At 58.5% G+C, this 114671-nt stretch carries 105 protein-coding genes, 4 tRNA genes, 4 pseudogenes and 1 riboswitch (1 of these 114 running past the window's edge); of the genes and pseudogenes, 49 read left to right on the forward strand and 64 right to left on the reverse strand.

The genetic code is table 11. The features are described 5' to 3' along the window. On the forward strand, window positions 1-269 hold a 269-nt coding region (locus BVK86_RS29960), incomplete at its 5' end, for a hypothetical protein (RefSeq protein ID WP_208609342.1). A gap of 160 nt (window positions 270-429) precedes the next feature. Here the strand turns inward: BVK86_RS29960 and BVK86_RS04670 are convergent. Beyond that, window positions 430-506 (reverse strand) — tRNA-Arg (locus tag BVK86_RS04670). Window positions 507-1146: 640 nt separating this feature from the next. On the opposite strand from BVK86_RS04670, the gene BVK86_RS04680 reads away from it, so the two are divergent. After that, window positions 1147-1473 (forward strand): Arc family DNA-binding protein, encoded by a 327-nt coding sequence (locus BVK86_RS04680; protein ID WP_003178899.1) that lies wholly within the window; start codon window positions 1147-1149, stop codon window positions 1471-1473. 322 nt (window positions 1474-1795) lie between these two features. On the opposite strand, the gene BVK86_RS04685 is transcribed toward BVK86_RS04680, so the two are convergent. Next, entirely contained in the window at window positions 1796-2821 is a 1026-nt protein-coding gene (locus BVK86_RS04685; protein WP_075945330.1) for an IS110 family RNA-guided transposase, read from the reverse strand. 106 nt (window positions 2822-2927) lie between these two features. Continuing rightward, the gene (gene mgtE / locus BVK86_RS04690; protein WP_075945331.1) at window positions 2928-4370 is read right to left on the reverse strand and encodes a magnesium transporter; all 1443 of its coding nucleotides are present in this window, start codon (window positions 4368-4370) and stop codon (window positions 2928-2930) included. A gap of 319 nt (window positions 4371-4689) precedes the next feature. On the opposite strand from mgtE, the gene BVK86_RS04695 reads away from it, so the two are divergent. Beyond that, window positions 4690-5211: a cell envelope protein SmpA gene (locus BVK86_RS04695; RefSeq protein WP_075945332.1), complete on the forward strand. Its 522-nt coding sequence runs from the start codon at window positions 4690-4692 to the stop codon at window positions 5209-5211. A gap of 19 nt (window positions 5212-5230) precedes the next feature. Here the strand turns inward: BVK86_RS04695 and BVK86_RS04700 are convergent. The 7 genes from BVK86_RS04700 to ltaE form a co-directional block, all read right to left on the reverse strand. After that, window positions 5231-5307 (reverse strand) — tRNA-Arg (locus BVK86_RS04700). A 71-nt stretch (window positions 5308-5378) separates the two neighbouring features. Beyond that, window positions 5379-5455 (reverse strand) — tRNA-Arg (locus tag BVK86_RS04705). Window positions 5456-5562: 107 nt separating this feature from the next. After that, window positions 5563-5653: transfer RNA gene (locus BVK86_RS04710), tRNA-Ser, on the reverse strand. A 62-nt stretch (window positions 5654-5715) separates the two neighbouring features. Then, complete coding sequence (csrA, locus tag BVK86_RS04715; RefSeq protein ID WP_002554426.1) at window positions 5716-5904, reverse strand: carbon storage regulator CsrA; 189 nt, start codon at window positions 5902-5904, stop codon at window positions 5716-5718. A gap of 188 nt (window positions 5905-6092) precedes the next feature. Beyond that, window positions 6093-7334, reverse strand: coding sequence for an aspartate kinase (locus tag BVK86_RS04720; protein WP_075945333.1), 1242 nt, complete (start codon window positions 7332-7334; stop codon window positions 6093-6095). 91 nt (window positions 7335-7425) lie between these two features. Continuing rightward, window positions 7426-10044, reverse strand: coding sequence for an alanine--tRNA ligase (gene alaS, locus BVK86_RS04725; RefSeq protein WP_075945334.1), 2619 nt, complete (start codon window positions 10042-10044; stop codon window positions 7426-7428). Window positions 10045-10190: 146 nt separating this feature from the next. Continuing rightward, window positions 10191-11195, reverse strand: a complete 1005-nt coding sequence (gene ltaE / locus BVK86_RS04730; RefSeq protein ID WP_075945335.1) for a low-specificity L-threonine aldolase — start codon at window positions 11193-11195, stop codon at window positions 10191-10193. Window positions 11196-11391: 196 nt separating this feature from the next. After that, window positions 11392-11561: riboswitch (FMN riboswitch) on the forward strand. 102 nt (window positions 11562-11663) lie between these two features. On the opposite strand from ltaE, the gene BVK86_RS04735 reads away from it, so the two are divergent. Continuing rightward, window positions 11664-12176, forward strand: a complete 513-nt coding sequence (locus tag BVK86_RS04735; protein ID WP_075945336.1) for a 6,7-dimethyl-8-ribityllumazine synthase — start codon at window positions 11664-11666, stop codon at window positions 12174-12176. A 49-nt stretch (window positions 12177-12225) separates the two neighbouring features. Here BVK86_RS04735 and astE read toward each other — a convergent pair whose 3' ends face one another. The 7 genes from astE to BVK86_RS04770 all read right to left on the reverse strand — a co-directional run bounded on the left by astE (window position 12226) and on the right by BVK86_RS04770 (window position 20143). Continuing rightward, window positions 12226-13236 carry a succinylglutamate desuccinylase gene (gene astE, locus BVK86_RS04740; RefSeq protein WP_075945337.1) on the reverse strand — a complete coding sequence of 337 codons (1011 nt, stop codon included), beginning with the start codon at window positions 13234-13236 and terminating at the stop codon, window positions 12226-12228. Window positions 13237-13248: 12 nt separating this feature from the next. Then, window positions 13249-13539: a hypothetical protein gene (locus tag BVK86_RS04745; RefSeq protein WP_056852554.1), complete on the reverse strand. Its 291-nt coding sequence runs from the start codon at window positions 13537-13539 to the stop codon at window positions 13249-13251. 61 nt (window positions 13540-13600) lie between these two features. After that, window positions 13601-14947 (reverse strand): N-succinylarginine dihydrolase, encoded by a 1347-nt coding sequence (gene astB, locus BVK86_RS04750; protein ID WP_075945338.1) that lies wholly within the window; start codon window positions 14945-14947, stop codon window positions 13601-13603. Between the two features lie 161 nt (window positions 14948-15108). Further along, window positions 15109-16578: a succinylglutamate-semialdehyde dehydrogenase gene (gene astD / locus BVK86_RS04755; protein WP_167371497.1), complete on the reverse strand. Its 1470-nt coding sequence runs from the start codon at window positions 16576-16578 to the stop codon at window positions 15109-15111. Continuing rightward, complete coding sequence (gene astA / locus BVK86_RS04760; protein WP_075945340.1) at window positions 16575-17600, reverse strand: arginine N-succinyltransferase; 1026 nt, start codon at window positions 17598-17600, stop codon at window positions 16575-16577. Before astA ends, astD begins: the two co-directional genes overlap by 4 nt. A 73-nt stretch (window positions 17601-17673) precedes the next feature. Continuing rightward, a complete protein-coding gene (aruF, locus tag BVK86_RS04765) occupies window positions 17674-18693 on the reverse strand; it encodes an arginine/ornithine succinyltransferase subunit alpha (protein ID WP_075945341.1) in 1020 nt (339 codons plus the stop codon). Window positions 18694-18922: 229 nt separating this feature from the next. Beyond that, a complete protein-coding gene (locus BVK86_RS04770) occupies window positions 18923-20143 on the reverse strand; it encodes an aspartate aminotransferase family protein (RefSeq protein WP_075945342.1) in 1221 nt (406 codons plus the stop codon). 313 nt (window positions 20144-20456) lie between these two features. Between BVK86_RS04770 and BVK86_RS04775 the strand changes: the two genes are divergently transcribed. Then, window positions 20457-25481, forward strand: coding sequence for a dermonecrotic toxin domain-containing protein (locus tag BVK86_RS04775; RefSeq protein WP_075945343.1), 5025 nt, complete (start codon window positions 20457-20459; stop codon window positions 25479-25481). Between the two features lie 16 nt (window positions 25482-25497). On the opposite strand, the gene argR is transcribed toward BVK86_RS04775, so the two are convergent. The 7 genes from argR to acs form a co-directional block, all read right to left on the reverse strand. Further along, window positions 25498-26478 carry a transcriptional regulator ArgR gene (argR, locus tag BVK86_RS04780; protein WP_075945344.1) on the reverse strand — a complete coding sequence of 327 codons (981 nt, stop codon included), beginning with the start codon at window positions 26476-26478 and terminating at the stop codon, window positions 25498-25500. Window positions 26479-26724: 246 nt separating this feature from the next. Continuing rightward, window positions 26725-27489 (reverse strand): ABC transporter ATP-binding protein, encoded by a 765-nt coding sequence (locus BVK86_RS04785; RefSeq protein ID WP_075945345.1) that lies wholly within the window; start codon window positions 27487-27489, stop codon window positions 26725-26727. A gap of 23 nt (window positions 27490-27512) precedes the next feature. Beyond that, on the reverse strand, window positions 27513-28625 hold the full coding sequence (locus BVK86_RS04790) for a M14 family metallopeptidase (protein ID WP_075945346.1): 1113 nt from the start codon (window positions 28623-28625) through the stop codon (window positions 27513-27515). A 1-nt stretch (window position 28626) separates the two neighbouring features. Beyond that, complete coding sequence (locus BVK86_RS04795; protein ID WP_075945347.1) at window positions 28627-29325, reverse strand: ABC transporter permease; 699 nt, start codon at window positions 29323-29325, stop codon at window positions 28627-28629. Next, window positions 29322-30011, reverse strand: coding sequence for an ABC transporter permease (locus BVK86_RS04800; RefSeq protein WP_075945348.1), 690 nt, complete (start codon window positions 30009-30011; stop codon window positions 29322-29324). Before BVK86_RS04800 ends, BVK86_RS04795 begins: the two co-directional genes overlap by 4 nt. Before the next feature lie 92 nt (window positions 30012-30103). Continuing rightward, the gene (locus BVK86_RS04805) at window positions 30104-30880 is read right to left on the reverse strand and encodes an ABC transporter substrate-binding protein (protein WP_075945349.1); all 777 of its coding nucleotides are present in this window, start codon (window positions 30878-30880) and stop codon (window positions 30104-30106) included. A 682-nt stretch (window positions 30881-31562) separates the two neighbouring features. Then, window positions 31563-33518 (reverse strand): acetate--CoA ligase, encoded by a 1956-nt coding sequence (gene acs / locus BVK86_RS04810; RefSeq protein ID WP_075945350.1) that lies wholly within the window; start codon window positions 33516-33518, stop codon window positions 31563-31565. Between the two features lie 452 nt (window positions 33519-33970). On the opposite strand from acs, the gene BVK86_RS04815 reads away from it, so the two are divergent. The 12 genes and pseudogenes from BVK86_RS04815 (at window position 33971) to BVK86_RS04875 (ending at window position 42967) form a co-directional block, all read left to right on the forward strand. Further along, complete coding sequence (locus tag BVK86_RS04815; RefSeq protein WP_075945351.1) at window positions 33971-34234, forward strand: DUF2790 domain-containing protein; 264 nt, start codon at window positions 33971-33973, stop codon at window positions 34232-34234. Between the two features lie 547 nt (window positions 34235-34781). After that, window positions 34782-36029, forward strand: coding sequence for a ribonucleotide-diphosphate reductase subunit beta (locus BVK86_RS04820; protein ID WP_075945352.1), 1248 nt, complete (start codon window positions 34782-34784; stop codon window positions 36027-36029). A 356-nt stretch (window positions 36030-36385) separates the two neighbouring features. Further along, window positions 36386-36949, forward strand: coding sequence for a BRO-N domain-containing protein (locus BVK86_RS04825; protein WP_408002946.1), 564 nt, complete (start codon window positions 36386-36388; stop codon window positions 36947-36949). A 116-nt stretch (window positions 36950-37065) separates the two neighbouring features. Further along, window positions 37066-37779 carry an HNH endonuclease gene (locus tag BVK86_RS04830; RefSeq protein ID WP_075945353.1) on the forward strand — a complete coding sequence of 238 codons (714 nt, stop codon included), beginning with the start codon at window positions 37066-37068 and terminating at the stop codon, window positions 37777-37779. Window positions 37780-37953: 174 nt separating this feature from the next. Beyond that, the gene (locus BVK86_RS04835; protein ID WP_075945354.1) at window positions 37954-39144 is read left to right on the forward strand and encodes a colicin E3/pyocin S6 family cytotoxin; all 1191 of its coding nucleotides are present in this window, start codon (window positions 37954-37956) and stop codon (window positions 39142-39144) included. Between the two features lie 260 nt (window positions 39145-39404). Further along, window positions 39405-40060: pseudogene (locus BVK86_RS04845) on the forward strand (S-type pyocin domain-containing protein); the annotation flags it as partial. Between the two features lie 10 nt (window positions 40061-40070). Next, complete coding sequence (locus tag BVK86_RS04850) at window positions 40071-40322, forward strand: pyocin S6 family toxin immunity protein (protein WP_075945356.1); 252 nt, start codon at window positions 40071-40073, stop codon at window positions 40320-40322. 13 nt (window positions 40323-40335) lie between these two features. Further along, entirely contained in the window at window positions 40336-40704 is a 369-nt protein-coding gene (locus tag BVK86_RS04855) for a colicin E3-like toxin immunity protein (protein WP_083659302.1), read from the forward strand. Window positions 40705-40834: 130 nt separating this feature from the next. Then, window positions 40835-41806, forward strand: a complete 972-nt coding sequence (locus tag BVK86_RS04860; protein ID WP_075945357.1) for a hypothetical protein — start codon at window positions 40835-40837, stop codon at window positions 41804-41806. Between the two features lie 121 nt (window positions 41807-41927). Continuing rightward, a complete protein-coding gene (locus BVK86_RS04865) occupies window positions 41928-42245 on the forward strand; it encodes a helix-turn-helix domain-containing protein (protein ID WP_075945358.1) in 318 nt (105 codons plus the stop codon). 46 nt (window positions 42246-42291) lie between these two features. Further along, window positions 42292-42654 carry a type II toxin-antitoxin system RelE/ParE family toxin gene (locus tag BVK86_RS04870; RefSeq protein ID WP_075945359.1) on the forward strand — a complete coding sequence of 121 codons (363 nt, stop codon included), beginning with the start codon at window positions 42292-42294 and terminating at the stop codon, window positions 42652-42654. After that, window positions 42647-42967 (forward strand): helix-turn-helix domain-containing protein, encoded by a 321-nt coding sequence (locus BVK86_RS04875; protein WP_075945360.1) that lies wholly within the window; start codon window positions 42647-42649, stop codon window positions 42965-42967. Before BVK86_RS04870 ends, BVK86_RS04875 begins: the two co-directional genes overlap by 8 nt. Before the next feature lie 23 nt (window positions 42968-42990). On the opposite strand, the gene BVK86_RS04880 is transcribed toward BVK86_RS04875, so the two are convergent. Continuing rightward, complete coding sequence (locus BVK86_RS04880; RefSeq protein ID WP_075945361.1) at window positions 42991-44049, reverse strand: MBL fold metallo-hydrolase; 1059 nt, start codon at window positions 44047-44049, stop codon at window positions 42991-42993. 215 nt (window positions 44050-44264) lie between these two features. Between BVK86_RS04880 and BVK86_RS04885 the strand changes: the two genes are divergently transcribed. Then, window positions 44265-44873, forward strand: coding sequence for a TetR/AcrR family transcriptional regulator (locus tag BVK86_RS04885; protein WP_075945362.1), 609 nt, complete (start codon window positions 44265-44267; stop codon window positions 44871-44873). A 136-nt stretch (window positions 44874-45009) separates the two neighbouring features. On the opposite strand, the gene BVK86_RS04890 is transcribed toward BVK86_RS04885, so the two are convergent. After that, complete coding sequence (locus BVK86_RS04890; protein ID WP_075945363.1) at window positions 45010-45951, reverse strand: LysR family transcriptional regulator; 942 nt, start codon at window positions 45949-45951, stop codon at window positions 45010-45012. Between the two features lie 15 nt (window positions 45952-45966). Between BVK86_RS04890 and BVK86_RS04895 the strand changes: the two genes are divergently transcribed. Together BVK86_RS04895 and BVK86_RS04900 are read left to right on the forward strand one after the other, a co-directional pair. Then, window positions 45967-46674 carry a CTP synthase C-terminal region-related (seleno)protein gene (locus BVK86_RS04895; protein ID WP_075945364.1) on the forward strand — a complete coding sequence of 236 codons (708 nt, stop codon included), beginning with the start codon at window positions 45967-45969 and terminating at the stop codon, window positions 46672-46674. After that, window positions 46671-46994: an antibiotic biosynthesis monooxygenase family protein gene (locus BVK86_RS04900; protein WP_075945365.1), complete on the forward strand. Its 324-nt coding sequence runs from the start codon at window positions 46671-46673 to the stop codon at window positions 46992-46994. The genes BVK86_RS04895 and BVK86_RS04900 overlap by 4 nt, the downstream gene beginning before the upstream one ends. Before the next feature lie 85 nt (window positions 46995-47079). On the opposite strand, the gene BVK86_RS04905 is transcribed toward BVK86_RS04900, so the two are convergent. Further along, on the reverse strand, window positions 47080-47406 hold the full coding sequence (locus BVK86_RS04905; RefSeq protein WP_075945366.1) for a DUF2025 family protein: 327 nt from the start codon (window positions 47404-47406) through the stop codon (window positions 47080-47082). Window positions 47407-47622: 216 nt separating this feature from the next. Here BVK86_RS04905 and BVK86_RS04910 point away from each other — a divergent pair, with 216 nt between their 5' ends. Next, window positions 47623-48750, forward strand: a complete 1128-nt coding sequence (locus BVK86_RS04910) for a glycerophosphodiester phosphodiesterase (protein ID WP_075945367.1) — start codon at window positions 47623-47625, stop codon at window positions 48748-48750. 165 nt (window positions 48751-48915) lie between these two features. Beyond that, window positions 48916-49221 carry a PepSY domain-containing protein gene (locus BVK86_RS04915; RefSeq protein WP_075945368.1) on the forward strand — a complete coding sequence of 102 codons (306 nt, stop codon included), beginning with the start codon at window positions 48916-48918 and terminating at the stop codon, window positions 49219-49221. A gap of 98 nt (window positions 49222-49319) precedes the next feature. On the opposite strand, the gene BVK86_RS04920 is transcribed toward BVK86_RS04915, so the two are convergent. Then, window positions 49320-50945, reverse strand: a complete 1626-nt coding sequence (locus BVK86_RS04920; RefSeq protein WP_075945369.1) for a methyl-accepting chemotaxis protein — start codon at window positions 50943-50945, stop codon at window positions 49320-49322. 272 nt (window positions 50946-51217) lie between these two features. Here BVK86_RS04920 and BVK86_RS04925 point away from each other — a divergent pair, with 272 nt between their 5' ends. Beyond that, window positions 51218-52240: a transporter gene (locus BVK86_RS04925; protein ID WP_075945370.1), complete on the forward strand. Its 1023-nt coding sequence runs from the start codon at window positions 51218-51220 to the stop codon at window positions 52238-52240. Between the two features lie 13 nt (window positions 52241-52253). On the opposite strand, the gene BVK86_RS04930 is transcribed toward BVK86_RS04925, so the two are convergent. Continuing rightward, a complete protein-coding gene (locus BVK86_RS04930; RefSeq protein ID WP_075945371.1) occupies window positions 52254-53150 on the reverse strand; it encodes a LysR family transcriptional regulator in 897 nt (298 codons plus the stop codon). Between the two features lie 122 nt (window positions 53151-53272). Between BVK86_RS04930 and BVK86_RS04935 the strand changes: the two genes are divergently transcribed. Then, on the forward strand, window positions 53273-54031 hold the full coding sequence (locus BVK86_RS04935; RefSeq protein WP_075945372.1) for an SDR family NAD(P)-dependent oxidoreductase: 759 nt from the start codon (window positions 53273-53275) through the stop codon (window positions 54029-54031). A gap of 51 nt (window positions 54032-54082) precedes the next feature. On the opposite strand, the gene BVK86_RS04940 is transcribed toward BVK86_RS04935, so the two are convergent. Next, window positions 54083-54517 carry a multidrug/biocide efflux PACE transporter gene (locus BVK86_RS04940; RefSeq protein WP_075945721.1) on the reverse strand — a complete coding sequence of 145 codons (435 nt, stop codon included), beginning with the start codon at window positions 54515-54517 and terminating at the stop codon, window positions 54083-54085. 90 nt (window positions 54518-54607) lie between these two features. Between BVK86_RS04940 and BVK86_RS04945 the strand changes: the two genes are divergently transcribed. After that, window positions 54608-55462: a LysR family transcriptional regulator gene (locus BVK86_RS04945; protein WP_075945373.1), complete on the forward strand. Its 855-nt coding sequence runs from the start codon at window positions 54608-54610 to the stop codon at window positions 55460-55462. 179 nt (window positions 55463-55641) lie between these two features. On the opposite strand, the gene BVK86_RS04950 is transcribed toward BVK86_RS04945, so the two are convergent. The 3 genes from BVK86_RS04950 to BVK86_RS04960 all read right to left on the reverse strand — a co-directional run bounded on the left by BVK86_RS04950 (window position 55642) and on the right by BVK86_RS04960 (window position 57723). Continuing rightward, window positions 55642-56877, reverse strand: coding sequence for an RNA polymerase sigma factor (locus tag BVK86_RS04950; RefSeq protein WP_075945374.1), 1236 nt, complete (start codon window positions 56875-56877; stop codon window positions 55642-55644). 3 nt (window positions 56878-56880) lie between these two features. After that, window positions 56881-57225, reverse strand: a complete 345-nt coding sequence (locus BVK86_RS04955; RefSeq protein ID WP_075945375.1) for a YciI family protein — start codon at window positions 57223-57225, stop codon at window positions 56881-56883. Between the two features lie 72 nt (window positions 57226-57297). Then, window positions 57298-57723 (reverse strand): YybH family protein, encoded by a 426-nt coding sequence (locus BVK86_RS04960; RefSeq protein ID WP_075945376.1) that lies wholly within the window; start codon window positions 57721-57723, stop codon window positions 57298-57300. 141 nt (window positions 57724-57864) lie between these two features. Here BVK86_RS04960 and BVK86_RS04965 point away from each other — a divergent pair, with 141 nt between their 5' ends. Both BVK86_RS04965 and BVK86_RS04970 read left to right on the forward strand, forming a co-directional pair. Then, entirely contained in the window at window positions 57865-58350 is a 486-nt protein-coding gene (locus BVK86_RS04965) for a GNAT family N-acetyltransferase (protein WP_075945377.1), read from the forward strand. A gap of 681 nt (window positions 58351-59031) precedes the next feature. Next, the gene (locus BVK86_RS04970; RefSeq protein WP_075945378.1) at window positions 59032-60090 is read left to right on the forward strand and encodes a hypothetical protein; all 1059 of its coding nucleotides are present in this window, start codon (window positions 59032-59034) and stop codon (window positions 60088-60090) included. 49 nt (window positions 60091-60139) lie between these two features. Here the strand turns inward: BVK86_RS04970 and BVK86_RS04975 are convergent, their stop codons facing one another. Continuing rightward, window positions 60140-60622 (reverse strand): hypothetical protein, encoded by a 483-nt coding sequence (locus tag BVK86_RS04975; protein ID WP_231977853.1) that lies wholly within the window; start codon window positions 60620-60622, stop codon window positions 60140-60142. Window positions 60623-60873: 251 nt separating this feature from the next. On the opposite strand from BVK86_RS04975, the gene BVK86_RS04985 reads away from it, so the two are divergent. Next, complete coding sequence (locus BVK86_RS04985; protein WP_075945379.1) at window positions 60874-61560, forward strand: dTMP kinase; 687 nt, start codon at window positions 60874-60876, stop codon at window positions 61558-61560. A gap of 232 nt (window positions 61561-61792) precedes the next feature. Here BVK86_RS04985 and BVK86_RS04990 read toward each other — a convergent pair whose 3' ends face one another. From BVK86_RS04990 to BVK86_RS05000, 3 genes are all read right to left on the reverse strand, one after another. Then, complete coding sequence (locus BVK86_RS04990) at window positions 61793-62281, reverse strand: GNAT family N-acetyltransferase (protein ID WP_075945380.1); 489 nt, start codon at window positions 62279-62281, stop codon at window positions 61793-61795. A gap of 99 nt (window positions 62282-62380) precedes the next feature. Next, window positions 62381-62866, reverse strand: a complete 486-nt coding sequence (locus BVK86_RS04995) for a GyrI-like domain-containing protein (protein WP_075945381.1) — start codon at window positions 62864-62866, stop codon at window positions 62381-62383. 67 nt (window positions 62867-62933) lie between these two features. Beyond that, window positions 62934-63596 carry a LysE family translocator gene (locus BVK86_RS05000; RefSeq protein ID WP_075945382.1) on the reverse strand — a complete coding sequence of 221 codons (663 nt, stop codon included), beginning with the start codon at window positions 63594-63596 and terminating at the stop codon, window positions 62934-62936. 139 nt (window positions 63597-63735) lie between these two features. Here BVK86_RS05000 and alaC point away from each other — a divergent pair, with 139 nt between their 5' ends. Next, complete coding sequence (alaC, locus tag BVK86_RS05005) at window positions 63736-64953, forward strand: alanine transaminase (RefSeq protein ID WP_075945383.1); 1218 nt, start codon at window positions 63736-63738, stop codon at window positions 64951-64953. Between the two features lie 236 nt (window positions 64954-65189). On the opposite strand, the gene BVK86_RS05010 is transcribed toward alaC, so the two are convergent. Both BVK86_RS05010 and BVK86_RS05015 read right to left on the reverse strand, forming a co-directional pair. Then, window positions 65190-66542: a GntP family permease gene (locus tag BVK86_RS05010; RefSeq protein WP_075945384.1), complete on the reverse strand. Its 1353-nt coding sequence runs from the start codon at window positions 66540-66542 to the stop codon at window positions 65190-65192. An 83-nt stretch (window positions 66543-66625) separates the two neighbouring features. After that, on the reverse strand, window positions 66626-67159 hold the full coding sequence (locus tag BVK86_RS05015) for a gluconokinase (RefSeq protein WP_075945385.1): 534 nt from the start codon (window positions 67157-67159) through the stop codon (window positions 66626-66628). Window positions 67160-67374: 215 nt separating this feature from the next. Between BVK86_RS05015 and gntR the strand changes: the two genes are divergently transcribed. The 3 genes and pseudogenes from gntR (at window position 67375) to BVK86_RS05030 (ending at window position 69930) form a co-directional block, all read left to right on the forward strand. Next, the gene (gene gntR / locus BVK86_RS05020; RefSeq protein WP_075945386.1) at window positions 67375-68406 is read left to right on the forward strand and encodes an HTH-type transcriptional regulator GntR; all 1032 of its coding nucleotides are present in this window, start codon (window positions 67375-67377) and stop codon (window positions 68404-68406) included. A 134-nt stretch (window positions 68407-68540) separates the two neighbouring features. After that, window positions 68541-69176 (forward strand): annotated as a pseudogene (locus tag BVK86_RS05025) (glutathione S-transferase family protein). 193 nt (window positions 69177-69369) lie between these two features. Continuing rightward, entirely contained in the window at window positions 69370-69930 is a 561-nt protein-coding gene (locus tag BVK86_RS05030; RefSeq protein WP_075945387.1) for a hypothetical protein, read from the forward strand. A gap of 58 nt (window positions 69931-69988) precedes the next feature. Here the strand turns inward: BVK86_RS05030 and BVK86_RS30445 are convergent, their stop codons facing one another. After that, entirely contained in the window at window positions 69989-70528 is a 540-nt protein-coding gene (locus BVK86_RS30445; RefSeq protein WP_412071935.1) for a methyl-accepting chemotaxis protein, read from the reverse strand. Window positions 70529-70534: 6 nt separating this feature from the next. Next, a pseudogene (locus BVK86_RS30450) lies at window positions 70535-71308 on the reverse strand (PAS domain-containing protein); the annotation flags it as partial. Window positions 71309-72100: 792 nt separating this feature from the next. On the opposite strand from BVK86_RS30450, the gene BVK86_RS05040 reads away from it, so the two are divergent. After that, a complete protein-coding gene (locus BVK86_RS05040) occupies window positions 72101-72559 on the forward strand; it encodes a GNAT family N-acetyltransferase (protein ID WP_075945389.1) in 459 nt (152 codons plus the stop codon). On the opposite strand, the gene def is transcribed toward BVK86_RS05040, so the two are convergent. The 3 genes from def to BVK86_RS05055 all read right to left on the reverse strand — a co-directional run bounded on the left by def (window position 72513) and on the right by BVK86_RS05055 (window position 74383). Beyond that, window positions 72513-73052, reverse strand: a complete 540-nt coding sequence (def, locus tag BVK86_RS05045) for a peptide deformylase (protein WP_075945390.1) — start codon at window positions 73050-73052, stop codon at window positions 72513-72515. The two genes, BVK86_RS05040 and def, sit on opposite strands and share 47 nt — an antisense overlap. 2 nt (window positions 73053-73054) lie before the next feature. Further along, window positions 73055-74014, reverse strand: a complete 960-nt coding sequence (locus BVK86_RS05050; RefSeq protein ID WP_075945391.1) for a YihY/virulence factor BrkB family protein — start codon at window positions 74012-74014, stop codon at window positions 73055-73057. Window positions 74015-74191: 177 nt separating this feature from the next. Beyond that, complete coding sequence (locus tag BVK86_RS05055; RefSeq protein WP_075945392.1) at window positions 74192-74383, reverse strand: CsbD family protein; 192 nt, start codon at window positions 74381-74383, stop codon at window positions 74192-74194. A 203-nt stretch (window positions 74384-74586) separates the two neighbouring features. On the opposite strand from BVK86_RS05055, the gene BVK86_RS05060 reads away from it, so the two are divergent. After that, on the forward strand, window positions 74587-74964 hold the full coding sequence (locus BVK86_RS05060) for a hypothetical protein (RefSeq protein ID WP_075945393.1): 378 nt from the start codon (window positions 74587-74589) through the stop codon (window positions 74962-74964). Window positions 74965-75018: 54 nt separating this feature from the next. Here BVK86_RS05060 and fadD1 read toward each other — a convergent pair whose 3' ends face one another. Together fadD1 and fadD2 are read right to left on the reverse strand one after the other, a co-directional pair. After that, window positions 75019-76719 carry a long-chain-fatty-acid--CoA ligase FadD1 gene (fadD1, locus tag BVK86_RS05065; protein ID WP_075945394.1) on the reverse strand — a complete coding sequence of 567 codons (1701 nt, stop codon included), beginning with the start codon at window positions 76717-76719 and terminating at the stop codon, window positions 75019-75021. Window positions 76720-77070: 351 nt separating this feature from the next. Next, on the reverse strand, window positions 77071-78759 hold the full coding sequence (fadD2, locus tag BVK86_RS05070) for a long-chain-fatty-acid--CoA ligase FadD2 (RefSeq protein ID WP_075945395.1): 1689 nt from the start codon (window positions 78757-78759) through the stop codon (window positions 77071-77073). A 246-nt stretch (window positions 78760-79005) separates the two neighbouring features. Between fadD2 and BVK86_RS05075 the strand changes: the two genes are divergently transcribed. Continuing rightward, on the forward strand, window positions 79006-79950 hold the full coding sequence (locus BVK86_RS05075) for an alpha/beta hydrolase (RefSeq protein ID WP_075945396.1): 945 nt from the start codon (window positions 79006-79008) through the stop codon (window positions 79948-79950). Between the two features lie 42 nt (window positions 79951-79992). Next, window positions 79993-80463, forward strand: a complete 471-nt coding sequence (locus BVK86_RS05080; protein WP_075945397.1) for a MaoC family dehydratase — start codon at window positions 79993-79995, stop codon at window positions 80461-80463. 157 nt (window positions 80464-80620) lie between these two features. Here the strand turns inward: BVK86_RS05080 and BVK86_RS05085 are convergent, their stop codons facing one another. The 4 genes from BVK86_RS05085 to BVK86_RS05100 all read right to left on the reverse strand — a co-directional run bounded on the left by BVK86_RS05085 (window position 80621) and on the right by BVK86_RS05100 (window position 84301). Beyond that, window positions 80621-81484: an efflux RND transporter periplasmic adaptor subunit gene (locus BVK86_RS05085; RefSeq protein WP_075945398.1), complete on the reverse strand. Its 864-nt coding sequence runs from the start codon at window positions 81482-81484 to the stop codon at window positions 80621-80623. A gap of 10 nt (window positions 81485-81494) precedes the next feature. Next, window positions 81495-81701 (reverse strand): DUF1656 domain-containing protein, encoded by a 207-nt coding sequence (locus tag BVK86_RS05090; protein WP_075945399.1) that lies wholly within the window; start codon window positions 81699-81701, stop codon window positions 81495-81497. Beyond that, a complete protein-coding gene (locus BVK86_RS05095) occupies window positions 81688-83676 on the reverse strand; it encodes an FUSC family protein (protein WP_075945400.1) in 1989 nt (662 codons plus the stop codon). Before BVK86_RS05095 ends, BVK86_RS05090 begins: the two co-directional genes overlap by 14 nt. A 157-nt stretch (window positions 83677-83833) precedes the next feature. Beyond that, entirely contained in the window at window positions 83834-84301 is a 468-nt protein-coding gene (locus tag BVK86_RS05100; protein WP_075945401.1) for a ferritin-like domain-containing protein, read from the reverse strand. A 203-nt stretch (window positions 84302-84504) separates the two neighbouring features. Here BVK86_RS05100 and BVK86_RS05105 point away from each other — a divergent pair, with 203 nt between their 5' ends. Continuing rightward, entirely contained in the window at window positions 84505-84741 is a 237-nt protein-coding gene (locus BVK86_RS05105; RefSeq protein WP_003213031.1) for a DUF3820 family protein, read from the forward strand. Between the two features lie 31 nt (window positions 84742-84772). Then, window positions 84773-85954 (forward strand): aminotransferase class V-fold PLP-dependent enzyme, encoded by a 1182-nt coding sequence (locus BVK86_RS05110; protein WP_075945402.1) that lies wholly within the window; start codon window positions 84773-84775, stop codon window positions 85952-85954. Between the two features lie 118 nt (window positions 85955-86072). Here BVK86_RS05110 and BVK86_RS05115 read toward each other — a convergent pair whose 3' ends face one another. From BVK86_RS05115 to zwf, 3 genes are read right to left on the reverse strand one after another with little or no spacing between them, the layout of a single operon-like run. Next, window positions 86073-86738, reverse strand: coding sequence for a bifunctional 4-hydroxy-2-oxoglutarate aldolase/2-dehydro-3-deoxy-phosphogluconate aldolase (locus BVK86_RS05115; RefSeq protein WP_075945403.1), 666 nt, complete (start codon window positions 86736-86738; stop codon window positions 86073-86075). Window positions 86739-86755: 17 nt separating this feature from the next. Continuing rightward, window positions 86756-87469: a 6-phosphogluconolactonase gene (gene pgl / locus BVK86_RS05120; protein ID WP_075945404.1), complete on the reverse strand. Its 714-nt coding sequence runs from the start codon at window positions 87467-87469 to the stop codon at window positions 86756-86758. Then, window positions 87456-88925, reverse strand: a complete 1470-nt coding sequence (gene zwf, locus BVK86_RS05125) for a glucose-6-phosphate dehydrogenase (RefSeq protein WP_075945405.1) — start codon at window positions 88923-88925, stop codon at window positions 87456-87458. Before zwf ends, pgl begins: the two co-directional genes overlap by 14 nt. Window positions 88926-89151: 226 nt before the next feature. Here zwf and BVK86_RS05130 point away from each other — a divergent pair, with 226 nt between their 5' ends. Continuing rightward, window positions 89152-90012 (forward strand): MurR/RpiR family transcriptional regulator, encoded by an 861-nt coding sequence (locus BVK86_RS05130; RefSeq protein WP_173668879.1) that lies wholly within the window; start codon window positions 89152-89154, stop codon window positions 90010-90012. Between the two features lie 126 nt (window positions 90013-90138). Here the strand turns inward: BVK86_RS05130 and BVK86_RS05135 are convergent, their stop codons facing one another. The 11 genes from BVK86_RS05135 to edd all read right to left on the reverse strand — a co-directional run bounded on the left by BVK86_RS05135 (window position 90139) and on the right by edd (window position 103775). Beyond that, window positions 90139-90993, reverse strand: coding sequence for a D-hexose-6-phosphate mutarotase (locus BVK86_RS05135; RefSeq protein ID WP_075945406.1), 855 nt, complete (start codon window positions 90991-90993; stop codon window positions 90139-90141). Between the two features lie 172 nt (window positions 90994-91165). After that, window positions 91166-92512 carry a carbohydrate porin gene (locus tag BVK86_RS05140; protein WP_075945407.1) on the reverse strand — a complete coding sequence of 449 codons (1347 nt, stop codon included), beginning with the start codon at window positions 92510-92512 and terminating at the stop codon, window positions 91166-91168. Between the two features lie 196 nt (window positions 92513-92708). Then, window positions 92709-93869 (reverse strand): ABC transporter ATP-binding protein, encoded by a 1161-nt coding sequence (locus BVK86_RS05145; RefSeq protein WP_075945408.1) that lies wholly within the window; start codon window positions 93867-93869, stop codon window positions 92709-92711. Window positions 93870-93871: 2 nt separating this feature from the next. After that, window positions 93872-94717, reverse strand: coding sequence for a carbohydrate ABC transporter permease (locus tag BVK86_RS05150; protein ID WP_075945409.1), 846 nt, complete (start codon window positions 94715-94717; stop codon window positions 93872-93874). Then, window positions 94710-95618, reverse strand: coding sequence for a carbohydrate ABC transporter permease (locus tag BVK86_RS05155; protein WP_034149180.1), 909 nt, complete (start codon window positions 95616-95618; stop codon window positions 94710-94712). The genes BVK86_RS05150 and BVK86_RS05155 overlap by 8 nt, the downstream gene beginning before the upstream one ends. A gap of 143 nt (window positions 95619-95761) precedes the next feature. Next, on the reverse strand, window positions 95762-97063 hold the full coding sequence (locus BVK86_RS05160) for an ABC transporter substrate-binding protein (RefSeq protein ID WP_075945410.1): 1302 nt from the start codon (window positions 97061-97063) through the stop codon (window positions 95762-95764). A gap of 118 nt (window positions 97064-97181) precedes the next feature. Next, window positions 97182-98441 (reverse strand): D-mannose isomerase, encoded by a 1260-nt coding sequence (locus BVK86_RS05165; RefSeq protein WP_075945411.1) that lies wholly within the window; start codon window positions 98439-98441, stop codon window positions 97182-97184. Window positions 98442-98609: 168 nt separating this feature from the next. After that, on the reverse strand, window positions 98610-100037 hold the full coding sequence (locus BVK86_RS05170; RefSeq protein ID WP_408002945.1) for an ATP-binding protein: 1428 nt from the start codon (window positions 100035-100037) through the stop codon (window positions 98610-98612). A 31-nt stretch (window positions 100038-100068) separates the two neighbouring features. After that, entirely contained in the window at window positions 100069-100800 is a 732-nt protein-coding gene (locus tag BVK86_RS05175; protein WP_075945413.1) for a response regulator, read from the reverse strand. Between the two features lie 192 nt (window positions 100801-100992). Beyond that, a complete protein-coding gene (locus BVK86_RS05180; protein WP_075945414.1) occupies window positions 100993-101952 on the reverse strand; it encodes a glucokinase in 960 nt (319 codons plus the stop codon). Beyond that, complete coding sequence (gene edd / locus BVK86_RS05185; RefSeq protein WP_075945415.1) at window positions 101949-103775, reverse strand: phosphogluconate dehydratase; 1827 nt, start codon at window positions 103773-103775, stop codon at window positions 101949-101951. Before edd ends, BVK86_RS05180 begins: the two co-directional genes overlap by 4 nt. Before the next feature lie 220 nt (window positions 103776-103995). Between edd and gap the strand changes: the two genes are divergently transcribed. The 10 genes and pseudogenes from gap to BVK86_RS05230 form a co-directional block, all read left to right on the forward strand. Further along, on the forward strand, window positions 103996-104997 hold the full coding sequence (gene gap, locus BVK86_RS05190; protein WP_075945416.1) for a type I glyceraldehyde-3-phosphate dehydrogenase: 1002 nt from the start codon (window positions 103996-103998) through the stop codon (window positions 104995-104997). Window positions 104998-105082: 85 nt separating this feature from the next. After that, the gene (locus tag BVK86_RS05195) at window positions 105083-105547 is read left to right on the forward strand and encodes a methylglyoxal synthase (RefSeq protein ID WP_075945417.1); all 465 of its coding nucleotides are present in this window, start codon (window positions 105083-105085) and stop codon (window positions 105545-105547) included. 77 nt (window positions 105548-105624) lie between these two features. After that, window positions 105625-106143, forward strand: a complete 519-nt coding sequence (locus BVK86_RS05200; protein WP_075945418.1) for an RNA polymerase sigma factor — start codon at window positions 105625-105627, stop codon at window positions 106141-106143. A gap of 102 nt (window positions 106144-106245) precedes the next feature. After that, window positions 106246-107211: a FecR family protein gene (locus BVK86_RS05205; protein WP_075945419.1), complete on the forward strand. Its 966-nt coding sequence runs from the start codon at window positions 106246-106248 to the stop codon at window positions 107209-107211. 122 nt (window positions 107212-107333) lie between these two features. Further along, window positions 107334-109925 (forward strand): TonB-dependent receptor, encoded by a 2592-nt coding sequence (locus BVK86_RS05210; protein ID WP_075945420.1) that lies wholly within the window; start codon window positions 107334-107336, stop codon window positions 109923-109925. Between the two features lie 116 nt (window positions 109926-110041). After that, window positions 110042-110650, forward strand: a complete 609-nt coding sequence (locus BVK86_RS05215) for a biliverdin-producing heme oxygenase (RefSeq protein ID WP_075945421.1) — start codon at window positions 110042-110044, stop codon at window positions 110648-110650. Between the two features lie 161 nt (window positions 110651-110811). After that, entirely contained in the window at window positions 110812-111201 is a 390-nt protein-coding gene (locus tag BVK86_RS05220; protein ID WP_075945422.1) for a YbaN family protein, read from the forward strand. A gap of 453 nt (window positions 111202-111654) precedes the next feature. Next, window positions 111655-112671: pseudogene (locus BVK86_RS30455) on the forward strand (methyl-accepting chemotaxis protein); the annotation flags it as partial. Window positions 112672-112773: 102 nt separating this feature from the next. Then, window positions 112774-113529, forward strand: a complete 756-nt coding sequence (locus tag BVK86_RS30460) for a methyl-accepting chemotaxis protein (protein WP_408002990.1) — start codon at window positions 112774-112776, stop codon at window positions 113527-113529. Window positions 113530-113612: 83 nt separating this feature from the next. Beyond that, window positions 113613-114671 carry the 5' portion of a CoA transferase gene (locus BVK86_RS05230; RefSeq protein WP_075945424.1) on the forward strand. The gene runs 291 nt beyond the window's last position, so the window shows 1059 of its 1350 coding nt (coding positions 1-1059); it begins with the start codon at window positions 113613-113615; its stop codon lies off the right edge, out of view.

Below are 114671 nucleotides of genomic sequence, written 5' to 3' on the forward strand. Positions count from 1 at the left end.
TCTACAGCAGCCTCATTTGCTGTCAAGTGGTTATTTTCAGAAGTTTTCAAGGATTTCCTCAACAACTTCAACCACTTGCGCTTTCGATCTCTCGTCAGCGGGAGGCGAATTCTACAGCGTTACACGCTGCTGTCAACACCTCTTCTTCAACTTCCTTCTGGCTTCGATGGCCTGAAGCTACTTGCTGCCGAAAACTGCGTAACTCGTTGTTTACCAAGGAGTTTTCCGTTTCGACTGCGCCGGAAGTGGGGCGAATTATAGACATCTGAAATCTGCCGTCAAGCACTGATTTGGGTTTTCTATGAATTAACGACTAGATGCTGGATTCACCCCCCGCCATCTATATAGAAGAGGACCTGCCAACAGAGAGGGAGCGCAGAGTGCCTAACGACCGTCAGACCATGAGGATAACTAGACGCATTAGGAAAGTGGTGTCCCAGGGCAGGTTCGAACTGCCAACCTTCCCCTTAGGAGGGGGATGCTCTATCCAATTGAGCTACTGAGACACATGTGCCCGCGAGGATACGCACGGCGATGGACGGCGAGCATGTTAACGACCAAGCCCGCCTTTGTCATGTCGTCCTTTAGCTTTTTAAGTGTAGGCATATACCATCTATAAAGCATGAAGCATCCCATCAGAGACCAGCACTGCCTTTGGCACCGCAACAGCGCGTCAACAAAACAGAATCGAGGAAGCTCTGAGAGTACCGAGCGGCACCATATCGCTGACGGAAAATCCCCCACACCGTCAAAATCAACCTGCCATCCATCCTAAATAGCCTTCTCGAGCCCCTCCCCCCCTAGTAAATCGGCCATTTGCCACTATCCTGTAAAGGTAAGGGACAGTGGTCGAATTCGCTCGCTCTGCCCCATGTGTTTGGATGCCTACTCATAGGCAGAAGGCGCGATCAGCGATACGGACCGGGCAACTTTCCAACCAGTCCGCATTTCTGACAATTGGTGCTGGCAGAACGCCTTTATCCAGTTCAATATTTGTCACAGAATTGACGCCAATGATCTGGCTGCTTTGAGGCATGATGCGGGCCTCTATCAATTCAGGTTGAACATTTGGCTGCATCGCTTGTCCTAACTGACATCCTGCGGCCAATCCCGAGAACCGCTCCCCTGAACTAACCGGTTAAATATATGCGCCCATTGAAACAGGCAATTTATTCCAGCCGTACGGCTGACAAGTTCGTCGTACGTCTGCCAGACGGAATGCGTGAACGCATTGCCGAGGTGGCTCGCAATCATCATCGCAGCATGAACTCCGAAATCATCGCGCGCCTTGAGCAGAGCCTGATTCAGGAAGGCGCGCTGGGCGAAGAGCTGAGCATGCGCCTGGACAGCCCAGAGCTTTCTTTGCACGAACGTGAACTGTTGCAGCGCTTTCGCCAACTCTCCCACCGCCAGCAAAACGCTCTCGTTTCGCTGATTGCTCATGACGCCGAAATGGCCGCAGACGCCTCCTGAGCAATCCAGAAAATCCAAGCCAGCTTAATTGCTGGCTTTTTTTTGCCTGAAATTCAGGCACAAAAATCTATGGTCCCCCCATTTTTGCAATACTGATTAGTGGGTGAAGTGGTTGGCTTGCTTAAATCTATCCGGCGTCTGTTTGGGGCATGCCCCAGCGCCACGATGAGAGTCGCGCCTAACGATCCTTAAAAAACCGTCGGCTTCTGGAGCCGATTTTTGTGTCAGGATCTTCGCCAGGCCGGTAGGCCGTTCACGTCATCCGTTGTTTAGCTATCGCAAAACCTGAAGGGTGATTCGTGGTACTGCAACAACCGCAGGGTCAGGCGTTCAGCGCGTCTGGCCCTGCTTCATACTGCGTATGGTGAGCGGCTATCGCCCAGGCGATACGCGCTAGTTTATTGGCCAAGGCACAGGCCACCACATTGAAGTGTCGTCGGCTGAGCAGTGAACGCACCCAGTCAGCCAGCGCCCCTTTTTGGTGTTCCAGCCTCTGCATATAGACCCGAGCACACTGCACCAACAGTTGTAGCAGGTGCTTGTCACCGCGCTTGCTGATCCCCAGCAGGTTGGCCTTGCCACCCGTGCTGTACTGCCTTGGCACCAAGCCAACGGACGCAGCAAAATCGCGACTGCATCGGTACCGCTGACCATCGCCCATCTCCACAGCCAATAGGCTGGCGGTGATCGGCCCGACACATGGCAGGCTCAGCAAACGACTACCCAGATCATCGCCGGCCAGTTGGCCAGCCAATTCTTTATCAAACGCCTTGATCTGCTCATCCAGGTAGACGAAGTGATCGTGCAGGCGCTGCAACAACACCGTCAAACGAACGGGCAACTCACGCTCAGCCAAGGCACTCGCCAAGCGCCGCATGATCGCCAGCCCCTTGGGCAGGCTGACGCCGAACTCCAGCAGGAAGCCATGCATTTGATTGGCGATTTTGGTGCGGTCATGCACCAGCGATTCGCGCATACGATGCAGAACAGACAGGGTTTGCTGAGCCTCGGTTTTAGGCGTAACGAAGCGCATGGATGGACGAGAAGCGGCCTCGCAAATCGCTTCGGCATCGACGAAGTCGTTTTTGTTGCCTTTAACGAAGGGGCGAACGAACTGTGGAGAAATCAGCTTGGCCGTATGCCCCATAGACGTCAGTTGGCGAACGACAAAATGCGCACCAGCGCAGGCCTCCATCACCACGACGCAGCTCGGCAGGTTGCCGAAAAAATACATCATCTGCGGTCGTGAGAATTTTTTGCGAAACACCTCACGACCCGACTCATCCTGGCCATGAAGGTAGAAACTGTGTTTACCGAGATCGATACCGATCAGCGCTGACTCGCTCATGATGATGGCCTCCGAAAACAAAACACCCTGCGAAAGCGTAGCCCTCGCAGGGTGTGGGGTGACCATCTCATTAAACCGCCAGTTGGCGGGTTTCAAAGCAGAAAAACTAGAGCAGGAAAATCGTCGCCAACCCAAGGAAAATGAAGAAGCCACCACTGTCAGTCATGGCGGTAATCATTACACTGGCCCCCATCGCAGGGTCGCGCCCCAGGCGCACCAGCGTCATCGGAATCAAAACCCCCATCAACGCGGCAAGCAGCAGGTTAAGCGTCATGGCGGCCGTCATTACCACCCCTAAAGACCAGCTGCCATAAAGCAGATAAGCGACAACGCCAATGACCCCACCCCAGACCACGCCATTGATCAGCGCAACCGCCAGCTCCTTGCGCATCAGCCGCGAAGTATTGCCGGTACTCACCTGGTCCAACGCCATGGCGCGAACAATCATGGTAATGGTCTGATTCCCAGAGTTACCACCGATGCCCGCCACAATCGGCATCAATGCCGCCAGTGCTACCAACTTCTCGATGGAACCCTCGAACAGACCGATCACTCGGGATGCAACGAAAGCGGTGATCAAGTTCACCGCCAGCCAGGCCCAACGGTTACGCAGGGACTTCCAGACTGACGCAAAAATATCTTCTTCTTCACGCAGACCCGCCATGTTGAGAACTTCGCTTTCGCTCTCTTCACGAATCAGGTCGACCATTTCGTCAATGGTCAGTCGGCCAATCAGCTTGCCGTTCTTGTCTACGACGGGCGCTGAAATCAAGTCATAACGCTCAAACGCCTGAGCAGCATCGTAAGCATCTTCATCCGGATGAAAGCTTACCGGATCACTCGCCATGACCTCGGAAACCTGCTTGTCCGGATCGTTGACCAGCAAACGCTTGATCGGCAAAACGCCCTTGAGGACGCCGTCGTAATCAACAACGAACAGTTTGTCGGTATGGCCTGGCAATTCTTTGAGGCGACGCAGGTAACGCAGCACCACTTCGAGACTGACGTCCTCACGGATCGTCACCATCTCGAAGTCCATCAGTGCACCGACCTGTTCCTCGTCATAGGAAAGGGCGGAACGCACACGCTCGCGCTGCTGGTTGTCCAGGGTCTCCATCAACTCATGGACGACATCTCGCGGCAGCTCGGAAGCCAGGTCAGCAAGTTCATCGGCGTCCATGTCCTTGGCCGCCGCCAGGAGCTCGTGATCGTCCATGTCGGCGATCAGGGTTTCACGTACCGAGTCGGATACTTCGAGAAGAATGTCGCCGTCGCGATCTGCTTTGACCAGTTGCCAAAGCGTCAGACGATCGTCCAGAGGCAGAGCTTCAAGGATGTAAGCGACGTCGGCGGAGTGCAGGTCATCGAGCTTACGTTGCAACTCGACGAGATTCTGCCGGTGAACCAGATTCTCGACCCGATCGTGATGCGGGCCTTCCTGGCGGTGAGTCAGGTCTTCAACCACTCGCTGACGCTGCAACAGCTCAACAACTTGAGCGAGGCGGTCCTGCAAGCTTTCTTGTGTTTTCTTTACTTCAACTTCAGACATAGGCGAACTCCACTCCCAGCAGCGGGGCGCGCCGGAAGGATCAATCAGTCAATTCATGATTGGAAAAACGGGGTGTTGAGTAACTACTGGGTAAGTCCATGGAAGTATTCCAAAAGCCCCGGCGGGGCTGACGGGCGCAATGATACACCGCTTGACGGTTTGAAATGTTAAAAAATCGCGGCTGAAACAAGCGCTTGCAAGACAATCTTGAGCACTGTCCTAACCCTTCAAACTAGACGACGCATCCTGAAAAGAAAACACACTCCTCAAGCAAAAGGTGGCGTCTACGCTGAAAAGAAATCGTCATGGAGGACGCTTGATGCCAGCTTACCTGCGCTATTTCCTATTGATCACCCTGCTTTGCCGAACCCCCTGGGCAATTGCCACCACCATTCATAGATGCGAAGCAACCAACGGGCACATTACTTACACCACCCATGGCTGCACTCCTGATGAAAGCCGCTCGATACAGGATGTCCGCACGTACACGCTGAACAATGAGCCCATCACCCTCATGCCAGGGCCCGAGACTCGCCGGGCCCCTGACAGGAACAGCAAAAGGAATGAACCAACCATTGTCGGAAAGAGCGAAGACGGATGCGGAAATCTGATCAGCGCCAGAGAACGACGAGAAGCAATCATCAATCAGCGGGTGGTCGCGGGCATGAGCCAGCAGGATGTCGAAAGCGCGCTAGGCAAGCCAGACAAGATCAGTATTCGCAATTCGAGCACAAGCTATCGCTACGAAACCAAGCGAGGACGCAGCGCGAATATCGAATTCGATGAAAGAGGATGCACGAAAGGAAAAGCCAAATCCCAGACGGCAAAAAGCCCGCATTAAATGCGGGCTTTCTGTTGTATGGTGCACTCGACAGGATTCGAACCTGTGACCGCTCGGTTCGTAGCCGAGTACTCTATCCAGCTGAGCTACGAGTGCATTTGTATTTTTATACCAGATCACAACTGGTTGGAGCCAAGTCATTCACATCACTGCAAACAACTCTTAAATGGTGCACTCGACAGGATTCGAACCTGTGACCGCTCGGTTCGTAGCCGAGTACTCTATCCAGCTGAGCTACGAGTGCATTTGTTGCCGCGCATTATAGGCCGTCTAATCTCTATGTCAAACACTTTTTCTAGTAATTTCAACAACTTACCGAAGAAGCCAGATTACAACGTACTAAGCAAATAATGGCGGAGAACGGGGGATTCGAACCCCCGACACCCTTTTGAGGTGTACTCCCTTAGCAGGGGAGCGCCTTCGGCCACTCGGCCAGCTCTCCGCAACACGGGGCGTATCTTAACCAACCTTTTCCCCGTTTGCAAACATAAAAAACGATAAAAATTAATGGCTTGGTTCTTCGTCCTTCTCTTTCTTGATGCGCAGGTAGATTTCCTCACGGTGTACCGCCACCTCTTTAGGAGCGTTCACACCAATACGCACTTGATTTCCTTTGACGCCGAGCACGGTCACGGTGATTTCGCCATCACCAATAATCAGGCTTTCTGCGCACCGACGAGTCAGAATCAACATACCTTTCTCCTCACGCCTTACATTTCAGGGACAACAGTCTGCAAAAAAATAGGCACTCGACCTACAACCCAAATCGGTCGCGGCCTACATGCCTGAGTATTGACTAGCGCGAGCAAAAGAACAGTCCTGGGGCCACGCCATTCAAAAAAACAAAAGGCGCGGTCAGACCGCACCTTTTGGCGAACGCATCACTCGCCCTGACGGGCCGGTGCGTCCAGTTCGAAAGCCGTATGCAGAGCGCGCACAGCCAATTCCAGGTACTTCTCTTCGATCACTACGGAGACTTTGATTTCCGAAGTCGAGATCATCTGGATGTTGATGCTCTCTTTGGCCAGCGCTTCGAACATGCGGCTGGCGACGCCCGCGTGGGAGCGCATGCCAACGCCGACGATCGACACCTTGGCGATCTTGGTATCGCCGATGACTTCACGGGCACCGATCTCGGCAGCGGTCTTTTCCAGCACGGTTTGCGCCGCCTGGTAGTCATTGCGGTGTACGGTGAACGTGAAGTCGGTGGTGTTATCGTGCGCAACGTTCTGCACGATCATGTCGACTTCGATGTTCGCGGCGCTGATCGGGCCGAGAATCTTGAATGCAACGCCCGGGGTGTCTGGCACGCCACGGATGGTCAGCTTGGCTTCATCGCGGTTGAAAGCGATGCCGGAAATGATCGGCTGTTCCATGGTTTCCTCTTCATCAATAGTAATGAGGGTGCCCGGACCCTCCTTGAAGCTGTGCAGTACGCGCAGCGGAACGTTGTACTTGCCGGCGAATTCCACCGCCCGGATCTGCAGCACCTTGGAACCGAGGCTGGCCATTTCCAGCATCTCTTCAAAGGTGATCTTGTCCAGACGCTGGGCCACGGACACAACGCGCGGGTCGGTGGTGTAGACGCCGTCCACGTCGGTGTAGATCTGGCATTCGTCAGCCTTCAGGGCCGCCGCCAGCGCCACGCCGGTGGTATCTGAACCGCCACGACCGAGCGTGGTGATATTGCCGTGCTCGTCGACACCCTGGAAACCGGCGACAACCACCACGCGACCGGCCTTCAGGTCACCGCGAATCTTCTGGTCATCAATCTGCAAGATACGCGCTTTATTGTGCGCACTGTCCGTCAGGATCCGAACCTGGTTACCGGTGTAGGACACTGCCGGCACACCGCGCTTGATCAATGCCATGGCCAACAGGGCAATCGTCACCTGCTCACCGGTGGAAACGATCACATCCAGCTCACGGGGAACCGGCTGATCTTCTCCACTGATTTGCTTGGCCAGATCGATCAGACGGTTGGTTTCGCCGCTCATTGCAGACAGCACAACCACCAGGTCATCGCCGGCTTCGCGGAATTTCTTAACCTTGTCGGCGACCTGCTCGATTCTCTCGACAGTGCCGACCGAGGTGCCTCCAAATTTCTGTACGATCAAAGCCATTTCAAAGCCGCCTCTGCCCGTGAAGGGCGCCCAAATAATCACTCAAACAGCGTTCCGGCCCGCCACTAGACTGCGGGCCGGAGGTGCTGCCTTATAAACCCTGCTCTACAAACGGAACAGTCAGCGCCAGTGCTGCGTCCAGAGCGCCGGCGTCTGTGCCGCCGCCTTGCGCCATATCCGGACGACCACCGCCCTTCCCGCCCACTGCTGCAGCGGCTTGCTTCATCAAATCACCGGCTTTGAGTTGGCCAGTCAGGTCTTTGGTTACGCCTGCAACCAGAACGACCTTTTCCTCATGGACACTGCCGAGCAGGATCACTGCGCGACCGAGTTTGTTTTTCAGCTGATCGACCAGCGCCAGCAGCGCCTTGCCGTCCTGACCGTCGAGTCGCACGGACAGTACCTTCACGCCTTTGACATCCAGGGCGGAAGCCGACAGATCATCGCCCGCCGCGCTGGCTGCCTTGGCTTGCAACTGCTCGAGTTGCTTCTCCAGCAGACGGTTGCGCTCCAGCACAGCCGACAGCTTGTCGATCAGGTTGTCGCGGCTGCCCTTGACCAGGTTGGCCGCTTCCTTGAGTTGTTCTTCCGCCGCGTTCAAGTAAGCCAGTGCCGCAGCACCGGTGACGGCCTCGATACGACGCACACCCGACGCCACACCGCCTTCGCTGATGATTTTCAGCAGGCCGATGTCGCCGGTACGGTTCGCGTGGATACCGCCGCACAGTTCGACGGAGAAATCGCCGCCCATGCTCAGCACGCGCACGTTGTCGCCGTACTTCTCGCCGAACAGCGCCATGGCGCCCTTCTGCTTGGCGGTCTCGATGTCGGTTTCTTCGGTTTCAACAGCAGAGTTCTTGCGGATCTCGGCGTTGACGATATCTTCCAGCGCTTTCAGCTGTTCAGGCTTGATCGCTTCGAAGTGGCTGAAGTCGAAACGCAGACGCTGGCTATCCACCAACGAACCTTTCTGCTGAACGTGCTCACCCAGTACCTGACGCAATGCCGCGTGCAGCAAGTGGGTGGCCGAGTGGTTCAACGAAGTCGCGTGTCGCACCTCGTCATCTACGTGGGTTTCCACTGGAGCGCCGATGGTCAGGCTGCCCGAATCCAGCACGCCGTGGTGCAGGAATGCACCGCCGGTTTTGGTGGTGTCTCGCACATCGAAACGCGCGTTGCCCGCCTGGAGAAAGCCGCAGTCGCCGACCTGGCCGCCGGATTCAGCATAGAACGGCGTCTGGTTGAGAACGATCACCGCCTCTTCGCCTTCATTCAAGACGTCGACCGACTGGCCATCTTTATAGATGGCGACGATTTTCGCCGAACCGCTGGTGTCTGCGTAACCGGTGAACTCGGTGGCCACATCAACCTTGACCAGCGTGTTGTAGTCCAGACCGAACGAGCTGGCCGAACGCGCGCGAACACGCTGGGCTTCCATCTCACGTTCGAAACCGGCTTCGTCGACGGTCAGGTTGCGCTCGCGCGCGATGTCGGCGGTCAGGTCCATCGGGAAACCGTAGGTGTCGTAGAGTTTGAACACCACGTCGCCCGGCACCACGGTGCCTTTGAGCTCCAGCAGATCCTGCTCGAGAATCTTCAGGCCGTGCTCCAGTGTCTTGGAGAACTGCTCTTCTTCGGCCTTGAGCACGCGTTCGATGTTGCTCTGCTGCTTCTTCAATTCCGGGAAAGCTTCGCCCATCTCGGCGACCAGTGCCGCGACGATCTTGTAGAAGAAGCTGCCAGTGGCGCCCAGCTTGTTACCGTGACGGCAGGCGCGACGGATGATTCGGCGCAATACGTAACCGCGACCTTCGTTGGACGGCAGCACGCCGTCCGCGATCAGGAAACCGCACGAGCGGATGTGGTCGGAAACCACTTTCAGCGAAGACTGATCGCCATTTTCGCAACCGATCGCTTCAGCCGAGGCTTTCAGCAGATTCTTGAACAGGTCGATTTCGTAGTTGGAGTTGACGTGCTGCATCACCGCACTGATCCGCTCCAGGCCCATGCCGGTGTCGACCGACGGCGCTGGCAGCGGATGCAACACGCCGTCGGCGGTGCGGTTGAACTGCATGAACACGTTGTTCCAGATTTCGATATAACGGTCGCCATCTTCTTCCGGCGAGCCCGGTGGGCCGCCCCAGATGTGGTCGCCGTGATCGTAGAAAATCTCGGTGCATGGGCCGCAAGGACCGGTATCGCCCATGGTCCAGAAGTTGTCGGAGGCGTAAGGCGCGCCCTTGTTGTCGCCGATGCGAATCATACGCTCGACCGGCACACCGATCTCTTTGGTCCAGATGTCATACGCTTCATCGTCGGAGGCGTAGACGGTGACCCAGAGTTTTTCCTTCGGCAGTTTCAGAACGCCAGTCAGGAAGGTCCAGGCGAAGGTAATCGCATCGTGCTTGAAATAGTCACCGAAGCTGAAGTTACCCAGCATCTCGAAGAAGGTGTGGTGACGAGCGGTATAACCGACGTTTTCCAGGTCGCTGTTCTTGCCACCGGCACGCACGCATTTCTGGCTGCTGGTCGCGCGGGTGTACGCACGTTTTTCCTGGCCCAGGAAGCAGTCCTTGAACTGGTTCATCCCCGCGTTAGTGAACAGCAGGGTTGGGTCGTTGCCCGGAATCAAAGAGCTGGAGGCTACACGGGTGTGGCCTTGCTCTTCGAAGAAGCGAAGGAAGGCTTCACGGATTTCTGCGCTTTTCATTAGGTTCTTCCACGGAGGCTGCGGCCAAAGGCCTGTTCGAAACGTCAACAGACGAAGCGACGGCAAAGGGCCGCATTATATCGGCCCTGCGCGCGGGGTACAGCGTGTTTATACGATAGAAACAGTCAATTGGAGCGCTAACGCTATCACTTGCGCGAAAAGTCGACGAATGTCGCGACGACCTGCTCGATTTGCGCCCGGCTGACGTCCATGTGCGTGACCATGCGCAGACGAGCGGCGGCACTGAGTTTGATACCGCGCTCGGCAGCGAAGGCCTTGATCGCCTCGGCCTTGTCACCCATCGAGACGTACACCATGTTGGTCTGAACCGGCTCGACTTCATAACCCGCCGCGCGCAAACCTTCAGCCAGCCGTTGCGCATTGGCATGGTCGTCGGCCAGACGCTGAACGTTGTTATCCAGCGCATACAGGCCCGCCGCCGCCAGAATCCCGGCCTGACGCATGCCGCCGCCGACCATTTTGCGCAGACGCCGCGCCTTGCCGATCAGCTCGGCAGCGCCGCACAGCACCGAGCCGACGGGCGCGCCCAACCCCTTGGAAAGACAAACGGAGACGGAGTCGAAATGCTGGGTGATTTCCCGGGCATCAACCCCGAGCTTGACCGCAGCGTTGTACAGCCGCGCGCCGTCCAGGTGAAGTTGCAGCCCGTGTTCACGGGTAAAGCTACGCGCCCGGGCAAGGTACTCCAGAGGCAGGACTTTGCCCTGCATGGTGTTTTCCAGCGCCAGCAGGCGGGTGCGGGCAAAGTGGAAATCGTCCGGTTTGATCGCGGCGGCGACCTGCGCCAGGTCCAGCGAGCCATCGGCCTGCACTTCCAGCGGCTGTGGCTGGATCGAGCCGAGTACGGCCGCGCCGCCACCTTCGTACTTATAGGTGTGCGCCTGCTGACCGACGATGTATTCGTCGCCGCGTTCGCAATGGGCCATCAAACCCAGCAGATTGCTCATGGTACCGGTAGGCACAAACAGGGCGGCGACAAAACCGAGTCGGCTGGCCAGTTCCGCTTCCAGATGATTGACCGTCGGATCTTCACCATAAACGTCATCCCCCGTGGCGGCGGTGGCCATTGCGTCGAGCATGCCGGCGGTTGGTTGGGTGACGGTGTCGCTGCGAAGATCGATAACGCTCATGAATCTGGCCTCGGTAAGCAGGGGAAATCCCTTTCAGAAAGAATTACTGCGGTCATGCCGGTGAATATTCAACCCTTGCGCAAGGATAATGCCCGTTAATACAGCGAAATACTCGATGACAATCATCTGAAAGCATCAATGCGCCTGTGGGAAATATGTGTTAAAAACGCTGCGCCGCCAGACTTTCTGGTGGCAAAAACGTTCTCAGGGCGGGGTGCAACTCCCCACCGGCGGTAATTGCGCGCAATGCGCATAGCCCGCGAGCGCTTGGCGACAACCCGCTTCGGCGGTGATTGGCGGCAAGGTCAGCAGACCCGGTGTGATCCCGGGGCCGACGGTCATAGTCCGGATGAAGAGAGAACGGGATTGGCGCCAAAGGGCTGTCCGCAGGCATTCGTGCCGGCGTGCATACCCTTAAATCCCATTCGATTCATATGCCCTGTTTTTTTCTCAAACAGGAGTCAGAACATGCAACCCACCGCAATCGACAGCAAAAGCAAAAACCATCAGGGCGAGCGCGTTGCGTTCATCCAGGCCTGCTGGCACAAGGAAATCGTTGATCAGAGCCGTAAAGGCTTCGTCGCTGAAATGATTGCCCAGGGTTATCAGGAATCCGACATCGATTTTTTCGAAGTCGGCGGCGCCTTTGAAATGCCTCTGCACGCCAAGTTGTTGGCCAAGACCGGTCGTTATGCCGGCATCGTCGCCGCAGCACTGGTGGTGGACGGTGGGATCTACCGTCACGAGTTCGTCGCCCAGTCAGTGGTCAGCGGTTTGATGCAGGTTCAACTGGAAACCGAAGTGCCGGTGTTCTCGGTGTCCCTGACCCCGCACCACTTCCATGCCGGCGAAGAACTGCATCATAAGTTCTTCTTCGATCACTTCGTGCACAAAGGCCAGGAAGCGGCGAAGACCTGCGCGGATACGCTGAGCAAGATTCGCGCGTTGCGTCGCACCGAGCCGCGTGCGGTGGCCGTCTAAACACCGAACCTGCAGGAGCCGGCTTGCTGGCTCCTACTGAAGCTGTGTGTCAGGCCAGGTTTTCGTCGGTGGCCGGTACAATGAGGATGCCGGCGCGCAGGCCGTTCTTCACCTTGGGGTTCGGGAAGATGATCCGGGCGCCCTCTTCTTCGATGATCCAGCGGGTGTTGGCGATGTCTTCCGCCAGCAGGTAACCCACTTCCAGTTCCGAAAAATTCTCGATATCCACCGGCAGGTTCAGGCGGAAGCTGTCGCTGTGCTTGATGATTTCCCGGGCCACACTGAACAGTTGCAAACCGTCCAGTGATGCCTCGGTCAATTCCGGCTCGGTGCCTTCAATGATCTGTTTGAGGCGGGTCTCCAGCAGCGACACATTGACCCCGTCGTTCTGCCCGAACGGCCGCGCCTTGCCCAACTCCAGCGTGAAAGCTTCGGCCCCGAGCTTGTCGTAGGTGTAGGAACTGAAAACGATGGACGGTTTGTTCTGCAGCAGCACCGCTTCCATCCCGGCGGCGCGAAGACGAGCCAGTTCCTGACGCGAATGCGGGCGATCTTCCTTCCACGGGTACAAGGCGAACTGCTCGATTTTCGAACCACGAATGGCGGTGTGCAGGTCGTAGTGCAGACGCTGGCGATCCGGCAGGCTGAAGAAACTGGCGGCCAAACGCTCCAGCTCACAAGCACGTAAGGCTTCGGAGCCGCTGCTTTGTTCGTGACGACCGTTGAACAGCCGATTGACGTCCTGCTCGACGAAACGCTCGCCTTTGCGAATCGCTTCGGGGTTGCCGAACAGGAACAGAATACGTGCGCGCGGCTTCAGGTCGCCGCGGGCAATGTCGTGCAACAGGCGATCGAGCAACTCGATCGGCGCTGTTTCGTTGCCATGGATCCCCGCTGACAGCAGCAGGTCCAGGCCGTTGTCGCGCGCTTCAGGTGGCCGGACTTCCAGCGCACCTTCGCTCAACCAGCGCATGCGCACGCCTTCGACAGTCAGTTGAGTCTTCTCCGCCGGTTCGCGGCCGGCGAGGGTCAGTTCAAGCAGTTTGCCGAGGGCGAGCATAGAGCGGTTTCCTTAGTGGTCGTGATTGCAATCCGGGCCGTGGACGTGATCCTCGTCGTCGCCAGGCTCAGCCGGTTCCATCTCCAGTTGCAGACTTACCAGATTAGTCGCCAATGGGCGCAGCAGCAGGTTGGCGTATTCGGCGTCGCCTTCTTCGACGTCCACGCCGATCAGCAGTTGGCCGCGGCCGTCTTGCTGGATCCACAGCTCTTTGCCTTGCCACAGGACCGCGACGCGGGTGCAGGACGTTTCCAGTTGCGTGCCGTCGGTGTCTTCAAGGATCAGCTGCAGGGTATCGCTCATGTTTTTACGCTCTCGGTTGAGATGAAGCAGCGCGCTGTCGTGCACGACAACGCGCCGTCGATCAATTGATCTGGAATGGATAAACCGCGCCCAGTTTAAGGATTTGCGTCAGTTCATCCAGTGCCGTCCGGCACTCAAGCAGCAATTGCGGGTCCGCCAGATCGTTTTCGGTCATGCGGTCGCGGTAGTGCTTCTCGACCCATTCGGTCAGCGTGCCGTACAACGGTGCCGTCATGATAACGCCTGGGTTGACGGCCGCCAGTTCGGTTTCGTTGAGCGCGACGCGCAGCCTCAGGCAAGCAGGGCCACCGCCGTTTTGCATGCTCTGCTTGAGATCGAAAACTTTCACTTCACGAATCAGGCCGCCGGAGCTGGTCAAACCCTGCAAATACTGCCAGACACGCTCGTTGCCACGGCATTCTTCCGGGACGATCAAGAGCATGGAGCCGTCAGGACGCGACAGCAATTGGCTATTGAACAGGTAGGACCGAACCGCGTCTTCCACGGTTACCGCGGAACGCGGAACGCACACGGACTGAAATTTCCCACCGACTTTGGCGAGTTTGCTTTGCAGCTCAGCGAGCATCTGTTCGGTGTCGAGGAAGGCGTCCTCGTGATAGAACAGCACTTCACCGTTACCCACGGCAATCACATCATTGTGGAACACGCCCTGATCGATCACTGACGGGTTTTGCTGGGCATAGACCACACCGTCATCGCTCAAGCCGTGCAAACGCGCAACGGCCTGGGACGCTTCAAGGGTCTGGCGCGCCGGGTATTTCTGCGGTGCCGGGTAGCGGGTATCGAACGCGCTGCGGCCGAACACGAAGAACTCGACGCCGGCTTCGCCGTACTCACGGCAGAAGCGGGTGTGGTTGGCCGCGCCTTCGTCGCCGAACTGCGCCACGGCCGGCAACGCGGCGTGGTGAGCGAAGTGTTTCGGGTCGGCGAACATGGCCCCCAGCACGCGGCTGGTGGTCGGGTGTTCGATGCTGCGATGGTATTTGCAGTTGAGGTTGGCGGCGGTGAAATGCACGCGGCCGTCCGCGGTATCGGCGCTCGGGCTGACCGTGGCGGCGTTGGCCACCCACATGCTTGAGGCCGAGCAACTGGCAACCAGCAATGGCAGGGCTTCTTTAGCGGCGCGCTCGATCACTTGTGCATCGGTGCCGCTGAAGCCCAGGCGACGCAGTGCAGCCACATCCGGGCGCTCTTGCGGTGCCAGTACCCCCTGCTGGAAGCCCATTTCCATCAGCGCTTTCATCTTCGCCAGGCCTTGCAGCGCAGCTTCCTTGGGGTTGGAAGACTGCTGGCTGTTGCTCTGGGACGCGACGTTGCCGTAGGACAGGCCGCCGTAGTTATGGGTCGGCCCCACTAGACCGTCAAAATTGACTTCATAGGATTTCATCAGCGAGGCTCCACGAGAATCTGTTGTTATAGGCTTCAGTAACTAAATTTGAGACCGAGGCGCAGCCATCGCCAGCAGGCTGGCTCCCACAGGTTCGGGGGTGTCCACACATTTGGTGTACGACCCAATCACTGTGGGAGCCAGCCTGCTGGCGATGGGCATCACGCCATCTTCACGCCGGGCGTCAGGGCCGCAGGCAACACCAGGCTCGGGGTTTCCAGCGAGGCCACCGGGTAGGCGCAGTAATCCGCCGCGTAGTAGGCGCTGGCGCGATGGTTGCCCGAGGCGCCGACGCCGCCGAACGGGGCGCTGCTCGCGGCACCGGTCAGTTGCTTGTTCCAGTTGACGATACCGGCACGGCTTTCCAGCCAGAATTGCTGATAGCGCGCTTCGGAATCCGACAGCAGGCCAGCAGCCAGACCGTAGGCGGTGTTGTTGGCTTCTGCGATTGCCGCTTCAAAATCAGCGTAGCGGATCACTTGCAGCAGCGGGCCGAACAGCTCTTCGTCAGGACGATCGGCGACGGCGGTCACGTCGATAATGCCCGGGGTCAGCAGCGCGGACTGAGCCTGCGGCTGCGTCATCGGCAACAGCGCCACGGCACCATTGGCCAGCAGTTGTTCCTGCGCGTCCATCAGGGCTTTCGCAGCACCGAGGGACACCACCGAGCCCATGAACGGCGCCGGCTGTTGATCGAAAGCCCCGACTTCAATCGTCGAGCTGACCGCCACCAGGCGCGCCAGCAACGAGTCGCCCCAGGCGCCCTGCGGTACCAGCAAACGGCGAGCGCAGGTGCAACGCTGACCGGCCGAAATGAACGCCGATTGAATGATGGTGTACACCGCAGCATCGAGGTCAGCGACCTGATCGACCACCAGCGGATTGTTGCCGCCCATCTCCAGCGCGAGAATCTTGTCCGGACGACCGGCGAATTGCTGGTGCAGGTGGTTGCCGGTGCGGCTGGAACCGGTGAAGAACAGACCGTCGATGCCCGGGTTCGCCGCCAGGGCGATACCGGTTTCGCGAGCGCCCTGCAGCAGGTTCAACACGCCTGCCGGCAGACCGGCCTCGATCCAGCACTTGACCGTCAGCTCAGCGACTTTCGGTGTCAGTTCGCTTGGCTTGAACAGCACACTGTTACCGGCCAGCAGCGCTGGCACGATGTGACCGTTCGGCAAATGGCCAGGGAAGTTGTAAGGACCGAACACGGCCACCACACCGTGGGGCTTGTGGCGCAATACGGCGGTGGCATCGCCCAGCGGGCCGCTCTTCTCCCCGGTTCGCTCGCGGTAGCTCTGCACCGAGATCGCGATCTTGTTGACCATGCTGGTGACTTCGGTCGCGGCCTCCCACAGGGGTTTGCCGGTTTCTTCACCGATGGTGCGGGCGAGTACATCGGCGTTGTTTTTCAACGCAGCCGCGAAGGCTTCGAGCACCGAGATACGCTCTTCCAGCGTCCGACGCGCCCAGCCCGGGAACGCCTGACGCGCGGCTTGCACGGCCGATTCCACTTGATCAGCGGTGGCGCCGGTGCCGGACCACAGCACTTGCTGAGTCACCGGATTGAGCGACTCGAAGACTTCGCCCTGCCCGGCCAGCCATTCACCTGCAATATATAGCGACTTCATTATTTCGACTCCCGTGCAGCGGACAACGGAACGGCGCGCACTTGATCGCCGGCGTTGAGTTGAAGACGTTTGGCGGTCAACGGGTCGACCACCAGGGTGCCGGCGGCGAGACGTGCGGGTGCAGCCGTGATCCGGCAGTCTTCGCGCTTGCGGTTGTGAATGATGAACGGCGTGGCGTCGTCACCCGGCGTGCCAACGGCCAACACCAGCGCCTGGCTGTCGCGTACGGCGCGGATCTTGCCGGTTTCGCATTCGATGGCCGGGCCCGCGTCGAAAATGTCGACGTAGCCTTGATAGCTGAAGCCTTCGCTCTTGAGCATCGACAGCGCCGGCTCGGTGTCCGGGTGAACCTGACCGATCACGTTGCGCGCATCCGGCGACAGGAAGCAGGTGTACAGGGGGAATTTAGGCATCAGTTCGGCGATGAACGCCTTGTTGCCCACGCCCGTCAGGTAGTCGGCCTGGCTGAACTCCATTTTGAAGAAGTGCCGGCCCAGGCTTTCCCAGAATGGCGAACGCCCGGCTGCGTCGGACACGCCGCGCATCTCGGCAATGATCTTGTTGCCGAACAATTGCGGGAACTCGGCGATGAACAGCATCCGCGCCTTGGACAACATGCGACCGTTGAGGCCACTACGGAAATCGGCGTGCAGGAACAGCGAACACAGCTCGGAGTTGCCAGTCAGGTCGTTGGCCAGGAACAGCGTCGGTATCTCGCGGTAGATGTTCAGCTCTTGCGAAGCGCTGACCGTCAGACCGACGCGGAAGTTGTACCAGGGCTCGCGCAGACCGACGGCGCCGGCGATGGCGGAGATACCCACCACACGACCACCGTCATCTTCGAGCACGAACAGGTAGTCCGCATCGCCCCGCCCGGCTTCGCCGCGGAAAGTCTTCTCGGCCCAGCCGACCCGATGGGCCAGACGCTCTTCGTTGGCCGGCAACGTGGTCAGGCCGGTGCCGGTGCTACGGGCCAGGTCGATCAGAGCGGGTAAATCGCTGCTGCGTACGGGACGAACGATCATGCTATCTCCTCAAACGGGCCGCTTGCGCCGCCCGTGAAACTCGCTGCTTTCTAAGCATTCTTTAAAGCAGGCGTTAAACCGCCACCAGGCGCACGCTGGCACCTTCACCGACGCCCAGGGCTTCGGCGGCTTCCAGATCCAGGGTCACGGGTTTGCCCGGCGCGTAATCGAGTTCGAGCAATACCGCGCGGTAATCCTGCAACTGGGCGTTGGCGACCAGATACTGGCGGCCGACGCCTTTGACCGACTCACCGATTTTCACCGGCACCACACGGCTCTGGGCGATCGAACGGATCCCCGAGACGCGGGCGTGCAAGGTCGGGCCGCCATCGAAGATGTCGATGTAGTGATCGGTCTCGAAGCCTTCGCGCATCAGGATGTCGAAGGTGATCTGCGCCCGCGGATGCACCTGGCCCATCGCTTCTTGCGCGGAGTCAGGCAACAGCGGCACATAGATCGGGTAGTGCGGCATCAGTTCGGCGAGGAACGTACGGCTCTTCAGGCCGCACAAGCGCTCGGCCTCGGCATAGTTGAGGTCGAAGAAGTTGCGACCGATGGCATCCCAGAATGGCGAGTCGCCGTTTTCATCGCTGTAACCGACGATTTCGGTCACCACGGAGTCGGCAAAACGCTCCGGGTGGCTGGCGACGAACAGCAAGCGGCCACGGGAGTTGAGTTCGGCCCAAGGCGAACCCACCAGCTCGCGCTGCACATAGAAACTGGTCAGCAAGCTGTTGCCGGTCAGGTCGTGGCACTGCGAGAGCACATGGATCTTGTTGTGGATCTTCAGCTCGCGGGAGGCGTGCACGAACGTTTCGTTGCGGAAGCTGTAGAACGGCTCGGAATAACCGGCCGATGCCACGATGGCCGAGCAGCCGACCAGCTTGCCGGTGGTGCTGTCTTCGAGGACGAAGAAATAGCTTTCCTCACCGTTGAAACTGACTTCGGCAGCGAACGAGGCTTCGCTCGCGGCGATCTTGTCGCTCAGGCGTTCAACGTCATCCGGCAAGGAAGTGACACCAATCGGGCTATCCGCAGCCAGACGCTGTACCTCGCCCAGATCAGCCATTTGCGCGGGGCGCATCACCAGCATGGTGTCACTCCTTAATCTCAGAACTTACAGAAGAAAAAATCCCGGGCTGCCCCTGAAACAACTCAGAGTCAACTGTGGGAGCTAGCCTGCTGGCGATATCGTCCTGTCAGGCAACAATGATGTTGGCTATCAGGCCCTCATCGCTAGCAGGCTAGCTCCCACACGTTTGATCCAGCCCGAAACAAAAATTGGGTTCGACGCCTGAAGATGTCAGGCGTCGAAGGGTCTATCAGGCTTGCGTCAGTTTTGCGGCGGCGCGTTCGAAGCGGTCAAGACCGGCATCGATATCAGCGTCTTCCACCACCAGGCTCGGGGCGAAGCGAATCACGTCCGGGCCGGCTTGCAGAATCATCAGGCCTTCTTTTTCAGCGGCGTTGAAGATGTCCTTGGCCTTGCCTTTCCAGGCATCGCTCAGTACGCAACCGATCAGCAGGCCCAGGCCTCGCACCTGGGTGAACAGGCCGTACTTCTCGCCGATCTGCTCAAGGCGGGCCTTGAACTTGTCATGCTTGGCGTTGACGCCGTTCAGCACTTCAGGGGTGTTGATCACGTCGATCACGGCTTCCGCAACGGCGCACGCCAGCGGGTTACCGCCGTAGGTGGTGCCGTGGGTGCCGACGACCAGATGTTTGGCCAGGTCTTCAGTGGTCAGCATAGCCGCGATCGGGAAACCGCCGCCCAGGCTCTTGGCGCTGGTCAGGATGTCCGGAGTCACGCCGTAGTGTTGATAGGCGAACAGCTTGCCGCTGCGGCCCATACCGGTTTGCACTTCGTCGAACACCAGCAGCGCATTGTGCTCGGTGCATAGCTCACGGGCGCCTTGCAGGTAGGCCAGTTCGGCCGGCAGTACACCGCCCTCACCCTGGATCGGCTCCAGCACCACGGCACAGGTCTTGTCGGAAACGGCGGCTTTCAAAGCAGCCAGATCGTTGTAAGGGACGTGAGTGATACCGGTGATTTTTGGACCGAAACCGTCGGAGTACTTCGACTGGCCACCCACGTTCACGGTGAACAGGGTACGACCGTGGAAGCTGTTGAGCGCGGCAATGATTTCGTATTTTTCGCTGCCGAAGCGATCGAACGCGACACGACGGGCCAGTTTGAACGCGGCCTCGTTAGCTTCGGCGCCGGAGTTGCAGAAGAACGCGCGGTCGGCAAACGTGGCGTCGATCAGCTTATGGGCCAGGCGCAGGGCCGGCTCATTGGTGAACACGTTAGACACGTGCCACAGCTTGTTGGCTTGCTCGGTCAAGGCACCGACCAGCGCCGGATGCGCATGGCCCAATACGTTTACGGCAATCCCGCCGGCGAAGTCGATCAGCTCGCGACCGGACTGGTCCCAAACGCGGGAACCGGCGCCACGCACTGGAATGAAAGCGGCAGGCGCGTAGTTGGGAACCATTACCTGGTCGAAATCGGCGCGTTGTACCGCAGCGTGCTCAACGGACATCGGAGTCTCCTGAAAAGGAACACTCGCCTGAAACTGGCGAGCGATGAGGGGGATTGTAAGGACAGTTTTCAGCCCGGCCTTGCCGCCAAGCGACAACTTCTTATAGCGCAAACCCCGGATTTTCCCGGGTTTACGGCAATGCGACATATAGGGTCGCAAAGGCGCAGTTTAACTGGCGCTGAGCGTTTGCGGCAGGCTTGCTCCGTTGTAACCGACGCCGATTCGACGAGTGCGGTAAATATGTACCGCACACGATCCGGGTTCGCGCGCTTTCCTAGAGGCCTTATCAAACCTCGAAGACCACCTTGACCCCATGACGAACTCACAGACCACCCTGGCTTCCGATGTATTCAGGCCGGATGCGCACTATCAACACCTGATCAATGTCGTTCCACCCTGGTTGTGCCAGGCGACATCACAACGGCGTGAAGCGCTGAGCAACAGCACGCCAGGCATGCCGGCCAGCCTCAAAAGCGCCCCGGCCCATCAGCATGCGGAACTGGGCAAACTGATCACCCGCCATGTAACAAGCCAGAACCGGGTCGATCAGATGATGGCGAATCTGCAGAATCCGGCCGAATTCGCCGAACCTCTGCTGAAAGCCGAGCTCAAGACCCGCTTCGGCCTGGAACTGGACGTTCGCAATACCTTCCTGCGCCTGTACATCCCCGCCCACATCCCCTGGTTGCGCCTGAAATCAGGGGCCGCTCGCATCTGGACCGTGTCATTGCTGGAGGCGGTGCTGCACAACTTCGAAAGTGCCGAAACCGAAGCCGACGCTTTCGAACCCGTTTCGACTTACATCACCCCGCCTTCCACCAACGGGCAATTTCAAACCTTGCCGCAAGTCCTGGAAAAGATGCCCATCACAGCATTCACCCACCTGTGCCGGGAGTTGGACATCGGCCAACACTATAAAGCGTACCTGGAGGACAATCTTGGCATTAGTAATCCAGTGGCCTCGGCGCTACTGCGGCCGAAAATCCAGGACAGCCAGAAAAACGCGCTGACCGCCGCGTTGCAGATGGCACAGATGCAGAAGCTGCTGGGCAGTGATGTCCACCCACTGATTATTGGCCTGCTGGACAACCTGCCGAATCTACGCTTGCGCGGTCAGCCCTGGGGCTGTCATGAGCTGACGATCATGAATGCTCGCCTGACCGGGATCCTGCTGTTTGCACCGGAGCTGGAAAGCGCACGGGAAACAGTCAGGGTAGTGGCGTACATTCCTGACGACCCCGAACATCCGATCAAGGAATACCCCTCGTCCGCCGCCTTTGCCGAAGACTTGAGCCGACGTCTGCGCACCCCCGACTATCAACAGTTTTTCAGCCGCTTCATCGATCATGAGGATCGCGGGCACTTCTTCGCACAGTTGAACGCCCAGCTCGCACCCATCACCTGGCAACCGGTTCAGTCAGGCGATGCACGCCCGACCTGGCGCGAGTCGCCCAATGCGCGTGTCGACCTGCGCATCGCCTCAACGCCGATCAATGGGGACCTGTGGAATCATCTGTATCAATCCGCGCTCAACAAAATACTCAACGACGCTCGGGTCATCGCGGTATCCACCGCTACGGTCGACCAGAAAGCCCGCTGGGCACTCTGGGATTCTTTCACCGATATTGCCTCGACCCTGCTGAACATCGCGGCTTTTATCGCCCTGCCGTTCATACCGTTCCTGGGCGAGACAATGCTTGCCTACATGGCTTACCAGTTGCTCGACGAAACCTTCGAGAGTGTCGTCGACTGGACCGAAGGCCAGCGCCGCGAGGCATTCGCGCACTTGATGGGCGTAGTGGAATCCGCCGTGCAATTGGGCACATTGGCGGCGGGTGGCGTGATCGCGGCGGGAGAACTTCGCGCGGTTCTGCCCAAGGAAATCGTGGAATTCATGGACCGTTTCAATTCAGTGAAACGGCCGAACGGCCAAACGCGCTACTGGCAACCGGATCTCACCACTTACGAACATCCCGCCACTGCTCCCGAAGAAGTGGAACCGGATGCGCTGGGGCTGCTGCGTCATCAGGGCAAAACCCTGCTGGCCCTGGAAGGCAAACACTACGCTGTCAGTGAAGACTCAGTGACGGGCGAACATCGCATCGACCACCCGACCCGCACTGACGCTTACAAACCGGTGGTTAAACACAACGGCGCCGGTGCCTGGCAATCCGAACTCGACCAACCTCTGAATTGGGACCAGGCCACCCTGCTGCGACGCGCCGGGCCAGACATGCAGCGCTTTTCCGAAATCGAACGCGAACGCATGCTGACCATCAGTGGCACCCACGAAAACGTCCTGCGCAAGATGCATGTGAATGCCGGGCAAATACCACCGCTTCTGGCCGATACCCTCAAGCGTTTCAAGATCGACCAGGACATTCAAACCTTCATCGAGCAAATCGGCAGTGACCGATCGCAGATGTACCTCAAGGCCGACCCGGTTACCCAACTGGAATTGCTCAACGCCAACGGCTACTGGCCGCAAGGCAAAGGCCTGCGATTGACGAATGCGCAAGGCCAGACACTGTGGCAAAGCCCGGCACCGGATGCGCCGCGCCTGACCATTGATGTCACTCAGCTCAACGACGGCGACTTGCTCAAAACCTTCCTGCTGGCGCTGTCGGATGAAGAAGCAAGCACCTTGATGGGCGAAGAATTCGGCCTGCCCGCCCCTCGCCTCGACAGTCGTACCCGCAGCCTGCGCCAAACACTGGCGCAACTCGCTCAACGCCAACGCCAAAGCCTGTTCGATCAGCGTTACCGCACACTCGAACGGGGTGCGGTTGCAGCGGTACAAACCCTGATGGACGCCGAACCCGGTTTACCGAGCATGATCGCGGAAGCGATTGCAGCAACGGCCAACGACGTGGAACTGCAACAGCTCAAGAACGGCAACGTTTCCCCAAGGCTGGCGCAGCTGGGCGAGGAAGCCAGATTGCAGGTACGCGTGACCCGCGCGTATGAAGGGCTCGAGCTGCCATCGACCGAGGACAATATCGACACCGATTGCGTGGCCCTTCACTCGCTGGAAAACTTGCCAGGCTGGAGCGGACACGTGCACCTGGAAATTCGTCACTACAGCCCCGACGGGCGCCTGATCGACAGCCTGGGCAGCGTCGACGCCAGCGTGCGCAAAATACTGGTGCTCAACGCAGACGGCACCTATCAGGCGTTCGATCAGGCCGCAGAAGAACTCAGCGGATCGACCTCATTCTTTACCGGCCTGCTGCAGGCGTTACCGGACAGCGAACGCACGGCGCTGAACGTCCAAATCGGTGACGACAGCGGACTCAAACAACTGATTCGCCAACACACCGTCAGCCGCGAGGCACTGCGCGCATTGCTGGGTCGGCAGGTCAATATCAAGCCGGCCTACGATCCGAACGTCATGCGGCTGTTGGGCGGCGTCGATGGTTACCGACAGATGCCCCCGCGCACACCGCCCTTGCAAGCCCGTGTCCGGTCCTTGTTCCCGCATCTGTCCGACGAGGAACTCGATGCGTTTGTCGAGCGCCTGCAACAACACCCGACAGGACCACGGGCAGAACTGAGTCGCCTGATGGTTGAGCATTCGCGGCTCTACGACACCCTGCACCCCTGGTGCAACGATATTCCGCCCTCTATACCTGATACCCAAACCCGGCTCACACCGGAACAAATCACCGCCCAGACACACGCTCGAAGGCAGTTCATGATCGATTTACTGGAGTGTTGGCGGCTTCAATGGGCGCCCACGCAAAACGGATTCGCCACGACCGACTTCAATTTCTTCCAACCTATAATTGGCGAGCTGCCTGTGCTGAGTGCCGACTTCAGCCGTATTCAATTGCTGACAATGGATGGCTGTGGCGCCACACGGGGCACCGAGACGTTTTTGCGCAGCTTTACCGGATTGCGCACCCTGAAATTGCGATACTTCAACCTGGGTCGGCTTCCAGACGTGCTCGGCCAGCTTCAACTTGAAGAACTGATTCTCAGCGATTGCTCGATCAGCCTCAGCCCCGAGGCCCACGCCACGCTCGCCGCGCAGCATCAACTAATCACGCTGGACATGTACAACAATCCACTGGGCCGGGTGCCGGATGTCGGCAGCATGCCCAATCTGAATTACATCGACCTCTCGCGCACGGGTATCTCTGAGCTGCCCAAGGATTTGCTGTCGCGCCCACGCTTGCGCACGGCACTGTTCAACGACAACCGGATCGAAGACTTGCCCGCTGCCCTCTTCTCACTTCCAACCGGCGCTCAGGACGGATTCGACCTGGGCAACAACCCGCTGTCGACCGCAACCCGCGAACGCCTGAAGCACCACTACCTGATCACAGGTCAGGACTTCGGTATCTTTGCCGATGCGCAAGACCTGCGACGCACGCAAGCGCTTTATCCGATGATGGACCTGGAAGAGGCCAGCAAATTCGTTTATTCACTGCCCGGCACACTGGACGAGGGGCGAGCCGAACTGACTCGCCTGGAAGGCGAACTTGCCACCCTGGAAACCGAGCTGTCAGCCTGGACGGCTGATATCCCCGCTCTCCATCCCGTCACCCAGCAACCGTTCAGCGCGCAACAATTGCTGAACGAGCATTGGGCCCGAGACGAGTTCAAACAGGTTGTGCTGCGATGCTGGCGTCGGGAGACCGGGGCCGAAGACATGAGCGACTTATTGCAACCCAACTACGACTTGAGCGTGGACACCCACATTACCGGCGACTTGCCGACACTGAGTGCAGACTTCAGCCATGTCACGATGGTTTATCTGAACAGCGAAAGCGGCATGCCCATCGGCGTGAGCCCGTTCCTGGAACGCTTCCCGAAACTCAAGACCCTGAGCCTGCGCGATTTTCACCTGGGCGATATCCCGGAGGCGATTTTCCGCATGGGCGAGCTGACCTCGTTGAACCTCCCGGACTGCAACATCACCCTGACTGCACAAAGCGTCCTGAACCTGTCCGAGATGACGCGGCTGGACTTCCTGGACTTGAGTAACAATCCGCTGGTACTCGCACCGGATATCAGTCAGATGACCGAGCTGGCCACCCTGCAACTGGACAACTGCCACCTCACCGAGCTGCCTGCCGGCCTGTTGCAACTCAAAAGCCTGGACATCGCCAACCTGAGCGGTAACGAGATCACCCGAATACCCAGCGATATTCTTGAACTGCCGATGGAGGCTGCCGAAAGCATCGACCTGAGCGGCAATCCGTTCAACGAAGCCGGTTTGAAAATCCTGATCGAATACTTCAGGTTGACCAATATCGACTTCGGGGTTGAGGGCGTGATCGAGCGCGCAGAGCTGGAGGTGTCGTCTTCCGGAGAATCGGACCCCGACGAGTAACCCCGTCAGGCGCGGATCAACCGCGCTCCGACGGTACCGAGGACAACTCGAACGGACTGCTGCTGCGCCGCTGGTTGCGGTCTTCCCGCGGCGTGGCGCCGAAGAAGTTGCGGTAGGCGCTGGAGAAGTGTGGCCCCGAAGAGAAGCCGCACGACAGGCCGATCTGGATGATCGACTTGCTGGTTTGCATCAACATCTGCCGGGCCTTGTTCAAGCGCAGTTCCAGATAGTACTGGCTTGGCACGCGGTTGAGGTATTGCTTGAAGATCCGCTCCAGCTGCCGACGGGACACGCACACGTGCTGGGCGATTTCGTCGGTGGTCAGTGGTTCTTCAATATTGGCTTCCATCAGCAACACCGCCTGGGTGAGCTTCGGATGGCTGGAACCGAGGCGGTTCTGCAACGGGATGCGTTGGCGTTCACCCCCCTCGCGGATGCGTTCGACCACCAGTTCTTCCGAGACCGCGCCAGCCAGTTCCGCACCGTGGTCACGGGCCAATACCGCCAACAGCAAATCGAGCACCGACATACCGCCACACGCGGTCAGGCGATCGCGATCCCAGTCAAACAGGTGGCTGGTGGCGATGACCTTCGGGAAACGCTCGGCGAAATCGTCCTGCCAGCGCCAGTGCACGGCGGCGCGATAGCCATCGAGCAAACCAAGTTGCGCCAACGGGTACACACCGGCCGACAAGCCGCCGATCACGCAACCGGCACGCACCAGTTGCTTGAGCGCACTGCTGAGCGCCGGCGCCAGGGTGGTCGGTGGCTCGTCAGCGAGCAGGAACAGTTTCTGGAAGTTTTCGAGCTTGCCGGTCCAGGCTTCGCCGGGCAATTGCCACTCGCCTTCGACCGGTGGTTCGGCCTGCAGGAACGACAGTTCGTAAACGACGTCCGGATGCACACGCTGGGCAACGCGCAAGGCCTCCTCAGCCAGCGCAAGCGTCAGTGCTTTAGTGCTGGGCCAAATCAGGAAACCAATTCGATGGGCAGTCATGGCGGGCAATCCGAAACGAAGAACGGTGATGAAGGCATGGGCCAATGCTAGCCCGTAAATGAACGCAAATCTTCAAACCTTCACAGATCTAATGTGGGAGCTAGCCTGCTAGCGAACGCGATGGATCAGCCGACATCAGTATTGAATGTCACACCGCATTCGCGAGCAGGCTCGCTCCCACAGGGGATCGGGTCAGTCTCTAGACCGCGAAGCATGCACTATCCCGGTGCACAACGGCAGCCCTGATTACTTCAGGCTGCCCGACAGGAATTGCTGCAAGCGTTCGGATTGCGGGTTCACCAGCACTTCCCGCGGGTTGCCGCTTTCTTCGACCACACCTTTATGCAGGAACACCAACTGGTTCGACACTTCACGGGCGAAACCCATTTCGTGGGTCACCACGACCATGGTCCGGCCTTCCTGGGCCAGGGCTTGCATGACCTTCAGTACGTCGCCGACCAGCTCCGGGTCGAGGGCCGAGGTCGGTTCGTCGAACAGCATCACTTCCGGTTCCATCGCCAGCGCACGGGCAATTGCCACGCGCTGCTGTTCGCCGCCGGACATGTGGCCCGGGTAAGCATCTTTACGATGGGCCACGCCGACCTTGTTCAGGTAGTGCTCAGCCTTTTCACGGGCCTCGGCCTTGGAAACGCCCAGCACATGCACCGGAGCTTCCATGATGTTTTCCAGCGCGGTCATGTGCGACCACAGGTTGAAGTGCTGGAACACCATCGACAGGCGCGAACGCATGCGTTGCAGCTGTTTCGGGTCGGCGGCTTTCAACCCGCCGTCCTTGTTTGCCACCAGCTTCAACTCTTCGTTGTTGAGCAGGATCTTGCCCGCGTGCGGCTGCTCCAGCAGGTTGATGCAACGCAGGAAAGTACTTTTGCCGGAGCCACTGGAGCCGATGATGCTGATCACATCGCCAGCCGCCGCTTTCAGGGACACACCCTTGAGCACTTCGTGACTGCCATAGCGTTTATGCAGGTCTTGGACTTCAAGTTTGTACATGCGGTCGGTTCTCACAAAAACAGTCAGTCGTTGAGCAAGCGCCCGTGACGCAGCGCTTCGCGCCCCGCCACCTTGGCCAGCCAGAAACCGGGTTGGGCATAACGCAGCCGCTCAATGGCAAACAGCACCCCGGACGTACCAGCACACACCGTGCTGACCCGATCCGCCAGCGGATCGATCACTTCAAAAATCTCATCGCCCGCCTCAACCCATTCACCCGGTTGACGCAGGAAACTCACCACGCCGGGATGCGGCGCGAACAACAATTCCGTGCCTTCGAACGGCAGGCCTTCGCACGCGTCCTGTGCAGGTTTCGGCCAGTCGCCGCTGATCAGCCCTTGCTCGGCGAGGAACGCCAGAATGCCTTCGGCATACGCTTCGGTTTCAGCACGACCGGTGTCGGCCTGCCCCCCCAGCTCAAGGGTCGTCGCCAGGCACGCCAGTGGAATCTGCGCGTCCGGGAACAGACGCGACAAGCGCAGCCACGGCAGCGAACAGGCTTCGTCGAAGGAGCTGCCGCCGGAATCTTCCGCCAGCAGACCCACACGCACGTTCAGGTGTGCAGCCAGCGAACGCCACTGCGGCCAGTGCTGCGGCAAGGCGTACATGTGCAGCGCCGCTTCGGCATCGCAATGCAAGTCCAGCACCACATCCGCGGTGCAGGCATGGCTGAGCAAAATGCGTTGCATGCCCTGCAACTGGCTGCTGGCCGGTGGCAATGCAGCGAGATGATCTGCCATGGCCTGTCGGATCATTCGGATATTGGCGTGCGGATCATCGCCGAGGCTGTCGGCCAACGTAGACGCGACCGGCGCGCTCAGCTCGACGAAATCGCGATTGAAATTCTTGCCGCTGCCCGCCTCGAAACGCCCTTGATGACTGCCTTGCAGCAGTTGACCGAGGCCCAGTGGATTGGCCACTGGCACCAGTTCAATCACGCCGTTCAACAGGCCTTGGGATTCAAGTTCGGCCAGGCGTTTTTTCAGCGCCCAGGCGGTGCGCATGCCCGGCAGTTCATCGGCGTGGAGGCTGGCCTGGATGTAGGCCTTGCGTTCGCCACTGCCGAAGCGGAACACCGAAATCTGGCGCTCGCTGCCCAAATGGTTCCACGGCAATACATGATCGATGCGTTCCATATCAGTGCTTCCGCGGAGCCAGGTAGCCCAACCAGCGGCGCTCGGCCAGTTTGAACAGCTTCACCAGGATGAAGGTCAGGCACAGGTAGAACACACCCGCCGTGATGTACGCCTCGAACGGCAGATAGAACTGGGCGTTGACCGTGCGCGCGGCGCCGGTGATGTCGATCAGGGTCACGATGGAGGCCAGACTGGTGGTCTGCAGCATCATGATCACTTCGTTGCTGTACTGCGGCAGCGCCCGGCGCAGGGCCGATGGCAACAGGATGCGTTTGTACATCTTGAAGCGCGACATACCCATGGCCTTGGCGGCTTCGATCTCGCCGTTCGGCGTGGCGCGCAGGCTGCCGGCGATGATTTCGGCGGTGTAGGCGCTGGTGTTGATGGCGAACGCCAGGCACGCACAGAACGTGGCACTGGACAGCCATGGCCAGAGGAAGCTCTCGCGTACCGCCTCGAACTGCGCCAGACCGTAGTAGATCAAGAACAACTGCACCAGCATCGGCGTGCCACGGATCACGTAGGTGTAGAGCCAGGCCGACAGGTTGACGACCGGATTCTTCGAGACGCGCATCAAGCCCAGCGGCAACGCACACAGCAGGCCGAAAAACAGCGACAGTGCGAGCAATTTGAGGGTAGTCACCAGGCCGCCGAGATACAGCGGCATGGCCTCCCAAATGACGTTGTAGTCGAAGATCATAGATCAGCCGCCCTTACGCCTACCGAGTAGCGCTTCTCAAGGTGACGCAATGCCAGCAACGAGACACTGGTAATCACCAGGTACATCGCCGCCACTGCGAGGAAGAAGGTGAAAGGTTCGCGGGTGGCGTCTGCCGCCTGCTTGGCCTTGAACATCATGTCTTGCAGGCCCACCACCGAAATCAGCGCGGTGGCCTTGGTCAATACCAGCCAGTTGTTGGTGAAGCCAGGAATCGCCAGGCGAATCATCTGTGGCACCAACACCCGGAAGAACACCTGAAAACTGCTCATGCCATAGGCCATGCCCGCTTCGGCCTGCCCCTTGGGGATCGCCATGAACGCGCCGCGGAAGGTTTCCGACAGGTACGCACCGAAGATGAAACCCAGGGTGCCGATACCGGCAGCCAACGGATTGAGGTCGATGTAGTCGTCAAAGCCGAGCATCGGCGCGACGCGGTTGAGCAGGTCCTGACCGCCGTAGAAGATCAGCAGGATCAGCACCAGGTCGGGAATACCGCGAATCACGGTGGAATACAGATCGCCCAGCCAGGCCAGCCAGCGCACCGGCGACAGTCGCAGCGCCACGCCGATCAGGCCCAGAACGATGGCCAGGGCCATGGACGACAAGGCGAGCTGAAGCGTCAGCCAAGCGCCATCGAGGATGACAGCCCCGTAGCCTTTCAACATGATTCAGGTCCTCGAAAGTTGGGATGAAAAAATGGCGCAAACCTCAGAGATCCTGCTGCTTGCGCCATTTCGGACTTGTCGTTGCGACGTATTTACTTGCCGTAAATGTCGAAGTCGAAGTACTTGTCCTGGATTTGCTTGTACTTGCCGTTCTCACGGATGGCAGCGATCGCGGTGTTGATCTTGTCTTTCAACGCGTCACCTTTGCGAACGGCGATACCCACGCCATCGCCGAAGTATTTAACGTCGGTGAACGCCGGGCCAACGAAAGCGAAGCCTTTACCGGCGTCGGTTTTCAGGAAGCCGTCATTCAACAAGGTAGCGTCTGCCACGGTGCCGTCGAGGCGACCGGCGGACACATCGAGGTAAATTTCATTCTGCGAACCGTAAGGCTTGATCTCGGCACCCAACGGGGCCAGGACTTCGCGGGCGAAACGCTCGTGGATCGAACCACGCTGCACGCCAATGTTCTTGCCCTTGAGCTCGGTCAGGCCTTCGCTGACCTGAGTGCCGGCCTTCATGACCAGGCGAGCCGGGGTGTTGTAGTACTTGTTGGTGAAGTCCACGGACTTCTTGCGGTCTTCAGTGATCGACATGGACGACAGGATCGCGTCGATCTTGCGCACTTTCAGTGCCGGGATCAGGCCGTCGAACTCTTGCTCGACCCACACACACTTGACCTTCATCTCTTCGCACAGGGCGTTGCCGATGTCGTAGTCAAAACCAACAATGCTGCCATCCGGTGCTTTCGAAGCGAACGGAGGGTAAGCCGCTTCGATACCGATCTTCAGAGGTTTTTCGTCGGCGAAGGTCGGCAGGGACAGCACGGAGGCAAGTGCCAGGGCGCCAAGCAGCACGAGTTTCTTCATGTTGGGACTCCATCGGTAAAGGGCTGAAACGGCAGAGTGAGCATTAGCCCAATATGCGAATGAGTGGAACCGCAAAGCAGTGCTGCGTCCTGGGAAGCAGATGTTGAAATTCAACACCTGCAACGACGAGCGAGTGATCGGCATTCTAACGACAGGCCCGAAGCCGATATTTCTTCAATGCGACAACTAATTACAGATGCACCGAGAAACCCGTTTGGGCACGTTGACACCCCTGCAAAATCATGCAAGAGCAAAAGACAGTGAACCGATCTATGCTGCAAATTGCGGGCCTATTATTGGCAAAGCCTTCTAATCCGGCAAGCTTGGCGTTGGTTCTTATTTTTTGCGGGTGGTTCTAAAGCCCTGATTCTGGGCACGGCGTTTCCCAATGCCCCGGATCGGCGCGATGCGGTTACACATTCAGTAACCGGAAAGATCGGGGGGTAACAGTAGGAAGCGTCCCACAGAGAAGCCGATAATTATTGGCCCATGCTTGATTGCTGACTGACAGACCGCCATCGCTAGCAGGCTAGCTCTCACAGGTTTTGGGATTACCGCAAATCCTTGTGGGAGCTGGTTTACCAGCGATGCGGCCAGCCCAGCCAACACAAGACCCTCAGCCACAAAAAAGCCCCGCCAGGCTCAACACCTGACGGGGCTTTCTGTGACGCGGTATCAGCGCTTACGCCACATTCATCGTCTTGTGCGTATCAATCAAATGCTGCACCACACCCGGGTCGGCCAGGGTGGAGATATCGCCCAACCCATCGTACTCAGCCGTCGCGATCTTGCGCAGAATACGGCGCATGATCTTGCCCGAACGGGTTTTCGGCAGGCCCGGCGCCCACTGGATGACATCCGGCGAAGCGATCGGACCAATCTCCTTGCGCACCCAGTTTTTCAATTCCAGGCGCAGCTGCTCGCTCGGCTCTTCACCATTTTTAAGGGTGACATACACGTAGATGCCCTGCCCCTTGATGTCGTGCGGCACGCCGACCACAGCGGCCTCGGCGACTTTCGGGTGCGCGACCATCGCGCTTTCGATCTCGGCCGTGCCCATACGGTGGCCGGACACGTTGAGCACGTCGTCCACGCGACCGGTGATCCAGTAGTAACCATCGGCATCGCGACGGGCGCCATCACCGGTGAAATACATGCCACGGAAGGTCTTGAAGTAGGTATCGACGAAGCGGTCATGGTCGCCATACAGCGTACGCGCCTGGCCTGGCCACGAATCGAGAATCACCAGGTTGCCCTCGGCCTCGCCTTCGATGATGTTGCCGAGGTTGTCCACCAGGGCCGGCACCACACCGAAGAACGGACGTGCCGCAGAACCCGGCTTGAGCGCGTGCGCGCCCGGCAGTGGGCTCATCATGTTGCCGCCGGTTTCGGTCTGCCACCAGGTATCGACGATCGGGCAACGGGACTTGCCGACATTCTTGTAGTACCAGTCCCAGGCTTCCGGGTTGATTGGCTCACCCACCGAGCCGAGCAAGCGCAGGCTGCTGCCATCGGCGCCTTCAACAGCGGCGGTGCCCGAAGCCATCATCGCGCGGATCGCGGTCGGCGCGGTGTAAAGGATGTTGACCTTGTGCTTGTCGACAATCTTCGCCACCCGGGTGATGTCCGGATAGTTCGGCACGCCTTCGAACAGCAACGTGGTCGCGCCATTGGCGAGTGGGCCGTAGACGATGTAGCTGTGGCCGGTGACCCAGCCGACGTCGGCGGTGCACCAGTAGATTTCGCCCGGGCGGTAGTCGAACACGCGCTCGTGGGTCATGGCGGCGTACAACAGATAGCCGCCGGTGGTGTGCTGCACACCCTTCGGCTTGCCGGTGGAACCTGAGGTGTAAAGGATGAACAGCGCTTCTTCGGCGCCCATCTCTTTCGGCGCACACACGGTGCCTGCCACTTTCATCAGGTCTTCGTACCAGATGTCGCGATGCTGGTTCCACTTGATGTCGCCACCGGTGCGCTGGCACACGATGACTTTCTGGATGCTGCTGGTTTCCGGGTTGGTCAGGGCGTCGTCGACGTTGGCCTTGAGCGGGATTTTCTTGCCGGCACGAATGCCTTCGTCGGCGGTGATCACCACTTTCGACTTGCAGTCGATGATGCGGCCGGCCAGGGCTTCCGGCGAGAAACCGCCGAACACCACCGAGTGAATCGCGCCGATCCGGGTACAGGCCAGCATGGCGACCACGGCTTCGGGGATCATCGGCATATAGATCGTCACCACGTCGCCGCGGTGAACGTCCTGGCCACGCAAGGCGTTGGCGAATTTGCAGACTTGTTCGTGCAGTTCGCGGTAGGTGATGTTGCGGCTCTCGGAAGGGTCATCGCCTTCCCAGATGATCGCGATTTGATCGCCGCGCTCGGCCAGATGACGGTCGAGGCAGTTGTAGGAAACGTTCAGGGTACCGTCGGCGAACCATTTGATGTCGACATGGTGATCGTCGAAGGAAGTCTGCTTCACCGTGGTGAAAGGCTTGATCCAGTCGAGGCGCTTGGCTTGCTCGCGCCAGAAGCCGTCCGGGTTGACGACCGACTGCTGGTACATGGCCTTGTAGGTCGCCTCGTCGGTCAGCGTGTTGGCCAGAACCTCGGGACGAACGGGATACAGGGAAGCCGCACTCATCTTTCTTACCTCGGTGGAATAGTTGTTTTTGTATGGCCCCGTTGTAGCCCGGGCCGGGCCTATAGAACCATTCGACGATGGTAGTAACAAGGCCCTACAAAATGTCGTGAATACGAATTCCAGCGACTTCCTATCGCCCCCGAACCCTGCAGGAGCAGGCGTGCCAGCGATGACGGTCGACCTGACACACCGCGTCGCCAATATCGCCAGCAAGCCGGCGCCCACAGGTGGTTTTCAATGATTGTTACGAAAACTGTCAAAGGTGTTTATCAAAAGCACGCCTGTATGAATGTAACCCCCACGCCTAAAATTCGCTTCGCCAACCCGGCAACCTGAGTTAACCAAGTTACAGCCCCCACGAAGGCAGTTAACCCAAATCCAAGTCGTTAGATCCACACGCAACCCCATAAAGGTTGCGTGACCCCACTCGACCTCAGAAAGGTATATTTCAGATGAAAGCTTTATTGGTTCTGGCCCTCAGCAGTCTGTGCGCAACCGCCATGGCAGACGAGGTTCAGACTGATGTCGCGCAGCAAAAACCGGCTATCGAGGAATACACTTACTCGATGCACCTGGACATCGCCAAAGTTGTCTCCATGAGCGAAGTCCCCAATATCTGTGAAGTTGTCCCGGCGAAAATGGAATACGACGACTCTAAAGGTCAGCGGCATATCCTGCGTTACAGCGTCATGGGCAATGGCTGCTCCAGCGGCTGATTCAACTGCACCGGATCGGCTCATCCAAGCGTTTGCCGATGGACGATTTCAGCCCGGCTCCGGTCGGGCTCAGTTGTGTTTGCAGTCGTCGAAAAGCACTCCGAAACACAAGATGTAGTGAAAAACGCCATTTTTTGACTGTTTTTTGAGCAAATCCGGATTCGAGCACAATTAACGAAAAAAAATCTTCACCCGCCAAAGCCCTGTAAACCCTCGCTCTGACCGAAAAACCTGCCCTCTCGTCCGCTCCATGCGCGGATTCGCCCCACCACGACCGTAAAAATTTCCCTATAATGCGGCCTTAAACGGGCCTGCAATATCCCCTTACAGGGATGAATAGCCAGTCTGAAGCCCCGCAGCAGCATTCGATGCTGATTGCGCCCATCAGAGGCTCTCGGAACCCCGTACAAAATTCTGTTTTATTGCCTGCCTTGGCTGGTGCAAAAAACGATTCCTTTAGATCCAACGCGGCCAGTACGGCCGTGTGAAATACCGACTAATCAATTTCACACGGGCAATCTGGCCCTCACGCAGGAGACGACACGTCATGCTGAGCTGGGACGAATTCGACAAAGAAGACACGGAAGTTGCAGTCAAGAGCGCTAACGCTGGCCACGCCACCGAAGCCAACATGGACCGTCTCGACAGCGCTGGCGGTGCCGCCGCCCTTGAAGCCCGTGCCGTAACCGCTGCTGACTCTGCCGCTGTTGCCCGTGCCAAGGCTGCCCTGGACTCCCTCGACGTCGCCGAAGGTCTGGCCGAACTCGAAGGCGCCTCCGCCCGTGTCGCCGTTGACGAAAAGCGCATGATCAACTGCCGCGCCGACCTCAACCAACTCGTGCCATTCAAGTACGACTGGGCCTGGCAGAAGTACCTGGATGGCTGCGCAAACCACTGGATGCCGCAAGAAGTCAACATGACCGCCGACATCGCCCTCTGGAAAAACCCGGAAGGCCTGACCGACGACGAGCGCCGCATCGTGATGCGCAACCTCGGCTTCTTCTCCACCGCCGACTCCCTGGTTGCCAACAACCTGGTCCTGGCCGTGTACCGTCTGATCACCAACCCGGAATGCCGCCAGTACATCCTGCGCCAGGCCTTCGAAGAGGCGATCCACACCCACGCCTACCAGTACTGCATCGAATCGCTGGCCATGGATGAAGGCGAAATCTTCAACATGTACCATGAGATCCCATCGGTCGCGAAAAAAGCCACCTGGGGCCTGAAATACACCCGTTCGATCTCCGATCCGAAGTTCGAAACCGGCACCGTCGAAACCGACAAGGAACTGCTGCGCAACCTGATCGCCTACTACTGCGTTCTGGAAGGCATCTTCTTCTACTGCGGCTTCACCCAGATCCTCTCCATGGGCCGCCGCAACAAAATGACCGGCGTCGCCGAGCAGTTCCAGTACATCCTGCGCGACGAATCCATGCACCTGAACTTCGGCATCGACGTGATCAACCAGATCAAAATCGAAAACCCACACCTGTGGGATGCCGAAATGAAGGAAGAAGCAACCCAGATGATCCTGCAGGGTACTCAGCTGGAGATCGAATACGCTCGTGACACCATGCCTCGCGGCGTGCTGGGCATGAACGCAGCGATGATGGAGGACTACCTGAAGTTCATCGCTAACCGTCGTCTGTCGCAGATTGGTCTGAAGGAAGAGTACCCAGGGACGACTAACCCGTTCCCTTGGATGAGCGAGATTATGGACTTGAAGAAGGAGAAGAACTTCTTTGAGACTCGGGTTATTGAGTATCAGACTGGTGGTGCGCTTAGCTGGGATTGATTCCAGAGCTCGCCGCGATTTGACGACTTGAATCGGCAAATCGAAAATCAAAAAGCCCCGATCTGATCGGGGCTTTTTTTATGGAGTGGGAAAATTCTTACTCGCGCTCTCATCAAATGCAAAAGCGCCTACAGCAATTCCAGATTTATCGGCATTGATCATCATTCGAAGCGTCTCTAAGCTCTATGCAGGTGCCTAAGAAACGCCCAACGTAGAAGCTTATCCCCTCACACAAAACGCATGCTGGCATTGGCCATACATGCGCAACTCCGTGAGAGGAACAGGCTGTTGGGGATTCAAAGGCCCTCTACGTCGGGTTCGGGCCCTCTTCAATTTCGAACGTAGAGGTAAAGGAAATGTCTACAGAAATTCCAGTCCGATCAGTCATCCCTGATCCCTATATCCCGACAACTTTCAACCGCCACAATCTCTTCCTTCACGCTCTCCTCCTTGAAGACCAACCATGGTTCTGTGCCCGCGATATCGGCCGCTTGATGGGTGTCCATCTGAGTGATCGGATGGTCAGCAAACTCGACAAAGATCAGCGTCGTGCTTTGTGGATTGAATATTTTCGGCAACCCCAAAAACAGCTGATGCTCAGCGAATCCGTTGTCTATGCGCTGTTGGTGTATCACTACGTTCCTGGGAATCGCTTGCTGCGTGAGTGGTTGACCCACCAGGTGGTGCCGGCCTTGCGCGATGCGGAGCAATCTGAAAATTCGGATCGACCGATGTTGAGCCTGTTGGATTGGCCGGAGATGTCGTTGAGCATGCTGCATTGGCAGGATGAAGGTTGGATTCGGCTGCGGGACATGCCGTATCTGTTGCACGATCAACCGCAGCGACGGGCGACAGTATTGAAGCCGTGGTGGCGAAAAGTAGCGGGGGTGTTTCAGTCGTCGAAGCATTCGATGGGTTAGGTGCCGTACCTATAGGACCGCCTGCAAGAATCCTCGCTTCTTTGCGTAGGAATTTTCGTAGACAGTCGTAGTTGTCACTCAGTATCGTCCGAGGGTATTTAACCCTCGGCGATTGTATGGATACGGAAAAGAGCAACGGCGATTGGAGTGAGGTAGAAATTCAGGCTGCGGTGGATGCCTATCTCAGCATGCTGTCTCGCGAGCAGAACGGTCAGGCGATCAACAAGGCTCATGAAAATCGCGTACTACGCGAGGGTGTTTTGGCAGGTCGCACTAAAGGTTCTGTTGAGTTTCGTATGCAGAACATTTCTACCGTGCTAGTCGAACTCGGGCGTGATCGCATCGTGGGCTACAAACCCGCCAAGAATGTCGGCGCTAATGTCACGAAGAGCATCCGTGAAGCACTCAATGCTCCAGGCCCTTTGACTCCCGAAGACTTCGCCCCGACAGCGGACGAGGCGACGCTAGAGCAGCGAGCTGCAAAGCTTGAGCGCCAACCGATTAAAGTCGTGCCGAAGGGGATTGAGAAACCACAGCAGACTCAGTCCAGCGGAAAGTCGTATGTCCGCGATCCTGAAGTGAGAGCGTGGGTTCGCCAACAAGCTGAAGGTAAATGCGAGGGGTGTGGCCAACCTGCCCCGTTTGAAAAGTCGGGAAACCCGTTTCTTGAAGTTCACCACGTTAAGCATTTGGCACAGGAAGGTTCAGACCGTCCCAGCAACGCTGTAGCGCTATGTCCGAACTGCCATCGACGGTGTCATCATTCGAGTGATCGAGATGAGTTCACTGCTTTGCTTTATGCAAAGGTGAAGCGGTTGAAACCCGAATAAGCGTGCACCGTAAATCCGTGGCGACGGAAAAAGATCACTCTCCACAATCCTGAGAAACAAAGACATTTCCTAGCATCATTCAAGAACCATCCTACTGCCACACTCTGTCCCGTTCGCTAACGTCGCGCAGCCCTTTCACAGGGCTGCCGATGGACGAACGCACAAGGACAGTCAGTGGCTGGCAGCAAAGACATTCCCAGGGTTAAAAACCCGCCGACAGGTGACGGCCATCACGTCACCTACCGCTTCATGACGCCCAGCGAACTGGCCCAGCGCGAGGCTCGGCAAAACGCCTACGAGGCCATGCTCGCCAGGCAAGACGAATACATGCGCAAGCGCCAGGTTGCCGAAGTCGAACAGAAACCGGTTCACGTCGGATGCGTCTTCGCCAAGTCCTGCAAGTTGCCGGACGCGGTTATCAACTACTCCAATCCTTCGGGGATGGTGCCCACCGACAGCCTGCAGGACTACGGCGAAATCGCCTGGCTCGGGGCTCGCGAGGTCGACAATGGCGGTCTGCTGAATTTGCAGACGGTCAGCGGCTCTACCCTTTCACTTGGCATTGGCCAACTGGCACTTCGCGCTCCCACCCTCGTTGCTCCGGCGATAGGCGCTGTAGTTTCAGTAAGTGCAGTTACTACGGCTGTATTGGTCGGCCTGGTCGCCGTGTTCTGGACGCCCAGCCTCGGCGACAGCGCCCTCTACAGCGAAGACCAACTCCGATCCCTTAAACAGGCCCGCACTCGCGTGCGCCTGCATATCGAACAGCAAGCCGACGGCACCCTCAAGGGTTACGGTTTCTACACCGGCAATAACCGCGATTGGGAAATGGTCGATGTCGTGCAGATCGCTTTGCGCGAGAGCCAATACGTCGCAGACCTCGGCGAAGGCATCGAACTGATTTGGACCCCGGCTGAAGACGGCTCCGACATTCTCGGCATCCCCAAACTGGAAGCTGCTCCGCAGGCGCCGCATATCTGGGTTTACCCGCCGACGAAACAGGCTGACAACATCATCGTGCATCCGGTTTATCCGCCTGAGTACAAGGATTTCATTCTTGTGTTTCCGGTGGGGTCGTTGGTGAAGCCGGTTTATATTGTGGTGAGCGTTTCTCATAAATACCACTCAAAACCGAGCGTACTACCCGCATTCCCAAGTGCAAAATGGGCACCACCCAAAACACGTATGAAGGGTGGCGGTTTACGCCCTCGCTGGAAGGATGGCTCCGGTACGATGTATGAATGGGACTTTCAGCATGGTGCATTGGAGAAATACAACAAGCGAGGAAAACACTTAGGTGAGTTTGACCATAACTCAGGGGCTCAGACCAAACCAGCAGATCCGACACGGAGAATAGAACCTTGAAGCACACAGTAATGGGCGTACGCGATGGTGATGATTTCGCGTCATATGAAAAAACACTCCCAATTCTCAGCGGTGAGCTAGCTGCATTAATGGACTGGAAAACTGAAGAAGATTACGTGTACGACTACAAACTGACAGAAAAACAAATCAACGAAATCGAGAGAATTTGCGCAATATCACTCCCACACAACCTGACTCTATTTTTGACCTGTAGTGATAATTAAAACTCAACTTTAAACTACAAGGCTAATTCTCCAAGCCGCGCCCTCAATCAGGCCCGCACCCGCGTGCGCCTGCAAATCGAACAGCAAGCTGACGGCAGCCTCAAGGGTTACGGTTTCTACACCGGCAAGAACCGCGATTGGCAAATGGTCGATGTCGTGCAGATCGCTTTGCGCGAGAGCCAATACGTCGCAGACCTGGGAGAGGGCATCGAACTGATTTGGACCCCGGCTGAAGACGGCTCCGACATTCTCGACATCCCCAAACTGGAAGCTGCTCCGCAGGCGCCGCATATCTGGGTTTACCCGCCGACGAAACAGGCTGACAGCATAATTGTGAATCCGGTTTATCCGCCTGAGTACAAGGATTTCATTCTTGTGTTTCCAGTGGGGTCGGGGGTTAGGCCGGTTTATATCGTTGTCAGTCAAATGGGGGATCATTCGTATTATGACCACCCGAAAACGCTACCCGCTTTCCCCGATGCAGTTCGAGCAAAATCAAAGTCATCTGTTCAAGGAGGTGGAAGGAAGCGCGCCCGCTGGGTTGACCGTAAAGGACGAATTTATGAATGGGACTACAAAAGTAATGCCGTGGAAAATACGACAAACTGGGGATTCAACTTGGTGAATACAATCACATTACCGGCGAGCAAACAAAACCAGCGAAACCGGGTAGGAAAACCTCAAGAAATTAAGGAGTAAAACATGCGCTACCTATTAATCTCTGGCTTTTATCCGGACGATAAGAAGGACGATTCTTTACAATTCGAACTGGACATTGATGGCAGTGAACTCAATGAAAAAGTCGCTCAACTCATTGAATCCAAGCCACTCGCTGAAATGGAACCAGGCGAGTTACTTTTGAACGAGTCTCAAGTAACGGCACTGTCCGAAATTTTAGGCGTTAGATTTCCTGCGGGCTTGGAGTACTTCATAGGAACTTGTGCCAAGCAATGAAACAGGGTGAGCTATGGGGTTGAAAATAAGACTTGAATGGTACGACAAGGAAACCGAGCTAGGCGAAGGGGAGGAGCTGTCTCAAGATTTTGGCGATGATGGCTCTGTGATCGAGGCGCTTGGTATGCCAATCGAAAACAATATAAACAACGGCGGGTTTGACGTTGGTCCGCACTGGGTCAATACGCTTCAACCCCATTTCCTCCATGTCATTCGCTTGTCTACCTATGACTACCAAGTGGCGTTTATCTATCGGGACAAATGGAAAATCAGGATGAGTGCCAGGCCCCAGATCCGATGGTCTTGGGGCTGCTCCGCAGCCCAGCGGGAGCAAGCTCCCTCGCCACAGAGTCGGTACTCGACTTGGATACTGCGTCGTTGATGGGAATCGTGAGCAGGCTTGCAGAGGTTGGGTGACTTGCCATGGATTTGCGGTGTGTTGAAGACAGTGAGTGCAACTCGACTCGCCTCCCGCTATTAATACCCTTCCCCCTCACGAACCCGAGCCCACCATGAAATTCGACCTCGCCTACTGCATCAGCCTCGACGCCAAGCTGTCGATCTATGACGTGCGCGATTTGAATTTCGACGAGACCATGGCGTTCGATTCCGCGAAAGAGCATTTCCAGTGTCCCAACGATGCCTGTCGTTTGGCATTCGACGCCGCAAATGAGTTGGGCACGTTCAACGCCAAGAACGTGAATTACGTGCGCACGCCGCACTTCAAGAACCTGCCGAGTACTCGGCATGTCGAGGGTTGTCCTTATGTCAGCCTGAAGACGCCGGCATCGGGTGTGGAGGCGGAAAGTGCGGAAACGGATGACAGTCGTGAGGAGCATTTCCCATCAGAGTTGTTACTGATTCGGCGTGAATATGTGCGTAAGGAGTCCAGCCCGGCGGTGGGCGCAGACGTTCAGCGGGATGAGCCATTAACGCCATCGGTGACCAGCAGCGACGAGCCGCCTAGCCGCGATTCGGCACCCGACAGAACCAGCATCTTCGCCCACCCCGTCGAATGTTTCGTATCGAACTTCGACGACAAGGACCTGCTCAAGCGCATGCCGCTGAAGATTGGCGAGCACACCGCGCCTTACGGATCCTTCTTCAAAAAAATCGAGTACTTGCAGGACAACAGGGGGCTGATTTACTGGGGCAAGATCAAAGAGATCAAGGACTACACCCAGAGCTTTCGCATCGATTTCGAGAAGAAGGTGTGGTTCGAGAAGAAGCCGTATTCGGTCAATGTTTACTTGAGCAAAAAGCTGATCGACACCTACCGCAAGCGCAAGGCGTTCCTTGAGGAGATCAAGCATGCCATCGAGAGTGGACGGGAGTTGTATTGCTTTTTCTATGGCGTGACGCCGGAGTTGAAGCAGGTGCCGAGCAAGAAAAACCCCGAGCAGACGTTCGGGGTGTTCAGCGCCAATATTGAAAATCTGGATCACTTTATTGTGCGGGAGGCGCCGGGGTTGGCGGATAAATAAGCTCAGCGCCGTTCGTCCGGCCAAAAAGACAAATCAAAAATTGCATTTGATTCGGGCCCTAAACAACTGTACAAAAACACAGTACATTTTGGATCAACACTCTCGAGCCCGGAGAACACCCATGGCCTCTCAAGCGATGAAAATCACCCTGGAACGTATCGCCCTCTTCCAATTCACCCCGGCCCACTGCGCCCAGGCCCGAGCGATGCTGGGGTGGAGTGTGGAAGAGTTGTCGCGGGAAGCTTCGGTTTCTGTTGAGGCGATTGAGCGGTTCGAAGCGCAACAGGACGTGCTGGATGTCACTCGGTTGGCATTGGCTTATCGATTTGAGTCGGAGGGGTTGGTGTTCTTCCCAGGGTTCGCGCCGGGGCGCGGGATGAATTTGAGAGGTTCTACGCCTAACCCTGTGGGGCGGGCGGATTTTGCGATGATTGAGTAATCGAAAGCACCGATTGACGATTATTCCCAAGTAGGTATATTTTCGCATGAGTACAAGGAAGCCACTCCTGTGGGTTAGCAGCAGCAAGAAAGATCTCAAGCAGATGCCCGCAGATGTACAGGACGTTTTTGGTCACGCTCTCGATCTGGCGCAAAGCGGCAAGAAACATCCAGCCGCAACGCCTCTCAAGGGTTTTGGAGGTGCGGGAGTCCTTGAGTTGATTGAGGATTTCGATACGGACACCTACCGCGCCGTTTATACCGTTCGTTTTGGTAGAGCAATTTATGTTCTGCACTGTTTTCAGAAAAAGTCGACTACGGGCATTAAAACCGCGCAGTGCGACATCGATCTGATCAGGATGAGACTTCAAGCCGCGCAGGATCATGCGAAAGGATCAGAAAATGATTGAAATCGAAGAAAGCAGCGGCAATGTCTATGAAGACCTTGGGATTCCCGACTCCAATGAAATGCGAGTCAAATCCCAGTTGGCCGCCAAAATTGGTGAAATCATCAAGGCTCGTCATTTGACCCAAGTTCAGGCGTCGGAAATCTTAGGACTGTCGCAACCCAAACTTTCCGAAATGTTGCGCGGAAAGTTTCGTGGGATTAGTGAAGCCAAGATGATGGAGTGCCTGTTGCTGCTCGGGCGCGATGTGCAAATCGTCGTCAAATCGGCCCCCCGATCACGCAAAGAAGGCCGACTTGAAGTGGTCTTTAGTTAAGTCGCGCGGTTCAGGAACTCAATTCACGCGCTCTGCGCAGTCACCCGTTCACTCTCCCCTTCCACCGCCAACCACCAAGCCTCCCCACGCTGCGGATACAGCAGGTTGAACGCCTCGCCCATCTGCGGCGTGGTGATCGAAACGCTGCGATCCCAAGCCAGGGCCAGGATGCGGTCGAAGGGTTCGTACCAGGCGTGCATCGACAGGTCGAAGGTGCCGTTGTGAATCGGCAGCAGCCAGCGGCCCTTGAGGTCGATGTGGGCTTGCAGGGTTTCTTCCGGTTGCATGTGCACGTGGGGCCACTCGACGTTGTAGGCGCCGGTTTCCATGAGGGTAAGGTCGAACGGGCCGTACTGTTCGCCGATGTGTTTGAAACCGTCGAAGTAGCCGCTGTCGCCGCTGAAGAAAATGCGCGTGCTGTCGTCAATCATCACCCACGAGGCCCACAGGGTGCTGTTGCCGTCGAACAGGCCGCGACCGGAAAAGTGTTGTGAGGGGGTGGCAATGAAGCGAATGCCCTCGACTTCGGTGTCCTGCCACCAATCCAGTTGCCGGATTTTGCTGGCGTCGATACCCCATTTGATCAGGGTCTCGCCCACGCCCAGCGGCGTAAGAAAGTACGTGGCCTTGTCGGCGAGTTGCAGCACTGCCTGATAGTCCAGGTGGTCGTAGTGATCGTGGGACAGGATCACCGCTTCAATCGGTGGCAATTGGTCGAGGCTGATCGGCGGCTGGTGAAATCGCTTCGGACCGGCCCACTGCACAGGCGAAGCACGTTCGGCGAAGACCGGGTCGGTGATCCAGAATTTGTCGCGCAACTTGAGTAGCACGGTGGAATGGCCGAGGCGATAGACGCTGTGGTTTGGCGCGGCAATCAGCGCCGCCCGGGTCAGGGTTTGCACCGGCACCGGCGCGCTCGGACGGGTGTCGCGGGGCTTGTGGAAGATTACGTTCCACAAGATGCGCAGGGTCTTGCGAAAGCCTTCGCGTTGGAAGGGTGCATGGTTGAGGTATTGCCCTTCTGTCTGACGGGACGCTTCAGATGCGGCAACGATGTCCGCGGAGGAAGTGGTATTGGCCATGACTGAATGACTCCAGAAAAACCGCAAGAAACCGGTTGTTCAAGGTGGGACGATAAATGGCCAAGGCACGCACGCATCAGCCGGATGGTTCTCTTTATCACTGCGCAGGATTAACAAAACATTACACTGCACAGTGTAGTTTCAAGGTTGCATCAAAGCGGATCACAAGTAAACTTTCCAGTGTAATTTTCCCTTTTTCCTGCCGAAGCTAATTTATGACAGCTCCACAGCGCCTCACCGACCGCAAACGCGAAGCCATCATCCAGGCGGCGATTGCCGAGTTCCGTGCCCACGGTTTCGACATCACCAGCATGGACAAGATCGCCGCCACTGCCGGTGTGTCGAAGCGCACGGTGTATAACCATTTTCCCAGCAAGGAAGAGTTGTTCGCCGAAATCCTCAATCAGTTATGGATTCGCGTAACGGCAGAGCAGGAAACGCCCTATCGCTCCGATTTGCCCCTGCGAGATCAGTTGCGCCAGCTGCTGGCGGCGAAACTGCAGATGCTCGGCGATGACAATTTTCTCGACCTGGCGCGAGTGGCGATCGCAGCCACCATCCATTCTCCTGAACGCGCGCAGAGCATGGTTGCCCGCATGGGCGAGCGCGAAGAAGGCGTGACTGTATGGATTCGTGCTGCCCAGGCCGATAGTCGCTTGAGAGAGGTTGCTCCTGAGTTTGCCGCGCAACAGATCCAGGGTCTGCTCAAATCCTTTGCATTCTGGCCGCAGATATCCATGGGCCGGCCAGGTTTGTCTGCCGCGGAGCAAACCGCCGTTGTGGAGTCCGCGCTAGACATGTTCCTGGCCTGTTATCAGCTGTAATAAATGACACATTCGGCGGACCTGTCGAACAGTGGGTAGCTGCAAATCACGCACCGCAATGTGTTTCAGAGTGAAACTGACGACGGGGATGCATCAACACTTCGTGCGAAAGGACCCACCTAAGCCCTGAGCACCCTCACGACAGTTTCAGTGCCTGCCCCAACTCATCAAACAGTGTCACCACCGAGCGCAGGGCGCGGCAATCCGGGCGCGTCAGCAGCCACAGCGCGGTGTCGTAACCGTGCAGCGGCTCGCCCAATGGCTGTAATCCATCACCGATCAAAAAGTCCGGCAATGCCGCCACACCCAATCCGGCGCGTACCAGCTCCGTAACCGACAGCATGCTGTTGCAGCGATAACCCGGCGTCACGCCCGGCAGCGCTTGGCGGCGCCAGACCACCGTGGGGTGATCGACCAGGAAGTCGTCCGGAGCAATCCAGGTGAGTGAGGCCAGATCGTGAGTGTCGACTGACTTCAAATAACCGGCGCTGGCGCACAAGCGGTAGGAAATATTCCCCAGTCGCCGCCCCACCAAGTGCTCGGGCGGCATACGGGTCAGGCGCAGGGCAATGTCGGCGTCGCGACGGCTGAGATTGGCGAAGTCGTTGGAGGTACTGAGTTCGATGGTCAACGCTGGATAATTGGGCATGAACTGCGCCAGCGCCGGCAGCAACAAACCTTGCAGGACCGAATCGGTGCAGGTCAGGCGCACGGTGCCGCTGATCACTTCACCGCCCTGCTCCACGCCAATGCGCGCGGCCTCAAGTGCCTGTTCGGCGCGCTCGGCCTGCTCGGCCAAGGCCTGGGCCAGGCTGGTCGGCAAGTAGCCGGCGCGGCTCTTTTCGAACAATTGCTGACCCAACGCGGCTTCCAGTCGACGCACCGCACGAAACACCGTCGAGACGTCCACCCGCAACAGCTGTGAGGCCCGGGCCAGAGAGCCACCACGCGCCAACGCCAGAATCAGGGCCAGGTCCGGGTAGTCCAGTCGATAGTGCGCCGCTGCATTGATCACTTGGGAAAACGCCCATATTGAGTGCGTGAACGCCAATTTATAGTGAGCGCCAGGAATCAACAAGCGCCGAGGTTGCTCATGGAAAACCGCGTTATCCGCATCGCCCTGATCGGCGAATATGACCCGCACGTCACCGCTCACCAGGCCATTCCCGTGGCTCTGGACATGGCTGCCGAGCACAGCGGCCACAACGTGCAAGGGCATTGGCTGGCGACTGACAGCATCCACGCCGACACGCCGCTCGATGGCTACGACGGTTTCTGGTGCGTGCCCGCCAGCCCCTACCGCAACATGGACGGCGCATTACGGGCGATTCGTTATGCCCGCGAACAAGGGCTGCCTTTCCTCGGCACCTGCGGCGGCTTTCAACACGCCGTGCTGGAATATGCGCGCAACGTGCTGGGCTGGACGGATGCGGAACATGGCGAGACATCGCCCAACGCTGCGCGGGTGTTGCTCACGCCGCTGGCCTGCTCGCTAGTGGAAGCCATCGACAGCATTCATTTGCTTGAGAGTTCGTTGATCGCCAAGGCGTACGAAACTTCTGAAATACGTGAAGGCTACCGCTGTAACTACGGTGTGAATCCTGAGTTCGAACGAGCACTGCTCAGGCATGACCTTCACAGCGTCGGGCAGGACTCGGCCCACGGCTTGCGAGCGCTGGAACTGCGGGGTCATCCGTTCTTTGTCGCCACCTTGTTCCAACCCGAACGCGCCGCGCTCAAGGGCACCTTGCCGCCCCTGATACGGGCATTCATCCAGGCCTCCGCGGGGCAGCCCTCATGATCGCCAACTCCCCGCCAGCCCCTTACTTCGCCGTGATCTTCACCTCGCTGCGCACCGAGGGTGACCAGGGTTACGCCGAAGCGGCCGAGCGCATGGTCGAACTGGCCCGCCAACAGCCGGGATTCCTCGGAGTGGAGTCGGCACGGGGCGATGACGGGTTGGGGATTACCGTGTCGTACTGGGCCAGTGAGGTGGCGATCCTGGCGTGGAAACAGCATCCAGAGCACAGCGCGATTCGGGAACGGGGGCGCTCGACCTGGTATGCCCATTGCCATACGCGGGTATGCCGGGTTGAGCGGGATTATGAGTTCGAACGGTAATTGATGCGCCGTTATCTCGCTCACACAATAGATCGATGGGAGCGAGCCTGCTGGCGATGGGGCCAGTCGAATCACCGCAAAAAACTCAACCCTGCACCGATTGCCTCACCGCCAAAATCTCCGGTACTTCCCGCCGCTGCATGTACACCCTTAACGGTTCGGTAATGTTGATCCGGTCGTCGATGTTCTGATCCAGCAACAACTGAATCAACTCGCGCTTGAGGATCATGGCCTGCTCGGGGCCGGGGGCCCAGACGAATTCGCTGGTGGGAATGATGCCGTCGTCCGCCACGTCCATGCCGAAAGAGTCTTCGCTGAAGCGCACGATGTAGTGGCCGGTCTTGCGGTTGAGGCCGACAAAGCCGTTGAGTTGGTCGGCGGCCTGGCAGATGAGCTGGGATGTGATGCGCATGGTAAACCTCACAAAGGTGATCGGGTTTACACGCTGGGCGGGCGATGAAGGTTTCCCTCTGTCGGGGAAATTGCGGCCAAGCGTACTGCAAACGAGCGCACAAAAGTGCTGACGAATATCAGCTTTAAACACGTTTATGTCGGTCTCGCGATAGCGTTGGCAACGCTCAGTTGTTAAAAGGGACGTCTTTGAACCCATCGCGAAAGGATCTCGAGCATGCCTGCGACCTTCACCAAAAGCACCTTGCTGCTGAGTCTGTTACTCAGCTTCGGTCAGGCCCACGCCGCAAGCGAGCCCGGCCCCACTGCGCTGGCCGCACGTGCGGGCATCCCGCATCCGGCGGTGATCGCCCACCGTGGCGCCTCGTTCGATGCACCGGAATCCACCGTTGCTGCGTACAAACTGGCCCGGGACCTCGGTGCCGATTACCTGGAGCTGGACCTGCAACGCAGCAAGGATGGCGTGCTGTTTGCCTTGCACGACAACAATCTGCAACGCACCACCGATGTCGCCAGCAAATTCCCCGAGCGCAAGGACAGCCCCGCCAACGCGTTCACCATGGCCGAACTGAAAACCCTGGATGCCGGCAGCTGGTTCAACACGGCTTTCCCGGAGCGCGCGCGTCCTTCCTACGCGGGCCTGAAAATTCTGACCCTCGATGAGATCATTGACATCGCCCAGGGCAACCCGCTGCACAAGCCAGGCCTGTACATCGAAACCAAGGAGCCAAAGCAGTTTCCCGGCATCGAGCGCGACCTCAAGGACAAACTCCAGGATCGTGGCTGGCTAAGCCCGACCGGATCGAAACTGGCAAAGAGCGAGCTGACGGTCGGCCAGGGCAAAGGCAAGGTGATCCTGCAAACCTTCGAGAAGAGCAGCCTCGAACTGCTGCAAAAGGAAATGCCGCAAGTACCGAAGATCCTTCTGCTGTGGGTGGGCGAAGGCAGCATCGAGCCGAAATCCAAGGTGACGTTTGCCGAATCCGGCGAGAAGGACAAAGCCGCTTACTACGCCAAACAGGTACCGAAGGACAAAGCCGAATTCCAGCGCTGGGTCGACTACGCCAAGGCCCAGGGCGCGATCGGCACCGGGCCTTCCGCGGCGCTCACCAAGGGCGGCGATCAGAGTTACTCGGACCTGGTGCAACCGTGGATGAACCAGTACACCCACGATCAGGGCCTGCTGGTGCACGTCTATACCATCGACGATGCGGTGGATTTTCAGAAAGTCATGGACGCTGGGGTCGACGGCATCTTTACCAACCGCGCCAGCGAGCTGTTGAAGTTCTACAAACGTCCGGCGGCGGCGAGTGTTGGTCAGGTGTTGAAGAATAATGGGTATTGAATGGGCGTCTGACACAGCACCGAGTCGACCCAATCGCGAGCAGGCTCGCTCCCACAGGCTTTGCATTGCCTGGTGAATGTCGAGGCAAAGGGAATTTTAAGGGTGGATTAAGTTACAAAAGCTAACCTGATCCCACTTAAACAGCTCACCCAAGGAAAGAAGCTCATGAAAACTTTGACTGCCCTGTTCACCGCTACCGCTCTGACCCTCACCGCTGGTTTGGCCCAGGCTGATGTGCCTGTCGACCAGATTCCTCAGTTGGTCAAGGATGGCAAGATCAAGCCACTGGAAGAGCTGAACCAGATCGTTCTGAAACTGCATCCGGGTGCCACGATTACCGACAGTGACCTCGACAACCACTTCGACGGTTACGAGTACGAAGTCGAATTGCGCGACGCGAAAAACGTTGAATGGGACGTGGATTTGAACGCCGCCACCGGCGAAGTCTTGAAGAACAAAAAAGACGACTGATACACACCGCAAAAAGCCGCACGGTTTAACGATCGTGCGGCTTTTTTGCGTCTGGATTCTAGATCGCGCATAAGCCGATCGGTGCACAGCTGTTTTCGTCAGGCGCTCAGACGCGCCGTCACCTCGTTCAATTCTCCCGACAATCCGTGCAAGTTGTTGCTCGCCGCTTCCGTGCGCTGCACGTTGTCCAGGTTGGTGCTGGCGATGCTGGTGATTTCGGTGAGGTTGCGCGAGATGTCTTCGGCCACCGAAGTCTGCTCTTCGGCGGCGGTGGCGATCTGGCGGTTCATGTCGCGGATGGCTTCCACGGCGAGGGTGATGCGTTCAAGCATGGCGCCGGCCTGGGTGACTTGCTCGACGCTCTCATCGCTGCGCGCCTGACCGCTTTCAATCGCCTGCGCTGCATCGATCGCGCCGGTCTGTACGGTTTGAATGATCTGGTTGATCTCGATGATCGACGCCGCCGTGCGCTGGGCCAGGCTGCGAACTTCGTCGGCCACCACCGCAAAACCGCGCCCGGCTTCACCGGCGCGTGCCGCTTCGATGGCGGCATTGAGCGCTAGCAGGTTGGTCTGTTCGGCGATGCCGCGAATCACTTCCAGCACCTTGCCGATGCGCCCGCTGTCGGTTTCCAGTTGGCGAATGACCGTGGCGGTGTTGGCGATTTCGCCGCGCATTTGCGTGATGGTGCGGATGGTGCCCTGCATGACTTTTTCGCCCTGCTGCGCGGACTGATCGGCATCGTCTGCCGCCCGCGCCGCATCGGCCGCGTGACGGGCGACTTCCTGGGCGGTGGCGGACATTTCGTTCATCGCCGTGGCCACCTGATCGGTGCGGTTGAATTGCTCATTGGTGCCACCGGCCATCAAGGTAGCGATCGAATTCAGTTCACCGCTGGCGCTGTCCAGGTCCGACGCACTTCGCTGCAAACGGCTGAAGGTTTCGGCGAGGAAATCACGCAGGGTGTTGGCGGCCATTGCCAGCTTGCCCAGTTCGTCCTGGCGATGGCTGGCGACACGCTGGGCAAAGCGGCCCTGGCTGAGTTGCGCCACGTATTCGATCAGTTGGCGAATCGGCTCGACCAGGTTGCGGTTGACCAGCCACAGGCTCAGCAGGCCGATCAACAGCCCCGAGGCGAGCATGACAATCAGCCCCAGCAACACGGTGCGATCGGCACTGGCACTGATCAGCGTCGATTGCTCGGCCCCCTGCTTGCGCAATTCGCTGACCAGTCCGCTCATCTGCTCGCTGGCCGCACGGTCGACGCCTTTGACAGCGGCATCACCCGCCGACGGATCGCCACCGGCCGCCACGAAGGCATCACGGCCCTTTTGGTAAGCGGCGCCCAACTGTCGATGTTCGTCACGCAGCCGTTCGATGCGGGACTTGAGTGACGGCTCGATGCCCTTTTGCCCTGCCAGTTCGCCGAGGATGTTTTGCACGTCGCGCTGACGGTCTTCGAACTGCGTCCAGTACTTGTTCAGGTCCGCCGGTTGCTTGCCGCGCAGCAGGACGTTTTTCCACTCCTGCACCTGCACCTTGAATTGCAGGTTGGCTTCGTCGATCAATTGCGAAGTGTGCAATGGCCCTTCGATCAGGCTGGCGTAGCGTTGAACGCCGCTGGAGAGGAAATGAAAGCAAGCCAGGGCGATCAACAACATCGCCAACAGGCTACCGCTCAACAAGGCAAGAATTTGCGCTCTCAGGGACTTTTGCAAAAACATCGGAAGGTACTCATGGCAGGAATGAGACACGCCCCGGTAGGCGTGAAAGGTGTCCGGACATCCCTGTCCGCGACCTTGGCGTTTGGCCGAGGGCGCGCAACTTAACCCATGCGTAATCGGCGTGCCAGAGCGGTTCTTGAGTCAAATCCGACCACCGGCAGAGCAATCGTTTGCGCTACACAATTGTCACAAAATCGTCATCCAGCCTTGCGATGATGCGGCTCACGTGAACCTGTAAAACCCGCGACAGGCGCCTCTCTTTGCGAGCTCTCATGAACCACAGCATCGATCAAAGCCATCGCGATCCGGATCTGTTCGGCCTGCTTTACGGTTTCAGTTTTCGCCCCGGCGAGCGCGGCCAGGAAATCGACTCGGCCAGGGCTTTGCGCTGCCTGCAGCAACCGGAAGACGACGAGCAGTTTCTCTGGCTGCACCTGAACCTTGCCCACGCCGCGTGCGAGCGCTGGATGAAAAACCATCTTGAACTGCCCGACGAGTTTTTCGAAGCCTTGCATGAAGGCTCTCGCTCGACGCGCATCGAGCATGTCGACTCGGCGTTGCTGGCGGTGGTTAACGACGTGGTGTTCAACCTCAGCAGCATGGTCTCGTCGGATGTCTCGACGCTGTGGGTGTGTGCGCGCAGTCGGTTGATCATCAGCGCGCGCCTGCAACCGCTGCACTCGGTGGATAAGTTGCGTTCCTCGGTGAAAGCCGGCGAGTGCTTTCGTTCGCCGCTGGAACTGCTGGTGCATTTGCTGCGCGATCAGGGTGAAGTGCTGACGCAGATCGTGCGCAAGACCAGCCAGAGCGTGGATCAGATCGAAGATGAATTGCTCTCCTCGCGCCTGTCGACCAACCGCGCCGAACTGGGCGCCAACCGCCGGGTGCTGGTGCGCCTGCAACGCTTGCTGGCACTGGAACCGGGATCGTTGCTGCGCCTGCTCAATCGCCCGCCGCCGTGGCTGCAAAAGGAAGACGTCAAGGAGCTGCGCAAATCCACCGAGGAGTTCGCGCTGATCATCAACGACCTGACGGCGCTCGGTGAGCGCATCAAGCTGCTGCAGGAAGAAATCGCCGCCAACCTCAACGAGCAGAGCAACCGCACGCTGTTCACCCTGACGGTGGTGACCGTGCTGGCGTTGCCGATCAACATCATTGCCGGTTTTTTCGGCATGAACGTGGGTGGGGTGCCGCTTTCCCAGGATCCGGAAGGGTTCTGGATTCTGGTGGCGCTGGTGGCGACGTTTACCGTGATTGCCGGGCGTTGGGCGTTTCGTAAGCGCCAGGATTATTGAACGTTCCCGCAGCTTATGAGGCTGACTGAACCACTTGCCCCAACCAATCCATGAACGCCCTCACCCGCAACGGCAAATGCCGCTGGCGGGCGTAGAGCAGTGAAACCTCCATGGACGGCGCGTTGAACTGCGGCAACACCTCGACCAATTCCCCGCCCAGCAGATGTTTGCGCATGCCCATTCGCGGCGCCTGGATCAGACCAAAACCACCCAGGCACGCCGACTCATAGGCGTCGGTGCTGTTGACCGTGATGCTGCCGGCCATCGGCAGCCGCTGCACCTTGCCATCGACCTCATAGACAAAACCTTCCGAACGCGCGCCCAGCACGCCGACGTAATGCACCAGCCGATGCTGCGCCAGATCTTCCAGCGTCTGCGGCATGCCATAGCGCTGCACATACCCGGGGCTGGCGCAGTTGACCATGGCGAAGTCACACAGATGCCGCGCGACCACCGATTGATCCGGTTGCGCCCCCACTCGCACCACGCAATCGAAACCCTCACCGAGCAAGTCAACGCGGCGGTCGGTGCTGCTGATTTCCAGCTCAAGCAGCGGGTGACGCGCCGTGAATTCCGGCAGGCGCGGCATCACCACGCGCCGGGCCAGAATGTTCGGCATATCGACCCGAATGCGCCCCAGCAAAGTGGCTTCGTCCTGACGAAACAGGCCTTCGATTTCATCCATGTGCGACAGCAAATCCTTGCTGCGCTCGTACAGCACCAAACCGTCCTGGGTCGCCTGGACCTTGCGCGTGGTGCGTTGCAACAGGCGCGTACCGAGCAAGGCTTCCAGCGCCTGCACATGCTCGGACACCGTCGATCGGGGCAAGCCCAGACTTTCCCCGGCGAGGGTGAAACTCGACATCTCGCTGACCCGGACGAAGGTGCGCAGCAGTTCCAGCTTGTTCATGAGCCTGACCTCTATTGTTCGGTTAAACCGATCAGTGATTCCGGTTTTCGCATGTTTATCACTCTGTAGCGGATAAATAAACTTTCTCCACACCCACTGCTCAGCGCACTCGAGGAAGTCCCATGAACCGTAAAATCGCACTCATCACCGGCGCCAGTCGCGGCCTTGGCAAGAACGCTGCCTTGCATCTGGTCGCCCAGGGCGTCGACATCATCGGCACCTACAACAGCCGCGCCGATGAGGCCCAGGCGTTGGTCGCCGAAATTGAAAGCCTCGGTGGCCGTGCGGCCATGCTGCAACTCGACGTCGGCAAGAGTGAGCAGTTCGCCGCGTTCGCCACTGAACTGGCGACTGTCTTGCGCGACCGGTTCGATCGCGAGCATTTCGACTTCCTGATCAACAACGCCGGGATCGGCCTGCACGTGAATTTCGTCGACACCACCGTCGAACAGTTCGACCTGCTGGTGAATATCCATTTGAAGGGGCCGTTTTTCCTCACGCAAACACTGCTGCCCTTGCTCAATGACGGCGGACGCATCATCAACATTTCCAGCGGTCTGGCCCGTTTCAGTCTGCCGGGCTACGGCGCTTATGCAGCGATGAAAGGCGCGATGGAAGTGCTGACGCGGTACCAGGCCAAGGAGCTGGGTGCACGCAACATCAGCGTGAATATCCTTGCCCCCGGGGCGATCGAAACCGATTTCGGGGGCGGCGCCGTGCGTGATAACACCGAGGTGAACAAGATGGTGGCGGGCAACACGGCGTTGGGTCGCGCCGGTCGGCCAGACGATATTGGCGCTGCGATTGCCTTGCTGGTGGCACCGGGGAGCCAGTGGATCAATGGGCAGCGGATTGAGGCGTCGGGCGGGATGTTCTTGTAAGTCGCAGCCAGCACAACCCTGTGGAGAGGGGGCTTGCTCCCTCTCCACACCTCAGCAAACCACCCGGTTCAACAGCACCCGCGCGCGCACCACGTCATACGCCCAGTGATAAACGTAGGTGTACGGCAGGAAAAACAGCAACACCCCGATATCCAGCAGGAACGCTTGCCACAGGCTGACGTTCAGCCACCAGGCAATCAACGGTACGCCAAGGGCAACCAGTCCGCCTTCGAACAACAGCGCGTGCACCACGCGGACCCAAGCGTTGTGGGCAATGGCGAAATGCTTGAGCACCCGGTCGAACAGGCCGTTGAAGACCACGTTCCAGGCCAGCGCCAAGACGGCGATCACCAGGGTAACGGCGCCCATTTCCAGCATCGGTTTATCCATGATCCAGGCCAGCAACGGGGTACAGATCAGAATGGCCAGCAATTCAAAGCCGATGGCCTGGAAGATACGTTCGGTGATGGATTTGTTGGCGCTCATGGCCTGACTCCCTTGGGTGACGATGGTTGCCATGATCCGCCATCGCACCGATACTTCATAACCAATAACCATCGATCAAGGCGATAGTTCATGGCCTCGCATGAAGTGCTGCTGGCGTTTGTCGAAGCTGCCACCCAGGGTTCTTTTTCCGCCGCGGCGCGCAAGCTGGGCCGCAGTCAATCGACCATCAGCGCGGCAGTGGCCAGCCTGGAAATCGACCTCAACCTGACGTTGTTCGACCGCAGCAGCCGCAAACCCGGGCTGACGCCGGCCGGTCGCGTGATTTTGCAGCGTGCCGAAGAAATCCTCGCCGCCACCAGCCGCCTGGAAATGACCGCCAGCCAGCTATCCCATGGCGTTGAAGCGAAACTCACCGTGGCCCTTTCCGACACTTATCAGTCCGACCGCTTCGAAGCTTCGCTCAGTGCGTTCGAGCAGCGTTATCCGGACCTGGAGCTCGAATGCCTGATCGCCGAATGCGATGACCTGGTGGCGCTGGTGCAAAGCGGTCGGGCGCAGATTGCCTTTGCTGAAATGCAGGACAGCTATCCACCGGATCTGGTCAATTCGACGGTGGACGAACGCACGGAAATTGCCCTGTTCGTGTCGCCGCAGCATCCGTTGGCGACGCTGAATCAGATTGATCAGGAGGTGCTGCAGCAACACCGCGAATTGCGCCTGGCGACCATCGTCAATCCGTATGAGAGCCGGGCGAAGGGCCGCGTCTGGTCGGCGCCGAGTTATTTGATGCTGCTGGAAATGGCACAAGGCGGTTTTGGCTGGGCGCCTCTGCCGCGCTGGCTGGTGGCGCGTTTCGGGCCGGGGACCTTGCAAGAGCTGCAGGTGCGCGGCTGGCCGAAAACGGTGTCGGTGGATGCGCTGTGGTCGCGCCTGCATCCGCCGGGGCCGGCGGGGAGTTGGTTGTTGGGGAAGATGCTGGAATAGTCGCGCGGCGGCAGGCCTCATCGCGAGCAGGCTCGCTCCCACAGTTGGACCGCGTGTGGCCAATCAAATCGGTTAACGGCGGTGCTGAAATGCAGTCCTTACAATTGGACACGTGGTATCGACGGACACCGACCCACTGTGGGAGCGAGCCTGCTCATGATGAGGCCCGCAAGATCACATCACCTTAACGCCTTGAGTCGGCCCTCGATAAACCGCCGCTCCGGCGCTTGCTGCGTCAACGCCAGGGCTCGCTCATACGCGCCCCGCGCCTGTTCCACCCGCCCCAACTGCCGGCAGAACTCCGCCCGCGCCGAATGCGCCAGGTGGTAATCCAGCAGATCACCGCGCGCCAGAATCGCCTCCACCTGGATCAACGCCGCCAACGGCCCATCGTGCTTGGAAATCGCCGCCGCCCGGTTCAACTCGATCACCGGCGAAGGCACCGCCCGCAGCAACACGTCATACAGCCCGACGATCTGCTCCCAATCGGTTTCATCCACCGACGGCGCTTCGGCATGCACTGCGGCAATTGCCGCTTGCAGGCAATACGGACCGAATCGGCGGCTGCTCAGTGCCCTCTCCACCAAGCTGCAACCTTCGGCAATCATCTCGCCGTCCCACAGCGTTCGGTCCTGCTCATCCAGCAAAACCAACTCGCCGTTCGCGCAGGTTCTGGCCACCCGCCGCGACTCGTGCAACAGCATCATGGCCAGCAAGCCCATGACCTCCGGCTCCGGCAGCAACTCCATCAATAGCCGGCCCAGGCGAATCGCCTCGCGCGTCAGGTCTTCGCGGGTCACTTGTGCGCCGATGGACGCTGAGTAACCCTCGTTGAACACCAGATAAATCACCCGCAGCACGCTGTCGAGGCGTTCGGGCAACTCCGCCAGGGAGGGCACTTGATAGGGAATTTTTGCGTCACGGATTTTTGCCTTGGCACGTACGATGCGCTGGGCGATGGTCGCCGGCGCCGAGAGAAAGGCCCGGGCGATTTCTTCCGTGGTCAGGTCGCAGACTTCCCGCAGGGTCAGCGGCACCTGGGCATCCGCCGCCAATGCAGGGTGACAACAGGTGAAGATCAGCCGCAAGCGATCGTCTTCCACGTCTTCGTCACTCCAGTCCGCCTGCTCCAGCACTTCCAGTTGCGCCAGCAACAATGGCCGCGAAGCATTGAACCGCGCACGTCGACGCAGCACGTCGATGGCCTTGAACCGCCCGGTGGACACCAGCCAGGTGCGCGGGTTGTCCGGCACGCCGTCCTGTTGCCAGCGCTCGACCGCGACGAAGAACGCCTCGTGCAAGGCCTCTTCGGCGAGGTCGAAGTCGCCGAGCAAGCGAATCAACGTCGCCAGAATCCGCCGCGACTCTTCACGATAAACCTGCTCGACCCGCGCCTTGACCTCTGAGTGCACCATCACTCAAGGATTCAGCTGGCGCACAGGGCGCACTTCAACGCTGCCGACCCGCGCCGCCGGGATGTTCCCGGCGACCTGGATCGCTTCGTTGAGGTCCTTGGCATCGATCAGGTAGAACCCGGCCAATTGCTCCTTGGTTTCGGCGAACGGACCATCGGTGATCGACATTTTGCCGTTGCGCATGCGCACCGTGGTGGCGGTCTGCACCGATTCCAGCGCCTCGGCGGCGACCATCCGGCCACTGCCCTGGATCGACTCGGCATACGCCATGCACTCCGAATCGTGCGGGCTTTCCGGCAGCGAATGCAGCAACTGCTCATCGCTGTAGACCAGGCATAAATACTTCATCACGTTCTCCTTATCGAACGGATCAACGATGGCCGCATATCGGCATGTTGGCGCGGCTGGCGAGAAAAAGTCTCAAGGCTTGAGGTCGAACAGCGGTGCGCCGGTCTGCATGTCGAACGGCGCCGACCAGTGTTCATGAACGATCTGCCACAACCCGGCTACCTGACGATAGCACTGCGAGACGCGCATCCAGCAGGCCTGGGTTTCGCCTTTCTCATTGGTGCCACCACAATGCGCCAGCCAGTGAGCGAAAGCGATTTCCTGGGACGGTTCGATGGTGACCTCGTGGAACTCGAAGATGTGCGGGCCGGGGCACATTTGCATGCATTCCTGCCAATGGGCGCGGTAGGCGGGCTTGCCCTTGAATTGCAACGCCTTGACCGCATCGAAAGAGACGATGTCATCGGCATACAGCGCCATGACTTTTTCCACGTCCTTGGACATGACAGCCTGGCGATAGCGGTCGATCAGGTTCTGGATCTGGGTTTGCGAGTTCATGGTGGTTCTCCGTGGTTTTTATGGGAAGACACCCTTAGTCGTCTGGCGATCCGGTGAATCGACAGGTGAAATAAAAATAATCCAGATCGCCGGAATCGCTAGAATCCGAGACTCAATAGATGATGGAAAAAGGACACTCCAGTGAAAGCCCGACTCGTGCCGTATGAAAGCCTGAATGCGCAGCAACGCCTGCAGGTCGAAGCCATTGAAGTACATCCCGAGCAAATAAAGTTCTCCGGTGACATCCACGGTGCCTTGCACACCTTGTTGTCCAAGCCCGGCCCGGGCGTCAAAGGATTTGCCCTGCTGGCCGAAGACATTCCCGTGGCCTTCCTGCTGCTCAAGCGCCCACCCGCGCTTCCGGCCTGGGCCAATGAACACAGCGCCACCTTGCATGCGCTGCAAGTCGACCAACGGTCCCAAGGCAAAGGTTATGGCAAGGCCTGCCTCAAAGCGCTGCCCGAGGCGGCGCGCTTGGCCTGGCCGGAGATTCGCGGGTTGGAATTGTCGGTGGATGCGGACAATGCGTCGGCCATTGGCTTATATGCCCAATATGGCTTTGTCGACAGTGGCGAGGCGTACAAGGGGCGGATTGGGTATGAGCGGCGGATGGGGTTGTTTTTCTAAATCGTCGAAGGAGCAACGATGATTAATCAATCGAAGCACGGAAAGCCATTTACGACCTCCCCACGAACGAGCACTGTGCAAACAGCCCAGCTTTCTCAACTAGGACTATACAGGCGATGGTCCGCGCCTCGCTGCTGCTGGTGATCAGTTCGGTGGGCATCGACAGTCTCAACGGTTCGCCAAGCGGCAATACACTAGGACTTGAACGAATAATGCACGAGCGCTTCCTCGCCTGACCGGATCGAGCATACGGTGATGCTGATGACGGTGGTGACGGCGTATTACAAACGTTTTAATGATTGGAAGTCCGATGCCGAGACTTACAACCGCGAAACACCGATGCTGGTGAGGAACAGTCTTTACTGACACAACAGATCCAACGCTACTCTTACAAGGCCTTGCGAATTATTCTGTAGGAGAATCCCCCATACAAAAAAAGACTATTCCTTCTCTAAAAAGTCATCCTCCTGTCAAAGTCTGTAAGGCACTTCTGATTTTACCCCTAAGTATTGACGAACATTTCTGATCAAAACTATGGTTTAGACACGACCGCCGCCACCACAAAAACAACTCAATCACCAAACTCCAACCAAAAACACTATTTAAATTAAAGTTAAGGATTATAGACGCTGCCAACCATAACATTCTAAACACTCACCATTACTCAAGGAGCGACACCCGATGACCGTCCTGATAAAAACCTCACAAGCAAAAGTATCGGACACCGAAATAACAATACTAGATGGGGAAATTTCAATTCCGAAAGACTATCTCCGCCAAAAGGCATTTTTAGACGACACGAGTGTACTTATCGTATCCGGATCTTTAACTGAAGGAATTGGCACCATACATTCCGACATCGACTGTATCATTCTTTGCGAGCAACGCCCAAAAGCACATAGCATTAAAGGAGTTGAACACGCTTTTGTGACCGACATAAATTATCGGCACATCACTCAGGAGGAGGAAGTACACAATACAACCGACTTCTACGGTGAAACCAGCATTCACATTGACGCTGACTACATAACGTTTTCAGAGATAGAAGGGATATTTGAAAAAATAGAAATTGCATTTGAAGAAATATCTTCCGACCAGCGTTTTCTCTACGCCCCAATTCTGACCAATACAGAAAACAATGTTATCCACAGATCAATTATTGGGTACGCACTGAAAAATGAAGAAAGATTTAACGATTTAAAATCAAGAATACCTTTGGAAAAACATATCTACGTAGCTCACCGTGAAAAACTTCCTGTTTTTTACGCTTTTCAGGATGTTCAAGGTTCCTGGCAATCAGGAAACCTCTGGATGGGGTGTGAGATCGTCCGTGACATGATGTTAAAAACAACAATGAGCTTCACCTACCTTACTGGTACGACAAACAAGCATTACAAGTGGGTTTATTCAAACATGTATCGTGTCGAAGGCTTTGATGAAATAAAGAATAGATTCTTTGTTTTAGCCAGACAGGGCGCAACTACAGAAGCAGAATGTAGATCATATATTGAAGAGACACTCAAATACATTGACTTGGTATTTCTGGCAATTGAAACCCTTCTAAAAAAGTCAAAAACATATCCAACATCAGAAAAATCGTTAATTGCACTGGACAATGAATTTAACGAACGAAAACAAACCAAACACAAAGCTTCGATGTGCGAGTACTACTTCAGAAAAAAATATTTCGCCGCAACAGGAACACCTCCCTTAGTAAGCCTACTTAAAGAATGGGATTAAATTAAACAACCTTGAAAGTTAACCTATTTTTGGTATTTTCATCGGTGGCCTATGTATGGAAGTTTTCCGAATAGCTAGCCGTTGGCTTAATCGATGAGGATTGTTTGTTATGAGAGATGTGAGAGAGTGCTTCTCTAATTAGAGATTTTTTGTAGTCAAGCAGTAAGGGTTTGGACGGTCCAGAAATAGCTATTTCCGGCGATAGACCATCTCCTTTTATTTTTCGGAGTTCAATTGAATTTAATTTGCTTATTCTTAGGTTTAAGTACTTCCATGTGTTAATTATTTCGTCATCGGACAAATAGTCGAAATCTGGTTCTATGTTGCTCAAGTCGTAAATCATTACTTCTGGGTGACGAAGTTCGAAACGGGCTTTTTGAAGATGGCAGCCATTTAGCAGCGCATTTCGATATGCGTAATAGTCATTTGTTTGTACGCCGCTCAGCGTTCGCCAAGCGTGATGCTCACTAATGATGGTTACAAGTGTCGAGTTTAAACTTTCAGAAAAAGTTAAGTGGGGAGCATGCTTCATGATTTGACTCTCACGAAATGGAAGTGTTATGGGGTTGAGTACTTTGGAGAGATGGGAGTCGTTCCTGCGGTTGCAGTGTTCCACCCTGACGCCGGTTCACAATATTCTGCAAGAGAGCGGCCATCTGTGAACTTCCTGAATACACTCGGTAAAAAGATGTCAGAGATATATCGCAGAGAAGGATTTCGCCCGTTAATAGAAGGAAGTGGTAGAAACTCTCTTGACACCGAGGCTTACTTGGGAGGTTTCGAATGAAAGACACATCTGAGAAGGCAGTATTCATCGCATTTGAAGGCACGGATGGCGCAGGAAAATCAACTGTTGCAAGAGCCACATATGACAATATTTTTGAGTCCCACGCTGCTCTGCATTATATAGACAAGAACCGCCCACCGGTATCATCAGGTTATTCAGAGTTCCATATGTCCCGCCTTCGTGAGGTTCTTTGGGATTATCCCGACCAAGCCCCACTTGAGCAATTAGGAGATAGACATTGGTTAGCCCTGATCACTGCTTGGTTTCAGGCCACCGACTATGCCGCCGTAAGACCACTAGTTGATTCTGGCATGAGTTGCATTGCCGATGGTTGGTACTATAAGTACCTAGCTCGCTTCCTACTTAAAAACGAAGAGTTGGCTGAAGAAGCCTTAGCAGCATTCTCGACAATTAGAAAGCCTGATTTCGTTATTTTTTTAGATGTCGATCCCGTTCTTGCGGCGCAGAGAAAGGAATCATTCCGCCTGAGCGAGAGTGGAGCCTATGATGGAGGCAATGAGGATCGCATCAGGAGTTTCATTGAGTATCAAAATCGAGTCCGATCCAGTTATGAGAGATGCGGTTTAGAAAGCTGGGTTCGGATCGATACAACTGACCTAAGTGAGGAGGCCGTACTTAATAAAGCGATAAGCGCCGTACGGAGCATACTCAACGGAATATAGTATTCACAAAACACCCGCCCAGCGTTGGTGCATTCCACAAGTGTTTGAATGACGGCCCGTTCGATGCAGAGACCTACAACCGCAGGCTCCGGTCCGGGAAAGTCTTTACTACCCCTGAAACTAAGGGCCACCACTAACTCCTGCACGCGAAAGCGGACCATCACTCGATATCGCTGTTGAATGTTAGTCCACTATCGCGAGCAAGCTCCCCACAGGGGATCTTCAGTGTGGCTTACAACTCCAGCAGCATCTCATGCCACGCCATGCCACCATGGTCAGACGCCGATGGCTTGATGTAGGCAAAACCGAACCCGGCATACAGTGGAATGTGCCGCTCCTTGCACATCAGGTGGATGCTGGCTTTGCCCAGGGCACGCATCCGCTCGATGAATTCGCCCATCAAGCGTTTCGCCAACCCCTGCCCTTGATAATCCGGGTGCACCACCACCGACATGATCACCACGTTCGGCCCGTCCGGGTCGTGGCCGATCAATTCCTTGAACGCTTCGTCCGACATTTCCACCTGGAAGGCCGCCCCCGAATTGATGAAACCGGCCACCACGCCGTCCACTTCGGCAACGATGAAACCCTCGGGCCAGGTGGCAATGCGCGCTGCGATTTTCTCGCGGGTCGCGGCTTCGTCACCTTCGTAGGCAACGGTTTCGATGGCGTAGCAGCGGTCCAGGTCGGCCGGTGTGACATTGCGGATAACGGTGTTCATGGCAGCTCGGGGTCAGCGAAGAATTGGTTGGGGAATGTTAAATCAGCAGCAACGTGACATCGAGTGGCGAATCTCCCGATCCGCCGCTCGAGGCCTGGATTACGCCTTGATCGGCAGCCAGATTTCCAGCTTTCCGGTGTTGAGCTTCGGGTTGAAGTCTTCGCTGTAGCGTTCGAACTCCGGGGCGTCCGCCGCCTCTTTGCCGGACTGCGGCAACCAGGTTTTCCAGATGTACTGAAAGGTCGCGGGCAACTGATCCAGCGAGCCTTTGTGCTCGAACACCGCGTAATGCTGAGCCTGAATCTCGACCCAACGGTACTTGTCTGGCAGGTCGTCGAGCTTGTCGATTTCGACGCCGGCGATGTACTCGAATCCCCCTTTGCCATCCGGATTGCAACAGATGCCGTAGGTTACTTCGCTTTTTTGACCGGGAATCCTGCCCATCTCGGGAATGAATTTCTCCCAGAGTGCGGGAATGCCTTGGGTTGTCTCTTGGGTAAATCGGCCACCCAGTCCGGCAATCAGCAAGAAGTGCCCGTGCTCAAAACGGGGCTCGGACACTTCGACGCGTATTTGCTCATCCATGACTCGACTCCTGAAGCTAAAAAGTGGGTTGGGCTGGGAGTATAGAAGCCAAACCCGAATCGCCCAGTTACAGCGCGTGCAACTGCTCGACGGCAGCAGAGCCAATAAACTCGTTGTAGCCCGACAGGATCACGTAAACCGCGAAGTAGCAGAAGATCGCTGCCGATGCCATGTAGGAATAGCGCAGCAATTTGTCACCCAGCAACTTGCCACCGTGGCTCGCCGCGAAGCACAGGCCGGCGGACCACAACAACCCGGCACACAGGAAACCGCCGAGAAACAGCGCCGAACTCAGCGCACCGCCGCCACCGGAACGCGCGATCAACGTGCCGCCCACTGCAGCGAACCAGAGAATCGCACTGGGTGACGACATGGCCAGGAAGATCCCGCGCAAGAACTCCTTGCGATGGGAGTTGTGTCCGACTTCTGCCGTCTCCGCCAGCAAGGCCTCATGGTGGATCGCCGAATAAATCATCTTCGCCGCGAAGTACACCAGCAGCGCCGAGCCGCCGATCCACAACACCCAGCGCACGGTTTCGTATTGCAGCAACACGGTCATGCCCGCCAGCGCCAGCACGGCGTAGATCAGGTCGCCAACGCAGGTGCCCAGCCCCAGCGCGAAGCCTTGAAAATAGCCGCGCTGCATCGCCAACGTAATCATCGCGATATTGGCCACGCCAATGTCCAGGCACAGCGAAAGGCTCAGCAAAAAGCCACTGGTGAATTCCATCGACCCAATTCCTTCGGAAAAATTTGTTTACATGGAGGCTGGACAGTCTGCCACAGCTGCCCGTACATTCCGCCTCAGGTCACCGCAGTGACCAGCGTCGCTCGGACGGTTCCGGGCGCTTACGTTATCCGAGGCAACAATGGCCGAACAAGGTTCGCCGCGCCGCTTTGCGCGCATAGATCGACTCCCCCCTTACGTTTTCAACATCACTGCCGAGCTGAAGATGGCCGCCCGACGTCGTGGCGAAGACATCATCGACTTGAGCATGGGCAACCCTGACGGCGCCACGCCGCCGCACATCGTCGACAAACTCGTGCAGGTCGCCCAGCGCGACGACACCCACGGTTACTCGACGTCAAAGGGTATTCCGCGCCTGCGCCGGGCAATTTCCAACTGGTATAAGGAGCGCTACGAGGTCGATATCGACCCGGAGAGCGAAGCCATTGTCACCATTGGTTCCAAGGAAGGCCTGGCGCACTTGATGCTGGCGACTCTGGATCAGGGCGACACGGTGCTGGTGCCAAACCCGAGCTATCCGATTCACATTTACGGTGCCGTGATTGCCGGCGCCCAGGTGCGATCGGTGCCGCTGGTGCCGGGGGTGGATTTCTTCGCGGAACTGGAGCGGGCCATTCGTGGCTCGATCCCTAAACCGAAAATGATGATTCTGGGTTTCCCGTCCAACCCGACCGCACAATGTGTGGAGCTGGATTTCTTCGAACGGGTCATCGCCCTCGCCAAGCAGTACGACGTCCTGGTGGTGCATGACCTGGCCTACGCCGACATCGTCTACGACGGCTGGAAAGCCCCGTCGATCATGCAGGTGCCGGGCGCCAAGGACATTGCGGTTGAGTTTTTCACCCTGTCCAAGAGCTACAACATGGCCGGTTGGCGCATCGGTTTCATGGTCGGCAACCCGGAACTGGTCAACGCCCTGGCGCGGATCAAGAGCTACCACGACTACGGCACCTTCACCCCGCTGCAAGTGGCGGCGATTGCCGCACTGGAAGGCGATCAGCAATGCGTGCGCGATATCGCCGAACAGTACCGGCAGCGCCGAAACGTGTTGGTCAAAGGCCTGCATGAACTGGGTTGGATGGTGGAAAATCCGAAGGCGTCGATGTATGTCTGGGCGAAGATTCCCGAGGCTTATGCGCATCTGGGTTCGCTGGAGTTCGCCAAGAAGCTGCTGGCTGAGGCCAAGGTCTGTGTCTCGCCGGGTGTCGGTTTCGGCGAATATGGCGATGATCACGTGCGCTTCGCGCTGATCGAAAACCAGGACCGGATTCGGCAGGCCGTGCGCGGGATTCGCGGGATGTTCCGGGCGGATGGGCTGGTCACCAAACCCAACGCCTGAACTCCGATACCTGTGACAACAACGATCCTGCGGCGAGGGAGCTTGCTCCTGCCGGGTCGCGAAGCGGCCCCGAAACCGGTCACCGCATTTCTTCAGCCAGGACGCCTTGACCGGGTTTGCGACTGCTTCGCAGCCGAGCGGGAGCAAGCTCCCTCGCCACAAAAGTGATCAACGTTGAGTTTTGATCACCCACAAAAAAACCGCATTGCTGCGGTTTTTTGTGTCTGGCGAATCGCTTAAACGAACAGCGACAACAACAGAATAAAGCCCAGGCCCACCACCGACAGAATGGTTTCCATCGCGGTCCAGGTCTTGAAGGTTTCGGCCACGGTCATGTTGAAGTACTGCTTGACCAGCCAGAAACCGGCGTCGTTCACGTGGGACAGGATCAGGGAGCCGGCACCGGTCGCCAGCACCAGCAGCTCACGGTTCACACCCGGGATCATCCCGACCACCGGCACCACGATGCCGGCACCAGTGATGGTCGCTACGGTTGCCGAACCGGTGGCAATACGAATCACCGCCGCCACCAGCCACGCCAGCAGGATCGGCGAGATCTGTGCGTTGACCGCCATGTGGCCGATCACGTCACCCACACCGCTGGTGACCAGCATCTGCTTGAAGCCACCACCGGCACCGATGATCAGGATGATCGCGGCGGTCGGCGCGAGGCTCGCGTCCAGCCATTTCATCATTTGGCTGGAACCGATGCCTTGCTTGTAGCCGAAGGTGTACAGCGACAGCAGCAAGGCCAGCAGCAACGCCGAGATCGGGTGGCCGATCAGGTCCATGAAGGAACGGAAGATGTTGCCATCCGGCAGCACCACGTCGGCAAAGGTCTTGAGCAGCATCAGGAATACCGGCAGCAGCACGGTCACCAAAGTGATGCCGAAGCTCGGCAGTTCAGCCGAATCCGTCTCGCGGGCCAGTTGATCCACCAGCTCCTGGTTCGGATGACCGGGGATGTGCTTGGCGATGAACGTACCGAAGATCGGACCGGCAATGATCGCGGTCGGCAGCGCCACGATCAGGCCATAAAGAATGGTTTTACCGATGTCGGCACCGAACACGCCAATCGCCAGCAGCGGGCCCGGGTGCGGCGGCACCAGGCCGTGTACCGCGGACAGGCCGGCCAGCAGCGGGATACCGATCTTGATGATCGATACGCCAGTGCGGCGGGCAACGATGAACACCAGCGGAATCAGCAACACGAAGCCGATTTCGAAGAACAGCGGAATGCCCACCAGGAACGCGGCGAACATCATGGCCCACTGCACTTTGTCCTTGCCGAAGGCGCGAATCAGGGTTTGGGCAATCTGGTCTGCCCCGCCCGACTCGGCCATCATTTTGCCGAGCATGGTGCCCAGCGCCAGGATGATGCCGACGAAACCGAGCACGCCACCGAAGCCGTCCTGGAACGCCTTGATGATGGTGCCGATCGGCATGCCGGACGTCAGCCCGAGGAAGGCGGCGGCAATGATCAGGGCAAGGAAAGGGTGCAACTTGAACTTGGTAATCAGGACGATAAGCCCGATCACCGTGACCACTGCATCGAGCAGCAGGAACGTCTCGTGGGACATGCCAAACATTAGGGGTGTCTCCTGGTTGTTGTTGTTATTGAAGCGGGTAATTCGAAAGCCATAAGGACAGCGCTATCTCTGCAAGCAAAACATTAACCAGCGCGCTTCAAGCCATGCTCGAGCCACCAGTGGTGTGCCTGAACGGCCAGTTCATCGACGCTGTGGTTCGAAGCATCGAGAGCCAGGGTCAATGGCTCGCCGACGGGGGATTCGAGGGTGGCGAACTGGCTGTCGATCAAGGTCGACGGCATGAAGTGGCCCGGCCGGTGGGAAACACGGTCGGCGGCGACTTCGGGGGTCAGCTCCAGGAACACAAAGCCCAGGCCCGGCAAGGCGCTGCGCAGACGTTCGCGGTAAATAAGCTTGAGCGCCGAGCACGTCAGCACCGGGCGCTGGCCCTTGGCGTCAACGCGGCGCAATTCATCGCACAGGCTGTCGAGCCAGCCGGCACGGTCTTCGTCGTTCAGGGGAATACCCGCGCTCATCTTTTCGATATTGGCGGCGGGGTGGAAAGAGTCGCCTTCAATGGCAGTGGCGCCGCTCAGTTGGCACAGGGCTTCGCTGACGCACGTCTTGCCGCAACCGGCAACGCCCATGATGACCAGGGCGGTGATGGGATGATTCATGTAACACCTCAGCGCGCAGACAGCGCTACCTTTGTCAGCTATGACACTTAAACAAAAGCAGAAGTTGCCGACGCCTTTCTTGTCATTTTATGGGTTGCAGCATGTTCGGTCTCAACGCCAAAAAGCGAGGATCAGGCGAACCCCCGCTCACGCATTTGCAGCTGCATCGAGACAGCGCTACCTTAGTGCCTTGAATTTTGTTTGGCAAGCCGTCGATGAATCCAACTAAAAACGATAAAAATACCCGCACCACTGGCCGCCCTACCCTGAACGAAGTCGCCCGCCTGGCCGGTGTCAGCCCGATTACCGCTTCGCGCGCCTTGCGCGGCGTCAGCAGCGTGGCCACCGAACTGGTGGAAAAAGTCCAGAAAGCCGCGCTTGAGCTCAACTATGTGGTCAACCCTGCCGCCCGTGCGTTGGCCTCGGCGCAAAGCCATTCGGTGGTGGTGTTGGTGCCGTCGTTGTCCAACCTGCTGTTCATCGACACCCTGGAAGCCATTCATCAGGTGTTGCGCCCCAAGGGCTTCGAAGTGCTGATCGGCAACTTCCACTATTCCCGCGACGAAGAAGAAAACCTGCTGCGCAATTACATGGCCTATCAGCCGCGCGGCTTTTTACTGACCGGGTTTGACCGCACCGAAAGCTCGCGGCGGATGATCGAAGCCAGCAACATTCCGTGCGTGTACATGATGGAGCTGGACAGCGCCGCCGGTCTCAATTGCGTCGGTTTCTCGCAACTGGCTGCCGGCGAGACAGCCGCCGAGCACTTGCTGTCGCGCGGTCGCAAGCGCCTGGCCTACATCGGTGCGCAACTGGATCAGCGCACCTTGCTGCGCGGCGAAGGTTACCGCCGCGCTCTGCAGAAGGCAGGACGGTACGACCCGGGCCTGGAAGTGCTGACCCCGCGCCCGTCCTCTGTAGGCCTGGGTGGCGAATTGTTCTTGCAGATGATCGCCAGTCATCCGGATGTCGATGCAATCTTCTTCGGCAACGACGACCTGGCTCAGGGCGCGTTGCTCGAAGCCATGCGCCACGGGATCAAAATCCCCGAACAGGTGGCGATCCTCGGCTTCAATGACCTGCCGGCGTCGGCGCACATGGTCCCGCGTCTGAGCAGCATCAACACCCCGCGTGAAGCGATCGGCCGCCGTGCGGCCGAACAAATGCTGACCCTGATGGCCGGCAACACGGTGGCCAAACCCGTTCAGGACATGGGCTTTGAGCTGAAGGTGCGAGAAAGCACCTGATTTCACATGCCCCCTCGCTGGGGCTGCCGAAGGCGGCGACCTTGTGATCTGCGTTTTTAAAGTCAAGATCAAAAGATCGCCGCCCCCTTCAGCTCCTACAATTGTCTGTAGGCCACTCTCGAGGGACTAGCGCAATGGACCACTCACTTAAGATTCTCGGCAAAGCCTCGTCGATCAACGTCCGCAAGGTGCTGTGGACCTGCGAGGAACTGGGCCTGTCCTTTGAGCGCGAGGATTGGGGCAGCGGGTTTGCCTCCACCCATAGCCCAGAGTTTCTCAGGTTCAACCCCAACGCCCAGGTCCCGGTGATCATCGATGAGGCAGGGGTGTTGTGGGAGTCCAACACCATCTGCCGCTATCTGGCCGGCAAACACCAACACCATCACGAGTTGCTGCCTGGCGAACCGGCCGCTCGCGCCCGGGTGGAGCAATGGATGGACTGGCAGGCCACCGATCTCAATTCATCCTGGAGCTACGCGTTCATGGCACTGGTGCGCAAGGACCCGGAGTACCAGGACAGCCATCGCATCGAAGTCGGCCTACGTGGCTGAAACCAGAAAATGGGCATCCTCGAACACCAACTTGCGACCACCCGCGCTTACGTCGCCGGCGCGCGGTTTAGCCTGGCGGATATCGTCATCGGCCTGTCGATCAACCGCTGGCTGATGACGCCGATGGAGCGCCCCGATTACCCGGCCATCGATGAGTATTTCAAGCGCCTGGCGCAGCGCCCCGGGTTCCTCAAGCATTGCTGTAATGGCTTGCCTTGAGCGGTCCCGCGCTATCGCCCAGCATGGATGGCCATGCGGTCGAACGCTGCCGCCGCGTGGCAAGGTTTGGCCGCAAAACAGCCTCGACAGCAACGAAATAAAACACTAACCAACTGATATAACTACGATTTTCAAAAAAGGCATACTATTTGCTCCAGACAGTGCACCACAAACACCTACAAGGTCTCTTCTCATGTTGGTCAGTGCAAAATCAAACCTGGTAGTCCCGATCCCCAAACGCCCTGGCGAAGACCCAACCACTGAAGCCGCTGCCGGCCTTCAAAGCGTCATGGCCCAGGCCCTGCAAAACCATGTGCAGGCGCAAACCACGCAAGCCGGTACGCAGGTTCAGGAATCCGCCACCCAAGTTGCCACGCAACAGGTCAGCGAGGCCGCGAAGGTGAGCGACAACGTCGATGAGGCGTTCGCCAAGACCCGGGTGAATCTGCAAGCGGTGTATGCCCCGCTGCCGGATGACGTCAAGGACCGGATCGGTAGCGGTTCAGCGACGGACGAGTTCAAGGACTACATGAGCAAAACCCCCGAGCAGCGCATACGTGATGCGATTCTTGAGGAAATGGGGCTGACGCAGGAAGAGGTCGACGCCATGCCGCCGGAGAAACAGCAAGCGATCGGCGAAGAGATCGCCCAGCGCATGGAAGACAAGATGAAGATGGCCAAGACCGAAGAAGCCAACGAACGCAACAACAAACCGGGCGCTGAGGCTGTGGAGCAACTCGTCGCTTCGCTTTGAGGTGGTTGAAGTGATCAAGAAGGGTCCCTCTACCGGGACCCTTCTTTATTTGATGCCCTCAATTCAACTGCAAGGTGGAGTTGAATTGACTGATCGCATCCACCACGTGCCGCGATCCCTGTTGAATTTCCAGAATCACTTCCCCCGCCTCGTTCGCCAGTTCCACCCCGAGCCCCGTTCGACTCAGGCTCGATTGCATGCTTGACACGGCACTCAAGGACAAATCGTGGTTTTTGCGCACCACGTCGACAATCTCAAGCGTCGCCTGACTCGTCCGGGCCGCGAGGCTGCGCACTTCATCGGCCACCACCGCAAAACCCCGTCCATGCTCGCCGGCGCGGGCGGCTTCGATCGCGGCGTTGAGCGCCAGCAGGTTGGTCTGATCGGCGATGCCACGGATGGTCTGCACGATGGTGCCGATGATGTCCGACTGTTTGCTCACTGCATCGATACTCAGCGCAGCCTGGTTCAGGTCCCTGGAAATGTCCTGGATGATTTGAACCGTTTGCTGCACCACCTCGGAACCTTTGCGCGCGCAGGCGTCGTTTTGCACTGAGGTGCTGTGGGCCGATTCCGCAGCGGTCTGCAGGGTGGTCATTTGGGCGGTGATATCGCTGGCGAACTTCACCACTTTGTAGAGCCGCCCCTTGGTGTCGAACAACGGGTTGTAGGACGCTTCGAGGTAGATCGTCTGACCCTGCTTGTTCTTGCGCTCGAAACGATGCGAGTGATATTCGCCGCGGTTGAGCGAAGCCCAGAACGCTTTGTAGCCGGACGATTCGGCCTCGGCGCGGTGACAGAACAGACTGTGGTGCTGCCCGAGCACTTCGTTGAGCGAATACTGCATGGTTTTCAGGAAGTTTTCATTGGCCGTGATCACCCGCCCTTCGGGGGTGAGTTCGATCACCGCCATGGAGCGGCTGATGGCCGACAACATGCTTTCATTTTCATGCTCCTTGTTGACCCGCTCGGTGATATCAGTCGCGACCTTGATCACGCTTTTGACTTGCCGATCGGGCCCAAACACCGGCATGTAGCTGGCTTCGAGCCAGATTTCCTTGCCGCCCTTGTTCAGGCGCAAAAAGGTGCCGCTGACCGGCTCGCCGCGGGCCAGGTCACGCCACAATTTGGCGTACTCCTCACTGCGGTAAAACACCTCCTCGCAGAACACCCGATGGTGCTTGCCGCGCACTTCTTCAGCACTGTAACCCATGACACTGCAAAAATTTTCATTGGCATCGAGAACGATACCTTCAGGGGTGAATTCAATCATTGCCATCGAACGACTGACCGCCGCCAACTTGGCATTGGCCTCGGTCAGCGCGCAACTGAAGCGTTCGATTTCCAGCAGGTCAGCCTTGTGATGTAGGTTAAACATGTTCGTATCACCCTATGCGCGGTCTTTTGACTTATTGAAAGTTGCTGGTCTTTCAAATCCACCACTGCGTTCCATAGAACAGGCACACACGCCCCTCCAATATCAGGAAGGACCAGTCAGGTGATTAATGATGTTCAATCGGAGGGTCCTTGTTGCGACACTCTCATCAAGACATCCTTCTCTTGATAACCCGCAGGCGGGTCAGCCCTAACGTGCTCATTAGAAAACTCCTTTTTCCACTACAGCTCCATTGAAGTGTGTCGGTGCCTTGGAGTGCGCACTCTGGAGACCAACCATCGTTATCGACATGGTTAGTTATACGAGAGCATAGCCAGACGCGTAAAGCTTGCAAGGCCACTAGTCGGCCAGTATTGAGTACAAAATCGGTTCAGCCTGGAGGGCAATAAACGCTGGACGATGGCGGGCGTGGAGATAGGTAAAGGCAATATCGGTTTGGGAAACGGCGCGTAGCGCGGATCAGGAACCCACCTCGCCCATGCCACGACGCGGGGTTTGTTGCAGATTATTTTTAATGTGATCGCTCCCGCATGGCGCGGGAGCGATCGGTCAGCGCAGGCTCAATGCCCGAACACATTGACCTTTTTGGCTTTCTTGTCGGCGCGCTTTTCGATAGCGGTTTTTGCCGGCTTTTTCTTGTCTGCTTTCTTTGAATCCATACCTTTGGACATGATGCGTACTCCACTCACAGGGGATGTGAGATCAGGTATACACCTATCCTTGAGGCCGCGTTCTTTTATAATCGCCCGCTTTGCGCACCGACAGCCCGAGACCATGCCCGATACCCATTTCAGCCGACTCGATGAGCCGCTTTGGCCATTGATGAACAAGTTCTACCGCGCTCATCAATCGTCCATGAAAGCGGTTCGCGACGCGCAATTGTGGGTGGCCCGGCGCGATGACATCGTCGGCGCGTTGTGTTTGCGCCCGGTATCCGGCGGGCACTGGCTGACCGGGCTGTTCGTCGATCCGGCGTGTCGCGAACAAGGCATCGCCGCCGCGTTGATCACCGCGGCAGTAAAGGACTGCGAATGGCCAGTTTGGCTGTTTTGTCATCCAGACTTGCGGGGCTTTTATGAGCGTCGCGGCTTTACCTTTGATCCGTCAATGCCCTACGCGATGGTTGAGCGCCTGAGTCGCTATGCCCGCAGCAAACCGATGATCGCCATGGGTTTAGAGCCGCGGGTCAATCATCCGCGTTCGGATCGAGATCCGGGAACATCACGTCGGTGAAGCCGAATTTGCTGAAGTCGCTGATGCGCGATGGATACAACCGGCCGATCAGGTGATCGCACTCATGCTGCACCACCCGCGCATGAAACCCCGATGCAACACGGACGATTGGCTGCCCCTTCGGATCGAACCCCTCGTAGCGGATGTGTTGATAACGCTCCACCGCGCCGCGCAGGCCCGGCACTGACAGGCAGCCTTCGAACCCCTCTTCCAGGGTCGGGCTCAGTGGCGTGATCAGCGGGTTGATCAGGATCGTCTGCGGCACCGCTTCGGCGTCGGGGTAGCGCTCGCTGTGTTCGAAACCGAAGATCACCAGCTGCAGATCAACGCCGATCTGCGGCGCGGCCAGGCCGACGCCGCCGACACTCTCCATGGTCTGGAACATGTCATCGATCAGTTGCCACAACTCGGGGCTGTCGAACATGTCGGCAGGCACCGGCGGGGCAATGCGCAGCAGGCGTTCATCGCCCATTTTCAGGATTTCACGGATCATGGTCAGGTTTCGTCAATGGTTGGTTTGGGTTGTGAATGATCACGGCCCAGTCCCGACACATGCTGTTTTTCCTCATGGACGGGACCCAGCTCGCCGGCAACTTTTTCACCCGGGTCTTTGCCCTCTCGCGACATGTGCTCGATCACTGCGTTCATCTCCGCACCGAGCAGCAACACCGCGGCGGAAATGTAGAAGTACAGCAACAGCACGATGATCGCGCCGATACTGCCATACATGGCGTTGTAGTTGGCGAACTCCTTGACGTACAAACCGAAGCCCAGCGACGCGATGATCCACACCACCACGGCCAGCACTGAACCTGGGGTGATGAAGCGAAACTCCTGTTTGACGTCAGGCATGACGTAATAGATCAGCGCCACCGCGACCATCAACAGAATCACGATCACCGGCCAGCGCGCAATGGTCCACAGGGTGACGATGAAAAACTCCAGGCCGACTTGCGCTGCGATCCAGCTCATCACCTGCGGTCCGAGCACCATCAGCGCGGCGGCGATCAGCAGCATGCCGGCGATGCCGACGGTGTAGATGATCGACAGCGGAAAACGCTTCCACGCCGGACGACCTTCCACCACGTCGTAAGCGGCGTTCATCGCACTCATCATCAAGCGCACGCCGGCCGAAGCTGTCCACAGGGCAATCACGATACCCACGGACAGCAAGCCACCCTTGGACTGCTGAAGCTGGTCGATCACCGGGTTCACTTGTTCCAGGGCCTGGGGCGGCAACACCAGCTCCGATTGCAGTCGCAACCACGAAAAGAAGTCCGGAAGATGCAGGAAACCGATCAGGGCGATCAGGAACAGAATGAAGGGGAACAGCGAAAACAGCATTTGATAGGCCAGCGCCGAGGCATAGGTCGACATTTCGTCGTCGACGAACTCGGTAACCGTGCGCACCATCACACGGTGGATGGGCAGACCTTTCATGTCCGGGAAAATCATTAGCGTCTCCATTCGCCGCAAACAGGATGGGGTGGTAGTCGTGGCGACTCAGGGGCCGTTTTCTTTCATCAAAGTAGCCTACCTGGCGACTTTGAAACAATTTCATCAATCAAGTTCAGGCTGACACAAAAACGGCCATCTGTGGATGGCCGTTTCGATGCTGCTTCTACGACCGGATCAGGCCTTGTCGACACCTTTTTTCACGGCATCCTTGGCTTTGCCGACCGCTTGCTGGGCCTCGCCTTTCTTTTCCTGGACCACGCCTTCGGCGCGCATCTTGTCATTACCGGTGGCCTTGCCGACGCCTTGCTTGACGTTACCGACGGCTTCGTTGGCCATGCCTTTCACTTTATCGCCTGTGCTGCCCATGATGAATCTCCTGCGTATATTTCACTGGGAGGAAAAGTCGTTACACAGGGTTGACCGGAGACATTTGCGCGGAGTTTCATTTATTTTCAGCACGACATTTCATCGTTCAATGCAGGTTGGGCTTTATGTTTGCCCGGCAACCCCCGAGAATGCGCAACGTATTGGCGCCATGGCGCTGAAGATCCAATCCCCGCAGGAATGTTATGAAACTCGATAAAAAGCAGGCCATTGCCCGCAGAAACCAGGAACTTGGTGGTGCTGTGCTTGGCGTCAACAACTGCCACTTCACCGAACTGAACCGCAATCGCAACATCTGGTGGTTCGATATTCCGGTGGCACGCCTGGCCATTGGTCAGTACGAGTGGATTCACCTGCTGATGCACACCCCGGACACCGATGAACTGCTGCATTTGAAAGTGCCGACAGTGTTCCTGCGCGAGAAGCTCGAAGGGCTGGTCGTGCGTAACGAGGGCAAGCGCAAAGCGGCGCTTAGCCTGGAATTGAGCGCCGACAAGGACTCGTACCTGCAGGACATGCGCCCGGCGGGCACCAACGTCAACTTCGCGCCGTTCCGTCAGTAAAAAATCAAAAAGATCTTCAACAAAAAGCCCCGCATCGGCGGGGCTTTTTGTTGTTTACGCGGTCGCTTTCTTCGCGTTGATCTTCTTCAACTCTTCATCGCGCAATTCCCGACGCAGGATCTTGCCGACGTTGGTGGTCGGCAGTGCATCGCGGAACTCTACCGTGCGCGGCACCTTGTAGGCGGTAACGTTGGCGCGCATGTGCTCCATCACCGTCTCCTTGGTCAGGGTCACGCCCGGTTTGGCGACGATGAAAATCTTGATCGCCTCGCCCGATTTCTCGTCAGGCACGCCGATGGCCGCGCATTGCAACACCCCCGGCAGCGTCGCCAGCACGTCTTCCAACTCGTTCGGGTACACGTTGAAACCGGACACCAGGATCATGTCTTTCTTGCGATCGACAATGCGCAGGTAGCCATCAGGCTGGATCAGTGCGATGTCGCCGGTCTTCAACCAGCCTTCGCTGTCGAGCATTTCGTCGGTGGCTTCCTGGCGCTGCCAATAGCCCTTCATGACCTGCGGGCCTTTCACGCACAGTTCGCCGATTTCGCCCAGTGGCTGCTCGACACCGGCGTCGTCGACGATTTTGCACAGGGTCGACGGCACCGGAATGCCGATGGTGCCGATCTGGATGTTCTGGATCGGGTTGACCGTGGCCACCGGGCTGGTTTCGGTCATGCCGTAGCCTTCGCAGATGGCGCAACCGGTGACCGCTTTCCAGCGTTCTGCCGCCGCCAGTTGCAGGGCCATGCCGCCGGACAACGTGACTTTCAGTGCAGAGAAATCCAGCTTGCGGAAACCTTCGTTGTTGCACAGGGCCACGAATAACGTGTTGAGGCCAACGAAGCCGCTGAACTTCCACTTCGACAGTTCCTTGACCATCGCCGGCAGGTCGCGCGGGTTGCTGATCAGGATGTTGTGATTACCGATCAGCATCATCGCCATGCAATGAAAGGTGAACGCATAGATGTGGTACAGCGGCAGCGGCGTGATCAGGATCTCGCAACCTTCGTTGAGGTTGGACCCCATCAGCGCCTTGCACTGCAGCATGTTCGCCACGAGGTTACGGTGGGTCAGCATCGCACCCTTGGCCACGCCGGTGGTGCCGCCGGTGTATTGCAGCACAGCCACATCGCTGCTGGCCGGGCTGGCTTCAGCCACTGGCTGGCCGTGGCCCTTGCTCAATACATCGTTGAACTTGACGGCTTTGGGCAAGTGATACGCCGGCACCATCTTCTTCACGTACTTGATGACACTGTTGATCAGCAGGCGCTTGAGCGGCGGCAGCAGGTCGGCGACTTCGGTGACGATGACGTGTTTGACGCCGGTCTTCGGCACCACGGTTTGCGCCAGATGCGCCATGTTGGCGAGGCAGACCAGGGCCTTGGCACCAGAGTCGTTGAACTGGTGTTCCATTTCCCGTGCGGTGTACAACGGGTTGGTGTTGACCACGATCAGCCCGGCGCGGATGGCACCGAAGACGGCCACCGGGTACTGCAACACGTTGGGCAGTTGCACGGCGATTCGATCGCCCGGCTGCAAATCGGTATGCTGTTGCAGATACGCGGCAAAGGCACCGGACAATTCGTACAGTTCACCGTAGGTAATTGTCTTGCCCAGGTTGCTGAATGCCGGTTTGTTGGCGAAGCGTTGGCAGGATTGCTTCAACACTGCCTGAATATTCGGATACTCGTCTGGATTGATGTCGGCAGCAATCCCAGCTGGGTACTTATCCTTCCAAAAGTCTTCGATCATGGAAGCCCACTCCTCAGCAACGCGAATTCAGCACCGCATTTGATGCGATTATTATTGGTGTTTGGTCATTGGTGAATCTGGCTGACAGAAGGCCGAGAAGTCACAAAGCGCGCCGAGAGTAGCAGCTTTGCCGAGGGTCGCCTAGAGCCAAAAGCGGCCTCTACAGTCACATTTGTGACTCAAGAATTACAACCGGTCATTTTAGAGCAAAAATTCTATAATGCTCTGAAAGCGCCGGGAACCGGGGCTTTGCACAAAAAAAATCGCGAGCAGGCTCGCTCCCACAGATCACCGAGAACCCTGTGGGAGCGAGCCTGCTCGCGATCCGCGCGTAGCGCGGCCATCCATCAATCAAGCAATATCCCGCAACTCCCGCCGCAAAATTTTGCCCACCGGTGTCATCGGCAACGACTCGCGCAACACGATGTGCTTGGGCACTTTGTACGCCGTGAAGTTTTCCTTGCAGTAGGCCTTGAGCTCTTCAAGGCTGACACCCGTTTCCCGCGCCACCACAAACAACTTCACCGCCTCGCCGGAACGCTCGTCCGGCACACCTATCACTGCACAATTGGCGACTTTCGGGTGGGCCATGACCACATCTTCGATCTCGTTCGGGTACACGTTAAAGCCCGAGACAATGATCATGTCCTTTTTGCGATCGACAATGCGTACAAAGCCATCCGGGTCGATCACTGCGATGTCGCCGGATTTGAACCAGCCCTCGGCATCCAGCACCTCGGCGGTGGCTTCGGGTTTTTGCCAGTAACCCTTCATGATCTGCGGACCTTTGATGCACAGCTCGCCGCGCTCGCCCAACGGCTGCTCGACGCCTTCATCGTTGATCACTTTCAGCGTGGTGCCCGGCACCGGCAGCCCGACCGTGCCAATGCGCGACAGCTCGCCATACGGGTTGGTGCAAGCCACCGGCGAGGTTTCGGTCAAACCGTAGCCTTCGGTAATGCGGCAACCGGTCAATTGCTCCCAACACTCGGCGGTGGCCTTGACCAGCGCGGTGCCGCCGGAGTTGGTGAGCTTGAGCGTGGAAAAATCCAGCGTCTTGAAATCCGCGTGGTCCATCAGTGCCACGAACAGCGTGTTAAGCCCGAGCAGCGCCGAGAAACGCCAGTTTTTCAGTTCTTTGATGAAGCCGCCGATGTCTCGCGGATTGGTGATCAGTACATTGTGGTTGCCGGACACCATCATGCACATGCAATTCGCGGTGAAGGCGTAGATGTGGTACAGCGGCAGCGGCGCGATCATCACTTCCTGGCCTTCGCGCAACAGCGGCTGACCGTCATTGCCGAATTGCTCCAGGCAGGCTCGCACTTGCTGCATGTTCGCCACCAGGTTGCCGTGGGTCAGCATTGCGCCCTTGGCCAGGCCGGTGGTGCCGCCGGTGTATTGCAGCACGGCGAGATCATCGAGCCCGACTTTCAGTGGCTTGATGCCCAGCCCTCGGCCCATGCGCAACGCACTTTTGAAGGAAATGGCCTGGGGCAAGGAATACGCCGGGACCATTTTTTTGACCTTGCTCACCACCGTATTGACCAGCCAGCCTTTGGCGGCGGGCATGAAGTCGCCCATTTTGGCTTCGATCAAGTACTGGATGTCGGTGTCGGGCAGCACTTCCTGGACTTTCTGCCCGAACATGTTGAGGTACACCAGCGCCCGGGCGCCGGAGTCCTTGAACTGATGACGCATCTCCCGCGCGGTGTACAGCGGGTTGGTGTTGACCACAATCAGCCCGGCGCGCAATGCGCCGAACACGGCAACCGGATAGTGCAGGACGTTGGGCATCTGCACCGCGATGCGATCCCCGGGCACCAGGTCGGTATGGGCTTGCAGGTAACCGGCAAATGCTGCGCTTTGGCGCTCCAGTTCGGCGTAGGTCAGGGTGATACCCATGTTGCTGAACGCGGGGCGATCAGCAAATTTCTTGCAGGAACGCTCGAACACCTCGATGACCGACTTGTAGGCACCCGCGTCGATGTCCAGGGGCACGCCGGCCGGGCGCTTGTCATTCCAGAAATCAGGTTGCATTGTTCTTGTCCTCTTTACCTGAGCCTATCCGGGCCGCTTATCTGTCATTTCTCTCTGATCCCTCAAAAAGCGCAATGCAAAAAGCGGAGCTTCACGGACACTAGCAGTTATGGCCAATCAGGCAAATATGCGCAAAGGCGTCATTGATCGCGTGAATCTTCCTGCCGTGGCGTGAGCTGATGCCAGCCCGATAATGCGCTATACAATGCAACCACCCCCCGCGCCCCTGCATGGAAAGGAATCGCCATGATCCACGAGACGTTCTGGCTGACCACCAGTGACCACAGCCGCCTCTTCGTCAATCAATGGCTGCCCACGGGCCACCCCAAGGCTGTGATTCTGCTGGCTCACGGCATGGCCGAACACAGTGGTCGCTATGCGCGCCTGGCCGAAAAATTCTGCGATCAGGGCTACGGCGTGTACGCACCGGACTTGCGCGGACATGGCAAAACTGCCGAAAACGGGACGCTCGGCCATTTCGCCGACAGCGAAGGCTGGGCCAAAGTGGTGGGTGACCTGGCATGCCTCAATCAGCACATCGGCCAGCAACACTCAGGCGTGCCCATCGTATTGCTCGGCCACAGCATGGGCAGCTACATCGCTCAGGCTTATCTGTTGCACCACAGCGCCAGCCTGCAGGGCGCCATTCTCAGCGGTTCGAACTTTCAGCCCGTAGCCCTTTACCGTGCAGCGCGGCAGATTGCCCGTCTCGAACGTCTGCGCCAGGGGCCCAAGGGCCGCAGCGCGCTGATCGAATGGCTGTCGTTCGGCTCGTTCAACAAGAAATTCAAACCAGCCCGCACCCGGTTCGACTGGCTCAGTCGCGATCCTGCGGAGGTTGACCTGTACGCCAATGACCCGCTGTGCGGCTTCCGCTGCACCAATCAATTGTGGATCGATTTGCTCGGCGGGTTGCAGCAAATCAGCAAAGCGTCCAATCTCGCGCAGATCGATCCGGGCCTGCCGTTGCTGGTGATTGGCGGTGAATGTGATCCGGTGAGTGAAGGCAAGCGTCTGACTGATCTGGCCAACGCCTTGCGCAAAGCCGGCAGCCAGAGCCTGCAATTGACGATCTATCCGCAGGCGCGGCACGAACTGTTCAACGAAACCAACCGCGATCAAGTGATTGCCGACGTGCTGGGCTGGATCAACCAGACCTTGAGCAATCCCCGGCCACATCGAACCGAATAGTTTTTTTGTGAATTTTTTTATTCGTCACAGGAATTGAGACAGATGACCCAGGTTACCAACACCCCCTACGAAGCCCTCGAAGTCGGCCAGACCGCCAGCTTCAGCAAGTTGGTCGAAGAGCGCGACATTCAATTGTTCGCCGCGATGTCGGGCGACCATAACCCGGTGCACCTGGATGCCGAATACGCCGCCAGCACCATGTTCAAGGAGCGCATCGCTCACGGTATGTTCAGCGGTGCGCTGATCAGCGCTGCGGTCGCTTGCGAATTGCCTGGGCCGGGCACCATCTACATCGGTCAGCAAATGAGTTTTCAGAAGCCGGTGAAGATCGGCGACACCCTGACGGTGCGTCTGGAAATCCTCGAAAAACTGCCAAAATTCCGCGTGCGCATCGCCACCCGCGTGTTCAACCAGCGCGATGAGCTGGTGGTCGATGGCGAGGCGGAAATCCTCGCGCCGCGCAAGCAGCAGAGCGTGACGCTGACCGAGTTGCCAGCGATCAGCATTGGCTGACCTGTGGCGAGGGCGCTTGCTTGCGCCGGGGCGCGAAGCGCCCCCAACTCAGACACTTCAGTTCACCTGAACGAATGCGTTGGCAGGTTTTGCGACGGCTGCGCAGCCGAGCGCGAGCAAGCTCCCTGGCCACAATGATTTCAGCGCTGAACGAAACTTAACGCTCACCCTCCTGCACCTGCACACTCGCCGTCATTCCGGAACTGAGGTTGATCCCCTCCGGCACGTTGTCCAGCTTGATCCGCACCGGAATCCGTTGCGCCAGGCGCACCCAGTTGAACGTTGGCTCAACCTCCGCCAGCAACTGCCCATCCGGAGTGGTATTGCGATCAGTGATCCCGCGGCTGATGCTTTCAACGTGGCCCTGCAACGCCTCCCCGGCGCTCATCAACCAGACCTTCACCGGATCGCCGACGCGAATCCGCGGCAATTTGGTTTCTTCGAAATAGGCCTGCACGTAGAAAGTTGAATCATCGATCAACGCCATCACCGCTTGCCCGGCATTGACGTAATTGCCCTGGGCCAGACGCAGGTTGGTGATATGCCCATTGCGCGGTGCGTGCACCTGGCTGCGCGCCAGGTTGATCTCAGCGACCTTGGCCTCGGCCTGTGCTTCACGCAGTTCACCACGGGCGATACCGGCATTGATTTGCGCATTTTCACGCAGCTCGGCGCTGATCGCTTGCGGCCCGAGGCTGGCACGCCGGCTGGCTTCGCGTTCGCGCAGGTTCAGTTGTTGCTGGCGGGTCTGCACCACTGCCTGAGCTTTTTCCAGCGCGGCTTCGAACCGGTCGCGGTCGATGCTCAACAACACATCCCCCGCCTTCACCTGTTGATTGTCGTGAGCCTTGAGTTCTCGCACCCAACCCGATACATCCGGGGCGATCACCACCACGTCGGCGCGAATCCGCGCATCTCGGGTCCAGGGAGTGAGCATGTAGTACTGCCACAAATGCACGCCGGAAAAAATCGCCACCGCCACCAGGCACAGGGTTACCGCGACACGTACGGGGGTACGCATATTCAACTCCTTATAAAGGTCCGAGGACGACGGTGATCACGGTCAATACACAGACGTACAAGGCGCAATCAAACAATGCTTCGTGCCAGACCCACCGACCAATCGGCGTCAGCCGCAACAACAGGCGCAGAGCGCCGGTCACCAGCAGCGCCAGCAGTACATAAATCAGAAACGGGCTGAGCAGCACGCCACCCATCGCCCACTCACGCAAGCCCATGGTTTGCCTCCTGTTGGCGGCACCAGGCGCGCCAGCTGTTTTGCAATTGCAGCACCGCGCCCTGGGCCAGTTTCACCGCATCGCTGGCGGGCAAGGCGTAGAGGGTTTGCAAAAAGGTCTCGCTGGCCTCGGCCAACGCCTCGCCGCGACCACCGCCTGGGCCTTGCTTGAGGACACTCTCCAGGTGTTCGAGGTAACGCTGTTGCGGTGCAGATACGGGCACTTGGGCCACCGCCAGGCTCATGCGCAGGTGCAGCAATTCATCGCCGATATCCAGCCCGAGCAACCCGTCGTCCCAGCGACTTCGTGCCGGCTCCGGCAATTCCGGATAGTGCCGTGCCAATTGCAGCAAACGGTCGGCCATGCGCCCACCGAACCAGCTCTCGGCACCGGCCAGATTGCGCCGGGTCAGGCGCACCAGATCGTCGAGGGTTGCCGCCAGCAATCGACGGCCATGCCACGCCGGGTTACGCAGGATCAACAGATGGAACGCGAGCACCGCCGCGCCAACACCGATGACCATGGCCTGGGCGCTGTTGAAGAAGGTCGCGACGTCGAATTTCATCTGATTGAGCGGCGCCACCAGCACAATGAAATGTAAACAGAACGACGTAGCCGTGGCGCCGATCTGCGGCTTGGCCATGCCCAGCGCGCCGAAAAACAATGGCACGCCCATCCCCATGCACAGCATCGCGAAACTGCTCAACTGCGGCAGCAGAATCTGCCCGACGATGAATGCCGCCGGGATCGCCAGAAAGATCCCGCGCATAAAGCTCATGCCGATCTGCGCACCATTCTCCCGGCTGGCAAACAGACTGCACACCACGCAGGTCAGCAACATCGCACCCGCTGCGGCGGGCCAGGCCGTTGCCAGCCAGAAGCACGCCACCACCAGAAACGCCAGGGCACTGCGCGCACCGAACACCAGGGCCAGCGACAGGTCGCGGTGGGGTGTCAGAGTCTTGGGTGGCGCAAGCGGTTCACCGCCCTCCTCGACGGCAGTCAACGCCGCAGTCGCCGCCATGGCCGTATCCATCAGCAGGGTGAAACGCACCAGGCAGTAGCTCTGGGCGGAGCTGATTTGCGGGTCGTGGGATGCGTCGAGCAAGCGCAGGCGCAAGGCATGCAGCGTCGCGGCATCGGCGACATCCAGCGCCTGCACGACCTCGTTCATCCACGGCGTCAACTGCGCTGACTCCTGGGGCTCCAACTGCTTCCACTGCCGGCGCACTGAACGGGCGATACGCAGCAGCATCAATAACTTTTGGCTCAAGCCGCTGATGGCGCGTGCCCGCTGCCGACCGCGAGCACCTTCGAACCAGGCGTGTTCACGCTGAGCGTCCACGGCGATGATGCGTCCGAGAATTTCCAACAACCCTTTGCGCGCCTGGCCGTCCCCGGCCAGCGTCGCCCGCGCGGCGTTCATGCCACTTTGCCAGGCGGCACGGGCTTGATCCGACAGTTGTCGCTCGACCCGCATTGGCCAAAGCAGGGCACTGCTGGCGGTGGCGCAGATGATGCCAAGGCAGATTTCGGTGCAGCGCGCCACGGCCTGGTCAAACACGGACAGCGGATGGTTGATGGCCGGCAGCGCGATGATCGCAACGGTGTACCCGGCCAGTACAAAGGAATAGGACCAGGCGCTGCGCAGCAGTGTCGAACTGGCGGTACACAATCCGAGCCATAGCGCCAACGCCAGCAAAAACAGCCAGGGTGTCTGGGCAAACAGTCCCATGAAGACGACCGACATGATCGTCCCGACCAACGTACCGCACAGTCGCGCCAGGCCCTTTTGCATCACCATGCCGGACAGCGGCTGCGCCACGATGAACGCGGTCATCAACGCCCAGGCCGGTTGCTCCAGGCCCCAGCGCAATGCCAGCCACAGCGCCACGCCGCCACCGACCAAGGTCTTGATCGCGAACTGCAAGGCTCGACGGTCAGGCGCGAACAACGCCTGCAAAGTTATGGGCACGAATAACACTCTTGGAAGGACGATTTAACGATAGACGTGTTGGGACGGGTCACTTGAAAAACAAATTATTAGCTAGCTATCTATACCCCGTCCAGCGCTAATTCCCAGGCACAAAAAAACGCCAGACTGGCTGGCGTTTTTGACAGCTAACGAACGCTTACGAGCGTGCGCGAGCCTGGTTGCGCAGGGCTTTTACCTGATCGTGGTTGCGTTGCACGCCGTGGTACTGACGCTCAACGATGTCACGAATACCCACCAGATTGTGCTTGTTGATTTTTTCCATAGCCTCGCGATAAGCCTTCAACGCATGGTCTTCACCACGTTCGGCTTCGTTCAGTACGGCCTCTTCATCTTTGCCGGTGAACATCGCTTTCACATCGACCCAGCGACGATGCAGGTCGCCACTGACGCTGGTGGAAGTTTCCGGATCGCCACCCATCGAACGCACGGCTGCCTGCAATTCCGCGGCGGCACTGGCGCAGTCGGCAGAACGTTGCACGAACAGGGTTTTGAGTTCAGGGTGCTTAATATCTTCAGCGCAAGTCTTGAACCCTTCCTGACCGTCCTTGCTGGTTTCAATCAGGTCATTGAGTACAGAGATCGCTTCTTTATTGATGTCGGTCATTTTTCAATTCCTTGCGGTTGATGAAAGATGCATTAAGTAGTGCAGTCCCCATGCCAGCTTCGAATCAAAAAATTAATCCTTATTTTTCAAAGGATTAGATAAAAAAGACAAATCTGCATCCGTTTTATTTGCATGATCTGTCAATTGGCCTGCATGCAGAATGCCTGTATTTTCCAGACTGAATGAATCAAGACGACTGAGTGATGAACCCCGAAAAGCTCGAACTGCTGATCACCCGCGAAATGCCCTTCGGAAAATACAAGGGACGGATCATCGCCGACCTGCCCGGCCCCTACCTGAACTGGTTCGCCCGGGAAGGTTTTCCCCATGGCGAGTTGGGTGGCCTACTGGCCCTGATGCAAGAGATCGATCACAACGGTTTATCGGAGTTGCTCGAACCCTTGCGTGCCAAACACGGTAAACCGGCCCCGCGCCACTGAGCCACGCCGCCCGCCATTGATTGAGTAGCCCATGCCCGACAACACCTGCCGCGCCCGTGATGAAGCCTTTTGGCAAACCTTTGCCGACCGCTACGATCTGCAACCTGGCCCGATCAATCTGGAGAACGGTTATTTCGGACGCATGTCACGCACCGTGGTCGAGGAATATCATCGCAACATTGAGCTGATCAACCGCAGCAACTCGGTGTATGCGCGTCAGCGCTTCGAACACGCTGACAGTGTGAAGATCCGCGCGCAGTTGGCCGGGCTGGTCGGCGTGCCTGCCGACAGCGTCGCCCTCACCACCAATGCGTCGCAGGGTTTGCAATCGTTGATCCGCAACTACAACCGCCTGCAACCGGGCGATCAAGTGCTGATCTGCGACCTGGAATACGACACGGTCAAGAGCGCGATGCGCTGGCTGGCGACTCATCGCGGCGTCGAAGTGATCGAGATCGACCATGCGCACCCCGTCAGTTTCGACAGCTTGTTGACCACCTACCGCGAGACCTTCGCGCGCTACCCGCGACTGAAGCTGATGGCCCTGACCCACGTCACCCACCGCACCGGGTTGGTGATGCCGGTGCAGGCGATTGCCGCCGCCGCCAAAGAACATGGCATCGACGTGATCCTCGACGGCGCCCATGCGCTGGGGCAACTGGAATTCGATCTCGATGAGTTGGGCATCGCTTTCGCCGCATACAACTTGCACAAATGGATCGGTGCGCCGCTGACGTTGGGCTTTCTCTACATCGCTCCCGAGCGTCTGGCCGACATCGACCCGGACATGGGCGAAATGCATTTCCCGGTCACCGACATTCGCTCTCGCACGCCTCACAGCACACCGAACATCCCCGCGTTGCTGACCCTGCCGCTGGTGCTCGAAGAGCATTGGGCCATGGGCGGTTCGGTGGCCAAGGGGACACGGCTCAATTACCTGCGCAACCTGTGGGTGCGCGCAGTCCGTGAGCTGCCGGGTATCGAAGTCATGACCCCGGACGATCCACGGTTGTACTGCGGCATCACGTCCATGCGCTTTACCGCGCATGCCGACCAACAGGCGATGGCCGAACGACTGCTCAGCGATTACAACCTGTTCACCGTGGTGCGCAACGGCGCAGCGTGTGGGCCGTGTATTCGTATCACGCCGGGGCTGACGACGGCGGCGGCGGATATGATGTTGCTGACTTCGGCGTTGACTCAATTGCGCTGAGATGACTGGGGGAGCGAGCAGGCTCGCTCCCACACTTTTCGCCGGCAAAAAAAAACGGTGCACCGACCAAGCGCACCGTAAAGCCGTAGAACACACAACGAAGTGTCGGGTGAAGCGATCAGTCCAGCAGCGCCAAGGCCTCGGCGGTGCATTCCTGAATGCGGGCCCAGTCGCCGTTCTTGATCCACTCCGGATCAAGCATCCAGCTACCGCCCACGCACATGACGTTCTTCAACGCCATGTAGCTCTTGATATTGGCCGGACCCACACCGCCAGTCGGGCAGAATTTCACTTCGCCGAATGGACCGCCCAGGGCCTTGATGGCCGCGACGCCGCCGCTGACTTCCGCCGGGAACAGCTTGAAGCGGCGATAGCCCAGACCATAGCCTTCCATGATGCCCGAGGCATTGCTGATGCCTGGCAACAGCGGAATCGGGCTGTCAACGCTGGCTTCCAGCAGGTCACGGGTGATGCCTGGCGTAACGATGAATTGCGAGCCCGCCGCTTCGGCCGCGGCCAGCATGTTGCGATCAAGCACGGTGCCGGCACCGGTCATCAGCTCCGGGCGCTGCTCGCGCAGGATCTGGATGGCCTTGAGGCCGAACTGCGAACGCAGGGTCACTTCCAGGGCGGTCAAGCCACCGGCCGCGAGGGCATCGGCCAGGGGTAGAACATCCTGTTCGCGAGCGATGGTGATCACCGGCAGGATCCGCGCCTTGGCGCAGAGGCTGTCGATCAGGGCAACTTTATCCGCCATGGAAACGGTCGGGGATGGGTTTTTCATAGCGGCTGTTCCTTGGCTCATGGGCACCAGTAAATCTCTAACGTGGGTTGCAGAAACGCGCGAATCGGCATTGCGGCGACGTCGTCACCGGCCAGTGCGGTACTCAGGGTGGTCAGCTTGGACTGACCGGAAATCGATAGAACCTTGTGTTTGGCCGAGGCCAGCAGCGCGCGGCTCATGGTCAGGCGCTGATGGGGCACGGTCGGCGCCAGCATTGGATAGCAGCGACGACGGCCGTCGGCCTGCAAGGCTTCAGCCAGATTGGGGCTGTTGGGAAACAGCGACGCGGTGTGACCGTCATCGCCCATGCCCAGCACCAACACGTCGATCACCGGCAACTCGGACAGCAAACGGTCGGCCTGCTCGGCTGCCTGTTCCAGGTTGGCACTGGCGCTGTACAGGCTCAGGAACTGAGCCTTGGCCGCCGGGCCTTGCAACAGATACTTTTTCAGCAGACCGGCATTGCTGTCGGCATGCTCAACCGGCACCCAGCGTTCGTCAGCCAGGCTGACGACCACATTCGACCAGTCCAGCGTCTGCTTGGCCAAATGCTGGAAAAACGCCACCGGGCTGCGGCCGCCGGACACCACCAGGGTCGCAGTGCCCTGGGCGTCGATCGCATCGCTCAATTGACTGGCCACGTTCAGTGCCAGGCCTTCGGCCAGCAGCGTCGGGCTCTTGAACTCATGGGCGCTGACGCCCTGAGGCAGTTTCAAATCAGATATCGCCATACCACGACCTCCCGTCCCGCGTGATCAGAGCAATGGAGCTCATTGGCCCCCAGGACCCGGCCGCGTACGGCTTGGGCGCATCACCGGATTTTTTCCACCCGGCGATCAACTGGTCACACCAATTCCACGCGGCTTCGATTTCATCTTTACGGACAAACAGGTTCTGATTGCCGCGCATGACTTCCAGCAACAACCGTTCGTAGGCATCGGGTATCCGTGCGCTGCTCCAGGTGTCGGAAAAATTCAGCTGCAACGGACCGCTGCGCAGCTGCATGCCCTTGTCCAGGCCTTGATCTTTGGTCATCACGCGCAAGGAAATGCCTTCGTCCGGTTGCAGGCGGATAATCAGCTTGTTACTGATTTGCAGGCGCTGCTCGGGAGCGAAGATGTAGTGCGACGGTTCCTTGAAGTGGATGACGATCTGCGACAGTTTTTGCGGCATGCGCTTGCCGGTACGCAGGTAGAAGGGCACGCCGGCCCAGCGCCAGTTGCGGATGTCGGCACGCAGGGCGACGAAGGTTTCGGTGTCGCTCTGGGTGTTGGAATTCGGTTCTTCGAGGTAGCCCGGCACCGCTTTGCCTTCGCTGTAGCCGGCGATGTATTGGCCCCGTACCACTTGAGTGGTCAGGCCTTCCGGGCTGATCGGCGCCAGTGCCTTGAGCACTTTGACTTTCTCGTCGCGGATGCTGTCGGCGGACAGGTCGGCCGGCGGGTCCATGGCGATCAGGCAAAGCAGTTGCAGCAGGTGATTCTGGATCATGTCCCGCAGCTGCCCGGCCTTGTCGAAGTAGCCCCAGCGGCCTTCGATCCCGACCTTCTCGGCCACGGTGATTTCCACGTGGGAAATGTAATTCTGGTTCCACTGGGTTTCGAACAGACTGTTGGCGAAACGCAGGGCGATCAGGTTCTGGACGGTTTCTTTGCCCAGGTAATGGTCGATACGGTAGGTGCGGTTTTCCGGGAAGAACTGCGCCACGGCATCGTTGACCTTGCGCGAGGATTCCAGGTCTGAACCGATGGGTTTTTCCAGCACCACACGGGTGTTTTCCGCCAGGCCGACCTTCGCCAGGTTTTCGCAGATCGCACCGTAAACGGCCGCCGGGGTAGCAAAATAGGCGATGACCCGCTGGGCAGTGCCCGCCACTTCGGCCAGGGCCACGTAGTCTTCGGATTTGAGGAAGTCGACGTGCAGGTAGCTCAGGCGTGCGAGAAAACGTTCGACTACGGCTTCGTTCAGTTCCTTGGCGCCCACGTAGCGGCGCAGCTCGGAGGCGATGAACGTCAGGTGCTCCTGCTCGCTGCCAGGCTCACGGGCCAGCGCGATGATCCGCGTCTCCTCGTGCAACAGGCCGGCGGCATCGAGTTGATAAAGGGCAGGAAACAGCTTGCGCAGGGCGAGATCGCCAAGAGCGCCGAACAAGGCAAAGGTGCACGGTTCAACCGTAATCGAGAGCATGATGTTTGTTCTTTTATCAAGTTAAGCTACAAATACCTTTTTTCAAGGCATCACTCAAGGGAAAATGTAGTAATAACCACAACATTTTCGCAAAATACAGATTCCGAGTGGTGGTCGGTCAGAGCCATCAGTAGGATAGGCCACCGTTACGGGCCGCACCAAAGGCCCTTTTTGCATTAGCCGCGCGCTGGTTGGCGCAGGTGTAAAGGAAACTCATATGGACCGCGTGCGAAATTTACTGGAACAGATCCAGAGTCGCCTTGAAGAGCTCAACAAGGCCGAACGCAAAGTCGCCGAAGTGATCCTGCTCAACCCGCAGCAGGCCACTCGCTTCAGCATCGCCGCCCTCGCCCAGGCCGCTTCAGTCAGTGAACCGACGGTCAACCGTTTCTGCCGTTCGTTCGGCGTCAGCGGCTATCCGGAACTCAAGCTTCAGTTGGCCCAGAGCCTGGCCAGTGGCGCGGCGTATGTCAGCCGCGCGGTCGAGGCGGATGACAATCCTGAGGCCTACACGAAAAAAATCTTCGGCAGCGCCATCGCGTCGCTGGACAGTGCCCTGCAGGCCCTCGATCCGAACCTGATCAGCCGCGCCGTCGACCTGTTGATCCAGGCTCGGCAGATCCACTTTTTCGGCCTAGGCGCCTCAGCCCCGGTGGCACTGGATGCGCAGCACAAATTCTTCCGTTTCAACCTCGCCGTAACCGCCCACGCCGACGTACTGATGCAGCGCATGATTGCCTCGGTGGCGCATACCGGCGAGTTGTTCGTGATCATTTCCTACACCGGCCGCACCCGCGAACTGGTGGAAGTGGCGCGCATTGCCCGGGAGAACGGCGCTTCAGTGCTCGGCCTGACCGCGGAAAACTCACCGCTGGCCAAGGCCAGTACCTTGAGCCTGAACATTCCCCTGCCGGAAGACACCGACATCTACATGCCGATGACATCGCGGATCATTCAACTGACCGTGCTCGACGTGCTTGCAACCGGCATGACCTTGCGTCGCGGGGTGGATTTCCAGCCGCACCTGCGCAAGATCAAAGAGAGTTTGAATGCCAGCCGGTATCCGGTGGGCGACGAATTCAACTGACCCAGACTCTGCATTGTCAGATCCGCCCCCTTCGCGAGCAGGCTCGCTCCCACAGTTGGAATGCTTTCCCCTGTGGGAGCGAGCCTGCTCGCGAAGAGGCCAGCCCTGAAACCACCCTATCCCGAGCTATACCTCCACCCGCGCCTGCAAACTCAAATGTGCCCGCTCCCCCGGTTTCAGGCACAGGCTGTCGGTGCCGCCGCTTGCTGCCTCTACGCATACGAATTCGGATATCTCGTTCCAGCTCACCCCCAGCAACGGCCGTGAGCCCGGATGCCAGACCACTGTGTCAGCCGTTTCGCCGGTATCGATGCACAGCGCCCGGTCCCAGGCGTGATCATTGAGCTGCAATTCACCGTCATGCTGAAACACCCGCTGGCAACCGCCGTCCACGCGCAACTCGCCTTCCTGCTGACAAATCTGGCGGTTCAACTGGTCGTAACCTTGCGCGCCTTCGAGCCCAGACAGCGCTACCTCGCCGACATCACCAATACGCCAGTAAGCGTGCAAAGCCTGACTCAACTGGCACGGCATGGCGTCCTGATGCTCGGTGCTCAGGCGCAATTCCATGCGTTCACCCAGGTGCGCATGCAGGTCGACCTGCCAGTCGCACAACTCAAGCTGCCAGTGCAAACGCACGCCATCATCGTCGCTGCCGCTGTCGATCAACTTCCAGTCGAGCAACCGCGCCCAACCATGGGACGGCCAGGCGTTTTCGCTCGGATGACGGCCATACCACGGCCAGCACACCGGCACTCCACCGCGAATTGCACCGACCTGCGGCCACTTCGCCGCACACCACAGCCAGGGCTTTTGCCCCTTGGGCTGGAAGTGCAGCAACTGCGCGCCCTGGCGACTGAACACCGCCTGGCACAGCGGATGATCAATCACCAGCACGTCGCGCTTCTGATAGCGCTCCCACGCGAACACCGGTCGCTCGCGCAAGGATTTGAAGAAGCGTTGTAGCGGATGCTCAAGCATGTGCCACGGTCCTGAAAATCATCGAGGTATTAAAACGCTTTAGCAGCGAACTCCTGTGGCGAGGGAGCTTACTCCCTCTCCACAAATACTCTTTGCTCCCTGCACAAAAAAAAGCGGACAGCCTTGGCTGTCCGCAAAATGCGCACATAGAGAGGAGCTTATCGCAGTCGCGTTAGAACACCGACTGAATTTTCAGACCGGCCACCAGCGCGTTGTCGACCTCATCCACGCCACCCGGGTGAGTGATGTACTGCAGGTTAGGACGCACGGTCAGCCAGTTGGTGACGTGGAAACCGTAGTTCAGCTCGTAGTTGTATTCGGTCTCACGCAGCGGCGAGAACAGCGGATCCTGATAATCCGAAACACCGTTCGCAGCGTTGGTCAGCTCGGCATTTTTCTTCACGTCGTCGTTGACGTGGATGCGGGCGAAACCGATACCGAGGTCATCTTTCGGACGGGCATCAAACGGACCTTTGTAGACAAACATCAGCGACTGGTAGTTGTCGACGACGTTGGTGTCCTTGTCGTGGAACGTTGCGTTGGCTGCAATGTTCAGACCGCGGGTAGCGTCACCGTTATGGCTGGTGAGTTGCTGTTGCGCCACGAACCAGTAGCCGTGCTTGCTGCTATGGCTGCGATAGGCATTGCCGCTGGTGGCCGCATCATCGCCGTTGTCATCTTCGCGCACGTCATCGGCGCTGGCCGTGCTTTTGTAGTAACCGACGCGGTATTCGCCCGGCAGGTTGCCCGGGTTAGGCAGCCAGACCAGTTCGACCGGCAGGACGGTGCCTTTTGTACCGCTGCCACTGAGTTTGAAGCCGTTGCCATGCTCCAGTTGCGACGGGTTCTGGTTGTACGCGCCGATCTGCGCATACCACTCAGGCGAGATGTTGTACTTCACACGGATCGCAGCCTGGCTGACTGGCCAGTTGTACCAGATGTTGGTCGCCCAGTTACCCACCTGGGAACCGCAGAACGCCAGGTTCTGGAATTCGCACGGGAAGGTGTTGAAATCTTCGCCTTCACCGAAGTAACCGGCCTTGACGTCGAGTTTGTTGTCGAGGAACTGATGCTTGATCCACAACTGGGTCAGGCGGACCATGTGGCCACGGCCATAGACCTCCTGCGAGGAACTCAGGGTGCCGGCACGCGGGTCGCCGACGCGGTCGTTGGAGATGTTTTCGCCGTTACGGTTGGTGAGCTGGATCTTGGCCTGGGTGTTATCCCAGCCGAACAGTTTCTCGAGGTCCAGCGCTGCGCCCAGGCCGAACTGATCACTGTAGCGCGCGGTCTTGTCATCGTTGAACCCGCCGTGGAGGTTGCCACCGACTTCACCGACATAGTCCATCTTGATGTCGATGCCTTGCTCGATCAGCTTGGTCCGCTCGCCACCCCAATCACCGGTCATCCATTCTGAATCGGCGCTAAACGCGTCAGCCGCGTGGACGCTACCGGCCAGGGTCATCGCTGCAATAGCTGACAACTGGCAGATAAGCTGAGCGCTGTTCTTCTTCTTCATCCCTACATCCTCGTTTTATTGTTATTAACTTTTCTTTTTCTAACGCGGTTACATCAGTTGTGACAGGCGACAGGCCGCCCATCACAGAGCCCCCCTGTGGGAGCGAGCCTGCTCGCGAAGGCGGCGTGTCATTCAACGCAAATGTCGACTGATAGGCCGCTTTCGCGAGCAGGCTCGCTCCCTCAGTTGCTGATCTCTATCTGCCCTTGAATTGGGCTACGTTGGCGCTATGTGTCTCGGTTTTTAGTTGACCAGCCACCCCCAGACGCTCACCGGTCTTGGCATCGAACAGCAGCACTTTCGCCGGATCGAATTGCAGGGTCAGGGTCTCGCCCACGGCCGGTGCGACGTCGGGTGCCAGTCGGCAGCAGACCTTGGTGTCGTTGAGAGTGACGAAGACCAGGGTGTCGGGACCCGTCGGCTCAGTGACCTGGACTTCAGCGCGAATGGTCGGCAAACCATTGGGTTCACCGCTGGCCAGCACGATCTGCTCCGGGCGCATCCCGAGAATCACTTCGCGGTCTTCAAGACCGGCGTCCTGCATGCCCAGCGGCAATTCGCAACGCGCCTGGCCACTGTCGAGCAGCGCCAGCAGACGACCGTCCTTGCGCTGCAAACGCAACGGAATGAAGTTCATCGGCGGCGAACCGATGAAGCTCGCCACGAACAGGTTGGCCGGATTGTTGTAGATGTCTTTTGGCGTGCCGAACTGCTGGATGATCCCATCCTTCATCACCGCCACTTTGTCGCCCAGGGTCATCGCTTCGATCTGGTCGTGGGTCACGTAGACCGTGGTGGTTTTCAGGCGCTGGTGCATCAGTTTCATTTCGGTGCGCATCTCGACCCGCAGCTTGGCGTCGAGGTTGGACAGTGGTTCGTCGAACAGATAAATCTTCGGTCGACGCGCCAGGGCACGGCCCATCGCCACACGCTGTTGCTGACCACCGGAAAGCTGCCCGGGCTTGCGATTGAGCAGGTGTTCGATCTGCAGCAACTTGGCCACGCGAGTGACTTCCTCATCGATCGCCGACTGATTCATCTTGCGGATCTTCAGGCCGAACTCGATGTTCTCGCGCACGCTCATGGTCGGGTAAAGCGCGTAGGACTGGAACACCATGGCGATGTCGCGATCCTTGGGGCTCATGCCGCTGACGTCCTGGTCGCCGATCATGATCGCGCCGCCGGTGATGGTCTCGAGACCGGCGATGCAGTTCATCAGGGTCGACTTGCCGCAGCCCGACGGACCGACAAGGATCAGGAACTCACCATCCTTGATCGACAGTTCGATGTTCTTCAGGGTGTCCGGCAGGCCGGCGCCATAGGTCTTGTTTACATTGCGAAGTTCGAGCGTAGCCATGATTACCCCTTGACTGCGCCGGCCGTCAGCCCGCGCACGAAATACTTGCCTGCGACCACATAGACCAGCAGGGTCGGCAGCCCGGCGATCATCGCCGCTGCCATATCAACGTTGTATTCCTTGGCCCCGGTACTGGTGTTGACCAAGTTGTTCAGCGCCACCGTGATCGGTTGCGAATCACCGCTGGAGAACACCACCCCGAACAGGAAGTCGTTCCAGATCTGAGTGAACTGCCAGATCAGGCAGACCATGATGATCGGCGTCGACATCGGCAGGATGATCCGGCGGAAGATGGTGAAGAACCCCGCACCGTCGAGGCGCGCCGCTTTCACCAGCGCATCGGGAATGCTGATGTAGTAGTTACGGAAGAACAGCGTGGTGAACGCCAGGCCGTAGACCACGTGCACGAACACCAGGCCGGTGGTGGTGCTCGCCAGGCCCATCTTGCCGAGGGTGAACGAAGCCGGCAGCAGCACGGTCTGGAAAGGCAGGAAGCAGCCGAACAGCAGCAGGCCGAAGAACAGCTGCGAACCACGGAACCGCCACATCGACAACACGTAGCCGTTCAAGGCCCCGATGGCCGTGGAGATCAACACCGCCGGAACGGTGATCTTGATCGAGTTCCAGAAGTAACCATCAACCGTGGCCCAGGCTTTGACCCAGCCGATGCCGCTGACCACGGTCGGCCAACTCAGCAGGTTGCCGGTGCTGATGTCTTCCGGGGTCTTGAAGCTGGTCAACAGCATCACCACCAGCGGAATCAGGTAAAGCAGTACGGCGAGGAGCAGCACCGCGTAGATCGCGATACGGCTCAGGCTGATCGCAGGTTTGGCAGCGAGACTAGTCATGACGCTTGGTCCTCAGCTCGGAGTACAGGTAAGGCACGATGATTGCGAGAATCGCACCGAGCATCAGAATCGCACTGGCCGAGCCCATGCCCATCTGGCCGCGACTGAAGGTGAAGGAATACATGAACATCGCTGGCAGGTCCGAGGAGTAACCCGGGCCACCGGCGGTCATCGCCGCCACCAGGTCGAAGCTCTTGATCGCGATGTGCGCCAGAATCATCACCGCACTGAAGAACACCGGACGCAGGCTTGGCAGCACCACTTTCCAGTAGATGCGCGGCATGCTCGCGCCATCGATCTGTGCGGCACGGATGATCGATTGATCAACGCCGCGCAGGCCGGCGAGGAACATCGCCATGATGAAGCCCGAGGCTTGCCAGACGGCAGCGATGACCAGGCAGTAGACCACGCGATCAGGGTCGATCAGCCAGTCCAGGCGGAAGCCTTCCCAGCCCCAGTCACGCAACAATTTGTCGAGGCCCATGCCCGGGTTGAGCAGCCATTTCCATGCGGTACCGGTCACGATCATCGAGAGCGCCATCGGGTACAGGTAAATGGTGCGGATGAAGCCTTCGCGACGGATGCGCTGGTCGAGAAACACCGCCAACAGCACACCAATCACCAGGGTGATGCCGATGAACATGCCGCCGAACAGCGCCAGGTTCTTGCTCGCCACCCACCAGCGGTCGTTGTCGAACAGCCGTGCGTATTGCGCCAGGCCTGCCCACTTGTAGTTCGGCAGGAAGGTCGAAGTGGTGAACGACAGAACGAACGTCCACAGGATGTAACCGTAGAAGCCCACCAGAACGATGAACATGCTCGGCGCCAGCACCAGTTTTGGGAGCCAGCGCTGCAATGCATCGAACGGCGAGGCCTTGCTGAACACAGCAACAGAACTCATGGGGAAATCCAGAATAAGATGACTAACTCTTCCCTTGTGGGAGCGAGCCTGCTCGCGAAAGCGCTGTGTCAGTCGACGGATGTAGCAACTGAAACGACGCTATCTCGAGCAGGCTCGCTCCCCAGGGTCGAACCTGCTTTCGATTACTTGGCCGACTGAACCGCCGCGCCCAGTTTCTTGGCCGCATCGGCCGGGTCGGCTTTCGGGTCGTTGATGTAGTTGGTCACGACGTCGAAGAACGCACCCTGTACCGCCAGCGTGGTCGCCATGTTGTGCGCCATGCTCGGTTGCAGGCCACCGGACTTGGCGTCAGCCAGGAAGTCCTTGGCGGCGGTTTGGGCGCACGAGTCGAAGCCGAGCTTCTCCATGTCGTTCAACATGTCGTTGCGTACCGGGATCGAGCCCTTGTTGATGCTGAAGACTTTCTGGAAGTTCTCACCCAACACGACTTTGGCGATGTCCTGCTGACCGGCAGCGGTGCCTTTGTCTTTCTGCTTGAACACCGCCAGGGAGTCGATGTTGTAGGTGAACGCCTTGTCGGTACCCGGGAACGCTACGCACTCGTAGTCCTTGCCGGCGACTTTCTTGGCGGCGGTCCATTCGGACTTGGCCCAGTCACCCATAATCTGCATGCCGGCCTTGCCGTTGATGACCTTGGCCGCTTCCAGGTTCCAGTCCTGGCCTTTGCCGTCGGCGTCCATGTAGGTCGCGACTTTCTTCAGTTCGGTCAGCGCCTTGACCATTTCCGGACCGGTCAGCGCTTTGTTGTCCAGGTCGACCAGGGCTTTCTTGTAGCCATCGACACCCATGACCGACAGCACGACGGCTTCGAACACGGTGCTGTCCTGCCAAGGCTGGCCGCCGTGGGCGAGCGCAATGAAACCGGCAGCCTTGAGCTTGTCGCCCGCGGCGTAGAATTCTTCGAGGGTGGTCGGGTTCTTGGTGATACCGGCTTTCTTGAAGACTTCCGGGTTGATCCACAGCCAGTTCACACGGTGAATGTTCACCGGCACGGCCACGTAATCACCTTCATACTTCACGGTATCGGAGACTTTCTTGTCGAGCAGGCTGTCCCACTTTTCTTCTTTGGCAACGTCCTTGAGGACGTCGGTATCGAGCAGACCGGTCGACGCCCATTCCTGGATGTCCGGGCCCTTGATCTGCGCAACGCCTGGCGGGTTACCCGCTACGGCACGGCTTTTCAGCACGGTCATGGCCGTCGCACCGCCACCGCCAGCCACGGCGCCGTCTTTCCAGGTGAAACCGTCTTTTTCGACTTGGGCCTTGAGCACATCAACGGCCGCCTTTTCACCACCGGACGTCCACCAGTGCACGACTTCCACCGAACCTTTGGAATCGGCAGCGGAAACACTGAGAGGCAGAATAGCGAGCGGGAACAGGGAGGCGACAGAAATGACAGTAGCGAGGCGAGAAATCGCATTCATCTGAGATGTACCTTTCTTGTTGTTATGCATGCAAGTCTGGTGCTTGCGCTGCATAGGAGTTTAAACAGGGGAGGTCCCTTCGCAGGTAACGAAGGGACGCGTGAATGTCACCACATGGTTACACAGGAACGGCCCGTGACGATTGCGCCAGAGCCGTTGCCATACTCGGCGACAAGGGTAGGCGAGGGATCAGTACGGCTTGCCAGGCGTGATAAAGGTCCGGTTTGCCGGCCCAGATATCGGCGCTTGGGCGGTTCAGCGGATCGAGTTCGTGGTGCCAGCTGCCGCCTTCACGGTCGATGAAATGAATGTCACAGAATTCCCAGAACAGTCGGTACCAACGTTCGAATTGCTCATCACCGGTACGCTGCAGCAGCGCACTGGCGGCGGCACTGGCTTCGCAATGCGTCCAGTGCAAGCGATGGCGGACCACGGCTTTGTTGTCCCAGTCGAGGGTGTAGACAATGCCCGGCGCGCCGTCGACGTCCCAGCCGTGGAGGCAGTTTTGTTCGAAGAGTTTTTGCGCGTCGGTGGCCAGCCATCCGGGTGTCAACATGCCCGCCTGCACCCGCGCCGCTTCCAGGTGCAGCAGTAACCGCGCCCATTCAAAACCATGGCCCGGCGTGGTGCCGTAGGGGCGGAAACCGTCAGCCGGGTTGTCGTGGTTGTATTCGCGCAGCGGCTGCCAGTCGCGGTCGAAATGTTCGATCACCAAGTAGTCGTTGGCGGCGGCGTGGCCGTGGATCACGCGCTCGACGATGCGCTGTGCACGGCTCAGCCAACGGTTGTCGTCGGTGACATCGGCCAGGGCGAGGAAGGCTTCGGTGGCGTGCATGTTGCTGTTGGCGCCGCGATAGGCCTCCTCTTCACTCCAGTCGCGATTGAAGGATTCGCGCATGGCGCCCTCCCCCTCGCTCCAGAAGTAGGTGTCGATAATGTCGATGGCATCATCGAGCAAGGCTTGCGCGCCGGGCCGTTGCGCAACCACGGCGGAACTGGCGGCCAGCGCGACGAAGGCATGCAGGTAGGCGTTCTTGCCGGTGTTGCCGTCGCGGTGATCAGCCACCGCAAACCAGCCACCGTGCACGGCATCACGCAGCGGCCCGCGCAGGGCCTGGACGCCATGATCGACCCATTCGGCAAAACCCGGCAGGCCTTGAATGTGGGCCATGGCGAAGCTATGGGTCATGCGCGCGGTGTTCATGGTTTCGGCCTGTGCGTCGGCCGGCAGATGACCGCGCTCGTCGAGATTGCCAAAGCCTTCAGGCAGCTTCGAAGCCTTGGCAAACGCCAGCAGGCGCAGGCCTTCGGCACTAAGCCATTGCTGGTGAGCAGGTGCATTCAGCCAACTGCTGAAGGCAGGTTGGAAGGTGTGCATGGGCGACCTTTTTTGTTGTTATGACTGAGGGGCAGCATAAACAACGCAAGGTCCGGGGCTTGTAACGAACGGGGCGAGTTATGTCACCAGGTTGTGACATTCACGCAGGTATTGCGACATGTGATCACCTGTGGCGAGGGAGCAAGCTACCTCGCCACAGGGTCAGCATCAATCAAGCGATCGCGGCAACTGCAAAGTCACCCGCAAACCGCCTTCACGCAAATTCTGCAGGCTGACTTCGCCGCCATGACTATGAGCAATGTTTCGGGCGATCCCCAGCCCCAACCCATAACCCTGCTGTTGCCCGGCCAAACGGAAGTGCGGCTCGAACACCTGCTCCAGCCGCTGCTCCGGAACGCCGGGCCCTTCATCGTCAACGTGCAGCACGAATGCGCTGTCGTCATCGTCGATGTACAGGTGCGCGTTCTGCCCGTACTTGAGGGCGTTGTCGATCAGGTTACCGATGCACCGCTTGAGCGCCAACGGTTTGCCGGGGTACGCCGCCAACGCCCGTCCCTGCTGGGTCACGCGACCATTGCCGTTCGGCGCCAGGTAAGGTTCCACCAGGCAATCGAGCACGTGATTGAGGTCCACCGGTTCGATGTTCTCGTGGATGTCGGTGTCCTTCACGCATTGCAGCGCGCCTTTGACCAGCAACTCCAGCTCATCCAGATCGCGGCCGAACTTGGCTTGCAGGGTTTCGTCCTCGAGCAGTTCGACCCGCAGGCGCAAGCGCGTGATCGGTGTGCGCAGGTCGTGGGAAATCGCGCTGAACAACTGGCTGCGCTCGGTCAGGTAACGGCTGATGCGCTCGCGCATGGTGTTGAAGGCGCGCCCCACCTCGACCACTTCACTGCCACCGCCCTCGGCCACCGGTTCGACGTCGGCCCCCAGCGACAGATCCCGCGCCGCCCGCGCCAGACGCTTGAGTGGGCGGCTCTGCCAATGCACCAGCAAGCCGATGAACAACAGCAGGAAACCGCTGGTGAGGACGATGAACCACACCTGCTGCGATGGCAGGCCTTGCTCTTCAAGACTGGTGTAGGGCTCGGGCAACAGCGAGGCAATGTACAGCCATTCGCCCGGCGCCATCTGGATCTGTGTCACCAACACCGGCGGATTCACCGGCTCCAGGGTCAGCGCGTAATGCGCCCAGGAGCGTGGCAGCTCATCGAGTTTCAAGCCGGCATTGAAAATCCGCAGGTCTTCGGGGCTGACAAAAGACACCGAAATATCGGTGTCGTGGCCCAATGACTGACGCAACACTTCGTCCACCGCTTTCATCACTGCCGCTTTGCGCGGGGTGACCGGCAGCACTTCCATGCCAAGGGGTTTGTCGTTGAGCGTGACCACGAACCGTGTCCCGCCCATGCTGCGCAGTTGATCGAGCACCAACGGTCGATAGGCCACCGGCAATGAGCGGAAATAACTGACGCTGGCGGTCATCGAATGGGCGAGGCTGCGGGCACTGGTGACCAGACCTTCAAGCTGGGTGGCACGCAGTTGCGAGACCCAGATCACGCTCGACAATGTCTGGGCGAACAACACCGCCAGCAGCGTCAGCAGCAACATGCGCCCCAGCAACGAACGTGGCACCGGCAGGCGCTCTGTGAGCCTGCGCAGGCACTCAGTGACCATTGCTGGCAATCACATTGGCTGCCAGTTGATAGCCGCTGCCGCGCACGGTACGGATCAGCCGCGGCGGTTTTTCCGTGTCGCGCAGGCGCTGGCGCAATCGGCTCACCGCCATGTCGACAATGCGATCGAGCGGCATCAGTTCACGACCACGGGTGGCGTTGCCGATGGTGTCGCGGTCGAGGATTTCCTGCGGATGATCGAGGAACAGTTTCAGCAGGGCGAAATCGGCGCCGGACAGAATCACCTCTTCGCCGTCGATGTGAAACAACCGGTGGCTGACCATGTCCAGCCGCCAGTCATCGAAGGCCAGCACTTCACCACCGGAACGCTCCTGAGCGAATTGTGCCCGGCGCAGCAACGCCTTGATGCGTGCCTGCAATTCACGGGGGCTGAAAGGCTTGCCGAGGTAGTCGTCCGCGCCCAGTTCCAGGCCGATGACCCTGTCGGCCTCGTCGGAGCTGGCGGTGAGCATAATGATCGGCACCTGAGCCCGGCGCGGGTGCTGTCGTATCCAGCGACACAAACTGAAACCGTCTTCGTCCGGCAGCATCACATCAAGGATCACCAGATCACTTGGCTCGTCGTTCAAAGCCTGGCGAAAACCGGCGCCGTCGGGCGTGGTACGCACCTGAAACCCGGCGCGGGTCAGGTAGGCGTCCAGCAACTCGCGTATCTCTTGATCGTCATCGACCAACAAAATCGACTTGTTGACTGAGCTCACGGGGCGGCGTCCTTATTGTTTGAATTGGGCGGATTATGCCTTAAGCACCGAATCTACAAACACCACATATACAACTGTGGAAAAACCACTGTGGGAGCGAGCCTGCTCGCGAAAGCGGTTTTACACTCAACACATTCGTTGACTGACACACCACATTCGCGAGCAGGCTCGCTCCCACATTTTGGCTGCATTTCAAGCTGGAATGGATTGATCCAGCGCTACTCCCGCCCCGACAAGGCCCGAATACGGCGCCGTCACCAGCCACACCGGAATCCCCTTGAAGTAATCGCTCATGCACCCCTTGTCGGCGAAGCACCTTGCGAAACCGCTTTGGAGGAAGAAATCGGCAAAGCGTGGAATGACCCCGCCTACGATATACACGCCACCGCGCCCACCCGTGGTCAGCACGTTGTTGCCCGCCACGCGGCCGAGCCAGCAACTGAACTGCTCTAGCACTTCCAGGGCAATCGGGTCGCCCGCCAGCCCGGCAGCGGTGATCGCTTCCGGTGTCTCAAGCACGGGTTCATGCCCATCCACCGCACAGATCGCCCGGTAAACCCGAGGCAAGCCGCCACCGCTCAGCGCCGTTTCAGCGCTGACATGGCCGATCTCATTGAAGATGTGTTGCCACAATTGAGTTTCGCGCGGACTGCTCAGCGGCAAGTCGACGTGCCCGCCCTCCCCTGGCAACGCGGCAAACCGGCCTTCGCCCAGATCAAGCAGCGTACCGACGCCCAACCCCGTGCCTGGACCGATTACCACCGCCGGGCGCAATGGCTCCGGGGTGCCTTCGCACACCACGCGGAATTCGCCGGGTTGCAAACGGGTCATGCCCAACGCCATGGCCGAGAAATCGTTGACCAGTAACAGCCGATCCACCTGCAAGGTCTGGCAGAAACCCTTGCGGCTGAGGCGCCAGTGATTGTTGGTGAACTTGAATTCGTCGCCGCTCACCGGGCCGGCCACCGACAGGCATACCGAACCGATCGCCCCCGGCGCCAGACCGAGCCCGCTCAGATAGAGACTGATCGCCTCTTCCGGGCTGGCATGGTCGGCCGTCGCCAGCACCTGGACCGATTCCAGCTGCTGGTTTTTCCACAACGCAAACCGTGCGTTGGTCCCACCGATATCACCGACCAAAGCCAGTTTCAATTAAGCGTCTCCAGGGCAGAAGTAAAGGCGCTGGCGCCCTGCTCTGCGGAGCTGAAGGCCATGCGCATGAAACCAAACAGTTCGCGACCGGTGCCGATGTTGTTGCCCAACAGGCCTTTGGCCGGCTCACGCGCTGCGAATTCTTCGGCATCCACCTTAAGCTCCAGGGTGCCTTTGACGCCATCGACGCGGATGATATCGCCCTCTTGCACCCGCGCCAAAGCGCCACCGACATAAGCTTCGGGGCTGACGTGAATGGCCGCCGGGATTTTCCCCGAGGCGCCGGACATGCGCCCGTCCGTCACCAGTGCGACTTTGAAGCCACGATCCTGCAGTACACCGAGGAACGGCGTCATCTTGTGCAGTTCCGGCATGCCATTGGAGCGCGGGCCCTGGAAGCGCATCACCGCCACAAAATCTTTCTCCAGCAAACCGGCCTTGAACGCATCGGCCAGGTCTTGCTGATCCTGGAACACCATGGCCGGCGCTTCAACGATCTGGTTTTCCAGAGCCACAGCGGAAACCTTCATCACGCCGCGACCGAGGTTGCCTTCCATCACCCGCAAGCCGCCCTCCGGCGAGAACGCACGAGAGACCGGACGCAAGATGCTTTCGTCGAGGCTTTCGGTCACGCCTTCACGCCACACCAGTTCGCCGTTATCGAGGAACGGCTCCATGGTGTAGCGGCTCAGGCCATGGCCCAGCACGGTGTTGACGTTTTCGTGGAGCAGCCCGGCGTCCAGCAGTTCGCGGATCAGAAATGACATGCCACCCGCCGCCTGGAAGTGGTTGATGTCGGCTTTGCCGTTCGGGTAGACGTGGCTCAGTGTCGGCACGACTTCAGAGAGATCGGCCATGTCTTGCCAGGTCAGTTGAATGCCCGCCGCCATGGCGATAGCCGGCATGTGCAGGGTGTGGTTGGTCGAGCCGCCGGTGGCATGCAGCGCCACGATGGAGTTGACCAGCGAGCGCTCGTCGACGATTTCGCCGATCGGCAGGTAGTCGCCATTCTGTTTGGTAATACGCGTCACCTGATGCGCCGCTTCGCGGGTCAGGGCGTCACGCAACGGGGTGTTCGGATTGACGAAGGAAGCGCCTGGCAAATGCAGGCCCATGACTTCCATCAGCAACTGGTTGGTGTTGGCGGTGCCGTAGAAGGTGCAGGTGCCAGGGCTGTGGTAGGAGTTCATTTCCGACTCCAGCAGCTCTTCGCGGCTGGCCTTGCCTTCGGCGTAACGCTGGCGCACGTCGGCTTTCTGCTTGTTGGAAATGCCCGAGACCATCGGTCCACCCGGCACGAAAATCATCGGCAGATGACCGAAACGCAACGCGCCCATCATCAGGCCCGGGACGATCTTGTCGCAGATGCCGAGCATCAGCGCGCCGTCGAACATGTTGTGGGATAACGCCACCGCCGTGGACAAAGCGATCACTTCACGGCTCGGCAGGCTCAGTTCCATGCCCGGCTCGCCCTGGGTCACGCCATCGCACATGGCCGGCGTGCCGCCGGCGAACTGGCCGACGGAGCCGATCTCGCGCAGGGCTTTTTTGATCAGTTCAGGGAAGACTTCGTACGGCTGGTGTGCCGAGAGCATGTCGTTATATGACGAAACAATTGCGATGTTTGCGGAGTTCATCATCCGCAGGCTGTGCTTGTCGTCGCTGCCGCAACCCGCCACGCCGTGGGCGAAGTTGGCGCATTGCAGCTTGCCGCGCATCGGACCGTCGCTGGCCGCACCGCGAATCAGTGCAAGGTAAGCCTCACGCGTGGCGCGGCTGCGGGCGATAAGCCGTTCGGTGACCTCAAGGACGCGGGGATGCATGTGTAGAACTCCAGGCTAACGGATGTGGCGACCTGATTGTCTATGCTGATCAAAGGCCGGTGTCGATGGGATGACAGACGGCTTTCTTGATCGGTTGGACCAGTTGATTCAGGTCACTCGTTGTAGATTGAATAAAATATTGCCATCAAAAAGGCTTGTTTTCTATTTTTTTGCGAATAATCTTGTAATTCCAACAACAAAACGACGGTAGCGCTGATAAATGACTCTTCGAATCGCAATCAATGGTTTTGGCCGAATCGGCCGTAACGTCCTGCGCGCACTCTATACCCAGGGCTACCGTCAGGATCTGCAGATCGTCGCCATCAACGATCTGGGAGACAGCGCAATCAACGCGCACCTGCTCAAGTACGACACCGTTCATGGCACGTTCGACGCCGATGTCCAGCACGATCAGGAAAGCCTGACCGTCAATGGTGACCGCATTGCTGTCAGTGCGATTCGCAACCCGGCCGATCTGCCATGGGCCGCGGAAAAGATTGATGTGGTATTCGAATGCACCGGCCTGTTCACCGACCGTGCCAAAGCTGCCGCGCATATTACGGCCGGCGCACGCAAAGTGATCATCTCGGCCCCGGCCAAAGGTGCCGACGCGACGGTGGTGTATGGCGTAAACCACGACATTCTGCGCCAGTCGCACCAGATTATTTCCAACGCATCGTGCACCACCAACTGCCTGGCCCCGGTGGCCCAGGTGCTGCACCGCGAGCTGGGCATCGAAAGCGGTTTGATGACCACCATTCACGCCTACACCAATGACCAGAACCTGACCGACGTTTACCACACCGACCCGTACCGCGCCCGTTCGGCGACCCAGAACATGATCCCGAGCAAGACCGGCGCCGCTGAAGCGGTAGGCCTGGTGTTGCCGGAACTGGCCGGCAAGCTCACTGGCATGGCGGTGCGCGTTCCGGTGATCAATGTGTCGCTGGTGGACCTGACCGTGCAGCTCAAGCGTGAAGCATCGGCCGATGAAGTCAACGCGCTCCTGAAACAAGCCAGCCAGCATTCGAAAATTCTCGGTTACAACACCCTGCCGCTGGTCTCCAGCGACTTCAACCACAATCCGCTGTCGTCGATCTTCGACGCCAACCACACCAAGTCCAGCGGCAAGCTGCTCAAGGTACTGGCCTGGTACGACAATGAATGGGGCTTCTCCAACCGCATGCTCGATAACTGCCTGGCACTGTGCAACGCTGAATAATTCTGTGTCTGCACAATCGCTATCGCCGGCAAGCCGGCGATAGCGTCCTCAGCAGCACCCGCGCCAATCGCCTGTGGAACACCCCATGATCGGTATCAGCTTTACGCAAAAAAACCTGTCGGCGCGCAAGCGTATCGCCCTGGTTGCCCACGACCATTGCAAAGTGTTTTTGCTCGATTGGGCTGCACGACACAAAGACACACTGGCACAACACAACCTGGTCGCCACTGGCACCACAGGGTTGTTATTGCAACAACGCCTCGACCTGCCGGTGGAAAGCATGATCAGCGGCCCGTTGGGCGGTGACCAGCAGCTCGGCGCGCAGATTGCCGAACAACGGGTCGACATGCTGGTGTTCTTCTGGGACCCGTTCGAACCGCAGCCACATGACCCGGACATCAAGGCGCTGTTGCGAGTCGCAGCGGTATGGAACATCCCGGTGGCGTGCAATGAATGCAGCGCCGATTACCTGCTCAGCAGCCCGATGATGGAGCAGGCACACGCGCACCGTATTCCCGATTACGCGACCTACTTGCAGGGCCGCGCATAACCCCTCACAAATCAGTACTTGACCACGCGAGTGGATGATAAGCATTATCATTTGCTCAAAATGGATCAGGGCCTCCCGTGAGTCAATCGCGCTTCAACGACGTCTTCATCACCCAGCGGGTCTCCCTGCTGCGCACGCTGGAGCGGATGGTCAACAATCACAGCACCGCCGAAGATCTCTTGCAGGAGACCTACTTGCGAGTCACGCGCGCGCTCAGTGAACGGGCCATCGATCACCTTGAACCCTTTGTCTTCCAGACCGCCCGCAACCTGGCGCTGGACCATCTGCGTGCGCGACGCATCCATTCGCGGACCATGGTCGAGGACGTGCCGGTGGACGAGGTGCAAAGCGTTGCCGCACCCGCCAGCAGCGCCGAAGACGCCGCCCATGCCGAACAATTGCTCGAGCGTCTGAACGTGCGCCTCAGTCAACTCAGCCCCCGCCAGCAACAGATTTTCATCCTCAGCCGCCTGCACGGTCACAGCTACCTTGAGATCGCCGAAAAACTCGGCGTTTCGCTGAGCACGGTGCAAAAGGAGCTGAAACTGATCATGGCGATCTGTATCGGCGTTGCCGAGCGGTCAAACGGCCGCTGAGTCGGCCGCGGCTCGACGGTGTTGCTCATCAAGGCTACCCTTGCCGCTCTTTTTAGCTTCACTAAAAAAACAGCTGTGCGTAGACACTGCCGAGGAAACACCGTGACGGACACCCACCGCTCCCCTTCGCCCTCACCGGCGCAGGCTGCTGCAGACGCGATGGACCAGGCCCTGGACTGGCTGATCGTGCTGGACAGCCCGAGCGAAGAACAAACGCGCCAGTTCCACGCATGGCTCGCGGCGGACCCGGCGCACGCCGATGCATTCGCCAAGGCCCAGGCGATCTGGAACGGCCCGCAAGTCACGCAATGCGCGCAAAGCCTGGCCGCACGCCCGGCCAAAGTCACCGTACTGTCACGCCTGCGCCCGCACTGGAAACCGTTGGCCACCGCCGCCGTGCTGATCCTCGGCCTGTTCAGCTTCAGCAATCTACCCATGCGCCTGCAAGCCGACCACCTGACCGTGGTGGGCGAACGCCAGCGCCTGCTACTGGAGGACGGCTCGAAAGTCCTGCTCAACACCAATTCGGCTTTTTCCAGCACCATCAACGACCAGCAACGCGAAGCTCGTCTGTATCAAGGCGAGGCGTTTTTCGAGGTGCAGCCCCATCGTGGTCAGCCGCTGGAAATCAACGCGGGACTGGTCACCGCCAGCGTTCGCGATACGGCATTTGCCGTGCGTTACCTTGATGGCGTGACGCAGGTTCGCGTGCAGCGCGGCGATGTCGACCTGCGCGCCACCCGTGACGACGCACGGGTCCGCCTGACCGCCGGGGAAAGTATCCGTATCGGCCCCAACGGCTTCGACCGTCCGGCCAAACTGGATGCCGCCACCGACCTGGCCTGGGTCCAGGGTCGCCTGGTGTTTGAAAACTGCCCGCTGAGCCAGGTGCTCGCGGAGCTGGGTCGTTACTATCCGGGCTGGATCATCAATAACAACGAACAGTTGGCCGATGTTGCCGTGACCGGCAATTACCGGCTCGATCAGCCGCTGGACGTGGTTCGCTCGCTGGCTCATATCACGTCCGCACGGGTGAAGGAATTCCCGGCGTTGGTGATCTTGAACTGAATGAGAATTATTTTTACTCGATAACCGTTCCCCGTTCGTCTCGTTATAGCCAATGCAATTGATTCGCATCTAAACCTGCCAATCAGCACCTATAAAGATTCGTGCGACACGGAGCGCTATCGATGTCCTTTCGCCTTACCCGCCAGTCCTCTTCCCCTTCCCGCCTGCTGTCGCTGCTGACCGCCGCCATCCTGATGGCCGGTGCTGCCCCCTTGATGGCGGCTACCGCCGCCGAACAGCAGACCCGCAAAATGGGTGACTACGCATTCACCATCGCGCCGCAACCGCTGGTCTCGGCACTCAATGCCTTTACCGCCGTGACAGGCTGGCAGGTCGGCTTGCCGGCAGAGCTCGCGCAAGGCGTCGCCTCGCCGGGTGTAAGCGGATCACTGCCTGCGGATAAAGCCCTGGATCGCCTGTTGGTGGGGACCAGCCTGAGCTATCGCAAACTGGGTAACAACAACATCGTGCTCGAACGTCGTCTCACCGGCAGCGCGCTCAACCTGCAACAGACCACCATCAGCGCCACCCGCCAGGAACAGTCGGTGAACAGCGTGCCCAGCACCGTCACCGTCCACACGCGCGAAGAACTGGACCGCAACAACGTCAATACCCTCAAGGATCTGGTGCGTTACGAGCCGGGCGTTTCGGTGGGCGGTACCGGGACCCGCGGCGGAATCAGCGGCTACAACATCCGCGGCATCGACGGTAACCGGGTGCTGACCCAGATTGACGGGGTCGAAGTCCCCAACGGTTTTTTCAACGGCCCCTATGCCAAGACCCAGCGCAATTACGTCGACCCGGAAATCATCAAACGTGTGGAAATCCTCCGTGGCCCGGCTTCCGTGCTCTACGGCAGCAACGCCATCGGTGGCGCGGTCAGCTACTTCACCCTCGACCCGGACGACATCATCAAACCTGGCCAGGACGTCGGTGCCCGCCTGAAAACCGGTTACAGCTCCGCTGACGAGAGCTGGCTCAAATCCGCCACCGTCGCCGGTCGTGCCGATCAGTTCGACGGCCTGCTGCATTACAGCCAACGCGATGGTCACGAAACCGAATCCTACGGCAGCAACAACAGCACCGGCCTGACCCGCACCGCCGCCAACCCCGACGACGTGCGCACCAGCAACGTGCTGGCCAAGGTCGGCTGGCACTACAAGGACGACGCGCGCCTGGGCCTGACCTACGAGAAGTACAAGGACGATCGCGATACCGATCTGAAAAGTGCCTATGGCGGACCTTACTTCGCGGGCGCCCCGACCATCCCCGACAGCGTCCTGCCCGGTGGCATGTACCAGTCGCGTACCGGTAACGACACCATTACCCGTGAACGCTTCGGCCTGGAACACAGCTTCGCCCTCGACAGCCTGCTGGCAGATAACGTCAAGTGGAGCCTCAACCACCAGGTCGCCAAGACCGATCAGAGCACCGAAGAAGTCTACTTCCCGATCACCCGCAAGGTATTGCGGACCCGGGACACGATCTACGAAGAGAAACAGTGGCTCTTCGACGCACAACTGGATAAAGCCTTCAGCATCGCCGATACCGAGCACCTGCTGACGTACGGCACCACCCTCAAGCAACAGAAAGTCACCGGTTCGCGCAGCGGCAACGGCACCTGCCTGGCAATCGGTCGCGGCTGCACCGCCATCGGTGCCACCAGCGCAACAGACGTGCTGAAGAAGTCCTCTGACTTCCCGGACCCGACCATCAACACCTACAGCGTCTTCGCCCAGGACCAGATCAGCTGGAACGACTGGACCTTCGTGCCGGGTCTGCGCTACGACTACACCCAACTCAAACCCGACATCACCGAGGAATTCCTCAACACCGTCTCGGCCGATGGTCGTGGCACCGTCAGCGATGAGAACAAGACCTGGCACAAAGTCTCGCCCAAGTTCGGCCTGACCTACGCCCTGACCGAAAACTACACTTGGTATGGCCAGTACGCCGAAGGCTTCCGCACCCCGACCGCGAAGGCGTTGTACGGGCGTTTCGATAACAGCGCCGCCGGCTACAGTGTGGAACCGAACCCGGACCTGGAACCGGAAAAAAGCCAAAGCTACGAGACTGGCCTGCGCGGCAACTTCGAGCAGGGCTTATTCGAGATGGCGGTGTTTTACAACAAGTACCGCGACTTCATTAATGAAGACGCTGTCACCCCGGGCTATGACCAACCGACCTTCCAGAGCGCCAACATCAAGCACGCCACCATCAAGGGCGCGGAAATCAAGGGTCGTCTGAACCTCGATGCCTTCGGCGCTCCGCAAGGCCTCTACACCCAGGGCTCGGTGGCCTATGCCTACGGTCGCAACAACGACAACGGCGAGCCGATCAATAGCGTCAACCCGCTGACCGGCGTGTTTGGTCTCGGTTACGACCAGGATAACTACGGCAGCTTGCTCAGTTGGACCCTGGTGAAAAAGAAGGACCGCGTCGACGACAGCAACTTCAAGTCGCCGGACGGCGTCAGCAGCCAGTTCAAGACGCCTGGCTTCGGCATCCTAGACCTCACCGGGTTCTACAAGGTAACCAACGACGTCACCCTCAGCGGCGGCATCTACAACCTGACCGACAAGAAGTACTGGCTGTGGGATGACGTGCGCGGCTACGACAGCGTCGGCGAAGCCTCGGTAACGCAACCGGCCAACCTTGATCGCCTGACCCAGCCGGGTCGCAACTTCGCGGTCAACCTGATCTGGGATATCTGACCGGCCCCACCTCGCTGCGCGGCTTGATACAGCGGCGCAGTGAGGCTTTTTTACTGTCCGGCCCGTGCTGATTCGTCTCGTTACCAAGTGCCTCTTTTTCCGCCAAAGGATTTGTCATGACTACTCAGGACACCGCTCAACGCCCCAGCCTGCGTTCACAACGCTTGAACCAGGTCACCCACGAGCCACACACCAAACTCGATGCCCTGGTCAAAGCCCACGCGCCATTTGAAACCCAAGCCAACTTCGCCCGCTTTGTCGTAGCGCAATACCTGTTCCAGTCGGAACTGACGTCGCTGTACAACGACGCAGAACTGATCGCCATCGTCCCGGACTTGCCCGCTCGCTGCCGAGCCGAAGGGGCCAAAGCCGACCTGGCGGATCTGGACACTGAAGTTCCAGCGCCGGTTGCAGGTGCCGTGAACACCCCGAGCAAGGCCGAAGCACTGGGCTGGCTGTTCGTCTCCGAGGGCTCGAAGCTGGGTGCGGCGTTCCTGATCAAGCGTGCGGCAGGCCTGGGTTTGAGCGAAACTTTCGGCGCCCGTCACCTGGGCGAACCGGCCGGCGGTCGTGCGCAAGGCTGGAAAAGCTTCGTCAAAACCCTCGATGAACTGGCGCTCAGCGCAGAGGAAGAAGCCGAGCTGGATAAGGGCGCGATCGATGCGTTCAACCGGTTTACGGTGTTGTTGGAGCAGGCTTACTCGACAGCTGCCGAACCGGCCTGATTCAACATCGATACCCTGTGGGAGCGAGCCTGCTCGCGAAAGCGGTCTTACAGTCGACATCTCTATTGAATGTCAGCCCGTCATCGCGAGCAGGCTCGCTCCCATAGGGATCGAGTCAGTCTGCACCGTACCAATCTGTTTCACACACGTCCCCTGAGCCCATGCCTGCCGCCTCTAAACTCACCCGCCTCCTTTTCGGCCTGCTGGCCTACGTCAGCCTTGGCATCGGCCTGATCGCCATCGTGATCCCCGGTCTGCCGACCACCGAATTCATCTTGCTGGCCGCCTGGGCTGCGACCAAGAGTTCGCCACGCCTGAGTGCCTGGCTGGAAAACCATCGTTTGTTCGGTCCCATCCTCAGTAACTGGCGCAACGGCAGAATCATCGCGCGCCGGGCAAAAATCAGCGCCACTGTCAGCATGCTGGTATGTGCAGGCCTCATGTTGATGATGCTCGACCACGGCTGGCCGATTTATGTGGCGATGGTCGGCATGGGCCTGGGCAATCTGTGGATCTGGTCACGTCCGGAATCACTGGCGCAACAGCCGTAAATTTCCTCCATTTTTAATCGCCTTTCCGGCACATTTCCCCGCGCAAACGTTCAACCATGACCGTTCGTCGGCATGCACCTCATGCAATCTCGCTCCCGCGCCGATGTGGATTGAATGGCGCTAAATGGATTTGGCGAATCGAGCCGCTATGGCTCACAGCCAACTATTCATCCATTCGCGAGCTGCCCCATGTTCGACTCACTGTCCATCCGCCTGAAAATTGTCATGCTCTCCGGCCTGTGCCTGCTCGGCGTCGTCACGTTGATCGTAGGCATGAACTTCTACCAGACTGACCAGAACGATGAGCTGGTCAGCGAGTCCAGCAGCAAAATGCTCACCGACAGCGTGCAGAACCTGCTCCAGGCGAAAGCCGCCGAGCAAGCGGTGCGGGTGCAGAAGACCTTCGGTGAAACCCTGACGGTAGTGACCGCCCTGGCGGATCAGATCAAGGACATGCGCACCTTGGCCACCAAGCGCTCGCTTGAGCCTGGCGCCCTGCGTGAAGAGTTGAACCAGAGCTTGAAGACGGCGTTCGAGCGCAACAGCAAAGTGCTGGGCATCTGGCTGGCGTTCGAACCCAATGGCCTGGATGGCAAGGACAGTGAGTTCGCCAATGACGCGGCCCGTCAGTCCAATGAGGCGGGTCGCTTCGCCACGTACTGGAGCCGTGCCGGGGGTGAAGCGCTGAACACGATCATGGTCGAAGAGGACCTGACCAAAACCACCCTGAACCTCAGCGGCACGCCCTACAACGTCTGGTACACCTGCCCTCGCGACAGCCAGCGCACCTGCCTGCTCGATCCGTACGCCGATACCGTCGGCAACAAGGAAATGTTGATGACCACCATTTCCGTACCGCTGCTGGTGGATGGCAAGTCCATCGGTGTGGTCGGTATCGACATCGCGCTCGACGCCCTGCAAGCCACTGCGGTCGAATCCCAGCGTGAACTGTTCAACAGCGCCGGACACATGCTGATCGTTTCCGGCACAGGCGTATTGGCAGCCTACAGCGTTGACGCCAGCAAAGTGGGCAAAAACATCGGCGAGACCCTGGGCGCAGAAGGCAAGGATGTCCTGCAATTGCTCAGTGCCGGCACCCCGAAAATCCTCCAGCAGGGCGACCTGATCCGCGCGGTCTACCCGGTCAGCCCGATCGCTGATTCCAAGGCCTGGGGCGTGGTGATCGATCTGCCCAAACATGTGTTGCTGGCGGACTCGGTCAAGCTGCAAGCAGTGCTCGACGATGCCCAGCAACGTGGCACGATCAAAGCCATTGTGGTGGCGATCATTGCCGGCCTGGTCGGCTTGCTGTTGATCTGGCTCACCGCTTCGGGCGTGACCCGGCCGATCAACAGCGTGGCCGACATGCTCAAGGCGATTGCCAGCGGCGACGGCGACCTGACCCAACGCCTGCACTACAGCAAGAAAGACGAACTCGGTGAGCTGGTGAGCTGGTTCAACCGTTTCCTCGACAAGTTGCAGCCGACCATCGCGCAGATCAAGCAAAGCATCACCGACGCACGCGGCACCGCTGACCAGTCTTCGGAAATCGCCCGTCAGACCAGCGAAGGCATGCAGGTGCAGTTCCGTGAAATCGACCAGGTCGCTACGGCCTCCAACGAGATGAGCGCCACCGCCCACGACGTCGCCAACAGTGCGTCGAACGCGGCAAACGCCGCCAAAGGCGCTGATCAGTCGGCCCGCGATGGCATGCAGATCATCGAACGCAGCACCCGTGACATCAATCAACTGGCCGACGAAGTGAGCAAGGCTGTGACTGAGGTTGAAGCATTGGCGGTCAACAGCGAGCAGATCGGTTCGGTGCTGGAAGTGATCCGCAGCATCGCCGAACAAACCAACCTCCTGGCGCTCAACGCAGCCATTGAAGCTGCCCGCGCCGGCGAGAGCGGTCGTGGCTTTGCGGTGGTGGCTGACGAGGTGCGTAACCTGGCCAAGCGCACCCAGGACTCGGTGGAAGAAATTCGCCTGGTGATCGAACGCATCCAGAGCGGCACCCGCGGCGTGGTTGCCACCATGCATTCAAGCCAGACCCAGGCCCACAGCAACGCTGGACAGATCCAGCAAGCAGTACAGGCCCTGAGCAAAATCAGCGATGCGGTCACCGTGATCAGCGACATGAACCTGCAAATCGCCAGCGCCGCCGAACAACAGAGCGCCGTGGCCGAAGAGGTCAACCGCAACGTTTCGGCGATCCGCACTGTCACCGAAACCTTGACCGGGCAGGCGACTGAATCGGCGCAGATCAGCAGCCAGCTCAACTCGCTGACGACCCATCAAATGAAGTTGATGGATCAGTTCCGGGTCTGAGTTTCAGGATCGCAGCCTTCGATGCAGGCTGCGATTTTTTGATCCTATGCTCTATGCTGCCCTCTCGTTCCGGAGGGCCTTCGATGACTGATTTACTCACGTCCATTCAAGCCGCACTCGGCTTGCCACTCACGCCAATCCCGCTCACCGCCACCGGCGCCCTGCCCTCGGCGTTTGCTGTCACCGACCTGGCCTGCGCCAGCATCGGGGCTGCCGGACAGGCTGTCAGCGAATTGCTCAATCAACAAACAGGTCGCCTGCCCGCCATTGAAGTCGATCGACGCCTGGCCTCGTTCTGGTTCTCCAGTTCGATCCGCCCGGTCGGCTGGAGCGTTCCGCCGCTGTGGGACCCGATTGCCGGTGATTACCCGACCAAGGATGGCTGGATCCGTCTGCACACCAACGCCCCTCATCACCGTGCCGCGGCGCAATCCGTGCTTGGTGCCGTCACCGACCGTGCGGCGATGGCAAGCAACGTCACGCAATGGGCCAAGCGCGATCTGGAACAGGCCGTGGTCGACGCCGGTGGTTGTGCCGCCGAAATGCGCACCTGGGAACAGTGGCAGGCACATCCGCAAGGCCGGGCAGTCAACGCAGAACCGCTGATTCAGTTCGGCCATCACGCCAGCCATAACGGCACAGTGTGGCAAGGCTCGGTTGCGCAACCACTGGCCGGGATCAAGGTGCTGGACTTGACCCGCGTGCTCGCCGGCCCCGTCGCCAGCCGCTTTCTCGCCGGTCTGGGTGCAGACGTTTTGCGCATCGACCCGCCAACCTGGAACGAGCCGGGTGTGGTGCCGGAGATGACCCTGGGCAAACGCTGCGCTCGCCTGGACCTGCACGATAAAGCGGACCGTACGCTGTTCGAAAGCTTGCTCAAGGACGCCGACATCGTGCTTCACGGCTACCGCGCCGATGCCCTCGAACGGCTGGGCTACGGTCTGAGCGAACGACAAAAACTGGCCCCTGGCCTGATCGACGTCAGCCTCAATGCCTATGGCTGGAGCGGCCCGTGGCAGCATCGTCGCGGCTTCGACAGCCTGGTGCAAATGAGCAGCGGTATCGCCGAGGCCGGCATGCGCTGGACACTGGCGGATAAACCGACGCCATTGCCGGTTCAGGCGCTCGATCACGCCACCGGG

The organism is Pseudomonas reinekei (assembly GCF_001945365.1).
In the GTDB taxonomy this organism is placed as follows: Bacteria; Pseudomonadota; Gammaproteobacteria; order Pseudomonadales; family Pseudomonadaceae; genus Aquipseudomonas; species Aquipseudomonas reinekei.

Excerpts from the sequence above, each read along its gene's own strand:
- BVK86_RS05050 (WP_075945391.1), bottom strand. The coding sequence starts at position 74,014 with ATGATTTTCCCGGACATGAAAGGTCTGCCCATCCACCGTGTGATGGTG.
- edd (WP_075945415.1), bottom strand. The coding sequence starts at position 103,775 with ATGCATCCCCGCGTCCTTGAGGTCACCGAACGGCTTATCGCCCGCAGC.
- BVK86_RS04865 (WP_075945358.1), top strand. The coding sequence starts at position 41,928 with ATGGCCTCTCAAGCGATGAAAATCACCCTGGAACGTATCGCCCTCTTC.
- gap (WP_075945416.1), top strand. The coding sequence starts at position 103,996 with ATGACTCTTCGAATCGCAATCAATGGTTTTGGCCGAATCGGCCGTAAC.
- BVK86_RS04695 (WP_075945332.1), top strand. The coding sequence starts at position 4,690 with ATGCCAGCTTACCTGCGCTATTTCCTATTGATCACCCTGCTTTGCCGA.
- BVK86_RS04935 (WP_075945372.1), top strand. The coding sequence starts at position 53,273 with ATGAACCGTAAAATCGCACTCATCACCGGCGCCAGTCGCGGCCTTGGC.
- BVK86_RS04985 (WP_075945379.1), top strand. The coding sequence starts at position 60,874 with ATGAAAGACACATCTGAGAAGGCAGTATTCATCGCATTTGAAGGCACG.
- alaS (WP_075945334.1), bottom strand. The coding sequence starts at position 10,044 with ATGAAAAGCGCAGAAATCCGTGAAGCCTTCCTTCGCTTCTTCGAAGAG.
- BVK86_RS05220 (WP_075945422.1), top strand. The coding sequence starts at position 110,812 with ATGCCTGCCGCCTCTAAACTCACCCGCCTCCTTTTCGGCCTGCTGGCC.
- BVK86_RS05090 (WP_075945399.1), bottom strand. The coding sequence starts at position 81,701 with ATGGGCTTGCGTGAGTGGGCGATGGGTGGCGTGCTGCTCAGCCCGTTT.
- BVK86_RS05145 (WP_075945408.1), bottom strand. The coding sequence starts at position 93,869 with ATGGCTACGCTCGAACTTCGCAATGTAAACAAGACCTATGGCGCCGGC.
- BVK86_RS04800 (WP_075945348.1), bottom strand. The coding sequence starts at position 30,011 with ATGTTGAAAGGCTACGGGGCTGTCATCCTCGATGGCGCTTGGCTGACG.
- BVK86_RS04915 (WP_075945368.1), top strand. The coding sequence starts at position 48,916 with ATGAAAACTTTGACTGCCCTGTTCACCGCTACCGCTCTGACCCTCACC.
- BVK86_RS04805 (WP_075945349.1), bottom strand. The coding sequence starts at position 30,880 with ATGAAGAAACTCGTGCTGCTTGGCGCCCTGGCACTTGCCTCCGTGCTG.
- BVK86_RS04910 (WP_075945367.1), top strand. The coding sequence starts at position 47,623 with ATGCCTGCGACCTTCACCAAAAGCACCTTGCTGCTGAGTCTGTTACTC.
- BVK86_RS05015 (WP_075945385.1), bottom strand. The coding sequence starts at position 67,159 with ATGAATCATCCCATCACCGCCCTGGTCATCATGGGCGTTGCCGGTTGC.
- BVK86_RS04995 (WP_075945381.1), bottom strand. The coding sequence starts at position 62,866 with ATGGATGAGCAAATACGCGTCGAAGTGTCCGAGCCCCGTTTTGAGCAC.
- astA (WP_075945340.1), bottom strand. The coding sequence starts at position 17,600 with ATGATCGTTCGTCCCGTACGCAGCAGCGATTTACCCGCTCTGATCGAC.
- BVK86_RS05215 (WP_075945421.1), top strand. The coding sequence starts at position 110,042 with ATGACTACTCAGGACACCGCTCAACGCCCCAGCCTGCGTTCACAACGC.
- BVK86_RS05115 (WP_075945403.1), bottom strand. The coding sequence starts at position 86,738 with ATGAAAAACCCATCCCCGACCGTTTCCATGGCGGATAAAGTTGCCCTG.
- BVK86_RS04855 (WP_083659302.1), top strand. The coding sequence starts at position 40,336 with ATGGGGTTGAAAATAAGACTTGAATGGTACGACAAGGAAACCGAGCTA.
- BVK86_RS04775 (WP_075945343.1), top strand. The coding sequence starts at position 20,457 with ATGACGAACTCACAGACCACCCTGGCTTCCGATGTATTCAGGCCGGAT.
- BVK86_RS04960 (WP_075945376.1), bottom strand. The coding sequence starts at position 57,723 with ATGAACTCGCAAACCCAGATCCAGAACCTGATCGACCGCTATCGCCAG.
- BVK86_RS04825 (WP_408002946.1), top strand. The coding sequence starts at position 36,386 with ATGTCTACAGAAATTCCAGTCCGATCAGTCATCCCTGATCCCTATATC.
- BVK86_RS30445 (WP_412071935.1), bottom strand. The coding sequence starts at position 70,528 with ATGACCACCCTGCAGACCGCTGCGGAATCGGCCCACAGCACCTCAGTG.
- BVK86_RS05160 (WP_075945410.1), bottom strand. The coding sequence starts at position 97,063 with ATGAATGCGATTTCTCGCCTCGCTACTGTCATTTCTGTCGCCTCCCTG.
- BVK86_RS04975 (WP_231977853.1), bottom strand. The coding sequence starts at position 60,622 with ATGAAGCATGCTCCCCACTTAACTTTTTCTGAAAGTTTAAACTCGACA.
- BVK86_RS05105 (WP_003213031.1), top strand. The coding sequence starts at position 84,505 with ATGAACCCCGAAAAGCTCGAACTGCTGATCACCCGCGAAATGCCCTTC.
- BVK86_RS04930 (WP_075945371.1), bottom strand. The coding sequence starts at position 53,150 with ATGAACAAGCTGGAACTGCTGCGCACCTTCGTCCGGGTCAGCGAGATG.
- astE (WP_075945337.1), bottom strand. The coding sequence starts at position 13,236 with ATGCTCGCCCTCGGCAAACTGCTTGAACTGACCCTCGCCGGCCGCGAA.
- BVK86_RS04945 (WP_075945373.1), top strand. The coding sequence starts at position 54,608 with ATGGCCTCGCATGAAGTGCTGCTGGCGTTTGTCGAAGCTGCCACCCAG.
- BVK86_RS04885 (WP_075945362.1), top strand. The coding sequence starts at position 44,265 with ATGACAGCTCCACAGCGCCTCACCGACCGCAAACGCGAAGCCATCATC.
- aruF (WP_075945341.1), bottom strand. The coding sequence starts at position 18,693 with ATGCTGGTGATGCGCCCCGCGCAAATGGCTGATCTGGGCGAGGTACAG.
- BVK86_RS04920 (WP_075945369.1), bottom strand. The coding sequence starts at position 50,945 with ATGTTTTTGCAAAAGTCCCTGAGAGCGCAAATTCTTGCCTTGTTGAGC.
- BVK86_RS04735 (WP_075945336.1), top strand. The coding sequence starts at position 11,664 with ATGCAACCCACCGCAATCGACAGCAAAAGCAAAAACCATCAGGGCGAG.
- BVK86_RS04895 (WP_075945364.1), top strand. The coding sequence starts at position 45,967 with ATGGAAAACCGCGTTATCCGCATCGCCCTGATCGGCGAATATGACCCG.
- argR (WP_075945344.1), bottom strand. The coding sequence starts at position 26,478 with ATGACTGCCCATCGAATTGGTTTCCTGATTTGGCCCAGCACTAAAGCA.
- BVK86_RS05150 (WP_075945409.1), bottom strand. The coding sequence starts at position 94,717 with ATGACTAGTCTCGCTGCCAAACCTGCGATCAGCCTGAGCCGTATCGCG.
- BVK86_RS04870 (WP_075945359.1), top strand. The coding sequence starts at position 42,292 with ATGAGTACAAGGAAGCCACTCCTGTGGGTTAGCAGCAGCAAGAAAGAT.
- BVK86_RS05075 (WP_075945396.1), top strand. The coding sequence starts at position 79,006 with ATGATCCACGAGACGTTCTGGCTGACCACCAGTGACCACAGCCGCCTC.
- BVK86_RS05210 (WP_075945420.1), top strand. The coding sequence starts at position 107,334 with ATGTCCTTTCGCCTTACCCGCCAGTCCTCTTCCCCTTCCCGCCTGCTG.
- BVK86_RS04990 (WP_075945380.1), bottom strand. The coding sequence starts at position 62,281 with ATGAACACCGTTATCCGCAATGTCACACCGGCCGACCTGGACCGCTGC.
- BVK86_RS04830 (WP_075945353.1), top strand. The coding sequence starts at position 37,066 with ATGGATACGGAAAAGAGCAACGGCGATTGGAGTGAGGTAGAAATTCAG.
- BVK86_RS04905 (WP_075945366.1), bottom strand. The coding sequence starts at position 47,406 with ATGCGCATCACATCCCAGCTCATCTGCCAGGCCGCCGACCAACTCAAC.
- mgtE (WP_075945331.1), bottom strand. The coding sequence starts at position 4,370 with ATGTCTGAAGTTGAAGTAAAGAAAACACAAGAAAGCTTGCAGGACCGC.
- BVK86_RS05165 (WP_075945411.1), bottom strand. The coding sequence starts at position 98,441 with ATGCACACCTTCCAACCTGCCTTCAGCAGTTGGCTGAATGCACCTGCT.
- fadD2 (WP_075945395.1), bottom strand. The coding sequence starts at position 78,759 with ATGCAACCTGATTTCTGGAATGACAAGCGCCCGGCCGGCGTGCCCCTG.
- BVK86_RS05195 (WP_075945417.1), top strand. The coding sequence starts at position 105,083 with ATGATCGGTATCAGCTTTACGCAAAAAAACCTGTCGGCGCGCAAGCGT.
- BVK86_RS04940 (WP_075945721.1), bottom strand. The coding sequence starts at position 54,517 with ATGAGCGCCAACAAATCCATCACCGAACGTATCTTCCAGGCCATCGGC.
- BVK86_RS04745 (WP_056852554.1), bottom strand. The coding sequence starts at position 13,539 with ATGAGCGATACCCTGCAGCTGATCCTTGAAGACACCGACGGCACGCAA.
- BVK86_RS04950 (WP_075945374.1), bottom strand. The coding sequence starts at position 56,877 with ATGGTGCACTCAGAGGTCAAGGCGCGGGTCGAGCAGGTTTATCGTGAA.
- BVK86_RS04860 (WP_075945357.1), top strand. The coding sequence starts at position 40,835 with ATGAAATTCGACCTCGCCTACTGCATCAGCCTCGACGCCAAGCTGTCG.
- alaC (WP_075945383.1), top strand. The coding sequence starts at position 63,736 with ATGGCCGAACAAGGTTCGCCGCGCCGCTTTGCGCGCATAGATCGACTC.
- BVK86_RS05085 (WP_075945398.1), bottom strand. The coding sequence starts at position 81,484 with ATGCGTACCCCCGTACGTGTCGCGGTAACCCTGTGCCTGGTGGCGGTG.
- BVK86_RS30460 (WP_408002990.1), top strand. The coding sequence starts at position 112,774 with ATGCAGGTGCAGTTCCGTGAAATCGACCAGGTCGCTACGGCCTCCAAC.
- BVK86_RS05060 (WP_075945393.1), top strand. The coding sequence starts at position 74,587 with ATGAAACTCGATAAAAAGCAGGCCATTGCCCGCAGAAACCAGGAACTT.
- BVK86_RS05110 (WP_075945402.1), top strand. The coding sequence starts at position 84,773 with ATGCCCGACAACACCTGCCGCGCCCGTGATGAAGCCTTTTGGCAAACC.
- BVK86_RS05155 (WP_034149180.1), bottom strand. The coding sequence starts at position 95,618 with ATGAGTTCTGTTGCTGTGTTCAGCAAGGCCTCGCCGTTCGATGCATTG.
- BVK86_RS05000 (WP_075945382.1), bottom strand. The coding sequence starts at position 63,596 with ATGGAATTCACCAGTGGCTTTTTGCTGAGCCTTTCGCTGTGCCTGGAC.
- BVK86_RS04850 (WP_075945356.1), top strand. The coding sequence starts at position 40,071 with ATGCGCTACCTATTAATCTCTGGCTTTTATCCGGACGATAAGAAGGAC.
- BVK86_RS04680 (WP_003178899.1), top strand. The coding sequence starts at position 1,147 with ATGCGCCCATTGAAACAGGCAATTTATTCCAGCCGTACGGCTGACAAG.
- BVK86_RS04815 (WP_075945351.1), top strand. The coding sequence starts at position 33,971 with ATGAAAGCTTTATTGGTTCTGGCCCTCAGCAGTCTGTGCGCAACCGCC.
- zwf (WP_075945405.1), bottom strand. The coding sequence starts at position 88,925 with ATGCTCTCGATTACGGTTGAACCGTGCACCTTTGCCTTGTTCGGCGCT.
- BVK86_RS05100 (WP_075945401.1), bottom strand. The coding sequence starts at position 84,301 with ATGACCGACATCAATAAAGAAGCGATCTCTGTACTCAATGACCTGATT.
- acs (WP_075945350.1), bottom strand. The coding sequence starts at position 33,518 with ATGAGTGCGGCTTCCCTGTATCCCGTTCGTCCCGAGGTTCTGGCCAAC.
- astB (WP_075945338.1), bottom strand. The coding sequence starts at position 14,947 with ATGAAATCCTATGAAGTCAATTTTGACGGTCTAGTGGGGCCGACCCAT.
- BVK86_RS04880 (WP_075945361.1), bottom strand. The coding sequence starts at position 44,049 with ATGGCCAATACCACTTCCTCCGCGGACATCGTTGCCGCATCTGAAGCG.
- BVK86_RS04790 (WP_075945346.1), bottom strand. The coding sequence starts at position 28,625 with ATGGAACGCATCGATCATGTATTGCCGTGGAACCATTTGGGCAGCGAG.
- BVK86_RS04720 (WP_075945333.1), bottom strand. The coding sequence starts at position 7,334 with ATGGCTTTGATCGTACAGAAATTTGGAGGCACCTCGGTCGGCACTGTC.
- BVK86_RS04785 (WP_075945345.1), bottom strand. The coding sequence starts at position 27,489 with ATGTACAAACTTGAAGTCCAAGACCTGCATAAACGCTATGGCAGTCAC.
- BVK86_RS05040 (WP_075945389.1), top strand. The coding sequence starts at position 72,101 with ATGCCCGATACCCATTTCAGCCGACTCGATGAGCCGCTTTGGCCATTG.
- BVK86_RS04900 (WP_075945365.1), top strand. The coding sequence starts at position 46,671 with ATGATCGCCAACTCCCCGCCAGCCCCTTACTTCGCCGTGATCTTCACC.
- pgl (WP_075945404.1), bottom strand. The coding sequence starts at position 87,469 with ATGGCGATATCTGATTTGAAACTGCCTCAGGGCGTCAGCGCCCATGAG.
- csrA (WP_002554426.1), bottom strand. The coding sequence starts at position 5,904 with ATGTTGATTCTGACTCGTCGGTGCGCAGAAAGCCTGATTATTGGTGAT.
- BVK86_RS04970 (WP_075945378.1), top strand. The coding sequence starts at position 59,032 with ATGACCGTCCTGATAAAAACCTCACAAGCAAAAGTATCGGACACCGAA.
- BVK86_RS04770 (WP_075945342.1), bottom strand. The coding sequence starts at position 20,143 with ATGTCCGTTGAGCACGCTGCGGTACAACGCGCCGATTTCGACCAGGTA.
- BVK86_RS05030 (WP_075945387.1), top strand. The coding sequence starts at position 69,370 with ATGTTGGTCAGTGCAAAATCAAACCTGGTAGTCCCGATCCCCAAACGC.
- BVK86_RS05055 (WP_075945392.1), bottom strand. The coding sequence starts at position 74,383 with ATGGGCAGCACAGGCGATAAAGTGAAAGGCATGGCCAACGAAGCCGTC.
- gntR (WP_075945386.1), top strand. The coding sequence starts at position 67,375 with ATGAATCCAACTAAAAACGATAAAAATACCCGCACCACTGGCCGCCCT.
- BVK86_RS04820 (WP_075945352.1), top strand. The coding sequence starts at position 34,782 with ATGCTGAGCTGGGACGAATTCGACAAAGAAGACACGGAAGTTGCAGTC.
- ltaE (WP_075945335.1), bottom strand. The coding sequence starts at position 11,195 with ATGAGCGTTATCGATCTTCGCAGCGACACCGTCACCCAACCAACCGCC.
- def (WP_075945390.1), bottom strand. The coding sequence starts at position 73,052 with ATGATCCGTGAAATCCTGAAAATGGGCGATGAACGCCTGCTGCGCATT.
- BVK86_RS04955 (WP_075945375.1), bottom strand. The coding sequence starts at position 57,225 with ATGAAGTATTTATGCCTGGTCTACAGCGATGAGCAGTTGCTGCATTCG.
- BVK86_RS05140 (WP_075945407.1), bottom strand. The coding sequence starts at position 92,512 with ATGAAGAAGAAGAACAGCGCTCAGCTTATCTGCCAGTTGTCAGCTATT.
- BVK86_RS04875 (WP_075945360.1), top strand. The coding sequence starts at position 42,647 with ATGATTGAAATCGAAGAAAGCAGCGGCAATGTCTATGAAGACCTTGGG.
- BVK86_RS05010 (WP_075945384.1), bottom strand. The coding sequence starts at position 66,542 with ATGTTTGGCATGTCCCACGAGACGTTCCTGCTGCTCGATGCAGTGGTC.
- fadD1 (WP_075945394.1), bottom strand. The coding sequence starts at position 76,719 with ATGATCGAAGACTTTTGGAAGGATAAGTACCCAGCTGGGATTGCTGCC.
- BVK86_RS05080 (WP_075945397.1), top strand. The coding sequence starts at position 79,993 with ATGACCCAGGTTACCAACACCCCCTACGAAGCCCTCGAAGTCGGCCAG.
- BVK86_RS04795 (WP_075945347.1), bottom strand. The coding sequence starts at position 29,325 with ATGATCTTCGACTACAACGTCATTTGGGAGGCCATGCCGCTGTATCTC.
- BVK86_RS04685 (WP_075945330.1), bottom strand. The coding sequence starts at position 2,821 with ATGAGCGAGTCAGCGCTGATCGGTATCGATCTCGGTAAACACAGTTTC.
- BVK86_RS04925 (WP_075945370.1), top strand. The coding sequence starts at position 51,218 with ATGAACCACAGCATCGATCAAAGCCATCGCGATCCGGATCTGTTCGGC.
- BVK86_RS05135 (WP_075945406.1), bottom strand. The coding sequence starts at position 90,993 with ATGCTTGAGCATCCGCTACAACGCTTCTTCAAATCCTTGCGCGAGCGA.